Below are 101544 nucleotides of genomic sequence, written 5' to 3'. Positions count from 1 at the left end.
CATGTACCCAAGTCATTGCTGAGTAATCCCGGGCTCTTTTTTTTCGGAATACCAGGCATCCTGCGTGGCTTGGAGAACTGATACCTAATCCTACAGTGAGCTGACGCTAAACCGTCTGAGCCGGGCAGTCTTCGATCATGTCAATTGTTCATCACATGAAAAAAATCTTTATCTTGGGCGCCATTCTATTTCTTCATGGCTGCGCAATTGTGAGCATCAGCCCTGCTGTTGAGGGGCGCGTGGTAAATGAAAGCGGACAGCCCGTCGTTGCCACTGTGGTTCTTAGGCATAATCGGTTTGTAGATAAATCCACAACGCAAACCACCGATAACAATGGCTATTACATGTTGAACAAGCTGCGGGTTTTGACCTTCCCCCCTATATCAGCAACCAGGCTGGCCAGTACTGTGACCATTTCTGCACCAGGATACAAAAGGGTAGAGTTTGAGACAGGCAGCCATAGCACGCTGGTAAGGGATATTCAGTTGGAGTCAGAGTGAGTGCCTGGTAAGGCATAGTTAGCGGCTATTGTCCCACTGCTCCGTGGTTACAAGTTGGGCCGTGGGCTTGGGTGTTGGTACGCCGGGTCATCTTCAGGAGGTGCATAATATGCAATACGACAACACGAATATCTTCGCAAAAATTCTTCGCGGCGAAGCGCCTTGTATAAAAGTCCATGAGGATGATCGTACCCTGGCCTTTATGGACATCATGCCGCAAGTGGAGGGGCATACCCTGGTTATCCCAAAGGAGCCAGCGCTAAGCCTGTTTGAGCTCTCGGACTCGGCATCGCTGGCCTGTATGCGTACGGTCAAATTGGTCGCCAAGGCTGTGGAGTTGGCAATGGGGGTCAAGGGTTCGACTGTGTTTCAGCATAACGGCAAGGAGGCGGGTCAAACGGTTCCGCACTTTCACTTTCATATACTTCCAGGCTCGATCTTCAACGCGAGTGGCATAAAAGGTCACGCTGTCGAGTTGGCTGACCCCGCTGAGCTTAAGCGTGTTGCAGAGAAAATAAGGGCGTTTATCGGCGACGCTGCGGCCTTGATCAATCAGGCACCCGAGCAGTAAATCAGGCGCTCTGTTGATGTGAAGAAAATCCGGGTCAGGTGCGTCTGCCGCTGACCCTGAGCACTGCTCGTTATGCGCGGTATCGAGTATTGCCCGCCCTGCCTTGATCACACTATTCCCTCTGCCGCCACCCCACTTATGCCCCCGCACTTGGTCACCTATCTTATGGATTATGCTTTTAGTACTAACTATGTTAATGCGCGAATAATCCCTCTCTTCTTGTATATATATTGATTTAACAAGGGTTCCTGCGTTAGCCGTAGCGTCTCTAGTCGTGTATGGTTGTTACACTTCTAAACGATAAATCGCTATGTCGCGACGCATCAGACAGTCCACCCATAAGGAGGATATGTATGAAGAAGGATCCCAATAAAGGGTTTATTGCTCTGCTCGGCTGGGCACCCAATGCTGTCGAGGCAGCGGCTACCTTTGACCGTCGCTATGTGGTGGTGGCGCCTGAATGGGCGGAGGAGTACTGCAAGACGCACGATATTCCTTTTGTCCCCTGGAATTTTGAACGACTCAATGATCGCTCGGTGGAAATTGCCCAGACCCTGAAGGACATGGGGGTGGATGTGGCGATTCCCTTGTTTGAAGAAACGGTCGAGTGGGCTGGTGCGATCAATTCTGTACTGCTTGATAACCCCCGACTCTTTGGCCAGGCCATGTTGATGCGTGACAAGTCGTTGATGAAGCGGCGGGCACAGCTGGGTGGAATTCGGGTAGGAATTTTTGAGGAGGCGCACGACCGTGAGGATGTGATGCGCTTTCTCAAACGCGTCAACCAGACCTTGCTGAAGCTGGCGGGCGACCCCAATGACCCGATCCACTTCAAGGCGTTCGACAAGGCGGGCTGCCTAGGGCACAGGGTGATTCGTACCCCGGATGATGTGGACGCGATACCCGATGACGAATTTCCCTCATTGATGGAATCGCATCTGGATGGCTGGGAGTTTGCGGTGGAGGCCTGGGTTCACAAGGGCAAGATCTGCTTTCTGAATATCTCCGAGTATGTCCGTCTGGGCTACTCGGTGCATGTGCCGGCCTCACCCGAGCTGGAGGCCTATCGGCCGCAGATCGTCAAGCAGATCGAGAAGCTGATCAAGACCTTTGATATCGAGTTCGGCATGATTCACCCCGAATACTTTGTCACCAGTGATGGTGAAATGTACTTTGGCGAGGTGGCTTACCGACCGCCGGGCTTCAAGGTTTTCGAGCTGCTGGAGCGCGTCTACAAGGGCTTCAATGCCTACCATGCGAGCATGCTGGTGTTTGATCCCAAATCCACCGAGGACGAGGTCAAGGCCTACTTCCCGAAGGAGATTCAGGATGCCAGTGGCTATGCCGGCTGCTTTGGTGTGTATCCCCGGCGCCGGGTGGTGAGCAAGCTGGAGATGCCCGCCGAAACCGAGGATCACCCCTACTTCGAGTCCCATGAGCTGACCACGCCGATGGAAGAAATGGTCACCAAGCGCACCGCATTCGGTACGCACTGGGGGCTGTTGTACTTCGTTGGCGATGACGCCACTGTGATGCACGATCTGCTCAAGCGTCAGGAAGAGCTGGACTTTTACGTCTAGCACATCGCAATACGGGTCCCTATCATGGGTCGCAACAGGTACGGGCAGGGGAGTGTGTGTGACCAGCGATGACATCGACAATCAGGCCGAGGATCGGAGGGCACTGCTGCTGGGCCGGTTTGATGATGCGCTTGAGGCGCTGGACCGTGCCCCTGACTTTGCCAAGTTCGGCAAGCTGGATCGGGTTTTTGACAGCGCGCGGCGCCTGCTGCTGACCCGGGACGGTTGCGCGGCGGTGGTCGAACGTGCGGCGGCCATGGACCAGGCCGGGGTGTTTGTCGGATCGGACTGGGCCAGCCCGCAGACCTTGTTGCCGGCGCTGACCGCCACTACCTTGCGCAGCGCCGATGCCAATACCCTGGTCATCGAAGCCCTGAGCCAGCTCAGGCTGTTGGCGGTGGCCAAGGGTGACTATGAGCATGCGCTGATCAGCGCCGAGCAGGCGCATCATTTTCTTACCCAGGTACTGGCCAGCAATCTGGCACTGCTGTTTTCCCCGCCGAACGAAGCCGAGCGGGAAAATCAGGGCAAGTGGGTGATGCTGCCGCGTCATCTGTTGGCACACCTGGCCGATGTCATTGGCTATGAACTCATCATTGACCAGTTGATCGATGAGATCTGGCGCATCCAGCAGCAACGTCCGATCCAGGTCAGCGCGGTGCGGCGAATGATCACCCAGATTGCGATCTGTCGGGCTAATCCGGATATTGATCTGGGCAACAGTGGTCAGGGTGCCGACCGGCTGATCAGCAGTCTGTTCGGGCCGACCCAGGCCTGCCGGGAAGACCCGGGAATCGCGCTGTATCAGGAACGCCTGGACTACATGGACAATACCGCGCTGCTCAGCGAGGCCACCGGTTTTGCCCGCGCCATGCATGATACGGGTCTGGTATCGGCTTACCACACGGTGTTGGTGCGTCATCTGCTGACGGCCGGCGAGCACCTGCTGTCCGAAGCCCTGGGCTTGTCGTCGACCGGCCGGGACTGTCTGTTGTGTTACCGCGAGCTGGTGCTCAACCTGATCGACGCCAGTGTCTTTCCGGCGACGCCTCAGGCGGTCTATGGTCTGTCTCTGATGCTTGAACGCGGCATTCTGTACCAGTTGCCGGTGGCTCCGGCCATGTGGCGCCAGCTCGGTTTGCCGCTGTGCCAGAGTACGCGCGAGCGGCTGGCCATGGCCTTTGGCAGTCAGGCCACGCCCGAGGCGTTTCTGCTTGAAGGGGTGCTGTGCATGCTCGGCTTGCCGCTGGGGGTGGGGCAGGGCAACAACCCCACCTGTCAGTCGGCGCGGGCGCTGTCGATGTGGGCCTACAACGATCCCGACTACCTGTTGCAGATGGTCACCTGGGCGGCCCGTGACGATGAAATCATCATGCACTTCGAGGGGCAGGCCATTTCTTCGCAGGAAAGTCTCTCCGGTGTGGCAACCAGTATGCCCATGGACCTTGATCCGGTGTCGTTGATCGTGGTCCCGCACCTGGACCGTATCTATGCCGAGATGGGCCGCCGCTGTATTGGTCGCGAAGGCGACCCGCACCGCTGGGTCAACCCGGAGTTCCATGGCTGGTGGTCGGGCCGCGGCTTCCGCCTGAATGTCGATGTGCCGACCGGCAAGCTGGTTGATCTGGAAGACTTTCTGCAGCATTTCTACGCTGCCTATCACCCCTTTCACAATGGCAACCAGCCGTTGATTCACCCGCAACCGGCCGGTATTGCCGTGACCGACAGCGCGGCGCGCTTTATCGGTTGGCATGCCATCACCATTCTGCGTGTCAACCTGGACCCCAAGGACTGCATGCGGGTGTATTTCTACAACCCGAACAATGACAGCGGGCAGAACTGGGGAGATGGTGTGATGGTCAGCACCGCAGGCAACGGCGAGCGCTTCGGCGAAGCCTCGCTGCCCTTCGAGCAGTTTCTCTCGCGCCTGTATATCTTCCACTTTGATCCGCTTGAGCACGGGACAAAGGCCGCCGTGTCGCGCGGCGAGCTGGACGAGGTGATCGGCTACATCCAGCGCAGCTGGGGCGCCGAGCGCCTGCCGACTGGCACGCTGCAGAGTAGCAGTGATCTACCCGGTACAGCCTGAAAGGGCCTGAAAGCCACATGTATGCGGGGCAATGGAGTGCCGCTCAGATTTAATTTTCTTTGAGTAGGACACCCGGGAAGCTGATATGTGGATACGGCGCTTCAATATTGACAAGGGTCGCCGCGGCAGGATAAACGCTGGGGAGCCCTGACCAGCTTTCACTTCTTTCGCACAGCGGACGCTCAGCCATGCCTAAAATCCCCTTCTTGTTTTCGGCCTGTTTACTGGTTGCCTGCTCTGATCCGGCTTACGTGGCCAGCGACCTGAGCACGGCAATTGATCAGCAGCTTCAAGCGTCGGAATACAGCGCCGTAGACTTTACCCAGCTGGCAGGTAGCGAGTGGTTGCAGCTGTGCTTTTTTGGTCCGTACAACGAACGATCTGCCGAGGCGCTGGGCTTTGACTGGCATGTGGGTGAGCATACCGATGTGCTGCATTCGGATGGCCATACTGTGCTGGTGTTTGCCACGCAGACGGCGGTGCTCGATCATGTCATCCATTCCAGAGCCAGTGGCGACTTTGCTGAGCTGTCTGGCGCGTGCTTTCCCCGTAGTCAGACGCGCTTTACCCGGGATGCGGTCAATGGCCAATGGCGGCCTGTCAATGATCCAGCAGCTGAGGGTTAAACTGCATGAAAGTCATTATTCTGGGCAACGCCGGGTCCGGCAAAAGCACCTTGGCACGGCAGCTCCTGGCCAATCAGCCTGCGGCTCGTCTGTCACTCGATGAGGTGGCCTTTCAGGCTGGCGTCCAGCGGCGCCCGCTGGCGGACAGTATTGCGGATGTAAGGGCCTTTATCAGTCACAATACGCACTGGGTAATCGAAGGCTGCTATGCCGATATCATCGAGCCTGTGTTGCCGGCCTGTGATCAATTGCTGTTTTTGAATCCCGGGGTGGATGCCTGTATTGCACACTGTCGTGCCCGGCCCTGGGAGCCTGATAAATTCAGTTCCAAGGCAGAACAGGATGCCAACTTGAACAACCTGATCGATTGGGTCAGCACCTATGAAACACGCCTTGATGAGTACGGGCTGGCTAGGCATCGGACGTTGTATGATGCCTTTGAAGGGCAAAAACGCGAGTTCAACCAGCCCAACGAATATAAGACTCTGAGCCGGTGAACGCATCGCCCCACGGGTGCGGGGTTATAACGAAGGTATTTTGACTTTATCGATCAACAGGACGTATCCATGACAAGGACGGTTATGCGCACAATAGCTATAGTGTTTTGTCTGTTATTGCTGACGGCGTGCAGCGCTGAGAACGCAGAAGAGTTTGTCTTCAGAAAAACCCTGGAGTACCAGCTGGTCAAGCTCTGTGACGATCAAGAGGCCTGCATTGCTGCAGTCAAAACACAGACCAAAGCCTGCATGGAGAGCAGCAATTGGCGTGATTTTTTGAACAATCAGGATGACACAGCGGAACTCAGTCGCTTCACTGTGGCCTTTTATGGCTGCTTGCTTGATCCTGAGGGGCGTCCGTACTTTGAGCCTGATGTGTAGGCAAGCCGGGTAAACATCAATCATCACTCCTCCATCCAGGCCAGCCAGAGGCGAAGGGATTTAATACGTGCAAAAAACTGATTTATGCGTGGTGGGTGCCTCCTATGCCGGCCTTGCCTGTGCGTCGGCTGCTGCTTCAAACGGTCTGTCTGTCACCGTTCTTGAAGCCAAGCCGGAGGTCGGACATCGCCCGCATACCACCGGCATTCTCGTACAGGAAGCGGTAGAACAGTTGCCTGAGATTCCGGCCTCCCTGGTGCGGCCGGTACGCGGTGTGCGTCTGTATTCGCCCTCGCTGCGAAGTTTTGATCTGTTCTCGGATGGGTATGCTTTTCTCGCCGCTGATACGCCGGGTTTGCTGCGCTGGATGGCCGACGATCTGCTGAAAAAAGACAACGTGACCCTGCACACCAGGTCGCGCTTTCAGGGGGCAGAAGAACGGGCTGATGGCCTGTATCTGCCGGAGCAGGACCTGCTGGCGCGCGCTCTGGTTGGGGCCGACGGTGCACGCTCATCGGTAGCCAGTCATTTCGGTCTGGGCACTAACACTGAGTTTTTGATCGGCATGGAAATGGAGTTTGCTGGCCATGCCCATCTGGACGAGCGTTTTCTGCATGTGTTTGTTGATTCTGATCTGGCACCGGGCTATATCGCCTGGGTAGTTCCGGGGGTGGGTATTACCCAGGTTGGCCTGGCATGTCGCCATCCTGCTCATCTGTCAGTTGAAAAGCTGATCGAAAAATTGCGGCCACTCTGTGACTTCTCAACCATGCAACCGCTTGAGCGGCGCGGTGGTCTGATACCGGTTGGCGGTGTGGTCAAACCTATCGCCAAAAGCCGTGCGCTGATTGTGGGTGATGCCGCTGGCATGGTGTCACCGCTGACGGCCGGTGGCATACACAAGGCGCTCGAACTGGGTGGTTTGGCTGGGCGCGCGGTGGCGGCTCACCTGGGCGGGGCTACGCAAAGTCCGGAGCAGGCCCTGCTCGCGGCGTCACCGCATTACCGCTTCAAACGTCAGTTGCGCAGAGTAGCCAATTACGGCGTACCTAATTCACTGATCGAGTTTACCTTTGGCAATAGCTTGTTCCGGCGTTTTGCTCAGCTGGTGTTCTTCCATCACCGCGGCTTGATGACGCGGGAGGGCTGGGGTGCTGCCCTGGGTAAGGACGGCGAGGATGTGTGAGCTGTTGGGCGCTCTGCCTGGACCAAACATTAAAACCGGCGTTCTGACGCTGACGTCTGGCTGCCGTTCGCCGCTCCCACGCCATTAAGGTTTCCATGCTTGTTACCGTTGCACGTTACAGCTTGCCCTATGAAGCCCATATAGCCCGAGCGCTGTTGGACTCCGAGGGCATACCGGCTTTTGTAGCCGATGAGCACACCATCAACATGCAGTGGTTGTATTCGGATGCCCTGGGTGGCGTGCGCCTGCAGGTGCCTGAAGCCTTTGCTGAGGCCGCCGCCAACATTCTGAACGAGGACCGGGAGCAGGATCTGGCCGATGAGGCAGGTGAGTTTGCAGAAACCTGCCCGCGTTGTGGCAGCCAGGATACCGCGTTTCATCAAATAGGGCGGCGTTGGGCCTTTCTGGTTTTTCTGGGCTTGAACTTTCCTCTTTTTCCGGTGAGAGAAGGTATCAAATGCAACGCCTGCGGGGCTGTTTCCAGAGTCTGACAAGCTGCATTGGGGGCTGCGCATGAACAAGATTGAGCGTGCTTTCTCGGCGGTTTTCGGTGTGTTTCTGCTGGGCGTGGGTGCCTATGTGCTGCTCTGCAGTGACGCAGCATGGCACTGGGTCGTCCTTGTCGGACTGGGGCTGATCTTGCTGGGCGGGAACTTGGTTTATTCTGCCTATGCGTGCACCCCTTCATGGCTGTCTCGTATGAGGCCGTTGCCCTGAGGGGTTTGATCAGGCTAGCGCGCTTGTCGTTTGCCGCTCAGGGTTTGTGCTGTCATCATTGCGCCTGACCAGCAGTAACGGATCGAGCCGATAAACAGGGATGTGCTGGCAGGAGAAGGTGACGATGTCTTTTCCTGGCTATTGCCCGCCCGATCACCAGGTATCAAAACTCGAAATAGGGACATTAGAGTGAAAATTTTAACCATCATCAAATATGGCTTCACCCTGCTGGGTGTTGCACTTCTGCTGGGCGCTTTCTTTCTTTACCAGAATACCCAATCCTTTCTTGCTGAAGCGGCGACCACCGAGGGTGTGGTAACGGCGCTTACGCCATCGCGTTCAACTGACTCTGTTACTTACCGCCCGGTGGTTCGATTTGCCACTCAGGATGGCGAGGTCATTGAGTTCACCTCAACCGCGGGCAGCAACCCACCCAGTTACGCCACAGGGGAGCAGGTTGAGGTGTTGTACTCCCCGGCAAACCCCTATAGCGCCAGGATCAAGGGCTTCTTCACACTGTGGGGTGGTGCCAGCATTACGGGTGGATTGGGCGGCCTGTTCTTTATTCTGGGCGGCGGTTTAATGTTGTCTGGTGCCTTCAGCGTGCGCCAGGCCAACAACCTTAAAGTCAACGGCACCCGGATTCAGGCCGATTACCAGGGTGTTCAGTTGAATACAGGGATTCAGATGAATGGGAACTGTCCTTTCCAGGTGTTGGCCCATTGGATAAACCCGATGACCTCAGAGCTGCACATTTTCAAAAGCAATAACATCTGGTTCGACCCTTCAAGCCATATAGCAACAGACAAGATCACGGTTTATATCGATCGTAACAATCCAAAGAAATACCACATGGATACCTCTTTTCTGCCAAAACTGGCGTGATATTTGGTGGGCTGCCGGGCGTGGGCATTGTGCGGGATACACGCCTGATGATCTTGCTGGTATCCCGTTTTTTGTGAGGTCAATTACTCAGGTGACAGTGATCATGGCGTTATTTCAATTTCGCGCATTCCTGGTCTGGCTGCTGGTTTCTCTGCTGGTGGCGGGCTGTGCTTCACCACAGTCCTCTATGCCGGCTTCCAAAAACCAACCGGGCATAAGCACTGAACAGGGTCCAGCAAGTGCGCAGCAGGTTGCGGCATTGGTTGCCGGGGCATTGGACAGGTATCACGTGTCACCACCGGCATCTGATGCGGAGCTGAGTAGGCGTATAGCGGAGTCTGCTTTGCATCTTCTTGATCCTTCCAGACAATTGTTTTTGCAGTCAGAGGTTGATGCGCTGAGATCCAATGTCAGTCAGTGGCCGTCTCGGTTTCGCAATGGTGATACCGCAGGTGCCTATTCCCTCCATTACAACGTGGAGCTGCGGATAAATGAGAAAAAGGATTTTCAGCTTGGCCTTTTGACCAGCAATACGCGGTTGACAGCTCCCGCGCAGACGCCTGCAGTGGCGTCCGGTTGGGCAGTTGATCGCCGCGAGCTTGAGTCACGCTGGCGTGCCAGGCTGGCCTGGAATATGGCGCGTACACGGCCTTTTTTTTACAGTGAAACCCAGTTGAAGGCGGCCTGGATAGCCTCGTACAGCAAGCAGATCGAGTACAGCCAGGTGTTAACCCTCAAGCAGGCGGAAGCCCGCGCGATTAACACGCTAGCGCAGGGTTACGATGGGACGACGCATTACCAACCCATCATCAGCGACCATGAGGCGCTGCAAAGCTTCAGCCTTGTGGGGGTGGGCCTTGTGCTGCACAGGCAGGGGGATGAGGTTGAGGTATCCGCTACAACGTCCGGCGGACCGGCTGAAGAGGCTGGCTTGCGCGAGGGCGAACGTATTGTCGCGCTGGGTCATGCGGCTGATGAGCTGGTGCCGGTGCTGGGTTGGTCGCTTTACGAAATCGTCAGCTTTATGCGTGGCCCTGCTGGAACCGATATTTATCTGGCTATTGCCAGTAATCAGCATGGCGAGGCAGCAACCCGTGTTGAGCACCTGGTACGCAGCGCAATACGGATGGAGGGTCAGCGTGTTACCGGACACATTGACCGGCAGGTTGTGACGGGCCAGTTACGTTCAGTTGGCGTGATTGTTGTCCCCGCTGTCTACGCGAGTGCTCCGGTGGTGCAGGCGCGGCGGCAGAATGATGCCGTGTCCGAGGTCGAACAGGCTTTGATGGAGTTTGAAGACCGTGGTGTGACAGCCGTTGTGCTGGATGTACGTGGCGCTGGCGGTAACGTCCTGGGTGCCGAGGGCTTGGCCTCTCTGTTTTTACCTGAGGGGCAGAAGGTAGGCCAGATTGCGACGTATGATGGCTCCATTTCGACGCCAGAGTCGCAGGCGCGCAAGTATCGTTATAACGGGCCCCTGGTGTTGCTTCAGGATGCGTTCACCGGTGGTGCTGCGGAAATGTTCACGGCGTCACTGCGTGACCAGGGCAGGGCGGTTTTGCTTGGCCAGCGGACCAATGGGGCTGGGGGGGTACAAATCCCCCTGGACTTCAATGAGCGGGGTGTGAGTGGTGCGGGAACGCTCCAGTTTCCCAGCGCGCGGGCATACAGAATAACCGGCCAGGGCATTCAACTGAGCGGCGTAACACCTGATCTGACCTTGCCTGAACAGGCGGGTGTGGTTCGTTTTGAGGACGGGGTGAACCCCTTGCCCGCGCATGATTTAGCGCGGACAACACCTGTACCCAACCCCGTCCTTGAGGAGACCTTGGTCTCGTTGAAGGCGTGGCATCAGCGTCAGTTGGGTACGCCCCGCTGGCAAAGTCGCTTTGCAGAGACGGGAGCAGCAACTCAAGCAGCAAAAGACGTGTGGCTTGAATACGCCGCGGCTGTGGCAGCGGAGTATGCGCGGATCGCGCAAGCCAAGCAGCAAGGTGGTGCTGGGGCAGGCCTGATGGTCAGGCATATTGATTGGCCTGACAGTACAGTCAGGCTCTGAGCCGTGAGTATCCTATATGTATACAGGTAGTTGCTTGTGCGGTGCCGTGCGCTTTCAGATTGACGCTGAACTGGAGCCCATTCAGATTTGCCACTGCGGGCAGTGTCGCAAGGCACAAGGCTCGGCCTTTGCCGCCAATATCCCCGTCTCGGTGTCTGCCTACCGGCTGTTGTCAGGGGCTGATCAGCTGGGCGCATACGAATCGTCACCGGGTAAACAGCGGGTGTTCTGCACCGGCTGCGGCTCGCCGCTGTTCAGCAAGCGGGTTGATTTGCCAGAGGTACTGAGGGTCCGGGCCGGCAGTATTGATGGTGAGCTTGCAACCAGCGTGATTGCTCATTTTTATGCAGCGTCAAAGGCGAACTGGTTTGAACTGACGGATGACCTGCCCAGATTCCCAGCTGCCTATGTGCCGCCAGAACAGTCCTGAGCCTGCCGCTGGTTTTGCTCCGGGGCCGGTGAGTGCGGATGCAGGCGGGCCTGTGATTACCGAGATCGCACGGGCCATCAGCGCTATTCGTAGCGCCTTTGTTACCCGGGTCGCGATTGATGGTGTGGATGGGGCTGGCAAAACCCACTTTGCTGACAGTGTGGGCATGGCGCTGGTTGCAGCAGGCCGTCAGGTTATTCGCGTGTCGGTGGATGATTTTCACCATCCGCGCGCCATCAGGTATCAACGCGGACGCTTGTCGCCTGAGGGGTTTTACTTCGACTCCTACGATTATGCTGCGTTGATCGCGTTGGTACTTGAACCGCTTTCTCCTGGCGGCTCGGGACGCTGCATCACCGCGGTGTTTGATCATCAGACTGACGCGGCGGTTACGGTTGCGCCTTGTCAGGCAAGCACCGGAGCTATTCTGCTGTTCGATGGCATTTTTGCCCAGCGCCCCGAGTTGCGTGAATACTGGGATTTAACGGTATTTCTGGATGTGCGTTTTGAACGCTCAATAGCGAGGTTGATCCAGCGCGATGGTGGCCCCGCTGATCGTTTTTCGCCCGATAATAGGCGTTACACGCAGGGGCAAAAGCACTATTTGCGAACCTCTGCGCCTTTCAGTCGTGCGACTATACTGGTCGACAATAATGATGTTGTATCTCCGTTCATCCTGCATCGCGCTGAACCGCGCATACGGCCCATCACGTTGTGCAACCGGACTTCAGGCTGATAACAATGAATAATTCTCTGATTTTCTTCCCTGTGGCTTTGCAGATATTGCTGACGTTGACGCTGTATTTTCTGCTCAGTGCCAGAAAGCGCAAAGCAGCAAGGGAAGGGCGGGTAGACGAGTCCAGGCGCGGCATTTTTGATGATGCCTGGCCGGTGGATGTGATCCTGGTGAATAACTGCATCCGTAATCAATTCGAGGCGCCCGTACTCTTCTACGTGCTTGCCATGCTGTTGTGGGCCCTGAATGCGGTAGACCTCATTGCGCTTTTGCTGGCCGGCCTGTTTGTGCTGAGCCGGGTAGTACACGCCTTGATTCACACCGGGTCGAACCATGTTCCAACCCGGCGGCGGCTGTTCATGTGTGGTGTGGTGTTGGTCCTGTTGATGTTGGTGCTGGTTTTTATTGCCCTGTTCAAGGTGCTCTGACAGTCACCGCGCCATGAGCCATGAGGGGTTGGATTTCCCCCGGGGCCTGGGTGTCAGTACCATGTGGGTTAGCGCTTTATATCCATTTGCCGAATGAGGTTGTTATCGCTTCTCTTGAATTCAAGAGTATTCCAATCACGTTACCAACAGGATTGTCATGCAGATTGAGCTTATCGAGATTCGAGATCACTTAAGTCGCTTCCCCCCTTTCGAGCAACTGCCCGAAGAAGAGCTGGAACGGATTGCGGGTCAGATTGAGATCCGCTATTTCCAGGCCGGCAGCGAGATTGTGGTCTTCGATCAACCGATCTTTCATCTGCACTATATCCGCAGCGGCGCGGTTGAGGTCTACCGGCGCAATGGCGAGCTGTATAACCGGCTGAGTGAAGGCGACATCTTTGGTCAGTTTGGCCTGCTACGCAGTAACCGTGTGCGCTTTCCTGCCAAGGCATTGGAAGATGCCCTGATTTATCTGATCCCGGAGCAGCTGTTTCATCAGTTGTGCGAGCAGTTTGTGCATTTCGCTGACTTTGTCGAGGCCGAAGGCCAGAGCCGCTTGCAAAAAGCGGTGGCTGCTCAGGATGAGGCCGCAGAGCGCATGCAGGTGCGTGTCAGCAAGCTGCTCAACCGACGCGCGGTCAGTGTGTCTGCGAGCTGCACGGTGCAGGATGCCGCCCGCGCCATGAGTGAGGCCAGTGTGTCCTCATTGTTGATTATGGCGGAGACAGCGGACGGTTCAAATGAGCCGAGCATGGTCGGCATTATGACCGACCGTGATTTTCGTAATCGGGTGATTGCCCGGGGCTTGGGTTACGACGTGCCTATCGGAGAGGTGATGACGGCCAACCCGGTCACTCTGCAGGATACGGACTCGGTGTTTGATGCCATGCTGACCATGTTGCGCTTCAATATCCACCACTTGCCGATTGTCCGTCGCGAGCGGGCAATGGGCGTTATCAATCTGGCCGATATCATTCGCTTTGAAACCCAAAGCAGCCTGTATTTGGTCAACAGCATTTTCAACTGTACCTCGGCCAATGCCCTGCAAGATCTGCTGCCCGATGTTCAGGCGACCTTTGCACGCATGGCCAAGGAAGCGTCCACGGCTAATATGATTGGGCGAGCGATGTCGAGTATTGGTCGCAATCTGACACAGCGCCTGATTGAACTGGCAGAGCTTGAACTGGGACCGCCACCCATACCCTATTGCTTTATGGCATTGGGCTCCATGGCGCGGGACGAGCAATTGATCGTCACCGATCAGGACAATGCACTGGTTCTGGATAACCGTTTTGACCCTGCGATTCATGATGACTACTTCATGCAATTGGCTGCCCGCGTCAGCGATGGTCTGGCCGCGTGCGGGTACAGCTACTGCAAAGGCGGGATCATGGCGACCAACCCTGAATGGCGACAACCGCTCAGGGTCTGGCAAGGTTACTTCCGGGACTGGATCGCCAAACCCAATCCTCAAACCTTGCTCAATAGCAGCATTTTCTTTGATCTTGACCCGGTTCACGGTGAGCCGGAACTGGTTATTCAGCTGCAACAACAGGTTGCCGAGCAGGCGAGCAAGAGTCCGGCTTTCCTGGCCAGTCTGGCGCGCAACGCGCTTAACCGCACGCCGCCACTGGGGTTTTTCAGAACTTTCGTGATGGAAAAAGACGGCAAGCAGAACAACATCATTAATCTTAAAGGTCGCGGTACAGCCCCTCTCACTGACTTGATCCGGGTCCATGCGCTGGCCTGTGGCTCATTGGCGCAAAACAGCAGTGATCGGCTGGATGATATTGCCAAGACCAAACTCCTGACCAGTGAGGCCATTGCCGGCTTGCGTGCGGCATTGGAGTGTCTTTCCAGCGTGCGTATTCGTCACCAGGCCTGGCAGTTGGAGCAGGGCGAGGAGCCCAATAACTACATTGAACCAGAAGCGCTGATGGCAGCAGAGCGACATAGTCTCAAGGAAGCCTTTCAGGTACTCAGTAATGCACAGAAATTTCTCCGCTTTCGATACCCTGGCGGCGGAGCGGAGCGCAGTTTGTGAGTCGTACTGAGACGGATTGGCCACGCTTGATGAGCGAGAATGCGGATTATGCCGAGAGGCGTGGACAGCATGCTTTGGCCGAGTATTACCGGTCCTTTGGCGTCTTGCCCGAGACGCCGTTGGCAGAGGTGCCGCTGGTGTCGCTGGACATTGAAACTACTGGCCTGAATCCGGCACAGGATGCCATCGTCAGTATTGGTTTGGTCAGCTGTGACAGCCAGCGCGTGCAATGTGCACAACACTGGTATCAGGTTGTGCGCCCACGGCATCTGAGTATCGATAGCATTCCTTTGCACCGGATTACACATAGCGAAGTACGACATTCCCCGCCCTTGGTCGAGGTCTTGCCTGCGCTACTGGAGCAGCTAAAGGGTAAGGTGGTTTTGGTGCATTATCATCCGATTGAGCGCGAATTCCTGAGTCATGCGGTCAAGCAGTTGCTTGGTCAGGCACTGTACTTTCCGCTAATCGATACCATGCAGCTGGAGGCACAACTACATCCTCGCCAATCTCGGCGGTGGTTCGATGGGTGGCGCGGCAACCGTCCGGTTTCGTTGCGTCTGGCCGATTGCCGTGCGCGCTATCATCTGCCGGCCTACCAGCCTCATCATGCGCTGACCGATGCCATTGCCACCGCTGAACTCTTGCAGGCGCAATGCACTGGACACATTGACGCCTCTCGTCCGGTGAGCCAGTACTGGCGTTGAACGCAAACGGGGCAGCATGCGACCATGCTGCCCCGTTTGTACGAGCCAACAACCTCAGCGCGGCTCGCTCAACAGCCCTTTGATAATCGCAACGCAGCCCACCAGCAATACAACGGTAAAGGGTAGACCGGTCGATACGGCCATGGCTTGCAAGGCGACCAGGCCACCGCCGAGCAACAGGGCAATGGCAATCACACCTTCGATCAACACCCAGAACACGCGTTGTGGTACGGGCGCATTGACCTTGCCGCCTGCGGTAATGGTGTCAATGACCAGCGAGCCGGAATCCGACGACGTAACAAAGAACACGATCACCAGAATGATACCGATAAAGGAGGTGATTTCCGCCAAGGGCAGTTCAGCGAGCATGGCAAAGAGCTGAATTTCCAGCGCGGCTTCCTGGACCCCGGCAAAGCCACCGAGCAATTGGCTGATCGCGGTACCACCAAAGGTGGTCATCCACAACACGGATACCAGTGAGGGTACCAGCAGTACGGCAATCAGAAACTCGCGCACGGTACGACCGCGACTGACTCGGGCGATAAACATGCCAACGAAGGGCGACCAACTGATCCACCAGGCCCAGTAAAAGGCTGTCCAGCCTTGGCTGAAGTTGGCATCTTCACGGCCAATGGGGTTGGACAACGCTGGCAGGTACTCAAGGTAAGCGCCTAGATTGCTGAAAAAGCCGGTCAGGATAGCTAGCGTGGGTCCAACCAGAATCACAAACAGCAACAGCAGGATGGCCAGAGCCATGTTGATTTGCGAGAGAACTTTCACGCCCTTTTCCAGGCCGGCGAGTACGGACAGCAGGGCAATCATCGTAATGCCGATGATCAGCAAGACCATGCTCGTGTCGCCGCCGCCGATGCCAAATAGATAACTGATCCCGCCGGCAGCCTGTTGAGCGCCCAGACCGAGAGACGTCGCCAGACCAAACAGGGTGGCAAAGACAGCGAGAATATCTATTACATGCCCTGGCCAACCCCATACGCGCTCACCCAGCAGCGGATAAAAGATTGACCGGATACTCAGCGGCAGGCCCTTGTTGAAGGTGAACAGTGCCAATGCCAGCGCCACAATGGCGTAGATAGCCCAGGGATGCAGACCCCAGTGGAAAATCGTCGCCGCCATGCCCAAACGCGCGGCGGCTGTCGCATCGCCCTCGGCACCGGCCAGCGGTGACCAGTCGGTTCGCATGCCCGCTTCACCGATACTGGTACCACCCATGGCAGCTGAAAAGTGGCCCATGGGCTCGGCGACGCCATAGAACATCAGGCCGATACCCATACCTGCTGCAAACAACATGGAGAACCAGCCAAGGTAGGAATGATCTGGCACCGCCTCCATTCCGCCCAGGCGTACCTTGCCCAACGGGGAGACGATCAGCGCCAGGCAAAGCAGTACGAAAATATTCGCTGCACTGATAAAAAACCAGGCCAGATTGGCTGTCAGCCAGCCACGCACGGCTGAAAAGAGCGGCTCCACTTCATTCTGCAGGGCCAGTGTTAATACCACGAACAACAAAATGGTGATGGCAGAAATGCTGAACACCTTGCCGTGGATATCCAGTGAAATGGAAAACTGCCCTTTGATGTTGTCCTGGCCGATGACGTAATCCGTGTCGATCAGATTGGTTTCTCCGGACGGGGCCGGTATCGGTGGGCCAGCATCCTGATGCGGATCGGCGGTAACCGCTTTGGTGGGGTCGTTGCCCATGGGTCGTATGCTCCCTAGCAGAGGGTCTGCCGTTATGTCTGGCAGGTTAGAGGAATGGTTGCTTGTTGAATCTGAAACGATCCTGCAACACTTCTAGTGGCACTGGCTGCTGGCCAGTAGGCTTACAGTATGGTCTAGCAACCTGTGCTTTGGCAAAAAAGCAGCGCTCTTTATGTCTTTGACTGTCATGAATTTCACATGGATATAGACGATGATTTGTTTTCGGCTTACTGCATTGCAGTCAATATGGGTGCGAGATTCAACGATACCTTGTTTGAAAACGGCTGCAGGTAAGTTGGCAGACGGCTGAGCTACGACATCTGATTCGCCACGTGGCCGTCATCGGGGCTGCCGCTGGCGGCTGCTGAGGAATATAGGCATGTACAAACTGTGTTTTTATGTCCCCGCGAGCCACCTTGAGCCTGTCAAACAGGCGGTGTTTGCAACGGGCGCCGGACGTATTGGTGATTATGAACACTGTTGCTGGCAGGTCGCAGGGCAGGGCCAGTTCCGTCCCTTGCCGGGTAGCCAGGCCTTTATTGGCCAGCTCGGTGAGCTGACCCGGGTTGACGAGGTGCGGGTCGAGACGGTCTGCAGTAATCGGGTCATACGGGCGGCGGTCAAGGCTCTGATTGACGCCCACCCCTATGAAGAACCCGCTTACGACTGCTGGCCGGTGTTTGCCCTGGCGGATTTGCCGCCGGGCTGAGTCAGGGCCGAATTTCCACCAGGGTGCCGTCCGGCACCAGGTCCCAGAGTTCACGCATCTCGGCATTGCTAAGGGCGATGCAGCCGTTGGTCCAGTCCAGACCCTTGAAGAACCACTCCGGGTAATCTTCATCAATCGGCGTGCCATGGATCATGATCATGCCACCTGGATCCACGCCGCGCTCATAGGCGCTGATGCGGTCCTTGAGATTCGGGTAATCCAGATGCAGGCTGAGGTTGAACTGCTCGCTGCGCTGGCGCCAGTCAATGCTATAGATGCCCTCGGGTGTGCGCTGATCGCCGCGTTCCTGCTTATGGCCAAGGGGTTGCCGGCCGAGGGCCACGCGGTAAGTGCGGATAACCTGTCCGTTGCTGATGATCTCAAGCCGGCGTTCATGCTTGTGGATCAGCAACTGGTCTATGGGCGGGTCAGCCAACAGTGGACCGGCCAGCAGGCATAGCAGCAGGCACAGGCTTGCGCGCATCACTCGGGTTGACGCCGTCGGGCCGGGTTGTAACGGATATCCTTCACGTGGATCGGGAAGTGGTTCTGTTGCCGGTCCTCGAAAAAGTGCTTGAGCGTCTCGCCCACTGTCGGAAAGGCCAGCTCATCCCAGGGAATCTCGGCCTCGTCGAACAGCCGTACCTCCAGACTTTCCTCGCCTGCAGCAAACTGTCCATCAACCAGTTGGCCATGAAAGAACATGTATACCTGGTTGATATGCGGCAGGTTGTAGAGCATGTACAGGTGCTGGCCGCTGACCCTGGCCTGGGCTTCTTCCCAGGTTTCACGCAGGGCGGCTTCCTCGGTGGTTTCACCGTTTTCCATGTAGCCGGCGGGTAGTGTCCAGAAACCGCGGCGCGGCTCGATGGCGCGGCGGCACAGCAGTACCTGATGTTCGTGCACGACCAGGCAGCCGGCAACAATGCGCGGGTTCTGGTAATGCACGGTGTCACAGTGATTGCAGACAAACCGGCTGCGGCTGTCGCCCTCGGGGATGCGCTGGATCACCGGTTGTCCACACTGGCTGCAGAACTTCATGGCTTATGACGTCTCATTCGGATAACTATTTTTGACTATCTTGCGGGGCATTTGTCGGCCGGGCAACTGGTTCTGCGTAAGTGATCATGACATCATTGGGAAAAGCCTCAGAGGTACTCTGCATGCTGGATCAAATGCGCATGCGGGTGGGTGAGTTCAGGCCGCGGCCTGTTGATGCGCCGGGCCTGCCGGAGGCCGGGGTGCTGATCCCGGTAACCTGCGTACATGAGCGTCCGGAAATTATCCTCACAGTGCGCTCGCGGCGACTGTCTACCCACTCGGGCGAAGTGGCCTTTCCCGGTGGCCGACGTGACCCCGGTGATGTTGATCTGCGCTACACCGCCCTGCGTGAAACCCACGAAGAAATTGGCCTGTTGCCGGAGCTGGTGGAGGTGATCGGCCCCATGAGTTCGCTGGTCTCGCGCTACGGCATCAAGGTCACGCCCTTTGTTGGTCTGGTGCCGGATGTCTTCGATCTGGCGCCCAACAGCGGTGAAATTGAAACCGTATTCCGGGTTCCGGTCAGTTTTTTCCTTGAAGACCGGCGCGAGATGACCCACCGTATCGACTATCAGGGGCGCAGCTGGTATGTGCCCAGTTACCGTTTTGACGGCCACAAGATCTGGGGGCTGACCGCCTTGATGCTGGTCGAGTTTGTCAATCTGGCCTTTGATGCCGGTATTGAACTGCATACCCCCTACGATGAAGAGCGCAAGCAGGAGCTGAAATGAAGTACAGCCTGGGACAAGACCGAGTAGAGATGGCCGATGATGCCTGGATTGCCGACTCGGCAGCGGTGATCGGCAAGGTGCGTCTGGATGCTGGTGCCAACATCTGGTTCGGTGCAGTGCTGCGCGGTGACATGGAGCTGATTCATATCGGCGTGCACAGCAATGTCCAGGACGGTGCGGTGATGCACACTGATATGGGTTATCCGCTGACCCTGGGCAAGGGCGTGACCGTTGGCCATAACGCCATGCTGCATGGCTGCACGGTGGGCGATTACAGCCTGATCGGTATCAATGCCGTGGTGCTCAATGGCGCGAAGATCGGCAAGCACTGCATCATTGGCGCCAATGCGCTGGTGCCAGAGGGCAAGGAGATTCCGGACGGCTCGCTGGTGGTTGGTTCGCCCTGCAAGGTGATCCGTGAACTGACCGAGCAGCAAAAGAAAATGCTCGAGGCCAGTGCGGCGCATTATGTGCACAATGCAGCGCGCTATCGCCGCGATCTCAAGGTGCAGGAAGACTGATGCCTGCACCACTGCGCTCGCCCTGCATCGGTGTCTGTGCGTTGGACGAGCAGGATATCTGCACCGGCTGCCAGCGCACCGGAGCGGAAATTACCCTGTGGAGTCGCATGACCGAGGTGCAGCGTGCTGAGGTCCTGCGCCGCTGTGAGCAGCGGGCGCGCGAGCAGGGCTTGTGGTTTTCCCCTACAACCGACTGAAGGAAACTCGTCATGGCCAGAATTGGAACGCCCGGTTCGGAAAACGCTACCCGGGTACTGTTGTTGGGGGCCGGAGAGCTGGGCAAGGAGCTGGTTATCGAGTTGCAGCGGCTGGGTTGCGAAACCATTGCCGTGGACCGTTACCCGCAGGCGCCGGCCATGCAGGTTGCTCACCGGCATCATGTGGTGGACATGCTCGACAAGGTCCAGCTGCGTGAGGTTATTGAATCCGAGCAGCCGGACTATATTGTCCCCGAGATTGAGGCCATTGCTACCCAGACTCTGATGGATATGGAGGCCGAGGGTTACAAGGTTATTCCCACAGCGCGGGCTGCCTGGTTGACCATGGACCGTGAGGGGATTCGCCGTTTGGCGGCAGAAGAGTTGGGTTTGCCCACTTCACCCTACCGTTTTGCCGACAGCCTGGAAGACTATCTTGCCGCTGTGGCTGAGATTGGTCTGCCCTGTGTGGTCAAGCCGGTCATGAGCTCCTCCGGTAAGGGACAGTCCTTGCTGCGCAGCGAAGAGGATATCCACGCGGCCTGGGCGTATGCGCAGTCGGGCGGCCGGGCCGGGCAGGGCCGGGTGATAGTCGAGGGCTTTGTTGACTTTGATTACGAAATCACCCTGCTGACTGTGCGGCATGTTGATGGCACGGAGTTCTGTGCGCCGATTGGTCACCGTCAGGCCGGCGGGGATTATCAGGAGTCCTGGCAGCCCCAGGCCATGAGCGAAGTGGCTCTGACAGAATCCCAACGTATTGCCAAGGCGGTCACCGATGCGTTGGGTGGACGAGGTTTGTTCGGCGTCGAACTCTTTATCAAAGGGGATAAGGTGTGGTTCAGCGAAGTTTCGCCACGCCCGCACGATACCGGCATGGTCACGCTGATCTCTCAGGACCTGTCGGAATTTGCCCTGCATGCGCGGGCCATTCTCGGTTTGCCGATTCCAGCTATTCGCCAGTTGGGGCCGTCAGCGTCGGCGGTGATCCTGGTCGAAGGCCAATCCACGACCGTGAGCTTTGGCAATCTGCACGCCTCGCTGGTTGAAGTCGATACCCAGTTGCGTCTGTTCGGCAAGCCGGAGGTGGCGGGTCAGCGGCGCATGGGTGTGGCGCTGGCGCGTGATGAGGATATTGAGTCTGCGCGGGCCAAGGCCATGCGTGTGGTGGCGGCGGTGGAGATCACGCTCTGAGCCGCTGGTGGTATCTGGCCGCACCGGCCTTGCCACTGCTGTTGCCCCAGGCCCTGTGGGTCAAGCGCACGGCGCTGCGTCTGCCCGAGGCCGCGCAGCCCTGGACGGGGCTTTGTCTTCCGGCTGGTTCCTTGGGCAACGAACACCCTTTGCGCTTGTTGCTGGTGGGTGAGTCGACGGTTGCCGGGGTGGGTGTCGAGACCCAGTCCGAGGCCCTCAGTGGCCAATTGGCTAGCCAGTTGGCGCAGGCCTTGAAGCGCCCGGTGCAGTGGCAGGCCTGTGGTCGTAACGGCGCTACGGCCAGCGATTGCCTGACTGAATTGTTGCCACAGCTGCAGGGTCAGCACTGGGATCTGGTGCTGCTGGTGTTAGGCGTCAACGACACCACACATTTGAGCTCAAGACGGCGTTGGCGTCGAAGCATGACACAACTGGTTGAGGCGTTTGCCGGTCGAGCCGGGCAGTGCCTGATCACTGGTGTGCCGCCATTGGGGTATTTTCAAGCCTTGCCGCAGCCTTTGCGAGCCTGGTTCGGACTGCGTGCCGGCCTGCTGGATACGGATCTGCGCGAACTGGCCAGTCATTCGGGAGCAGGCTATCTGCCCTTGAATATGGCCTTTGAACCGGCGTTTCTGGCCCGGGATGGCTACCATCCTTCAGCGCTGGGTTATGCGCACTGGGCGGCGGGTATTGTTCACCAGTTGGGCTACAGCTCGTCGTCGACGGTGCCGAACGGCAGTTCGCCCTGAATATCCAGTGCGCGATCCCAGATGCGCACGCTTTTCACCATATTGTCCTTGGTCTGCAGGATTTCCATGCGGTAGTGACCAATGCTCAGGCACACGCTGGTCTCAGGGATGCTTTCCAGCTGTTCGGTAATCAAGCCATTCAGGGTCTTTGGGCCGTCAGCCGGCAGTTTCCACTGTAGCTGTCGGTTGATCGCCCGAATCGCGCTGGAACCCTCAATTACAAAGCTGCCGTTGGGTTGCGGATGAATATCCTGGCTGGGCAGCAGCATGTCGGTGGTGAATTCGCCGACAATCTCCTCGAGTATGTCTTCCAGGGTGACCAGGCCAATGACGTCGCCATATTCATCGACGACAATGGCAATCCGGCGTTTCTGCTTCTGGAAATTGAACAGCTGGGTGTGCAAGGGTGTGCTTTCAGGAACGAAATAGGGTTCCTTGCAGGCGGCAATCAAGGTTTCCTTGGTCAGCTCGCCACGGCTCAGTACCCGCGCTATCGAGCGCATGTGCACAATCCCGGTAACCTGATTGATGTCGCTGGTATAGACCGGCAGGCGGGTATGGTGGCAGGTGCGCAGTTGGTTGATGATCTCTGACATGTCATTGTCGAGGTCGATACCTACTGCGTCGTTGCGCGGCACCATGATGTCGTTGACCGTCATCTTTTCCAGATCAAGGATGCCCAGCAACATGTTCTGGCGGCTGCGGGTAATACCCAGGCCGGTTTCGCGGACCACGGTGCGTAATTCTTCGGTACTCAGTTGATCGCTGCCGACGCTGGCCGGATTCACGCCGATCAAGCGCAGCAGTACGTTGCTGATGGCGCCGCAAATCCACACCACTGGATACAACACAATCTGCAGCAGGCGCAGCACAAAGCTGGCCGGGAAGGCGATCAGCTCCGGGCGCAGGGCCGCCAGGGTCTTGGGCGTTATTTCACCAAAAATCAGGATAACGATGGTCAGGCCGATGGTGGCCACGGCAATTCCGGCTTCGCCCCAGATCTGCACGGCGACCACGGTGGCGATCGAGGCGGCAAGAATGTTGACGATATTGTTGCCGACCAGAATGGTGCCAAGCAGCCGGTCAGGGCGCTCCAGCAGGCGCGAAGCACGCTTGGCGGCCTTGTGCCCCTCCTTGGTCAGGTGTTTGAGCCGGTAGCGGTTCAGGCTCATCATGCTGGTTTCCGAGCTGGAGAAAAAAGCCGACAGCACGATAAGCACCGCCAGGCAGATCAGCAGGAAACTGGTATGGGCGTTGTTCAAGGGACTACCTCGGAAGAGATGGGAGCATCAGAGTGGCAGCAGGAACTCGCGCACCAGCTTGCTGCCGAAATAGGCCAATGCCAGCAGCAGAAAGCCAGCCAGGGTCCAGCGGATCGCATTGCTGCCGCGCCAACCGCGAAAATGCCGGCCCCAGAGCAGAATGCCGAAGACGATCCAGGCCAGGCAGGACAGCAGGGTCTTGTGCGCCACACCCTGAGCCAGCATGTTGTCGAGAAACACAAAGCCGGAGATCAGGGCGAGGGTCAGCAGTACCTCTCCGCAGAGCAGGAACTGGAACAGCAGGCGTTCCATGGTCTGCAGTGGCGGGAAGTTACGGATGAAACGGGTCGGGTGCTTGTGTTTGAGTTGATAATTCTGGATGGCCAGCAGGCTGGCCTGGAATACCGCGATGGTGAGGATGCCGTAGGCCAGGATCGACAGCAGCACGTGCAGCATCAGTGCCCCCTCGTCGGGTACCACCACGCTGCCCTGGCCCGGAAACAGCCAGGCCAGCAGGCCGGTGATCAGTGCCAGCGGGTAAAGCCCGAGCAGCAGTGTGGTGATGGGCGCACGCAGGCTGAACAACAGGGTAATGGCGATTACCAGCCAGGCAATCAGCGAGGCGGTATTGAAGAAGCCCAGCATCAACCCCTGCGCAGAGAACAACTGCAGATACAGACTGCCGGCATGGGCGGTCAGGGCGACCAGGCCGATGCTGCGGAGCAGACTTTCATTGACGGTCAGGCGTTTGCCCAGACAGTGCAATTGGTAGGCGCTGCCACATAGATAAAGAAGCGCTGCGAGCAGACTTGGAGTAAGGGCTGTCATACGTCCCTGCGGGTAAGAAACAATGGGGCAAAGTGTGGCACAAGCTGCGCTGCGGTTAAAGCGCTTCCCTGTCATCCATCCGGAGGGCCATGTATACTCCTGCGCTTGATTGCTTCGGGCCGCCAGGCGGCGCACAACGAAGCCCAGGAGATGACGCATGTTTGACAATCTTACCGAACGGCTTTCGCACTCGTTGGCGGGTGTGACCGGCCGAGCCAAACTGACCGAAGATAATATCCGCGACACCCTGCGCGAAGTGCGTATGGCACTGCTGGAGGCGGATGTCGCTCTGCCGGTGGTCAAGGCCTTTGTTGATCAGGTCCGCGACCGCGCCGTCGGTCAGGAAGTATCACGCAGCCTGTCGCCGGGCCAGGTCTTTGTAAAGATCATCAAGGCTGAGCTGGAAGCGGTGATGGGCGAGACCGTCGGTCTGAATCTGGCCGTCACCCCCCCGGCCGTGATCCTTATGGCGGGTTTGCAGGGTGCCGGTAAGACCACCTCGGTGGCCAAGCTGGCGCGTACCCTGCGCGAGCGGCAGAAGAAAAAGGTCATGGTGGTCAGTGCCGACGTCTACCGTCCGGCGGCGATCAAGCAGCTGGAAACCCTGGCCGCTGAAGTGGATGTCACCTTCTTCCCGTCCGATGCCGGCCAGAAGCCGGTGGCCATTGTTGAGGCCGCCATGCGCGAGGCGCGCAGCCGCTTCATGGATGTGCTGATCATCGACACCGCCGGTCGTCTGGCCATCGATGCCGAGATGATGGACGAGATTCGCGCCGTGCATGCCGCCGCCAAGCCGGCCGAAACGCTGTTTGTGGTCGATGCCATGACCGGTCAGGATGCGGCCAATACCGCCCAGGCCTTTAATGAGGCGTTACCGCTAACCGGTGTGATCCTGACCAAGGTCGACGGTGATGCGCGCGGCGGTGCGGCCTTGTCGGTGCGCCATATCACCGGTAAGCCGATCAAGTTTCTGGGCATGGGTGAGAAGACCGATGCCCTGGAAGTCTTCCACCCTGACCGTATTGCCTCGCGCATCCTCGGCATGGGTGATGTGCTTAGTCTGATCGAACAGGCCGAGCAAAAGCTCGATAAGCAGAAGGCCGAAAAGCTCGCCAACAAGCTGAAAAAGGGCAAGGGCTTCGATCTTGAGGACTTCCGTGACCAGTTACAGCAGATGCGTGGCATGGGTGGTCTGGGTTCGATGATGGAAAAGCTGCCGATGATGGGTGGCAAGATCAACGCCGCGCAGATGGAAACCGCGCAGACCGCCGCAGAGAAGCAGTTCAAGGTCATGGAGGCGATCATCAATTCCATGACCCCGGGTGAGCGTCGCAACCCGGATATCATCAGTGGTTCGCGCAAGCGCCGGATTGCCGCCGGTTCGGGCACCCAGATCCAGGATATCGGTCGTGTCATCAAGCAGCACAAGCAGATGCAGAAGATGATGAAGAAGGTCAGTGGCAAGGGTGGTATGGCCAAACTGATGCGTGGCATGGGCGGTATGGGTGGCATGGGCGGCGGCGGTGGCATGCTGCCCCCAGGCGGTGGTATGCCGAAGTTTTGAGGTAGCAGCCGGCTTTGCCGGCATGCTGTTCAGGGGTTGATCAAAAAACAGTTTTCAATAGCCGCGATATTCCGTAGAATACGCGACCTTTCGGGTATGTCGGACTTGGTCCGTTACCCGGCATGAATCAATGAGCGTTACTCAATTACAGGAAACGATGTCCACATGGTAACCATTCGTCTTGCTCGTGGTGGCTCCAAGAAGCGCCCTTTTTATCACCTGACTGTTGCCAACAGCCGTAACGCCCGTGATGGCCGTTTCGTTGAGCGCGTTGGTTTTTTCAACCCCGTTGCAAGCGGTGCTGAAATTCGTCTGTCAGTGAACCAGGAGCGTGTCAGCTACTGGCTGGGTCAGGGCGCACAGCCTTCTGACCGCGTTGCTGCTCTGCTGAAGGAAACTCAGGCCTCTGCCTGATATGACTTCTTTGCCGGAATCGGCCACATCGCCCTGGGTGGTGTTGGGAAAGATCGTCTCGGTTCACGGCATTCGCGGCTCGGTCAAGGTGTACTCCGAAACCGATCCGCTGGATAACATTCTGGACTACCCGCAGTGGGTGCTCCGACGGGGAGCGGAAACGCGTACCGTCAAAGTGCTCAAGGGCCGGGTTCAGGGTCGCGTGCTGGTGGTTGATCTGGAAGGCGTGACCGACCGGGACCAGGCACAGGCCTTGGGTGACTTCGAGATCTGTGTTGAGCGCGCTGCGCTGCCGGCTCTCGAGCCAGGCGAGTATTACTGGAACCAGCTGGAAGGTTTGCAGGTAGTGACCCTCGAAGGTCAGCTACTGGGTTGCATAGACCATCTGCTGGAAACCGGCTCGAACGATGTAATGGTAGTCAAGCCCTGTGCGGGCAGCCTGGATCAGCGCGAGCGGTTATTGCCTTACTTGCCTGATCTGTACGTGAAATCGGTTGATCTGCAGTCAGGTGTGATGCAGGTGGACTGGGATCCGGAGTTCTGATCGGTGTGGGCCGGTGTAGTCACCCTGTTCCCCGAGATGTTTGCGGCTCTGACTGACTACGGTGTGACAGGTCGCGCAGTCAAGCGCGGTCAGCTGCAGCTGGTCTTCAGCAATCCACGTGAGCATGCCCATGACCGTCATCGGACGGTGGATGACCGGCCCTTTGGTGGTGGCCCCGGTATGCTGATGAAAGTCGAGCCACTGCTGGACGCCATTGAAGCGGCCAGGCAGCAGGCGCCCTCGACGCCCCGGGTGATCTACCTGTCACCCCAGGGCCAGCCGCTGACCCAGCAACGGGCCGCCGAGTTGGCTCAGCTGGACAGCCTGGTGCTGTTATGCGGGCGCTACGAAGGCATCGACGAGCGCATCATTGAGATGTGTGTTGATGAAGAAATTTCCATCGGCGACTACGTGTTGTCCGGTGGTGAACTGGGAGCCATGGTGCTTCTGGATGCGGTAACCCGATTGATTCCAGGCGTGCTTGGGCATGCGGCATCAGCGGAAGAGGATTCGTTTTCGGAAGGGTGGCTGGATTGTCCGCATTACACCCGGCCGGAAGAGTTTGCCGAGCGGCGCGTACCGGAGGTGTTGCTCAGTGGTAATCATGAACTGATCCGGCGCTGGCGTCTCAAGCAGTCCCTGGGCAGAACCTGGCTACGTCGACCAGAGTTGCTCAAGGATTTAACGCTGAGCAAAGAACAGCAACAGCTGTTGGCGGAATTTATCCGCGAACAGGAAACCGATAACCATTGATGCAAGTCCGGCGGCTTGTGCAGGAGAGAGAAATGTCCAATATTATTGCCCAGATCGAAGCTGAGCAGATGAGCAAGCAGTTGCCCCCCTTTGCACCGGGTGACACTGTCATCGTCCAGGTTAAAGTGAAGGAAGGCGACCGTTCGCGTCTCCAGGCCTTTGAAGGCGTGGTTATCGGTAAGCGTAACCGTGGTCTGAACTCGGCCTTTACCGTGCGTAAAATCTCCAACGGTGTTGGCGTAGAGCGTACCTTCCAGAGCTACTCGCCGCTGGTTGACAGCATTACCGTCAAGCGTCGTGGTGATGTACGTAAAGCCAAGCTGTACTATCTGCGTGACCTGTCTGGTCGTGCCGCACGCATCAAGGAAAAGCTGTCCTGATCGGACGCTTTACCTGCGTAAAGAAAAGCAGCCTTCGGGCTGCTTTTTTGTTATTTGCAGTAAGATGGTCAGACCTTTTTCCGTCAGGCAGGTAAAGCGCCCATGCAGCATCCCATGCCCAAGGCTGTGATCAGCGAGGCAGAGCAGCGTCTGGTAGCCGACTACGTCGACAGTCTGTGGCTGGAACGGGGTCTGGCACGGCCGACGCTGGAAGCCTATCGCACCGATCTTGAGCATTTGGCCAGTTGGCTGGCCGGGCGTGGCTGCCACTTGCTGCAGGCGTCACGCGCGGATCTGATGGAGCATCTGGGCTGGCGCATTGGTCAGGGTTATCAGGCCCGCTCCACGGCCCGATTACTGTCCTGTGTGCGCGGTTTTTATCGCCATGCATTGCGTCAGAACCTCATCAGTCAGGACCCGACCCTGGATATCGAGTTGCCGAAACTGGGTCGACCCTTGCCCAAATCCCTGAGTGAGGCCGAGGTCGAGGCGCTGTTGGCGGCGCCGGATGTCGACGACAGTTTGGGTCTGCGCGACCGCTGCATGCTTGAGGTGCTGTATGCCTGCGGTCTGCGTGTCAGTGAGCTGACCGGCCTGCGGCTGGATCAGTTGAACCTGCGTCAAGGTGTGGTACGGGTAACGGGCAAGGGCAGCAAGGAGCGCTTGGTACCCCTGGGTGAGGAGGCCCTGGCCTGGCTTGAGCGTTATCTGCGTGAAGGGCGTGCCGAGCTGTTGGCTGGGCAGCCCAGTGACGTGGTGTTTCCCAGTCGACAGGGGCGGGAGATGACGCGTCAGACCTTCTGGCATCGCATCAAGCTGCATGCCCTGCAGGCGGGGATTAATCGCTCGTTGTCACCGCATACCCTGCGCCATGCCTTTGCCACCCATCTGCTCAATCACGGCGCTGATTTGCGGGTCGTGCAGATGCTGCTGGGTCACAGTGATCTGTCGACGACACAGATCTACACACATATTGCCCGTCAGCGTTTGCGCGATCTGCATGCAAGCCATCATCCCCGTGGGTGAGTGGCATCTTTCATGCTAAGCTTGGCAGCCTTGAATGAGGACTGAATAATGCGAATGAATTACCTTGCCGCCGGCTTTCTGGCCTTGACGGTATTCAATGTCATGGCCGAGGAGCCTGCGTCAGCCACCCAAGAGGATACGGCTGCCGCCCTGAGTGCCCATTTCGAGCGTCTGGGATTGCCTGCGCAGGTGCGCAGCGTTGAGCCGTCGGCGCTGCCCGGTGTGATGCAGGTAATGACCAGCACCGGGCGCGTGCTGTATGCGTCGGAAGACGGTGCCTTGTTGCTGGAAGGTGCTTTGCTGGATATCAGCGGCGAGCGCATGGTTAATCTGACGGCGCGAGTCGAGGCCGAGAGCGTTCGTGATGCGGTCAACAACATGCCGCGTGACGAGTTGGTGATCTTTGCGCCGGCCGAGCCCAAGACCCATATCACGGTCTTTACCGACGTCGACTGTGGTTACTGCCGAGTGCTGCATCAGGAGGTTGAAGAGCTCAATCAACTGGGTATCGAGGTACGTTATGCGGCCTTCCCGCGCAGCGGGCCGAACGAAGCAAGTGCTGCCACCATGCAGTCTATCTGGTGTGCCGATGACCGCCAGGCGGCGATGACGCTGGCCAAGCTGGGTGAGCCCGTTGAGCCAAAGACCTGCGACAATCCAGTGGTCGAACAGCTGCTCTTCGGTCAGCAACTGGGTGTCAAAGGTACGCCTGCCATTTTCTTTGCCAACGGTGTGTTGCAGCCTGGATATACGCCTGCAGCGACGTTGGCAGCCGAAGCGCTGGTTAACCAATAAGCAGCCAATTTAGAAAATATTTTCAATTAACAGTGTAAGTGGGGGCCAAAGTTTGAAACCGGTGAAAGTGGGAATCTGTGGTTTGGGCACCGTTGGCGGTGGCACCTTCAATGTCTTGCAACGTAACGCGGTGGAGATTGCCCGGCGGGCCGGGCGGGGTATTGAAGTGGCGCAGATTGCTGCTCGCCATTTGAATCCGGCGTGCAACCTGGGTGAGACCCCGGTCACCGAGGATGTCTTTGCCGTGGTCAACAACCCCGAGATCGACATCATTGTCGAGCTGATTGGCGGTTACGGCGTAGCCCGCGAAGTGGTGTTGCAGGCCATCGCCAATGGCAAGCATGTGGTCACGGCCAACAAGGCTTTGATTGCCGTGCACGGTAACGAGATCTTTGCTGCGGCCAGCGCCAAGGGCGTCATGGTCGCCTTCGAGGCGTCCGTTGCCGGTGGCATCCCGATCATCAAGGCCGTGCGTGAAGGCCTGGCCGCCAACCAGATCAACTGGCTGGCCGGCATTATCAACGGCACCGGTAACTTTATTCTGACCGAAATGCGCGACAAGGGCCGGACCTTTGACGATGTGCTGGCTGAAGCTCAGGCACTGGGCTATGCCGAAGCAGACCCGACCTTTGATGTCGAGGGCATTGATGCCGCGCACAAGCTGACGATTCTGGCCTCGATTGCCTTCGGCATTCCGCTGCAGTTCGACAAGGCCTACACCGAGGGGATCAGCAAGCTGACCACCGCCGATGTCGCCTACGCCGAAGCCTTCGGCTACCGTATCAAGCATCTGGGTGTTGCCCGTCGCACGTCCGAAGGTGTCGAACTGCGCGTGCATCCGACGCTGATTCCGGCGGACCGCCTGATTGCCAATGTGCATGGCGTGATGAACGCGGTGATGGTGCATGGTGATGCCGTGGGTTCGACGCTGTATTACGGCGCCGGTGCCGGTGCAGAGCCAACCGCCTCCTCGGTGGTGGCTGACATCATTGACGTGGTGCGCACCTTGACCACCGATCCGAACAACCGCGTGCCGCACCTGGCGTTCCAGGCCAATGCCCTGTCGGATCTGCCGGTACTGCCGGTCGGTCAGGTGGAAACCGCCTATTACCTGCGTATCCAGGCCAAGGACCGTCCCGGCGTGTTGGCCAAGGTTGCCACCGTGCTGTCCGAACGCGGGATCAACATCGAATCGATTCTGCAGAAGGAAGCCGAAGAGCAGGATGGCCTAGTGCCGATCATTCTGATGACGCACCGTGTGCGCGAGCAGAAAATGAATGACGCCATCACCGCCCTCGAAGCCCTCGATGACATCGCCGGCCCGCTGATGCGGATCCGGGTGGAACAACTGAACTAACAGCGGCAAGCGGCAAGCGGCAAGTAACAAGTACGCCGGAGCATGATCGGTTGCTTGCAGCTTGTGGCTTGTGGCTTGAAGCTCAAACCGAAGGTTTGCAAAGATGCGCTATATAAGTACCCGCGGCCAGGCACCGGCCCTGAATTTTGAAGACGTACTGCTCGCCGGTCTGGCTACTGACGGTGGTCTGTATGTGCCTGAGAATCTGCCGCGCTTTACCCAGGAAGAGATTGCCTCCTGGGCTGGTCTGCCTTACCACGAGCTGGCTTTCAATGTAATGCGGCCCTTTGTGACCGGCAGTATCAGTGATGCCGAATTCCGCACCATCCTGGAAGAGACCTACGGCGTTTTCGCCCATCAGGCGGTGGCGCCACTGCGTCAACTGGCGGGTAACGAATGGGTGCTGGAGCTGTTCCACGGCCCGACCCTGGCGTTCAAGGACTTTGCTCTGCAATTGTTGGGTCGTCTGCTGGATCACTTCCTGATGAAGCGGGGCGAGCGCGTGGTGATCATGGGTGCGACCTCGGGTGATACCGGCTCGGCGGCCATCGAAGGCTGCCGTCGGTGTGAGAATGTGGATATCTTTATCCTGCATCCGCATAACCGGGTGTCCGAGGTACAGCGCCGGCAGATGACCACCATCATGGGTGAGAACATCCACAATATTGCCGTCGAGGGTAACTTTGACGACTGTCAGGAGATGGTCAAGGACAGCTTTGCTGACCAGAGCTTTCTCAAGGGCACGCGGCTGGTGGCGGTCAACTCGATCAACTGGGCGCGGATCATGGCGCAGATCGTTTATTACTTCCATGCCGCTTTGCAGCTGGGCGGACCGGCACGCTCCATGGCGTTCTCGGTACCGACCGGTAATTTCGGTGACATCTTTGCCGGCTACCTGGCCCGCAATATGGGTTTGCCGATCAGCCAACTGATTGTTGCGACCAACCGCAATGATATTTTGCATCGCTTCATGAGCGGCAATCAGTATGACAAGGACACCCTGCATCCGTCCCTGTCGCCGTCCATGGATATCATGGTGTCGTCGAACTTCGAGCGTCTGCTGTTTGACCTGCATGGCCGAAATGGCCAAGTGGTCGGTAAGTTGATGGCCGAGTTCAAGCAGTCCGGCAAGCTGTCGGTCGAGGCCGAACGCTGGACTGAGGCGCGTCGTCTGTTCGACTCACTGGCGGTGGATGATGAGCAGACCTGTGCGACCATTGCCGATGTGTTCCGTGACTGTGGTGAGCTGCTGGACCCCCACACCGCGATCGGTGTGCATGCTGCGCGTGAATGCCGTCGCTCGATGTCCACGCCGATGATTACGCTGGGCACAGCGCATCCGGTCAAGTTCCCGGAGGCGGTGATCAAGTCCGGCGTCGGTCAGGAGCCGGCGCTGCCTGCGCACCTGGCTGATTTGTTCGAGCGTGAAGAGAAATTCACCGTATTGGCCAATCAGCTGCAGGATGTTCAGTCCTTTGTGGCGGCCCACGGTAACCGCAGCAAACCGCTGTAATTAAGCCTGGCAGCCCGGCCTGATGTTGCGTCAGGTCGGGCTTTTTTGTGTTTGGCCAGGCGTGACATGCGCGGCAACACTTGGCGCAGGCCTCTGGCTGGTACTCCGACAGTGATGCTGGGATGCTGATGTCTGGTTAACGCGGAGCTCTCAGATGCAGCCTCAGGATCGCGCCCGTGCGGCGTTAAGCACCCTCTTTGTTGCCGATGCCCTGGCCATGCCGGTGCACTGGTTCTATAACCGGCACGATATTCTCAAGGCCTTTCCCGGCGGCGTACAAGGCTTTGAAGCCGCGCCGGCCTATCATCCTTCCTCGATCATGAATCTGCACTCCACCAGTCGGGGTGGTCGCGGCGGTCAGGGCGAACGCCAGCGTGAAGTCGTGGGCGAGGTGATCCTCAAGGGCAAACGGGCTTACTGGGGTCAGCCGAATATGCACTACCATCGAGGCATGCAGGCCGGTGAGAATACCCTGAATGCGCACTGTGCCAGGCTGCTGATGCGTTGTCTGGCCGCGCAGGCTGGTGAGTATCAGCGTGAAGCTTACGCGCAGGCTTATATCGGTTTTATGACGGCGGATCCGCCGGCGCATGGCGATACCTATGCGGAGTCCTATCACCGCGGTTTCTTTGCCAATCTGGACAGTGGCAAAGCCTGGGATCGCTGCGCGGCGGTGACCCATGACACGCCCTCGATTGGCGGGCTGGTCAGTATTGCACCACTGGTTTTTGCCGAGCGTTTGCGCGGCACACCGCTGGACCGGGTGCAGCAGTTGTGTCGCGCACATCTGTTTCTGACCCATCCTGATGACGAGTTGGCGCGGGTCTGTGCAGCCTATGTGGACCTGCTTGATGCGCTGCTGTATCGCCCGGACAGCCAGTCCGCGCTGGCGCTGATCCTCGCCACGGCGCAGCGCAGCGGCATCGACTTACCCGCCTTGCTGGCCCGCGGTCGCAGTGATGCCGAGGTGGTCGGCGGGGTCTTTTCCAGCGCCTGCTATATCAGCGGTTCGTGGCCCTCGGTGCTGTACCTGGCGGCGCGCTATCTGGATGATCCACTGGCCGGTTTGCAGGCCAATTGCAATGTCGGCGGCGACAATGTGCATCGTGGTGCGGTGCTCGGGACCCTGCTCGGGCTGGTCAGTGGGCAGGTACCTGGCCTGTTTGAGCAGCTCGTCGAGCAGCAGGTCATTGCTGCCGAGATCAGCGCCCTGGTGGAGCAGGCCTCCGCACCGCTCAGCTGATTTGCAGCAGGTCGCCGTCGCGGTTGATCACCAGAAAGCGCGTGATCAATCCGGCTTTGACCTGTTCGGCCATCATTTGCAGCGGTTGCAGCGCCTCGTCACTGGTTGGTGCAATACCGGCCCGGCCGGACAGGGCCGAGGCAAAGGCCAGATCCCAGTGCACGCCGGTTTGTGTCGACTCCTCAAGCAACTGCTCGAAGCGTGGCAATTCCTCCGGCAATTTGTCCACGCAGAGAACCGGACTGAGCACGCCCCCTTCGCCCTGCTCGTAAGCCAGGCGCTCCTCGTCGCTGGGATCGTCCGGCAGCCCAGCCTGGGCCAGCACAAACAGCAGACGCTGGGGTTCCGGCTGGGCCTTGGCGGCCTGGAGGAAATCGTTGAAGGTCTTGATCTGCATGGGGTATCTCCGTTTGCAATGTCTAGCCTAATCCCGTGCCCGACTTTGTGCAGGGCACAAAGGGGGCAGGGGCGAGACTCTTTGTAGGTATGGTCTGTCAGGCCTCGGTTTCAGGAGCGGGCTGCTTGTCACCTTGTCTGCCAGGCAGGGGGGACAGGTAGCCGATCAACAGCATCAGACTGCCCACGGCCATAAAGGATACGATGCGCGTCAGGGTACCCGTGCCGGTCAGATCCTTGGTAAAGAGCTTGAGTACGATAATGCAGAGCAGCGCCGCACCGGCAAACCAGAGCTCACGCGCCTGAAAGCGTCGGGCCAGATACATGACCAGCAGGGCGCAGAGCGACCAGAGAATCGACAGTGCCATTTGCACTTCCAGCGATTGCCAGAGGCTTGGCAGTGCATAGTCAACGCCGCCGTAATGCGCCATGGCGCGCAGTACCAGCAGATTCAACCAGCTGAACGCGCAGAGTCCAATCAGACCCAGGCCCACGTCGCGCCCCAGTGCAGCCAGGTTGCAGAGTTGGTTGTGGTAACAGTGGATGAGCAGTAGCAGACATAAAGCCTGCAGCAGATCCAACGGGTTGAGCAGGGGTAGATACGCCAGTGCGCTGGTGCCTGACAAGGCGCTGGTATAGAGATACCAGATGCCCATCAGCGCCAGTAGCGGCGCTGCAATCCATTGCAGGTAGAGTTCGCGATAGTGGCTGAGCGGCCACTTTTCCGCTCGCCACAGGGGTGTCGACAGCAGCAGTAACAGCGGTGCTGCCAGCGCTGCAAACCAGAGCACGGCGGCGCTGGTGACGTGCCAGCCCATTGCCAGTTGCCACCAGCGGGCTTCCCAGACCAGCAGGGCAGCAAACAGCCAGTAACCGGCACTGTGCCAGGCCTTGAGTAGCGCCTGACCGGGTCGCTCACGCTGCCACCAGAGTATGCCGAAATGCAGGGCAAAGAACGCCGGCAGGGCGAGCAGTCCCAGCGCAGCACTGGGATGCTGGCTGCCTATATCAATCAGCATGGCGCTCATATGAACGGCTGACCAGATCAACACGCTGGGCAGCAACCAGAAACCGAGGCGCTCAATACCCCGCCAGTGCAGACGCTGGCCAAGCAACAGCAGACCCAGGCTGCTGAGTGTCACGGCCAGTAACATGGCTGAATAGAAATAGGATCTGGCCAAATGCGCATCCACCTCATTCAGCAGGGCCAGGATCCACCAGCTCCAGCCAATGATCAGGGCGGCCAGTTCGAAGCCTTTCTCGCTGTTCAGGCTGTGCTTGGGTAGTTTCTCCAGCATCAATGCAATGCTTAGCGCGGCAATGGACAGGATCAACAGTCCGAGGAAGTCACCTTGCACCAGCGGCAGCTCCCCGGTGTTCAGGCTGTTGTTCCAGAAAAATGACAGGCAGGCCGCGAGATACAGCAGATAGCCGGCCAGACGCGGCAGGCGGTGCTGTTGGCGCAAGCCAATCCAGATCAGGCCGGCGGCCTCCAGAGCCCAGCTGGCTGAGGTCCATTGCGCATCCAATGCCAGCGGGATAGCCAGCGTAGCGAACATCAGTCCTATGGCCACAAAGGCCTGGGTCAGCAGGCGCAGCGCGGGTTGATGGTGGCGCCAGAGCCAGAACGCCAATCCCCAATACAGCGCCGCCAGCAGTGCGGCGCTGGTGGCCAGACCGTATTCGTTGCCTTCCAGCAGCATGGCCTGGATGCCAAAGCCGATTATCGGTAGGCCGAACACCAGGGTGGCATCTACCAGACCACGCAGTTGCGGTGGCTGGCGCAGGGAGAACAGCAATGACACCAACAGGTATTGCAGGAAGAAGCCGATCAGAAACAGCTGGCTGGACAGATACCAGTCCGGTTGGAACTTCAGGGCTGCCCAGGCACTGGTGATGCCGAAGGTGAACACGAAGCCGACCCAGTTCAGCAATCGCCAGCGTTTGAACCAGGCGATACTCAGTACGCCAAGGTTCAGTAGCAGGTAGAAGCTGAACAGGGTGACATGGCTACCGCTGCCATCCGAGGTCAGCACTGGGGCCATGAAGCCGCCGCTGGTGGCCATCAGGGCAAGCACCTGGGCATTCTGCAATACCGCCATCAGCGCGCCGAGCATGACGATAAGGAACATCAGGGCGAAGGCGGTGCTGGACGGTAGTAATGGGAACAGTTTGGTTGCAGCAAAGACTGTCAGATACAGGGTGGCAATACCACCACCCTGCAAGACCAGGCCATAGCCGCCGGGCTTGTGCCGGGTACGCCAGCCAATAGCCAGGAGTATGCAGGCCACCAACGCCACACTGGCCAGGCGCATCTCGATCGGGAACAGGCCCTGACTGGAGACATATTTGATCAAAAAGCCCAGACCAAAAAACATCACCACCATACCGATGCGGACGATCGGATTGCCTTCGGTCAAAAAGCCGCGAATCCAGCCTTCAATCCGACTGCCGAGGTCACTGCTTGGATCGACTGATGCTGGCGTAACAGGTGCGTTGGCCTGGCTTGGGCTCCATGCCGCTGCCTGCTCGGGTTGCGGTTGAGGGTGCATGCTCGCGGTGCTGGCCGGTTGTGCTGGCTGAGGATCGAAGTCCCATTCCAGGGGCGGCTCGCCGGGGCTCAGTGGCAGGGGTTCTTCGGTGTCGGCAGGCGAGGTTTCGCTCACCTCAGGCGGCGCTTGAATGACCGCGGGCGACGTGGTGTCGCGCTGTCGAAGTGCTTCAAGGTCTGTGCGCAGCGCCTTGAGGTCGGCGGCTTGGCGGCCAAGCTGGGCCAGCAGATAACCGATAACGGCACCCAACACCACACCGGGCAACTCCAGCATCAGGGCGCCGAGCAACATGCCGACGAAGATGAACACCAGCAACTGACCCATATATCTTCCCTTATCGTGAGTCACAGTTAGGCAATCACTGAGAACGATCTGCGTTGTCGCAGTGGCATTGTTCAGAGACGCCTTGGAAGCCGGCCGGCTTGTCTGATTGTGGGCGGCTAGCGGCAGGATAATGTGTCGCCCATCTTAAGTCTAACCTGCAGCCTGCCGGTCACCCAGGATTGGTGGGGGCGTAACGAACAAGGGCAGCCGAAGCTGCCCTTGATCTGACCTGTCGGAATCAGTACTCGGCGTTATGGTAGATGTTCTGGACATCATCCAGTTCGTTGAGCATATCGGTGAATTTCTCGAACAGGGCAATATCATCCCCGGCAATGGCCGTATTGGTTTGCGGCAGGAACTGGATCTCGTCCATGGCAAAGTCCAGCTCACCAAAGTTGTCGGTCAGTGCCTGACGGGCCTTGGCGTAGTCGGTGTGGGGGGTGAATACGGTGATCTGACCGTCTTCATTTTCGATGTCGGTGACATCCACATCGGCCATCATCAGGGCTTCCAGTACGGCATCTTCATCGTCATGCGGGAAGGCCAGAATGGCGCAATGATCGAACATGTGACTGACGCTGCCAGGCGTACCCATCTTCGATTTGGTTTTGGTAAAGCAATTGCGCACGTCGGCAATGGTGCGGTTGGCGTTGTCGGTCAGGCATTCGACGATGACAATGCAGTTGCCCGGGCCAAAGCCTTCATAGCGGGCAACGGAGAAGTCTTCGCCACCGCCACCCTTGGCCTTGTCCAGCGCTTTGTCGATGACGTGTGCAGGTACTTGGCTTTTCTTGGCGCGTTCCAGCAAGCCACGCAAAGCCAGGTTGCCTGAGGGGTCTGTACCACCGGATTTGGCAGTGACGTATATTTCCCGAGCGAACTTGCTGTACACCTTGGTCTTGGCGTCAGCCGTTTTGGCCATGGATTCTTTGCGGTTCTGATAGGCGCGGCCCATGTTGCTGTCCCGTTGCGTGTGGATCGGAAAAACGCCGATTTTAACCGCAGATCACGGGCAGGGCTATGCCCTATTTCTTTGCCTTGGCTTTCTCGGCCTTGACCGCTCGTTTTTCCAGCAAACTCAGGGCGGGTTTCTTTTTTGCAGCTTTCTTGCTGTCCATACCTTTGCTCATGTGGTTTGCTCCGGGTCTGTCGGTGGGGTGTCCGGGGATTCCTTGCGGGCTTGCTTCTCCAGACGCTTTTCTTCCTGCTGCTTGATTTTCTTGAGTTCGCGTTGACGCTTTTCAAAGGAGTAGTTGGGTTTGGCCATGGTGGCTCCGGTGGCGGGGAGGGCTGTCACGGGGACAGGAGGGGTTTAGTTGTCAGTGTAGAGCATATCCGCCTCACAAAGGGGGATTCCGGCAGCGGCAGAGGGCTTTATTTCTATTGCCTGGGCGCGTGCATCAGATCACGCCCCGTTGTTTCAGATCGGCGATATCCGTTTCGCTATAGCCCAGATTTTTCAGTAGCGTGGCGTTGTGTTCGCCGAGGGCGGGGCCGCTCCATTGTGTGCTGCCGGGTGTCGCAGAGAGTTTTGGCACTATGCCGGGTGTCTTGAACGTCTTGCCGTCTGGCAGCTTGCCGTCGATAAACATGTCACGAGCAAGAAATTGTGGGTCGCTGAACATGTCGGCCACGGAAAAGATTCGGCTGGCGGGGACCTCGGCCTTGCTGAGAAGGGCCAGGACCTGTTCCTGGGGCAAGCTGGCTGTCCAGGCGTCGATCAACTGGTAAAGCTCATCGCGGCGGCTGTCGCGGCCAGCGTTATCGGACAGTTGCGGGTCGTTAGCCAAATCATCGCGGCCGATGGCGCGCATAAAGCGCTGGAAGATGGCATCGCCGTTGGCGCCAATCTGTACTGCCTTGCCGTCGGCGCAGGTGTGGATGGAAGACGGGGTAATACCGGGCATGATATTGCCGCTGCGCTCACGGACAAAGCCCATGACATCAAACTCCGGCACCATGCTCTCCATCATGGCAAAGACCGCTTCATACAGGGCGACATCGACTATTTGTCCGAGTCCGCCATTGATCTCGCGGTGACGCAGCGCCATGAGGGCGCCAATCACGCCCCAGAGCGCGGCAATCGAATCGCCAATGGAAATGCCGGTGCGTACCGGTGGGCGATCCTCGAAGCCGGTGATATAGCGCAAGCCGCCCATGGATTCGCCGACAGCGCCAAAGCCTGGCTGGTCCTTCATCGGGCCGCTCTGGCCGAAGCCCGAGAGTCTGACCATCACCAGCTTGGGATTCAGTGCATGCAGGACGTCCCAGCCCAGTCCGAGTTTTTCCAGGGTGCCGGGGCGGAAATTCTCAATCAGGATATCGGCCTCACTGAGCAGCTGTTTGAGGATATCCAGTCCTTCCGGGCTTTTCAGGTTCAGTGTCAGGGACTGCTTGTTCCGGGCCTGAACGAACCACCAGAGCGAGGTGCCTTCATAGAGTTTGCGCCATTTGCGCAGGGGATCGCCGCCGTCCGGTGATTCGACCTTGATCACCTCGGCACCGAATTCCGCGCAGATGCGTGCGGCAAAGGGGCCGGCGATCAGGGTGCCAAGCTCGATGACCTTGAGGCCGCTGAGGGGAAGGGTGGCTGTTGTCATGATCTGTCCTTGATGGGCTGGTGAGCTGTGCCTGGCTAATTTACTGATTTGCTGCACAGCAGACAGTCTGATTCATGTCTGCCAATGAATTTGTTGCTTGAAATATGGCCAGGCACTTTTGCGTTACAATGCGCGCACACCCTGCCCGGAAATCGACTGCCCATGGCCCTGCAAGCAACGCCCTACAAGGTACACCTGAATCTGACTGACACCGATCGCGGTGTCTATGAGGACCTGCGCATGACCGTTGCCCGACATCCGTCGGAGACCGGCCAGCGGATGATCGCGCGCATACTCGCCTATGCGCTCTGGTATCAGGAACGCCTGGCCTTTGGCCGCGGCCTGTCCGAGGTGGACGAACCGGCGCTGTGGCACAAGAGCCTGGATGACCGGATCGAGCACTGGATTGAAGTGGGTCAACCGGATGCTGAGCGGCTGATCTGGTGTTCGCGGCGCGCCGAGCGCGTGTCATTGCTCGCCTACGGCAATACCAAAGTCTGGGCGACCAAACAGTTGCCCGCCGTGGCTGGCCTGAAGAACCTGCATATTGCCGCTTTGCCGCAGGAGCCGTTGGACCTGTTGGCTGAGCGCCTTGGTCGCACACTGGACTGGGGTTTGATGATTACCGACGGGGTGCTGTATGCCAGTGATGCGGATATTCAGGTCGAGCTGCCGCTGGAATGGCTAAAAGGCGAGCGTTGAGCCCTGACCATGCGTATTGAAGCCCGTCCTGTCCCCGCCGCTCTGCCTGAACTTGGCGCACTGCCGCCGCTGCTGACCCGGCTGTATGCGGCTCGTGGTGTCTGTACCGAAGCGGAACTCGACAAGCGTCTGCAGGCGCTGCTGCCCTACCAGCTGTTCAAGGGCATGCCCGAGGCCGTAGCGGTGTTAATTGAAGCGCTGGAGCAGCGCCAGTCGATTCTGGTGGTCGGTGATTTTGACTGCGATGGCGCCACCGCCAGCAGTGTCGCGGTGCTGGCGCTGCGCGCGCTGGGCGCCGCCGCGGTGGATTATCTGGTGCCGAACCGCTTTGAATATGGCTACGGATTGACCCCGGAGATTGTCGAGGTGGCGCTGAGCCGCCAACCGCAGGTGCTGGTCACGGTGGATAACGGTATTTCCAGCATCGAGGGGGTGGCTGCGGCCAAGGCGGCGGGTCTCAGGGTAGTGGTGACCGATCACCATTTGCCCGCCGAACAACTGCCCGCAGCCGATGCCATCGTCAACCCGTCACAACCGGGTTGCGGTTTTCCAAGTAAGGCCATTGCCGGTGTCGGGGTAATCTTTTACGTGATGCTGGCGCTGCGTGCAGCCCTGCGTGACAAAGGCTGGTTCAGCACCCAGCGACCCGAGCCGAATCTGGCTGAACTGCTGGATCTGGTGGCGCTGGGTACTGTGGCGGATGTTGTGCCGCTGGATGCCAATAACCGCATTCTGGTGCATCAGGGGCTGGCGCGGATTCGCAACGGCCGCTGCCGCCCGGGTATTCGCGCCCTGCTCGAGGTGGCTGGTCGTCCGCCGCAACGCTTGGTCTCAACCGATCTGGGTTTTATCGTCGGGCCGCGCCTGAATGCTGCCGGCCGGCTGGATGACATGAGTCTGGGTATTGAATGCCTGCTCACCGATAACGAGGAGCTGGCTCGCGATATTGCCCGTGAGCTGGACAGCCTTAACCGTGATCGCAAAAGCATCGAACGCGACATGCAGCAGCAGGCCATGAGTACTCTGGCGGCCATGGACCTGGCCGACACTGATCTGCCCTTTGGCCTATGTCTGTTTGATCCTGACTGGCACCAGGGGGTGATCGGCATTCTCGCCTCACGCCTGAAGGACCGCTACCACCGGCCGGTCATCGCCTTTGCCGATGCCGGTGATGAGCAGATCAAGGGCTCGGCCCGCTCGGTCGCCGGCTTGCATATTCGCGACGCCCTGGACGCCGTGGCCGCGCACAATCCCGGGCTGATAAGCAAGTTTGGCGGCCATGCCATGGCTGCCGGTCTGTCCTTGCCACGAGCGCATTTCGAAGCCTTTCAACAGGCCTTTGACCTTGAAGTGCGTCGCCAATTGAGCGCCGAGGACCTGACCGGCCGACTGCTGTCGGACGGCCAACTGGCCGAGTCAGAATTCAGTTTGGAGCTGGCTGGTCAGCTGCGTGAAGCCGGACCCTGGGGCCAGCATTTCCCGGAACCGGGCTTTCATGGTGAGTTTATTCTGCTGCAGCAGCGCCTGGTGGCCGAACGGCACCTGAAACTGGTGGTGCAACTGCCCGGCAGCAGCACGCTGCTGGACGGCATTGCCTTCAATATCGACCCCAAGGTCTGGCCCAATCCCTCCGTCCAACGCGTACTGCTGGCCTATACGCTGGATATCAATGAGTATCGCGGCCGTCAAAGCCTGCAGTTGATGGTCAAGCATCTGCAGGCCTGCTGAGCATGCCAGTTTACGCACTCAGGCTTGATCCAGGCCAATGCCAGAAGGGCATTGATACGCTTTAATGCAGGCTTGGTTGGCACAGGAGCGTGGTATGGATGCGGATACGAGCAAGCTGAAGGCTGAGCGCTGGCACGCCAGAAGCGTAGAACAGACGCGCGTTACCCTGGACGTCGGTGACACCGGCCTCAGTCTTGCCGAAGTCGAGCGGCGTTTGCAGCAATTCGGCCCCAACAGCCTGCCTGTTACGACGAGAAGACCCGCCTGGCGACGCTTGCTCGCGCAGTTCAATAACGTACTCATTTATGTGCTTATGGCGGCGGCAGGTGTGACCGCGCTGCTCGGGCACTGGCTGGATACCGGAGTGATAGTGGCAGTTGTGCTGCTGCAGGCGGTGGTCGGAATTATTCAGGAAGGCCGCGCCGAGCAGGCCCTGGAGGCCATCCGGCATATGCTGGCACCGCGTGCCACCGTGTTGCGCGGTGGCGAACGGCAACAGGTAGACGCCAGCCAACTGGTGCCCGGCGATATTCTGTTGCTGGAGCCGGGTGACCGGGTGGCGGCGGATATGCGTCTTGACCAGGTGCACGGGTTGAAGATCGAAGAAGCCGTGCTGACCGGTGAGTCGGTACCCGTGGATAAGCAGCTTGAGCCCCAGGCCGCCGATGCCGCCTTGGGCGACAGATTGTGCATGGCGTATTCCGGCACCCTGGTCAATGCCGGTACCGGACGGGGCATTGTGGTAGCGACCGGACAGCAGAGCGAGATTGGTCGTATTTCAGGCCTGCTCGATCAGGTCACGGTGCTGGAAACCCCGTTAACCCGGCAGATAAATGTGTTCGCCCGTTATTTGTCGTTGATCATCGTGCTGGGTGGAGCGTTGGTCTTTGTCCTGGGCTGGCTGTTTGCCGAGCGGCCTGTATCCGAGTTATTCATGGCGGTCGTGGCGCTGACGGTATCGGCCATTCCGGAAGGCCTGCCGGCAATTCTGACAATCACCCTGGCGATCGGAGTGCAGCGCATGGCCAGCCGCCATGCGGTGGTCCGGCGCATGCCAGTGATTGAAACCCTGGGTGCGGTATCGGTGATCTGCTCGGACAAGACCGGCACTCTGACCCGCAATGAAATGATGGTTGCCGCACTGGTTCTGGATGACAAGCTTTACCCGGTCAGCGGAGAGGGGTATGCCAGTGCCGGGCAGATCGGTGACAGTCAGAGCGGTACGCCGCCTGTCGAGCTGCTGGCTGATCTGGCCCAGGCAGCGCTGCTGTGCAATGACGCGCATCTGGATACCTCGGGGCAGCACATCGCCGTCGTTGGCGATCCCATGGAGGGCGCCCTGTTGGTGCTGGCCGCCAAGGCCGGTCTGGATCTGCAGCACTATCCGCGCGACTGGCCACGCCAGGATGAAGTCCCCTTTGATGCTGATCTGCGCTACATGGCTACCCTCAACCACAATCATCATGGTCAGACGCAGATTCTGCTCAAGGGCGCGCCAGAGCAGATCATGGCCCTGTGCAGCTCGGTTCTGACTGAAGGCGGTGCCGAGCAGCCGCTGGATGTTCCGCGTTGGCAGGCGCATGTAGATGAACTGGCGGCGCAGGGCTTGCGTGTGTTGGCTTTTGCCCGTGCGCCCGGTGAGCAAGCCAAGGGTGTACTGAATGTCGACAGCCTCGCGGGCAACCTGCATCTGATCGGCGTGGTCGGCTTGCTTGATCCGCCGCGCCAGGAAGCCATGGAAGCCATCGCCGACTGTCATCAGGCCGGGATTCGCGTGAAGATGATCACCGGTGATCATGCCATGACTGCGCGGGCAATTGCCGAGCGTCTCGGGCTGCGAAACACTTCACGAGTCGTTACCGGCCAGGATATCGACGCACTGGATGATCTCGCGCTGGAAAGCCTGGCGCAGGAGGTGGACGTCTTTGCCCGAACCAGCCCGGAGCATAAGTTGCGTTTGGTCCAGGCCTTGCAATCGGCCCATGGCGTGGTCGCCATGACCGGTGACGGCGTCAATGATGCGCCGGCGCTAAAGCGCGCCGATGTTGGCATTGCGATGGGCATCAAGGGCTCGGCGGCAGCGCGCGAGGCCGCTGATATCGTGCTGTTGGACGATAACTTTGCCAGTCTGGCGGCCGCTGTCAGTCAAGGTCGAACGGTCTACGCGAATCTTAAAAAAGCCATCAGCTTCATGCTGCCGATTAACGGCGGTGAGGCTGCCAGTCTGGTTGTTGCACTGCTGTTGGGTTTGAGTTTGCCTATTACAGCGTTGCAGATACTGTGGGTGAATCTGGTCAGTTCTGTGGTCTTGACGATGGGGTTGGCGTTTGAGCCTGCTGAGGCCGATGTCATGAAAAAGCCACCCCGTATTCGAGGTGAAAGTCTGCTTGATGGGTTTTTGGTCTGGCGTATTGTGCTGGTCTCGCTGTTATTCCTTGGCGGTATTTTTGCGTCTTTCCAATGGGCTTTATTCATCGGTTTGAGCGAAGCATCCGCGCGAACTCTTGCGGTGAATACGCTTGTTGCTATGGAGGTGTTTTATTTGTTCAGTGTTCGCTATCTGGACAATCCTTCCTTGACGCTAAGGGGGGTTCTTGGCACGCGGGCGGTGTGGATAGTGATTGGGCTGGTGCTGGTGTTGCAGTGGCTGTTTACCTACAGCAGCGTCATGCAGAACCTGTTTGCCAGCGCCGCCCTGGGTGTTGGTGTACTTATGCTGGCGCCCATGGCGGGCATTGCGGTGCTGTTGGTCCTGGAGCTGGAAAAACGGCTGCGCTTGCGATTGACAGCGTGACAGCCCGGCCAGTGTCCTGATGGAACTGGCCGAGCAGCGCGTTAGCGCAGAATCGCCGGGTTGCCCTGGCCCTGAACGGCGGCCCATTCCTGCTCATCCAGCCAGTGTTGCGGATCGGCGCCGACCACCTCGGCGGCCGCCACGACGATGTGCGCCCAGCTGCAGCGGTTGGCGAACAGCATGCCGCTTTCATCCAGCGTGCCACCCTGGTTGATATACCCCAAGGCGCGGCTGTGCAGCGGATCCGGGAGCAGGTTGCTGAGGTGCCCGCGCAGCACTTCCGGGCGCATGTGTGTGACCATGACGCGGCGCGGCATGGTCTGGGGGAACAGCGTTTCAATCTGCTCGGTACTCAGGGTGAACTCTGCTTCCAGCGGGTCCCGGGCCATGCGCAAACGTCCCGGTTCCTGCAGGTAAACCAGACGCCAGGCCTGATTGTGCTCACTCAGTCGCTGCGCAGCCCGCAGTGTCTCGGTCAACTGGTAGGCGCCGCTGGCAATCAGCAGCACGGGTTCGCCGACGCCATGGAATTCATCCACCAGCAATGCGCCCTGATCCGCCAGCTGTTGCGCCTGGCTGGCATCAAAACGGGCCGGACTCTCGCGCTTGGGGATCACCATGCAGCTAAGCCGTCCGCGCGCACTGTAAATCCCCGGTAGCAGTGCCAGTGCGCTGTTGTAGTCGCCGGGAAAGACCACGCGCATGACATCGTGCATCTCGCCAAGCAGGCTTTCGCAGAAGCTGGTGTCCTGGTGTGACTGTTCGTTCTTGCCGTTCTCCCAGGTATGCGAGGTGGCGATCAGCGGAAAGCCCAGACATTGCGCCGGGCGGCCAACCGCTTTCTGGTGACGGGCAAAGATCAGCTCCTGGCGCACGGCGCCGAGCATCTTGACGCAAAAGGCCTCGTAGCTGGCGACCAGATTCAGGCCGGCCTTGTTGGCCAGACAGGCGGAGACCACGGCCTCTTCATTCAGCGCGGTAATGATTCGTCCATCAATCGCTTCGAGTTCACTCTCCGGTTCCAGAACCCGGTGTTTCAGGGCCTTGAGTACGCCACTCAGTCGGTTGCTGGCCAGTTCGTCCGGGTTACCGACCCGGGCCCGCAGATCCGGGTTGCTGGCGACCAGTTCAACAAAGAAGCGGTCTACCGCCAGCATCGGTGATACCGCCTCGCTGCTCCAGTCGATGACCGGGATGCTGGGTTGTGCCGGGTTTCGTAACGCCAGGGCGTGGTCGCGTTCCAGCGGGCGTTTCTGTTGGGCATGACGGTTCAGAGCGGTCACGGCGCTGCGCAGTTCCTCCTCAGCTACCCAGAGTTGACTGGCGTGCTGGTTGAACAGGTTGCGTGACGGCTCATCGTGCCGGGGGTTGGCTGGCAATGGCAAGTTGTGTGCGGCGTTCAGTCCGGCACCGTAAAAACCATAGCCCTTGGTGGTTTCGGCAATTGCATAGGGGATAGGTAGCGGGTAGGTGAGAATACCGCGACGGTATTCTTCAACCCGACGGCCAAGGCGTTGCTCCATTTCGAACAAGGTGCAGACAAAGGCGGCGGGGTCGCGACCATCAAAGCGGATTGGATCAAAACCGCAGCCCTTAAGGTGTTCGATAAAGCCGTCCAGGCCCTTACGGGTGCCCAGCTCGGTACGCTGCTCGATGCGTCGACCATTGGCGATCATCACCGGCAGGGCGGTGCCACAATCTTCGGCGCGCCACCAGCGCGGTATCCAGTCGCTGCCGCGCTGCTCCTCGGCGGCGCCATCGGAGAGAAAGGCCACCAGGCTTTCACCGGGTAACGGCAGGTGGGCATATTGCAGTTCGGCAAAGCCCAGGTAACCACCTTCGATGATGCCGCCCGCGGTATGCGGGTTGACGTGGCTGCCGAGCGGCGCGGCGGGCCGTCCATCCGGCAACTGGGCATAACCATAGAAATCGCGCAGCAACTGGTTCAGACCGGCTTCGCCCTGGTAACGCGCGGCCTGCTCGGGGTGCAGATTGCCGGTCAATACGTTCAGGGCATCAATGGCGGCTACGCAATGTCCCTGGCCCATCATCCAGCTGCGCGTGTCACCGGTCAGGCTGTTCAGCGCCAGATAAGCGGCGTAGCCCGGCACCATGTTCAGGGCGCCGCCGGTATGGCCTTCGGGGCGGGTTTTGAAGTCTTCGGCGGCCAGCGGCTGGCCGTCGGGGTGATGGCGCTTGGCATAGGTCATGTGCACCACCAGCCAGAGTCCGGCGCTGGTCAGCCGATCAAGTGCCGTGAGCAGGCTGTAGACGCTATCAAGATCGGATTGCTGGCCGCTCTGAACCAGCTGGTGGGCCACTCTGTAGGCAGCGGCCTGAGTCTCGGGACTGTGTTCAATGATGCCGTAGCCGGTGCGCCAATGGGCAAAGGCCGGATGGTCGAGGGCGTGTTGGTCCAGGGTATTCTGGTCGGGCAGCAACTGACTCACGGCAAGCCTCCATCTGATCAAGTCCATTACATCCAGAGAGTCTAGCGTGGATGCAGACTACCCGAGCTGATCTGGGTCAAAAGCCTGTTGCAAGGTTCTTCCGGGTTACTCCAATCCCTTGTCCTCCCTGCTATAGTGCATGTTCAAAACAATAACGAGGTGTGACCATGCAACGCTGGATTTTCTGTTTTATTGCCGGGTTTCTGGCCGTCTTCTGTTTCCATCAGCCAGCTCTGGGTCTGCTGCATTCTGCCGGTATCGTGCCCTTTGCGCCCTATTCACTGGCGACTACCCAGCCATTGGGCGTGCCATCTGTAGTGTCAGCCGGGTTCTGGGGTGGTCTCTGGGCGATTGTCATGATGCTGGTGCTGAATCGTTTGGGTTCTTCACTGATCTGGCTCAAGGCCGCGTTGTTCGGCGGTATTGCCCTGACCGCGGTGGCGGTGCTGGTGGTCTTTCCGCTCAAGGGTCTGGGGCTTGATCCAGCCATGTTGCCGGCTCGCTTTATCATCGGCTTTATCCTCAATGCCTGCTGGGGCATCGGTACCATCGTGTTTATCAGGGTGCTGCCGCACTGATTGCCAGCCGTGGTGAACTCCGTGTTCGCCACGGCACTGCCCTCGCGGCCTGATTTCCGCTACAATGCCGCCTTTTTCCTGCCGGGATTTAGTCACCATGGAAATCAACCCTATTCTGAATACCATCAAAGATCTGCGTGGTCGCTCCGAGACCATCAGGGGGTATCTTTGACTACGATCACAAACGTGATCGCCTGACCGAAGTCGAGCGCGAGCTGGAAGACCCGGGTGTCTGGAACGATCCCGAGCGGGCCCAGGCCCTGGGTAAGGAACGCTCACAGCTGGCGCAGATCGTCGAAACCCTCGACGAGATGAGCAGCGGTCTGGCTGATGCCTCCGAATTACTGGACATGGCCAACGAGGAAAATGACGAATCGGCTGTGTCCGATATCGTCACCGAGTTGCAACGTCTGCAAGTCAGTCTCGAGAAGCTCGAGTTTCGCCGCATGTTCAGTGGCGAGATGGATGCCAACAACTGTTACCTGGATATTCAGGCCGGTTCCGGTGGCACCGAGGCTCAGGACTGGGCCAACATGCTGCTGCGCATGTACCTGCGTTGGGCCGATCAGCGTGGCTTTGAAACCGAGATTGTCGAACTCTCGGCCGGTGAAGTCGCCGGCATCAAGAGCGCCACGGTACATATCAAGGGTGAGTATGTGTTCGGTTGGCTGCGGACCGAGATTGGTGTGCACCGGCTGGTGCGCAAAAGTCCCTACGACTCGGGCAACCGCCGGCATACCTCGTTCTCGGCGGTATTTATTTCGCCGGAAATCGATGACGATATCGAGATCGATATCAATCCGGCCGATCTGCGTGTTGATACCTACCGCTCCTCCGGTGCCGGTGGTCAGCACGTGAACACCACGGATTCGGCGATTCGTATTACCCACGTACCGACCAACACCGTGGTCAGTTGCCAGAATCAGCGTTCCCAGCACGCCAACCGCGATACCGCGATGAAGATGCTACGCGCCAAACTGTATGAGCAGGAAATGCAGAAGCGCAACGCCGCGGCCCAGGCCCTTGAGGATACCAAGTCGGATATCGGCTGGGGACACCAGATCCGCTCCTATGTACTGGATCAGTCACGGATCAAGGATCTGCGTACCGGCATTGAGCGCAGCGACTGTGACAAGGTGCTTGATGGCGACCTGGATGAGTACATCGAGGCCAGTCTGAAACAAGGGCTGTAAGCGCAGCCGCAAGCTACAAGTTTCAAGTTACAAGCTGCAAGGCCAGGTCGCTCCCTCGAGATGCCCTGCTTGCAGCTACCCTACACGATGATGATTTGAGCGGGACGACCGACTATGAGCGACCAACACCTCGACCAGCAGCAACTGCAGCATGAAGAAAACAGCCTGATTGCCCTGCGCAAGGAAAAGCTGGCCGCCGAGCGTGCCCGTGGTAATGCCTTCCCCAACCGGTTCCGCCGTGACAGCCTGGCTGGCGACTTGCAGGCCACCTATGCAGAGCACAGCAAGGAAACGCTGGAAGCGTCGGGCATAGCGGTCAAGGTGGCAGGCCGGATCATGCTGAATCGTGGCGCCTTCATTGTCATTCAGGACATGAGCGGACGGATTCAGCTGTATGTCGACCGCAAGGGCTTGCCGGCCGAGACCCTGGAGCAGATCAAGCACTGGGATATGGGCGATATCATCGCCGCCGAAGGCACCCTGGCGCGCTCCGGCAAGGGTGACCTGTACGTCAATATGGCCAGCGTCCAGCTGCTGACCAAATCCCTGCGCCCGCTGCCGGACAAGTTCCACGGTTTGACTGATACCGAGCAGCGTTATCGCCAGCGTTATGTTGATCTGATCGTCAACGAAGATACGCGCAATACCTTTCTGGTACGTTCGCGGGTGATTGCGCATATCCGCAAGTTTCTGGCCCAGCGCAACTTCCTGGAAGTGGAAACGCCGATGCTGCAAACCATCCCCGGTGGCGCCGCGGCCAAGCCGTTCGAGACCCATCACAATGCGCTGGACCTGCCGATGTTCCTGCGTATCGCGCCGGAGCTGTACCTCAAGCGACTGGTGGTAGGTGGCTTTGAGCGGGTCTTCGAGATCAACCGCAACTTCCGCAACGAGGGCGTCTCGACCCGGCACAATCCCGAGTTCACCATGCTCGAGTTCTATCAGGCCTACGCCGATTACGAAGACAACATGGACCTGACCGAGGAGTTGTTCCGCGAGCTGGCGCTGGATGTGCTGGGCAGCACCGATGTGCCCTATCAGGGCAAGGTGTTCCACTTCGGTGAGCCCTTTGCGCGGCTCTCGGTGTTCGACTCGATTCTCAAGTACAACCCGGACATTAGCGCCGCCGATCTGCAGGATCTTGACCGGGCGCGCGCCATTGCGAAAAAGGCCGGTGCGGCGGTGAAGGGCTTCGAAGGTCTGGGCAAGCTGCAGACCATGATTTTCGAGGAACTGGTCGAGCACCGTCTGGAACAACCGACCTTTATCACCCGCTACCCCTTCGAGGTCTCGCCCCTGGCCCGTCGCAGCGATGACGATCCGAGCGTCACCGACCGCTTCGAGCTGTTTATCGGTGGCCGTGAGATTGCCAACGCCTATTCGGAGCTGAACGACGCCGAAGATCAGGCCGAACGCTTCCACGCCCAGGTGGCGGACAAGGATGCCGGTGACGATGAGGCCATGCACTATGACGCCGACTTCGTTCGCGCCCTGGAATACGGCATGCCGCCGACGGCGGGTGAGGGCATAGGTATTGATCGTCTGGTCATGCTGCTGACCGATGCACCGTCCATTCGTGATGTGATTCTGTTCCCGCATATGCGGCCTGAGGCCTGATTTTTTGTATTTGTTGATCTTGCGTGCAAGGAAAGTCTGATTTAAAGGTTTGCTTGCGCGTTTGGCTACGTACGTGATCAGACTTTCCAACACAATTGGTCTCCAAGACGGTTTCAGATACAGTGCTATGAGAAAAGGTGGGGGCTAATACCAATCCCGTTTTGCGATGCTAGGCGAGCCCTGTGCTGGACCGTCCGCGCCCAGGACGGGCGCGGCCGAGCCTCCATGGATGGGTTCACGGCGTGTCCAGCACAGGGCTTGCCTAGCTGAGCATTGCACCGAACGCTATATCCCCTTCAGCTTTTAAGCGGACCAAGGGCAACCACCACGGCAGGGACTCTATGACGGTAAAGCAGAGCGAGCAGTACCAACTGGTGATCCGCAGTCTGTCTGACCGCATTGTCGAGGCGCAGTCGCCGATCCGGATTCTGGATGCGATCAAGTGGGACGACAACCTGCGCGAGGAGTTCTTCCGCAAGCGCTGCAAGGCGCTGCCCGATACCGGCCCCGACTATTATGCCCAGCGCCCGCTGGGATTCGACCCTGCGGAACGGCGTCAGGTCTTTCAGGAAATCGAGCGGGACATTACCCGGCAGTTGGGCACCTTCAACCCGGTCGGGCAGATCATGCGGCGTATGTGCAAGGAATACCGCATGGTCATCCGCATGCTCGAAGCCCGCGGTACGCCGGATATGGGGCTGATCTCGCAGGAGCTGTATGGCTCGGCCTCCGATGCCTTCCATGCCGGTGACCCGACCCTGACCGACCTGGGCATCATGCTCAGTGAGTCGCTGACCAATATCGGCTCCGATCTGGGCCGCGAGCCCAAGATCATTGCTGCCCCGGAAGCCGTGGCCATCCTTCAGGAACGCATGAATCAGGCCTTTCCGGACGATCAATCGGTGCGCGTATTCGAGTCTGACGGGATTGTCGCCGATGCGGCTGCCGGTGCCGACTACATCAAGATCCGCAGTGATGCGATGTTCAACCAGCGCGATCTGAATATTCTTGCCGTGCATGAGGGTATGGTGCATGTGGCTACCAGTCTGAACGGCAAGCACCAGCCAATCTGCACCTTTCTGGCCAAGGGGCCGCCGTCATCGACGGTGACCCAGGAAGGCCTGGCGATTCTGATGGAGGTGATCACCTTTGCCTCCTATCCGGCGCGACTGCGCAAGCTGACCAATCGCACCCGGGCCATTCAACTGGCTGAAAGTGGTGCGAACTTCCTGGACGTATTTCAGTTCTATCGTGAGCAGGATTACTCCAAGGAAGACAGCTATGCCAATGCCAGCCGGGTATTTCGCGGCTCCAGCAGTGACGGCTTGCCCTTCACCAAGGACCTGGCCTATCTCAAGGGCTTTATTCTGACTTACAACTTTATCCAGCTGGCGGTGCGCAAGGGCAAGCTGCAACAGATCCCCCTGTTGTTCTGTGGCAAGACCACCCTTGAGGATATGCGTACCCTGGGTCAGTTGGTGGAGGAGGGGCTGGTGGTGCCGCCGCGTTATCTGCCGGCGCCCTTTGCCGACCTCAACGCCCTGAGTGCCTGGATGTGCTTCTCGGGTTTTTTGAACAATCTTAGCCTCGACCGCATCGAGGCTGACTATGCCAATATTCTGTGAGGTAAGTCTGTGAGCGAAACAAACCGGGACAACAAGTTACCGATGATTATCACCGCCTTTGCCAGCGTGATCTTTACCGTGGCGGTATTGCATTTTTACGGTTATCTGAACTTTGCCCGTGAGGACGAGAGCCGGCTGGTTGCCGAGTTCAGTCTGGTTACGGTTGGTTCCGAAGAAGCAGGGCAGATGCGCAGTCGCTCGGCCAATCAGGTGGCTGAGTGTGTTGACGGCATCCTGGTGTTGCATGACAGCCGCCATAATGGCCTGTCGGGTCTGTTGGTAGATGATCGGCAGCGCGTCATTCGTTGCAACGCGCAATCTGTTCCGGTTGCCGAGTAGTATGCCGGCCTCCGAGGCTCAATTGGAGCCGGGCTGGAAGGCCGCGCTAGCCGATCAGTTTGATCAGCCTTACATGCGTGAACTGAAAGCTTTCCTGCTGGCGGAGAAACAGGCTGGCAAGGTGATTTTTCCACCGGGCCCGTTGATTTTTAACGCGCTGAACAGCACGCCGCTGGATCAGGTCAAAGTGGTGATCATCGGGCAGGATCCTTACCACGGCCCCGGTCAAGCCCATGGCCTGAGCTTTTCTGTACCACCTGGTGTACCCGCGCCGCCATCGTTGAAGAATATCTTCAAGGAGCTGCAGCGTGATCTGGGGCTGCCGATTCCCGCTCACGGCTGTCTGCAAAGCTGGGCAGAGCAGGGTGTATTGTTGCTCAATGCCGTGCTGACAGTAGAGCAGGCCAGTGCTGGTGCCCATGCCAAGCGCGGTTGGGAGCGCTTTACGTCGAAGGTGATCGAGGTGCTTGCTGCGCGCCACCAGAATCTGGTGTTTATGCTCTGGGGCAGTTATGCGCAAAAGAAGGCCGAGCAGATTGATCTGTCTGCCCACCATGTTTTGCGCTCGGTGCACCCGTCGCCACTCTCGGCCCATCGAGGTTTTATCGGTAACGGTCATTTCTCCCAGGCCAATGACTATTTGCAGGCCCATGGACAGTCGCCGATTGATTGGTCTCTGCCCGCCCTTCCGGCCTGACATTAAGCCTGCATTGGCCTATTCTTGAAGGGTCACAACACTGTCTGGAGTCTTTCCATGGAACACGCATTGCAACCCTATACCGCGCTGGTTCCGCGCACGGACAAGCTGGTGGTGCAGAAGGTCGGCCACACGGCGCTGGTGACCATAGACAATCCCTCAGCCAACACCTGGGACACCGATACCTTGCATGGGTTGGTCGAGCTGGTGGGACACCTGGACGGCGATCCGGAGATCTTTGCCCTGGTGATCACCGGGCGAGGCAGCCGGTTCTTTTCTGCCGGGGCAGACCTGAAGCTGTTCGCCGATGGCGACAAGGGTCGAGCCCGACAAATGGCTCGCTTGTTCGGGCAGGCTTTCGAAGCCCTGCGGGACTTTTCCGGGGTATCCATTGCCGCTATCAATGGTTATGCCATGGGTGGTGGGTTGGAGTGTGCGCTGGCCTGTGATATCCGCATTGCCGAACGGCAGGTGCAGATGGCGCTGCCGGAAGCCAGCGTCGGGCTACTGCCCTGCGCTGGCGGCACTCAGGCCTTGGCCTGGCTGGTGGGCGAGGGCTGGGCCAAACGCATGATTCTGTGTGGCGAGCGCATTGATGGCGTCAAGGCCGAGCGTATTGGTCTGGTTGAGGAAGTGGTGGAGGAGGGCGAGTCTGTTGCCGCCGCGTTACGCCTGGCTGCGCAGGTCGGTCGTCAAAGTCCACAGGCGGTCAAAGCCTGCAAAACCCTGATTCAGGGCGCCCGCCATCAACCCTTGAACAGCCTGCTGGCCGAAGAGCGTGAGCGCTTTGTTGATCTGTTTGATCTGGAGGATACGCTTGAGGGCGTGAATGCCTTCTTCGAGAAACGCCCGCCGCAGTGGCGGAACCGGTAAAGCAGCCGCAAGCTGCAAGCCTTAAGCGGCAAGCTGGCAGAGCAGGTTCGAGGTAATGCTTTATTGCCGGTATAAAGCCGTTGACAGGCATTGCGCAACCCCCAAACTGATTACGCTTGCAGCTTGCAGCTTGCAGCTTGCAGCTTGCAGCTGCTTTTACCCCAACAACGCCATCGCCGCTTCCATCTCTGCAGACAGATCCTCTTCATCCTCACCACCGTCCTGGCTGATGCCGAGTTTGGCGAAGGCCGGGATGCTGTTCCAGTCCATCTGTGTCAGCGGATGATCCGGGCTGAGGCTTTGCAGCATGGCAACCTGCACAATGTCGGCATAGTCAGGTGTAGGTGAGTTGCGCTGGAAGTCCAGGTGCTGGGTGGGCACGTGACGCAGTGGCTCGGGGAAGTCCCAGGCGGCCAGGATGCGATCACCGAGGATCGGATGAATGCGGTCAATAACCAGGTTCAGACTGATCGAATCGGATAGCAGACTGTCATTCTCTTCGGCATAACTCAAGATGGGCAAGACGCCAATCTGATGCACCAGCCCAGCCAGCGTAGCCTGGTCAGGTTTGAGCTTGGTGTAGTGTCGGCACAGCACATGGCTGATGCCGGCTACTTCAGTACTGCGGCCCCAGACTTCACGCATCTTGCGGTCGATCACGTCCGAGGTAGCCTGAAACATCTGCGCCATTGCCAGGCCGGTGGCCAGGTTAGCCGTGTAGGTTATGCCCATGCGGTTGACCGCCATGCCCAGATCAGTAATTTCGGTGCGGGTGCGCAGCAAGGGGCTGTTGACCACCTTGATCAGTCGCGCACTAAGGGCCGCATCGTTACTGATCTCGCGTACCAGATGCGGGATGCTGACGTCCGGGTCTTCGGCTGCTTCACGAATACGCAGGGCAACCTCGGGCAGGGTCGGCAGGGTCAGTTGATCCTTGTCGATGGCCTGTATGAGTTCATCCTGTACGCGCTGGGCAAGATCGGTCATGGGGTAGTCCTTGTTCAGTTTACCGTGCTGGTTTCGGCGTCGGCCAGCTCGCTGTCATAGGGCAAGTCGGTCAAGGTCAGCAGTGAACCCTGATGGTCGATTGCACATAATGTTGCCAATTGTGCCGCATCCTTTTGCACTACGGCCAGTATTTCTACCTGCTGCCCGCAATAGACACTTTCCACCACTTCGCCAACACTCTGCCCGCTGCCTTGGTCGATGATAGCTGTACCGGGCTGAAGAGGCTCTGTTCCGGTCATCAGGAACCTGAACATGCGTTTTTTGAGTTTACCAAGGTACTGCATGCGCGCGACGATTTCCTGGCCGGTATAACAGCCTTTCTTGAAGCTGACAGCGCTGAACAGATGCAGGTTGAGCATTTGCGGGATAAAGCTTTCACGGGTTTGCAGTCTGACCCGGCCTATGCCCTGGCGGATATTCAGGCATTGCCATTGCTCGGCTGGTGCTGTGCACACCTGCCCAGACAGGCTCACCATCAAGGCTTGGCTGTGCTCTGCAGGGCACCAGAGCTCATAGCGTGCGGAGTCCGGTAAGCGCAAAATCAAGGTCTGATTAGCGCCGACAGAGACCTGGTCTGGTTCGGTGGGTATATTCAGTCCGGCTTGTTGCAGAGCCTGTTCGGCTCCCTCGCCCCAAAGCCCAACACGAACCCAGCTCTGGCTGATGTCTTCAAGTCGGACCTTGAAGAACACCGCATATTTGCTCAGGTCGGCCAGTTGGCCTTCCAGCAGGTGTTGATCCATGGCCAGCAGATAGTCGGTTTCACCGCTGCGTAGCAGGCGGAAACTGGACTGCATGCGCCCCTTGGGGTTGCAGCGAGCCCCCATTGAGCTGCCGGGGACCTCCAGCAGGCGCAGGTCGCAGGTCAGTTGGCCCTGCAGAAAGCGCTCAGCGTCCTGGCCGCTGACGCGTAACAGAGCCTCGTCGGCCAATTGACAGATAAAGGCTGTGGCGCCTTCCGCTTGCGGCAGGGAGTTGAATAGATCTGCGTTGTTTTGAATAGGGCTGTTGTGGCTCATTGGTTCGGGTATCTGCTGTATCAGGTGTCTTTCGCTGTTACATCATAGGACTAAGGTGCATGCTTGTCAGCGTCAGCTTGCGCTTATAATGAAGACTGTGCACGCTATGGCGCCTTTACCCCTGCGGAGATATTGATGTCGGCCGATATAGAAATGAAACGTTTGTTCTGGCATAGCCGTCGAGGCATGTTGGAGCTGGATGTACTCCTGTTGCCCTTTCTTCAGGAGGCCTACAGCGACCTTGAACCGGCTGATAAAGAGCGCTTCAGCAAACTGCTGACCTGCGAAGACCAGGACATGTTCGGCTGGTTCATGCAGCGTAGCGAGCCTGATGATCCGGATCTGCAACGCATTGTGAGGATGATACTCGACCGTGTTCAGCCAAAATGATTACCTGTTGCTGCGGCGTCAACCATCACGCTTTCTGGCGGTAACCCTGCTGCTGTTAAGCCTGTTTGCCGAGATAGCCCTCTACCGTAGCGGCCTACCCGCCATGCTGGTGTTGCCGTTGATGTTGCTGGTAGTAGGTTTTGCCATTTGGGTATGGCCGCGTCAGATCAGCTTGCGACATGCCCAGTCTGTTACCGGGCTGCGCTTTGATGGCGAGGGGTGGCATTTACTGCGCCGGGATGGCAGTGAATCCTCTGCGCAGTTGTTGTCAGACACCTTTGTCAGTGCGTTGTTGACCGTCGTGCGCTTACAGGAGCCGGGCCGGTGGTGGTCCATATCGGTCATTCTGCCAGCCGATGCTGCGACTGAGGATGCGCTCAGGCGCTTGCGTCTGCGCTTGCGCTTCAGTCGTCAGCGCTGGGTGGCTGCAGAATAGTATCCCGGGCCTCGTCCAGCAGATCCGGGTAGTCCAGGGTAAAGTGCAGGCCGCGGCTTTCCTTGCGCTGCATCGCCGACTGGATGATCAGATCAGCCACCAGTGCCAGGTTACGTAGTTCCAGTAGATCGCGGGTCACTGTGTAATTGCTGTAAAACTCGTGGATTTCGGCCAGCAGCATGTCGACCCGATGTTTGGCCCGTTGCAGCCGCTTGGTCGTTCGTACAATGCCCACATAGTCCCACATGAAGCGCCGCAATTCGTCCCAGTTGTGGGAAATGATCACGTCCTCGTCCGAGTCTGTTACCTGACTTTCATCCCAGGCGGGCAGGTTCTCAGGCATGTCGGTAGTGGCCAGTTGCTGAAGAATATCGCTGCTGGCTGAGCGGCCATAGACGATGCACTCAAGCAACGAGTTGCTGGCCATGCGGTTGGCGCCGTGCAAGCCGGTAAAACTCGTCTCACCGATGGCATACAGGCTTTCCACATCGGTTCGGCCATTCTTGGATACCACCACGCCCCCGCAGGTATAGTGCGCCGCCGGAACCACAGGAATGGGCTCGCGGGTGATGTCGATGCCGAAGGACAGGCAGCGTTCATATACGGTCGGGAAATGGCTGCGGATGAACTCAGCCGGTTTGTGGCTGATATCCAGATACACGCAATCCAGACCCAGACGCTTCATCTCGTGGTCAATCGCCCTGGCGACAATATCCCTGGGTGCCAACTCGGCGCGGCTGTCAAAGCGTGGCATAAAACGCGTCCCATCAGGCAACTTGAGCAGCGCGCCTTCACCGCGCAGGGCTTCGGTGACAAGAAAGCTTTTGGCCCGAGGGTGATACAGGCAGGTCGGATGAAACTGGTTGAATTCCATGTTGGCGACCCGGCAGCCTGCTCGCCAGGCCATGGCAATGCCGTCGCCGGAGGCACTGTCGGGATTGCTGGTGTAGAGATAGACCTTGCTGGCGCCGCCGGTTGCCAGCACGGTAAAGCGTGCGGCATGGGTTTCCACATGGCCGGTGCTGCGATTGAGGATGTAGGCCCCCAGGCAGCGCTGGCCGTCGCGGCCGAGCTTGTTACTGGTAATCAGGTCAACCGCAACGCGGTTTTCCAAGAGTTCGATGTTGTCATGTTGCAGGGCGCGTTGCAGCAGGGTGTTGAAGATCGCGGCGCCTGTGGCATCGGCGGCATGGATGATGCGCCTGTGACTGTGTCCGCCTTCCATGGTCAGGTGAAAATCATCCGACTCACTGCCATCTTCACGGCGCTCGCGGGTAAAGGGCACACCCTGACTGATCAGCCAGCCAATGGCGTCTCGGCTCTCTCCGACTATGTGCCGGACAGATTCTTCATTGCATAGTCCGCCACCGGCATCGAGGGTGTCTTGTACATGGGCGTCGACGGTATCACTGTCGTCCAGTACGGCGGCAACACCGCCCTGGGCCCAGAAAGTCGAGCCTTCAGACAGTTGACCCTTGCTGATGACGCCTACCCGAAGATTGTCTGCCAGGTGCAGAGCCAGAGTCAGGCCGGCGGCACCGCTGCCGATTACCAGTACGTCATATTGTGCAGTATCGGTCATGGTGCCTCGGTGAAGAAAGGGGTGAAGCGGTCACGCTGTCGAGAGGGGTAGTATATAGAAGGTGCCTGCTCCACAATACTGTCATATTGCGTATGCCCCATGCTGTCGGAGATTGAACTTTTACAGGGGGTGTCGCTCCTATAGCTGAATCTGATGGGGGAGAACTTTTGCGTAGATTGTGGGTCTATCACAACGAGGTGGCGTTGAAGGTTACCGTGTCCAATGGAGTGGCTGCATGACCGAGCAGACCGACCAGCAGTTGGTCGAGCGGGTTCAGCGGGGTGACAAGCGGGCATTTGATCTGCTGGTGCTCAAATACCAGCACAAGATTCTGGCGCTGGTCACTCGCTTTGTTCATGACAGTCATGAAGCCCAGGACGTATCTCAGGAAGCCTTCATCAAGGCCTATCGCGCGCTAGCCAATTTTCGCGGCGACAGTGCTTTTTACACCTGGTTGTATCGCATTGCGATCAACACGGCGAAGAATTATCTGGTGGCACGTGGTCGGCGTCCTCCGGACTCGGATATAGCCGCCGATGAAGCCGAATATCACGAGGGTGACAGTGCCCTGAAGGATATTCATTCGCCAGAGCGAGATATGTTGCGCAACGAAATTGAGCAGGTAGTGAACAAAACCCTGCAACAGTTGCCTGATGATTTGAGAACGGCTTTGACCTTGCGTGAATTTGAAGGTTTGAGTTATGAAGATATTGCCGTGGTCATGGGTTGTCCGGTGGGTACCGTACGTTCGCGTATTTTCCGGGCACGTGAGGCGATAGACAAAGCCCTGAAGCCGCTGCTTGAAGACTGAGTTTGAATGCTTGGTTTGATTGATTAGCGTGAAAGGGACCGGTGCAGCAAGCCCCCATACGGGGTCAACAGCAGAGGTAAGGCAATGAGCAGTGAATCCTTGCAGGAATCTCTCTCCGCGCTGATGGATGATGAAGCGGGTGAACTCGAAGTCCGTCGCATACTCCAGGCCAGTGAAGGTGATCCGGCGCTGCGCAAGACTTGGGAGCGTTTCCAGGTCGCGCGGGCCATGATGCATAAGGAACCCTGGCAGGGTCGGGTGGATATCTCCGCCGGTATTGCCGCCGCCATTGCCTCCGAACAGGCTCCGACGGCGACAGCCAGTCGAGCCAGTCGGGTGTGGCACAACCTGGGTCGTGTCGCCGTAGCAGCCTCTGTTACCCTGGCTGTACTGGTTGGCGTGAACATGTTCAATCAGCAGGAACTGGCCGTGTCTGATGACCTGGCTGCGGTCGAGCGTGCGACGCCGCAGATGTCGCCAAGTATCAGTGTGCCGCAGGGTGGTGGTGCGGTATTGGCCGGCTTCTCCACGCCGGCTCCAGTCGAAGCCGAAACGGCTTCGCAGTCACCTACACTCTGGCATGAGCAGCGCATCGGAACCTACTTGAGAGAGCATGCCGAGCACAGTTCGCGCTTTGGCAGTTCACAGGTGCTCCCCTATGCTCGCGCCGCGAGCCTGGAAAGTCGCTAAGTGCCTGGCAAGCCCGCAATCAGACCCTCTCTGCTGTGGGCTGCATCCATGGCGATGCTGTTGCTTATTCAGCCTGTCCAGGCTGATGAGGCGCGACAGTGGCTCTCGCGGATGAGTGAAGCAGCGCGCCTGCAAAGCTATCAGGGCGCTTTTGTGTATGAACGTAGTGGCAGCTTTTCAACCCATCTGATCTGGCGTCAGGTAGATGCAGGGGATGTGACCGAGCGTCTCTTACAGAGCGATGGTGATCCCCAGGAGTGGATTCGCCACAACGGCGAGTTGCTCTGCACCAGTTCAACATCGATAGCAGCCGATTGGGCAGATGCCACTCTGTTGGCGGAGCAGCCTGATCTGTTGCATAACTGGTATAGCCTGCAAATTCTGGGCGAGACCCGGGTCGCCAATCGGCCAGTTACCGTGCTGGCCGTCAAGCCTCGAGACCCCTTCCGCTATGCTTATGAACTGTATCTCGATACGCAGACCGGGTTGTTGCTCAAATCACTTTTGATCAATGAGCGCGAGGTGTTACTCGAGCGCTTTCAGTTCACCAGCCTGTCTCTTGATCGTATCGATCCGCTTGAACTTGAGCCGGGCGAGGCGTGCAAGAGCCTGCCTATCCAGCCATCAAATCTGTTGGACAACCGTGCGCGCTGGGTACCAACCTGGCTGCCTTCAGGCTTTGCCCTGGGCTACAGCGAAACGCGCGCGCTGGAGGGTGATGGCCAGCTGTTCATTCAGGTTTTCACTGATGGACTGGCGCGCTTCACCCTGTTCATCGAGTCGCTGGGCGATCAGGCGCTGGCCGATGATTTGCGCGCTCAGCTCGGACCTACCGTTGCAGTCAGTCGCAAACTGGCAACGCCGGAAGGCGATTTTCTTGTGACTGTGGTTGGCGAGATACCCGCTGTTGCAGCCGAGCGGGTGGCGGATTCATTGCGTCGCGAGAATGACGGTGGGGTGCAATGATTGAAGAACAGGGCAGGGTGCTCAGCATCGAACCTGGCGCGGCCTGGGTTGAGACCATCCGCCGCAGTACCTGTGGCTCCTGCCAGGCGCGTGCCGGTTGCGGTCAGGCACTGATGCAGAGACTCGGCGCCGGGGCGCGGCAAGGTTATATCAGGGTATTGACCGATCAGCCGCTGTCTGTTGGTGATGAGGTCGTGATCGGTCTTGCGGAGACGGCCGTGGTCAGAGCTTCAGTCTGGATGTATGCAGTGCCGCTGCTGGTTCTGTTTGTCTTTGCCCTGCTGGCAGAGGCAATGGCTGTGCCGGAGCCCGGTATCATTCTCGCAGCCTTTGTCGGTCTGGCGGCCGGCTTTGTTTTGGTACGTCTTCGTGCAGGACGGCAACAGGCCAATCCTGAGCTGCAGCCTTGTGTGCTGCGTCGTGTGTCAAGCCAGCAGGCTGTGCCGTCTGCAGGTTGAGCGAAATCATTCAAGAGGAGAACAAGTGCATATGTTGTCAGTGCAACGTTGGATGCTGGTCGCTTCAAGCGTCTTGATGCTGGGTTGGCAGTCTGCAGCCATGGCCCGCGACTTGCCCGATTTTACCGATTTGGTTGAGGACGTGTCGCCGGCGGTGGTGAATATCAGTACCACCCAGCGGGTCACTAACCGTTTGCCCATGGGGGCGCCCGGCATGCCTGATCTGGAAGGCCTGCCGCCGCTGTTCCGTGAGTTCTTCGAGCGCAGCTTTCCACCGGGACAGGGCGGCCAAATGCCTCCTGAACGCCAGGCACCCCAGTCCCTGGGCTCTGGCTTCATCATCTCGCGTGATGGCTATGTGCTGACCAACAATCATGTGATTGCTGATGCTGAAGAGATTTTTGTGCGGCTCTCGGATCGCCGCGAACTCTTGGCTGAGCTGGTGGGCGCGGATCCGCGCTCGGATCTGGCCCTGCTAAAAATTGATGCAGGTGGTGATCTGCCGGTGACGCGCATGGGCAGCTCGGCTGCCCTCAAGCCGGGTGAGTGGGTGCTGGCCATCGGTTCTCCCTTCGGTTTTGACTACTCGGTTACTGCCGGTATCGTCAGTGCCAAAGGCCGCAGTCTGCCGAACGAAAATTACGTGCCTTTCATCCAGACCGACGTGGCCATCAACCCGGGTAATTCGGGTGGACCACTGCTCAATCTGGACGGTGAGGTCGTGGGCATCAATTCACAGATATTTACCCGTTCCGGTGGCTTCATGGGCTTGTCCTTTGCCATTCCGGTGGATGTGGCCATGGATGTGGTCGAGCAGCTCAAGACCAATGGCTCTGTTCAGCGCGGTTGGCTGGGCGTGGTGATTCAGGAAGTGAACAAGGATCTGGCCGAGTCCTTTGGTCTGAGCAGGCCGGCTGGCGCCCTGGTCGCGCAGATCATGCCGGAAGGCCCGGCTGATGAAGGTGGTTTGCAGGTCGGTGACGTGATTCTGAGCTTCAATGGTCAGGACATTGTCATGTCGTCTGATTTGCCACATGCCGTTGGTCTGGTTCGTCCTGGTACCGAGGCCACGCTGGTGGTAATGCGAGACAAACGTCGGCAAACCCTGCGCATGGAAATCGGTGCGCTGCCAGAAGATGAAGCTGCAATTGCAGCAGCGCCTCGGGATTCTGCGCCCGCCAATACCGACAACCGATTGGGTGTGGTTGTGGTGGAGCTGTCGGACGCGCAGAAAAACAGTCTGGATGTGCGCTCCGGTGTGGCTGTGCGAGAGGTCCGTCAGGGCCCTGGCGCCATGGTCGGATTGCGTCCAGGCGACATCATTACTGATCTGGATAACAGGCCTGTTGAGTCAGTCAAGGAATTCAACGCCATTACCGCCGAGTTGCCGACCAATCGCTCGGTGTCAATGCGGGTGATCAGGCAGGGCCGCGCCAGTTACATTACCTTCCGTTTGGCCGAATAGTTTCAATCTGCAGCGTTCGTCAGCCCTGGTTCCGGTCCTCGGGGGCAGGGTTGACGAGCGCCTGCGCGATAGCGCAGTTCGGCATATTCGGGTACACTCGCGGGCTTATTTCGGGGGCGATGCTGTGCCCCGTCCGTTACCTGGAGCCGGTATGGCGCCCGGTCTTGCAATTACGTCTGGATGATCCCTGCTGTGAGTGACCTGAGCCTGATCCGCAATTTCTCGATTATTGCCCATATTGACCATGGCAAATCGACCCTCGCCGACCGTTTCATTCAGATATGTGGTGGTCTGGCTGACCGCGAGATGGCCGAGCAGGTTCTGGATTCCATGGATCTGGAGCGTGAAAGGGGCATTACCATCAAGGCCCACAGTGTCACCCTGTATTACACCGCGCAGGACGGCAAGACCTACCAGCTGAACTTTATCGACACCCCTGGCCATGTCGACTTTCACTATGAGGTGAGCCGCTCACTTGCGGCCTGTGAGGGGGCCTTGTTGGTAGTGGATGCCGCCCAGGGCGTGGAGGCTCAATCGGTAGCCAACTGCTATACCGCAATTGAGCAGGGCCTTGAGGTCATGCCGGTACTGAACAAGATCGACCTGCCCCAGGCCGAACCTGAACGGGTCATGGCCGAGATCGAAAGTGTGATTGGTATCGATGCCACCGATGCAGTGGTGTGCAGTGCCAAGAGCGGTTTGGGTGTGACAGACGTACTCGAACGCCTGATCAAGACCATTCCGGCCCCGGTAGGTGATATTGAAGCCCCCCTGCAAGCGCTGATCATTGATTCCTGGTTTGATAACTATTTGGGTGTTGTGTCGCTGGTAAGGGTCAAGCACGGCCGGATCAAGAAAGGCGACAAGGTGCTGGTCAAATCCACCGGCAAGGTGCATCAGGTTGACAGCGTCGGTGTATTCAACCCCAAGCACTCTGAAACCGTTGACCTGAAGGCCGGCGAAGTAGGCTTTATCATTGCCGGTATCAAGGATATTCATGGTGCGCCTGTGGGCGATACCCTGACGCTATCCAGCACGCCGAATGTGGACATGCTGCCCGGCTTCAAAAAGGTCAAGCCCCAGGTCTATGCCGGTCTTTTCCCGGTCAGCTCCGAAGATTTCGAAGATTTTCGTGATGCTCTGTCTAAACTGACACTGAATGATGCTTCCCTGCACTACGAACCGGAAAGCTCTGAAGCTCTGGGCTTTGGCTTTCGCTGTGGCTTTCTGGGCATGCTGCACATGGAGATTATTCAGGAGCGCCTGGAGCGTGAATACGACCTCGATCTGATCACCACGGCGCCCACTGTAGTCTTCGAGGTGGTCAAGAAAGACGGTGAGACTATTTACGTCGATAACCCGTCGCGCTTGCCCGACCCCTCGATGATCGAGGAAATGCGTGAGCCTATTGTGCGTGCGAACATTCTGGTACCGCAGGATCATCTGGGTAGCGTGATTACCCTGTGTGTCGAAAAGCGCGGCGTGCAACATGACATGATATTCCTCGGCACCCAGGTACAGGTTATCTATGATCTGCCAATGAACGAGGTAGTACTGGATTTCTTTGATCGCCTGAAGTCAGTGAGTCGCGGCTATGCGTCGTTGGACTACAGTTTTGAACGCTTCCAGGGCGCGCGTCTGGTGCGCCTTGATGTGTTGATCAACGCAGAAAAGGTTGATGCCCTGGCGCTCATCGTGCACCGCGACAATGCCGCCTATAAAGGCCGGCAACTGGTCGAGAAAATGAAAGAACTGATTCCCCGGCAAATGTTTGATGTAGCTATTCAGGCTGCAGTGGGCGGACAGATTGTTGCCCGATCAACGGTCAAGGCGCTGCGCAAGAACGTTATTGCCAAATGTTATGGTGGCGACGCCAGCCGTAAGAAGAAACTGCTGGAAAAGCAGAAGGCCGGTAAGAAGCGTATGAAACAAGTGGGTAACGTGGAAATTCCGCAGGAAGCCTTCCTCGCGGTTCTCAAAGTCGATAATTGACAGGGACGGTTAAACGGGCTCGCTTATGCATATCAATTTCCCCCTTATCCTGGTTGTGCTGGTTGCCGTCACTGGCTTGCTGGCACTGCTGGATGCGCTCTTTCTCGCGCCGCGTCGACGTCGGGCCAAGGCGGCCTATGAAGCGGCTGTCGACGTGCCCGATCCCTTGGCCATCGAGCGTATTGGCAAGGAGCCCTTGCTGGTCGAGTACGGCAAGTCCTTCTTTCCGGTCTTGCTGGTCGTGCTGGTGCTGCGTTCCTTCCTGGTTGAGCCTTTCCAGATCCCTTCTGGTTCAATGAAGCCGACATTGGCGGTGGGTGACTTTATTCTGGTCAACAAGTTCGCCTACGGCATTCGACTGCCGGTACTGGATACCAAGGTTATCTCCATCGGTGACCCTCAGCGCGGCGATGTCATGGTTTTTCGTTTTCCGGATGACCCGCGGATCAATTACATCAAGCGGGTGGTCGGCTTGCCCGGCGACCGTGTGCAGTATCGGGACAAGCAGTTTATCGTCAATGGCGAAGCAGTGCCGATAACTCAGCTTGGCACTGAGCTGGAAGACGAAGTGCCGCCCGGCCACCCGTTCTTCCATAACGCGCAGGTGCGCATCATGGAAGAACAGTTGGGCGATACAACCCATCAGGTCAGGCTTCGTGATCCGCGGCTTACCCAACCTTTGCGTACTGATGAATGGTTGGTGCCTGAGGGACATTACTTTATGGTCGGCGACAATCGTGACAACTCCAACGACAGTCGGTACTGGAATACAAAAGAAATTCCCCAGGAGTTGTGGGGAATGGTGCCGGACAACTATATTGTAGGTAAGGCTTTCGCGGTCTGGATGCACTGGCCAGAGCCAAAGCTGCGCAATTTGCCGAGTTTTTCCAGCATTGCGTTGATTCATTGAATACCGGACTCTTTGTATAACAACCACAACGGACGTCTCGAGGTAATCCATGCGCTACTCGCAAAAAGGCATGTCATTTTTTGGCTGGCTGGCAGTCATTACCCTGCTTGTTTTTGGTTTGATCGTCGCAGCTAAAGTGATACCCATCTACATGGATCATTTTTCACTGCGCAAGATTATTGTCACGGTCAACGAGGATCCGTCACTGAAGATCGGCTCGTTGCGTGATCTTCATAGCCACATCGAACGTGGCATGAATATCAACAGTATCCGTGACATCAAGATCAATGATGCCATCACCATTACCTCCAGCGCCGCCGACACATACAGTGTGCAGATCAAGTACGAAGTACGTTCGCCGCTGCTGAATACCGTGGACCTGTTGGTTCATTTTGATGAAACCCACATAATCAGACCGCTTAAGTGACCAACAAGTTAGACCGGCTTGAACGCAGGATAGGCTATCACTTCAAGGATCAGGATTTGCTGATCCTGGCACTCAGTCACCGCAGTCTCGGCGGGCGCAACAACGAGCGTCTGGAGTTTCTCGGCGACTCAGTGCTGAATTTTGTGGCTGCCGAGGCGCTGTTTCATCGTTTTCCCCAGGCCCGTGAGGGGCAGTTGTCGCGTTTGCGTGCGCGCTTGGTCAAGGGCGTGACCCTGGCCGAACTGGCCAAGGGCTTTGATCTCGGCGACTACCTGCGTCTGGGCTCGGGTGAGCTTAAAAGTGGTGGTTTTCGCCGTGAATCGATTCTCGCCGATGCCACCGAGGCTATTATCGGCGCCATTTATCTGGAAAGTGGGCTCGAGGTAGCCAGGGAGAGGGTGCTACATTGGCTTGAAGAGCATATCGCCAGTCTGACCCTGGTTGATAACAACAAGGACCCGAAAACCCGGCTTCAGGAATACCTGCAGTCGCAGCAGTGTGAACTACCCCGCTATGAGGTGACCGAAAGCAGTGGCGAAGCCCATTGCCGGACCTTTCGCGTTGAATGCCATATAAGCCCCCTTGCGGAACCGACCTCAGGCACCGGCAACAGCCGTCGTTTGGCCGAACAGGTTGCCGCCCAGAAAGCCCTGATTGCCCTGGGGGTGGAGAAAGAAGATGAGTGACAACAGCACCTCCCGCTGTGGCTATGTGGCCATTGTTGGCCGTCCGAATGTTGGCAAGTCGACCTTGCTTAACCATATTCTCGGGCAAAAGCTGGCGATTACTTCGCGCAAACCCCAGACCACACGGCATACCTTGCATGGCATCAAGACCGAGGGCGCAGTTCAGGCCATTTATGTTGATACCCCCGGTCTACACAAGGAAAACGAGAAAGCCCTCAACCGCTTTATGAACAAGAGCGCCACCCAGGCCCTGCGGGATGTCGATGTGGTGCTGTTCGTGGTGGACAGAGTGCGCTGGACCGATGAGGACCAGATGGTGCTGGATCGCGTGCGGCACGTTACCTGCCCGGTGCTGCTGGTGGTCAACAAGGTTGACCGCATGGACGACAAGGAAACCTTGCTGCCGCATCTTGAGTGGCTCGCAACCCAGTTGCCGGACGCTGAGGTGGTGCCCGTATCCGCATTGCAGGGGCGCAATATCGAGTTGCTGGAGCAGCTGATTGCCGAGCGCCTGCCTGAGGGCGAGCATTTCTATCCGGACGATCAGCTGACCGACCGCAGCTCGCGCTTTCTGGCCGCTGAGCTGGTGCGTGAAAAGGTCATGCGCCAGTTGGGTGCCGAGATTCCCTACCAGGTGGCTGTCGAGATCGAGCAGTTCAAGCAGGAGGGCAAGATTCTGCATATTCATGCGCTGATTCTGGTTGAGCGTGATGGCCAGAAGAAAATCATCATCGGAGATGGTGGTGAGCGCATGAAAAAGATTGGCCAGGAGGCACGTCTGGATATGCAGAAACTCTTTGGCAGCAAAGTTATGCTCAATCTCTGGGTCAAGGTCAAACGCGGCTGGTCCGATGATGAGCGTGCGCTGACGTCGCTGGGTTACCATTTCGACAATTGATCAGCCGGGCATTGGTCTGATGATGGCGGGTCCGACGATGGCGATTTGCGGAGATGAGCGTGCACGGATCATTGACCCCTGCTTATGTATTGCACAGCCGTCCCTACCGTGACAGCAGCGCGCTGGTTGATCTGCTGACCCTGCAACAAGGGGTACAGCGGGTGGTCTGGCGCGGCGCGCGTGGCCAGCGGCGCGGACAGTCTCCCCAGGCCTTTGTGCCCATGCTGGTGGCCCTGGCAGGGCGTGGCGAGCTGAAAACCCTGCAGCAGGCAGAGGTCGCCGGCAGCTACAAGTCCTTGCAGGGAAATGCGCTGTTCAGTGCCCTTTACCTGAATGAATTATTGGTCCGTCTGTTGCGCCCGGCTGAACCGCAATTACTGCTGTTTGCTGCCTATCAACAGGCCCTGGAGTCACTGGCAGATAACAGGTCAATTGAACCTGTCCTGCGCGAGTTTGAGTGGTGTTTACTGCATGAGCTGGGTTACGGTTTCAGTCTGACCGAGGATGCTCATGGTGTTCCGATTCAGCCCGACAGGGGTTATTGCTGGATACTGGATCAGGGTCTGTTACCGGTTGAGCTGAGTCAACAGGGCTTGCCCGGCCATGGATTGCTGGCCATGGCCGCCGCCCAGTGGCAGTCTCCGATCGCCCTGCGCACGGCCAAGTTGCTCATGCGACAGGCCCTGGCCATGCATTTGGGGGATCGCCCCCTCTACAGTCGTCAATTATTTGCCTCAACCGCTGGTGTCGCCAAAGGAGACAAGCTGTGATCAATCCGCAACGAGTATTACTGGGCGTGAACATCGACCATATCGCCACATTGCGTCAGGCGCGTGGCACGTCTTACCCGGACCCGGTGCAGGCGGTTATCGTGGCTGAACAGGCGGGTGCCGATGGCATCACCATTCACTTGCGCGAAGACCGCCGGCATATCCAGGAGCGCGATGTGCGTCTGGTTGCCGAGGTGCTGCAGACCCGCATGAATCTGGAAATGGCAGTAACCGACGAGATGTTGCGCTTTGCCGAGGAGATCCGCCCGGCACATATCTGTCTGGTGCCCGAGCGCCGTGAAGAGTTGACCACCGAGGGTGGTCTTGATGTGGCAGGCAATGCCGCACGCATTCAGGCCGCCGTCGAGCGCATGGCCGCCATGGGCAGCGAGGTCTCGTTGTTTATTGATCCTGACCCACGGCAGATAGAAGCGGCCAAACATGCCGGTGCTCCGGTCATTGAACTGCATACCGGGCACTATGCCGATACTCAGGGCCAGGCTCAGGTTGATGCCCTCGAACGGCTGCGAGACGGCTGTAACTATGCGCGCAAGCTGGGTCTGGTAGTGAATGCCGGGCACGGCCTGCACTATCACAATGTCGAGCCCGTCGCTGCCATCGCGGGTATGAACGAGCTGAATATCGGCCATGCGATTATCGCCCGTGCGCTGTTCAGTGGGTTGGCAGGCGCTGTAAGGGAGATGCGTGAGCTGATTCTGGCAGCCAGCCCCAGATGATCAAGGGTATTGGCACTGATCTGGTGTTGGTCAGCCGCATCGAGGCGGCCATCGAGCGTCAGGGTGTGCGGTTTGCCGAGCGGATTCTGACCGAGTCGGAATTGCAGCGCTATCACCAGCATGCTCGCCCGGCGCGCTTCCTGGCCAAACGCTTTGCCGCCAAGGAGGCGGTGCTCAAGGCACTGGGAACCGGACTGGCGCAAGGTATGTCCTGGCAGCATATCCAGATTGACCGGGATGATCATGGAGCCCCGCTGGTATTGCTCTCCGGTCAAGCCTTGCACCGGCTGCAACAAGCCGGTGGCGGCAGCATGCTGTTGAGCCTGAGTGACGAGCGTGAGCAGGCCCTGGCCTTTGTTGTCTGGTCAGCCTCGGCCGGTTGAGGTCGCCTACATTACAGTTGCAACTCTTCGACGTAGGCGGCCTGGAGACGCTCGATGGCTTCAATCAATTGACTGATAGCGGCCTGGCTGTTTTGTCCCTTCTTCAGCAGGTTTTCTGCTTCCAGACAGCAGCTGCGTAACTGTGGTACACCGCAGTAGCGAGTTGCTCCATGCAGGCGATGGACGACCTCCAACAGTCCCTGGTTGTTATTCGCAGCAGTCAGCGTCTCGATCTGCACCCGGTCGTCGGGCAGACCCTTGATCAGCATGTCCAGCATATCGGCGGCCAGATCAGCTTTGCCGGCAGCCAGTTTCAGGCCCTCCTCCTGATCCAGGATGGGGTTGTGTGCCAAGCTGCTATCGGCCTGCTGTGGTATTAACACAGTGTCTTTGCTGTCCATGTTGACGCTGATGCCAGTCCAGCGAAAGATGCAATGACTCAGTTGTTCAGGGCTGATTGGTTTGCTCAGATAGTCGTTCATACCGCACTGAATCAGTTTGCGCCGCTCTTCGGCCAGGGCGTGCGCAGTCAGAGCAATGATCGGACAGGGTTCGCTGTCAGCCAGCTCCTCACGCAAGCGCAGTTCGGTGGTGGTGGCGCGGCCATCCATGCCGGGCATTTGCACGTCCATGAAGATCAGATCAAGCCGCTCTGCTTCCGCGATCACCAGCGCCTGTTCACCGCTGGTAGCGGTCATGACCCGCACGCCCATTTCGCTGAGGAAGGTTTCAACCAGCTTCAGATTGGCCTGGTTGTCGTCGACGCAGAGTATGCTGAGTTGCGGCTGCCGAGCTTGTTCGGTTTTGACGGGCAGGGTCCTCTCTGCCTTGAACAGCTGATTGACCGCACGGAACAACTGGCGCGTGCATAGCGGTCTTGACAGTACCTGGCACTGATCACGTGGCAGGCGGTCGAGCAACGGGTAGTGCTCGGTGGTGTCGGTCAGCAAAATGCCTTTGCACAGCTGCTGATCGGTCCAGCGCGTGACGCTGTCGAGCAGCGTGTCGGCGGTACAGAAGGGCGAGGTGCTGCTGACCAGCGCCAGATCATAGCGGTCATCCTGCTGCTGCCGGGACTGCATTGCTAGCTCAAGATCGCGGATATGTTCGAATACGCTGACCTGCAAGCCAAGATCCTCAAGATTATGCAGCAGGGCCTGGCGGCTGAGGGCCAAGGGCTCAACAATGGCTGCGCGCATACCTGACAGGGGTTTGCTGGGCAGGTCATCCGTGGCCTGGCTGGATTTTTCCAGACGCACAGTCAGCCAGAATTCGGAACCCTCACCGGGAGCGCTGTGCAGGCCAATCTCACCGTGCATCTGCTCGACCAGGCGTTTGGCAATCACCAGACCAAGACCAGTGCCGCCGACCTGACGGGTCATGGAGTTGTCGGCCTGGCTGAAGGCCTGAAACAGGGACTTTTGCTGCTGGTTGGTCAAGCCTATTCCGGTATCGGTGACGCTGATGCGCAGCAGGGCATAGTGTTCGTCTTCCTGCTCCAGCATGGTCCGGATGCTGACCGAGCCTTGCTGGGTGAACTTGATGGCATTGCTGATCAGATTGGCTAATATCTGTTTCAAACGCAGGGCATCGCCACTCAAGCTTAGGGGGGTGTCGCGGTAAATAATGCTGACCAACTCCAGCGACTTCTGATGTGCAGCCGGCGCCAGCATGGTCAGTGTGTCCTGAATCAGATCGCGGAGATTGAAGGGCAGGTTGTCGAGCACCAGCTTGCCGGCTTCGATCTTTGAGAAATCCAGAATTTCATTGATGATTGCCAGCAGGTTGTCAGCCGACTTGCCGATAGTACCCAGGTATTCCTGCTGGCGGTTGCTCAGCTCGGTGCGCTGTAACAGGTTGCTGAAACCGATAATGCCGTTCAATGGTGTGCGCAGTTCGTGGCTCATATTGGCCAGAAACTCGGATTTGATCCGGCTGGCTTCGAGCGCCGCCTTGCGCGCCATATCCAGCTCGATGTTCTGGATTTCAATGGTCTCCAGCGTCTGGCGCAGATCCTCGGTGGCCTGTTCGACGTTCTGTTGCATCTCGCCCTGGGCGCTTTGCAGAGCGTCGGCCAGGGTGTTGATACCCTGGGCCAAGCTATTCAGTTCGCGGCTACCCTGTTCGCCCAGACGCTTGTCCAACTGGCCCTTGCTGATGCGACTGATGGCCCGATTGGCTTCGGCTACCGGATCGCTGATACGTCGGCCCATGGCAATGACCAGTATCGCACTGAGCAGCAGACCGAGCATCACCAGCAACAAGGCGCTGAGAATCATCTGGTAACGACGCAGCTGGGTATAGCCGTGACTCAACTCAACCTCCAGCCAGCCCAGCAGTTCATCGGCCTCATGGACACTGGCCAGGGTTCTGTCGAGCAACTCGGGACTGGCCAGCAAAGGCAGCAGGAAGCGGCTGCTGTCAGCGCTGCTTTGAATCTGCAGCCCGGTTCCGGCTGCCAGGTTGTCAGCGCCCAGAGGCTCGCCAGCCGGGTACATTTGCGGGCCGCTATGTTCGAGTAGCCGGCGCTCCCGGTCATACAGGCTGACCGCGCGAACATCCGAACGGTTGAGTGCCGCCGACAGGCTTGGGCGCATCTGTTCCGGCTGGCCGTCGAGCAAAGACAGGGTGGCCTGGTGTTCCAGGTGCTCGACCGTCATGTAGCCACGTTCCAGCAGCTGACGGTCCAGATCGGATACCGCCTGCCAACTGAAGTAGGCACCTAGCGCCAGACCCAGCAGACCGGTGGGTACCAGTGCCAGCAGCAGAATGCGTGCCTTGAGACCGATCTCGCTCATTGTGTGTATCCCTTGTGTATATCCCTTCCCCCGATGCCGGTATCATAGGCCGAGTTGATAAAAAGCACAGCATTGGACATAACAGGCTCCTTGCTCCGCATGACGGGTGGAAGATGAATAACGATTACCCAACCATTGCCGATTTCGTCGGCAATACCCCGCTGGTCCGCTTACAGCGACTGCCAGGTGATACCAGCAATACCCTGCTGGTCAAACTCGAAGGCAACAATCCAGCTGGCTCAGTGAAGGATCGTCCAGCCCTGTCGATGATTACCCGTGCCGAATTGCGGGGTGAAATCAAACCCGGTGACACCCTGATTGAAGCGACCTCGGGCAACACCGGTATTGCCTTGGCCATGGTCGCAGCGATCAAGGGCTATCGGATGATTCTGATCATGCCCGACAACATGAGTGCCGAGCGCAAGGCGGCCATGAGTGCCTACGGTGCCGAACTGATTCTGGTCAGTCGTGAGGACAGCATGGAGGGTGCCCGTGATCTGGCGCTGCAGATGCAACGCGAGGGCAAGGGCAAGGTGCTCGACCAGTTTGGAAATCAGGATAACGCGGAAGCACATTATCAGAGTACCGGTCCGGAGATCTGGCGCGACACGCGCGGTACGGTGACCCACTTCGTCAGTTCCATGGGTACCACAGGTACCATCATGGGTACCTCGCGTTACCTCAAGGAACAAAACCCGGCTGTCCAGATTGTTGGCCTGCAACCGATCGAGGGTGCCTCCATTCCAGGTATTCGCCGCTGGCCGGCCGCTTACATGCCGGCGATCTTCGACGCCGAGCGGGTCGACCGGGTGATTGACATGGGGCAGCAGGAAGCCGAACAGACCATGCGTCGTCTGGCCCGTGAAGAGGGTATTTTCTGTGGTGTGTCCTCGGGTGGTTCAGTGGCGGCAGCACTGCGTTTGTCCAATGAGCTGGAGAACGCGGTGATTGTCGCGATCATCTGTGATCGCGGCGACCGCTACCTGTCCACGGGCGTGCACGACCCGCGCCCATGAGAGCCTCTCGCGGAAAGCAGCGACGCTCCAATGACGCGCCAGCGGCCATTGGTCAGTGCATTGAACTCGACCTTGCGCGTTTGACCCATGATGGCCGGGGCATTGGGCACTGGCAGGGGCGCACGGTATTCGTTGACGGCGGGCTGCCTGGTGAGCGGGTGACGGCCAGGGTTATCAAGGCGCGCAGCAAATTGATTGAAACCCGTCTGGAGCGTGTGCAGCAGGCCAGTAGTGCGCGCCTGCAGCCCGCCTGCGCACATGCTGCGCTCTGTGGCGGCTGCAGTCTGCAACATATGTCGGCAGAGACCCAGTTGCAGATCAAGCAACAGACACTGGCCCAGCAATTGCAGCATTTTGCCGGCCTGCAGCCGGAGCAGTGGATGCCCGCCTTGACCGGCCCGGTCTATGCCTACCGGCAGCGCAGTCGTCTGGCGTTGCGCTGGCAGCAGCGGGACAAGACTCTGCAGGTGGGCTTCCGGCAGCGCTTCAGCAGTGACCTGGTCGAGGTGAATCAGTGCCCTGTTCTGGTGCCTGCACTCGAGACGTTGATGCAGGCACTGATTCCGCTGCTGAAACAGCTGGAAGGGGCGGCCGAGCTGGGCCATGTCGAACTGATCGATGCCCAGCGTCCGTTGTTGCTGTTACGCCACATGCAGCCGTTATCGACGGCGGACCTTGAACGTCTGCGGGTGTTTGCAACGGCGCATGAGGTCGGATGCTGGTTGCAGCCAGGGGATGAGGACAGTGTGCATTGTCTGTGGCCAGAGGAGGCCGTGCAGCCCGCCTATGCCTTGCCTGAGCTGGGCCTGAGCCTGGCTTTCCAGCCGGGTGACTTTATTCAGGTGAATGCCGGTATCAATCGGCAGATGATTGCGCAGGCACTGGCCTGGCTGGCAGTCGAGCCGGGCGAGGCAGTGTTGGACCTGTTTTGTGGTCTGGGCAATTTTGCCCTGCCACTGGCCCAGGCCGGGGCGCGGGTAACTGGGGTAGAGGGTAGTCAGGCCATGGTCGGGCGTGCCACCGCCAACGCTCGTGAGAATAGTCTGACCGGACTGCACTTTTATCAGACCGACCTGTCCAAGCCGATTGATGCCGATTGGTTTGCCGGTGATTTTGCCGCGGCTGTGCTGGATCCGCCGCGCGATGGCGCAGAGCTGCTGGTGCAGCAATTGGCCGCGCGTGGTGTTGGCCGGATTCTGTATGTGTCCTGCAATCCTGCCACGCTGGCGCGGGATGCCGGTTTGCTGGCGGCTCAGGGCTACAGATTGGTGCGGGCTGGGATCATGGACATGTTTCCACAGACGGCCCACGTTGAAGCCATGGCGCTGTTTGTTGCGGGTGGTAAAAGGATTGCGGCGGGCACTGGCAGCCCCGGTAAAACCGGTTAAATGCAGGTGTTTGTTTCATTCATGCAGTACATTCAGGATCAAGACTGATGGTACAGGTCAGGGCTCAACACCCTACAAACAATGATGGCAGCGTTAATATCGATGCCTGGATCAAGCGTATTCAAAAGCACGTGCAGCTGACAGCGCCGCAGGTGCTGCGTGAAGCCTGTGAGTGGGCGCTGGAGCTCGAGCAGGCGGCTATCGCGGCCGAGAATATCTGGGCCGATGGTGCCAGCAGTTACCGCACCGGTCTGGAAATGGCAGAAATCCTGGTCGAACTGAAACTGGATCAGGACTCCCTGGTCGCCGCGGTTGTTTACCGTGCGGTGCGTGAGCGCAAGACCGATCTGGCCGAAGTTGAACGTCGCTTTGGGCCGACGGTAGCCGGGCTGGTTGACGGCGTTCAGCGTATGGCGGCAATCAGCGTATCGCAGAATCCGGCCAAGGCGACGGCCTTCAGCGAGCAGGCTCAGGTCGACAACCTGCGCAAGATGCTGGTGACCATGGTAGACGATGTACGCGTCGCCCTGATCAAGCTGGCTGAACGTACCTGCGCCATCCGGGCGGTCAAGGATGCCCCGGAGGAGAAGCGTTATCGAGTGGCTCGCGAAGTCTTCGATATCTATGCGCCGTTGGCCCATCGACTGGGTATTGGTCATATCAAATGGGAGCTGGAGGACCTGTCCTTCCGTTATCTCGAGCCGGTTCAGTATAAGCAGATTGCCAAGCTGCTGGATGAGCGGCGGTTGGATCGGCAGGAGTATATCGACGAGGTCATGGCGCAGCTCAAGACCGAGCTGGAGGAGGCCGGGATTCAGGCCGAGATCAGCGGTCGTGCCAAACATATCTACTCTATCTGGCGCAAGATGCGGCGCAAGGGCATCGACTTCAGCCAGGTCTACGATGTGCGCGCGGTGCGCGTGCTGGTGCCTCAGGTGCGTGATTGCTATACCGCTCTGGGCATTGTTCACAGTCTCTGGCGGCATATTCCCAACGAGTTTGATGACTACATCGCCAATCCCAAGGAGAACGGCTACCGCTCGTTGCACACTGCGGTGATCGGGCCCTTCGGCAAGGTGCTGGAAGTGCAGATTCGTACCCAGAATATGCACGAAGAAGCCGAACTCGGCGTCTGCGCACACTGGCGTTACAAGGGTACTGATGTCAGTTCCTCCTCGAACGCTTATGAGGACAAGATTGCCTGGCTGCGTCAGGTGCTTGAATGGCATGAGGAAATGGGCGATATCGGTGGCCTGGCGGATCAGCTGCGGGTCGATTTCGAGCCGGATCGTATCTATATCTTCACCCCGGATGGTCACGTGGTGGATGTGCCCAAGGGCGCCACACCACTGGATTTTGCCTACCGCATTCATACCGAAATCGGTCATAGCTGCCGGGGCGCCAAGGTCAATGGCCGGATAGTGCCGTTGAACTATATCCTGCAGACCGGCGAACAAGTCGAAATCATTACCGGCAAGCACAGCGGTCCGAGCCGCGACTGGCTGAATCCCAACCTGGGCTATGTGAATACCTCCAGGGCCCGGGCCAAGGTTCAGCACTGGTTCAAATTGCAGGCCCGAGAGCAGAATGTGCATGCCGGCAAGGCCATGCTTGAACGCGAGTTGACCCGTTTGGCCCTGAATGGCGCCGACTATGCGCAACTGATCGAGCGACTGGGTATCCGCAGCCAGGAAGACCTGTTTGCCGCGGTCGGTTCGGGTGATGTGCGACTGATGCATGTAGTCAATGTCGCCCAGCAACTGATTGAGCCGGACAGTCATGCCGAGCAGCTGGAGCTGATTCCGCGCCGCCCGAGTCGCTCCGGGCCGCGTGGCGACGTAACCATTCAGGGCGTCGGTAATCTGCTGACCCAGCTGGCTGGCTGCTGTCAGCCGGTGCCGGGTGATCCGATCGTGGGCTATATCACCCTCGGTCGCGGAGTGACCGTGCATCGCGCCGACTGCGCGACTGCGATGCAGTTGCAGGATCGTGACGCCGACCGGCTGATCGAGGTCAGTTGGGGCAGCGCGCCGGTGCAGACCTATCCGGTAGAAATCTATATCAAGGCCTATGACCGTTCCGGTCTGCTGCGCGATGTCTCGCAGATGTTGGTCAATGAGAAGATCAATGTGCTGGAAGTGAGTACCCGGACCAACAAGGATGACAACTATGCCGTCATGCTGTTGACCGTCGAGGTGCCGAATATCGGTCTCCTGGGCCGGCTGCTGGCGCGCGTCAGCCAGTTGCCGAACGTGATCGAGGCGCGGCGCAATCGCAAGGACGGCATGACGTGAGTTACCAGCTTGATGACTTGCTGTACCTGATGCAGCGCCTGCGTGACCCGCTGCATGGTTGTCCCTGGGACCAGCAACAGTCCTTTGCCACCATAGTCCCGCATACCCTGGAGGAAGCCTACGAGGTCGCGGACGCGATCGCCAGCGAGGATTTTCCGCAGCTTTGTGGTGAACTGGGTGATCTGTTGTTCCAGGTGGTTTACTACGTCCAGTTGGGGCGTGAGGCGGGTCACTTTGACTGGGCTCAGGTGGTGCATGGCATCACCGAGAAACTGGTGCGTCGGCACCCTCATGTCTTTCCGGACGGCAACCTGCGTACGCCGCCGGGTAGTGTCAGCCTGGCAGCGGATCAGATCAAGGCGCGCTGGGAAGAGATCAAGGCCGAGGAACGCGCGCTCAAGGCTGAACAGCCTGAGCAGTTGTCACTGCTGGATGATGTGCCGCAGGCCTTGCCTGCCTTGAGTCGGGCGCAGAAACTGCAGAAGCGCGCTGCACGCGCCGGTTTCGACTGGCCAGCGCTGCTGCCGGTGCTGGACAAGCTGGATGAAGAGCTCGCTGAGGTGCGTCAGGCGCTTGCCGAGGGCCAGCAGCAACGGGTTGCCGAAGAAGTCGGCGACCTGCTGTTTTCCATGGTCAATCTGGCGCGGCATCTGCAGGTCGATGCCGAGGAAGCCCTGCGCGGCGGCAACGCCCGCTTCGAGCGGCGCTTCCGCTATATCGAAGCGCAGCTGCGCGAAGCCGGTCTGAGTCCTGAGCAGGTTGAATTGCTGCAGCTGGACCGACTCTGGCAACAAGCCAAGGACGTCGGACTGTAACAGCACCCCTGGTTGACTATTGACCTGTCAGTGCTGCGGCTCTTTCTGTTGCTGCGCCAATACCTGCAGATGCCGGCGACTGAGTTCCAGATAGCGAGGTGTCGGCCCGATATCGTCATACAGTGGATCACCCATTTCATCCTGAGCAATAACCCGCTTGCCAGCTTGGTAAGGCATGCTTTCCTCGAGCTCTTCCAGCGCGCAACTGAGCAGGTCGGTGATCAAATCCTCAGCGCGGCGTTTGGGATACATCTCCTGCAGGGCGGCAAGCCGAGCGGCGTCCTCCAGGGTCAAGCGTACTTCGTAATGATTATGGGTCAGGCGACCCCGGGCAGTGCGTTCCCATTCCTGGGTAAGTTCACGGATCTTCATGTTTTCCCCCGATAACGTCTGGTTTCGCTTGTGGCGACACTTGAAGTGTAGACCATGCCGCGAAAAAGGCCTGACGTCAGCTTTTTGCTGTTGCTCATTGTTCCTTGTCAGCAGCGGTTCCGGGTAGCATGCTGTGATCGTGGAATCAGGTTAAGGAAGCCTTATGAGCGAGATAGATGTGCGGTTGCGCGAGGATGTACATGAGTTGGGTGAGCTGCTGGGGCAGACCATCAAGTCGCACTTGGGCGACGACTTCCTGCAGCGTATCGAACGTATCCGCCTCGGCGCAAAGCAGGGTCGGCAACAGGATCAGGCGGCCCATCAGGCGCTGCTGGCAGCCCTGCATGACTTGCCGGATGACCAGTTGCTGCCGGTTTGCCGGGCCTTCAATCAGTTCCTCAACCTGGCCAATATTGCCGAACAGTCGCACCGGATTCGTCGCCGTCGCGAGCATCAGCCGCGTTCATTCGAGGAACGTTGCCTGCCCGATCTGTTGCAGCGTCTCAAGGACGCCGGTTTCAGTGATCAGCAGGTACGTCAGCAACTGGCTGAGCTGGATATCGAGCTGGTTCTTACCGCGCACCCGACTGAAGTCACGCGGCGCACCCTGATTCAGAAGTACGACGCCATTGCTTTGGCCTTGGCCAGCCGCGATCACGATGACCTGAACGCTGATGAGCAGGCAGCGGTTCGCGCCGATCTGGCCCGACTGATTGCCGAGGCCTGGCATACCGACGAGATTCGGCGGACCCGGCCAACGCCGGTGGACGAGGCGAAATGGGGGTTTGCGGTCATCGAACATTCGCTCTGGCAAGCGCTGCCGGCCTTTCTGCGCAAGCTGGATGAGGATTTGATCAAGGGGCTGGGGCACGGCCTGGACTGCAATGCCTCCCCGGTGCGTATTGCCTCCTGGATGGGCGGCGATCGCGATGGCAATCCGAATGTGACCGCCAGCGTAACCCGCGAAGTATTGCTGCTCGGGCGCTGGATGGCGGCAGACCTGTATCTACGTGATATTGATGCGCTGACCAGCCAATTGTCCATGCAGACCGCCAGCCCCGACCTGCTGGCGCAAAGTGGTGAAGCCGACGAGCCCTACCGCGTAGTGCTGAAGCAACTGAGAGAGCGTTTGCAGGCCACACGGGATTGGGCCAGGCAAGCATTGCAGGGCGATGTCGCCCCTGGCCCGCTGGTTCTGGACAGTGTCGATCAACTGCGCCAGCCCCTGATGCTCTGCTACGATTCGCTGTTGCAGGACAACTGCCAGATCATTGCCCGCGGCCCCTTGCTCGATAGCCTGTGGCGGGTCAATGCCTTCGGTCTGGGTCTGGTGCGTCTGGATATACGTCAGGATGCGGCACGGCATGCCGATGTGCTGGCCGAACTGTTGACCTATCTTGAGATGGGCGACTATCGCAGCTGGGATGAGGCGCAGCGTTGTCGTTTTCTGCTCGATGAACTGCACAGTCGGCGTCCGCTTTTGCCAGTCGACTGGCAGCCTAGTGCCGAGGTTGCCGAGGTCTTGGCCACCTGCCGGGTGGTGGCCTCGCAACCACGTGAGCTGCTCGGTTCCTATGTCATTTCCATGGCGTCGAGTTCCTCGGATGTGTTGGCGGTCAAGCTGCTGTTGAAGGAAACCGGCTTGAGCTGGCCGATGCGGGTGGCACCGCTGTTTGAAACCCTGGATGACCTGGAAAATGCCGCTTCGGCTATCGACAGCCTGTTGTCATTGCCGGCTTACCGCGAACTGATTGGTCATGAGCAGGAGGTCATGATCGGCTATTCCGACTCGGCCAAGGATGCCGGGACCCTGGCCGCCGGCTGGGCCCAGTACCGTGCCCAGGAAGCGCTGGTGCAAGTCTGCCAGGCCCATGGCGTGCGTCTACGATTGTTCCATGGTCGCGGTGGTACGGTTGGTCGGGGTGGCGCACCGGCGCATATGGCGATTCTGTCGCAGCCGCCGGGCTCGGTGCAGGGACAGTTCCGGGTAACCGAGCAGGGCGAGATGATCCGTTTCAAATATGGCCTGCCAGCCATCGCCGTGCAGAGTCTGCAGCTCTATGTCAGTGCCGTCATGGAGGCCAGCTTGCTGCCGCCGCCTGCGCCTGAGCAGGGCTGGCGTGAGCTGATGCAGCAACTGGCGGACCGCTCGGTTACCGTCTATCGCGGTGTCGTGCGCGATGATCCACAATTTGTCGACTATTTCCGCCAGGGCACGCCGGAGCAGGAGCTGGCGCGCTTGCCGCTGGGCAGCCGACCGGCAAAACGGCGTAGTCAGGGCGGTATCGAGACGCTCAGGGCGATCCCCTGGATCTTTGCCTGGACCCAGACGCGCTTGATGTTGCCGGCCTGGCTGGGCGCTGGCAAGGCATTGCAGGAGGCTATGGACGCCGGTAAGGAGCAGCAATTGCGTGACATGATGTCGCAGTGGCCATTCTTTCTGGCACGCGTCGAGATGCTGGAAATGGTCCTGGCCAAGGCCGATGCAGGTATCCATCGATTTTATGAAGAGCGCCTGGTCGAACCATCCCTGTGGCCGCTGGGGGAGCGTTTGCGCACTGCCTTGAGCGAGGCGGTTAGCGTGGTACTGGCGCTGCGCGGCAGCGACCGGTTGTTGGCGCATAACCCGGGCTTGAGCAGTTCTGTGGCCGTGCGCAACCCCTACACCGATCCCTTGCACCTGTTGCAGGCCGAACTGATGGCGCGAACCCGCGCCCAGGGTCAGCAGATTGATCCGGATCTGGAACGGGCGTTACTGGTTACGGTTGCAGGTATTGCCGCGGGCATGCGTAATACCGGCTAGGGATTCCGGCTGTTAACCAGCGAGGCAGAGCCTTCGACTTTGGTCCGGCTTGTGCATATTTGACTGTCCGTGTATGTTGAACGCCCTTTTCGCGACCTTCGCGAGTGTAACCAATTATTGCGTCAGCCACTGCTGGTGCCTGCCGGCCCCGTTGTTCGGTCGGGGCGGCCCGCTTTCAGAAAGTTGATAGGAGTCTAGATATGCGCGTTATCCTGTTAGGCGCTCCCGGTGCGGGCAAAGGCACGCAGTCCCAGTTCATCTGCGAACACTTTGGCATTCCGCAAATTTCCACCGGCGATATGCTGCGCGCAGCCGTCAAGGCCGGTACCGAGCTGGGCAAGCAGGTCAAGCAGGTAATGGATAGCGGTGGATTGGTGTCTGACGATCTGATCATCGGTCTGATCAAGGAACGCATCACCCAGGCCGATTGCCAGAATGGCTTTCTGTTTGATGGTTTTCCGCGCACCATTCCCCAGGCTGAAGCGCTGGTTGATGCCGGTGTGAAGATTGATAACGTGCTGGAAATCGCGGTTGACGATGAAGAGATCGTTCAGCGTCTGTCCGGTCGTCGTGTGCACCCCGGTTCAGGCCGGGTCTACCACATCCAGCATCAGCCGCCGAAGGTGGCGGGCAAGGATGATGTGACTGGTGAAGATCTGGTTCAGCGTGATGATGACAGCGAAACCACCGTGCGCAACCGTCTGAAAATCTACCATGATCAGACCAAGCCGCTGGTTGCCTTCTACCAGAAACTGGCCGATGCCCAGGGTGCACCGAACTGCAGCCGTGTAGAAGGTATTGGTAGCGTCGAGCAGATTACCGCCAAGGTCATGCAAGCGCTGAGCTGATTGCACCAGGTTGTCACCGGGGCCCGTGTTGACCAACGTCGCACGGGCCCTTTGCATTGGCTACAATGCTTCTCTTTCCTCATTCCGATACGCCTGCCATGACCACATTGCTTGCCCTCGATACTGCCACTGAAGCCTGCTCTGCAGCCCTGCTGCACATGGGCCAGGTCCATCATCGCTTTGAGGTTGTTCCGCGTCAGCACGCGGTACGCTTGTTGCCCATGTTGCAGGAACTGATGGACGAGGCGGGTATCACGCTGAGCCAGGTTGATGCACTGGTCTTTGGCCGGGGTCCCGGCGCTTTTACCGGGGTCAGGATTGCCACCGGCATGGTCCAGGGTCTGGCCTTTGCCAGCGGCAAGCCGGTGATTGGTGTGTCCAATCTGGCCGCCCTCGCTCAGCAGGCCTGGCGTGAGCAGGGGCTCGAGTCCGTATGCGCGGCCATCGATGCACGCATGGATGAAGTCTACTGGGGTTGTTACCAACTCGATCAGGGTGTGATGCAGCTTTGCGGTGAAGAACGGGTCTGCGCGCCCGAGGCTGTGCAGTTGGCAGAGGGCATGCGCGATCCGGCGGGGGCAGGCACCGGCTGGCAGTACGCCGAGCGTCTGGCCGTGGCGGCCAGTAGCAGTTGGCCGGATATGTTGCCCGATGCCCGTGATCTGCTCAGTCTGGCCATGCCACGCTGGCTGGCTGGCGAGGCGGTGGATGCGGCGTTGGCACAGCCGGTGTATCTGCGTGACAAGGTAGCAACGCCCAAGACCAATGGCTGATTTTGCCTTTTACGCTGTCGCGCGCTAATCTGCACATCTGAACCATCGGAGTAACATGCATGCGTCTGGATGGCTATATACCATTCAATGCGCTCCCCGAGCGCAGTACCAGACCTGTTGTGCCAGCGCCCAACAGCGAGCCTGCACGCGCCGGCCAAACCGCGCCGGCTGCGCCGGTAGAACCGGTCAAGGCCCTGGCACCCCGCGCAGTCAGTGCGTCCAGCGCCAATGCCGAATATATTCCCGCCCGCCGCGATGCCCAGTTGCCGGTGTACGGCAAGAGCAATCAAGCCCTGTCCAGCTATCAGTTCACCGCTGATTTGCCGCTGGATGATCAGGCCGATGGCATCTTTGGTATTGATCTGTTCGCCTGACTACATCCTTTGATCCTGTGTTCTAGATGCCTGCCAGCAACAGATCGGCGGCCTCGCGCTGTTGGCCGTCTTCCAGGGTGAAGGACCCGATTTGGGCAATGCGATCGTAGGTATTCAGGGCAATATTGGTGTGTTCATAGCCCAAGGCGATGCTGGTAATCCCCGCATCCGCCAGACGCGTCAGTTGCTGTTCACCGCTGCGGGCGAAGCGCAGCAGTTGCAGTTCGGAAAACACTGCATCCTGTTGGTCGATCACACCGTCGGTGTTGTCGTCGAGCTTGGCCAGTTCGGCAAAAGCATGGGCGGCGCCATGTTGATCGCCAAAGAGTTCACGCCCACCGTCAATCCGGCCGTTGGTATTGCGATCCAGCGCCAGCAGGGCATCATCGCCAAGCGGGATACTGATCTGCTGTTGTCGGCCATCTCCGTTCAGATCAAAGCGCACACCGGCATTGATGCCCGAGGTGCGAAAGCCGTCGCCGGCCATATCCAGTACCAGTGGATCGGTAACCTGTGGCGTGCTGTTGACCTCGACGCGCAGGCTCAACTCACGCTGCTCGACCATAGTGATGATCTGAACTACAGCATCCAATGGGGCATCCACTGGTTGCGAGGTGGCCGCCTCGGCGGTTTCTGTAAGCGTGCTTGCGGCTGTGCTTGTTGGTTCGGCTGCGGCCTCAGCGTTGAGGGTGCGACGCAGGATCTGGAAGTCGATATCCTCGGCCATGGCGCGACGCAAATTATCGCGCAAATCCTCGTTGCGGGCACTGCGTTGAACGCTTTCGGAAGCGGCATCGATCATGGGGTACACTCGCAGGCCATCAGCAAACGACTCATCAGTAGTGGCATTATGTTATCGGCCATTGGCGGCCTGACTTGACGATCTTTTGAGACCATTTGGTTATGACAGAGCAGCAGTTGGAAGCAACAATAACGGTCAACTGGCTGGCCGCTGACTACGAACAGCAGGCTCGCACCCTGGCTGCCGAGCTGGGCTTGTCCTGTGCGGATGAACAGGCTGCTCTGTGTCTGCAGGTTGGGGCTGATGGCCTCAGTCTGCGCGATACCCAACCGAATGCCCCTGGTGCCGTGCGCGTGGATTTTGTTACCGGGGCCATGGCCCACCGGCGCCAGTTCGGGGGTGGTGCGGGGCAGATGGTGGCGCGGGCAGTGGGTATCAAGGGCAATATCCGTCCACGCATTCTGGATGCCACGGCAGGTCTGGGACGTGATGCCTTCGTCATGGCGGCCCTGGGCTCAGAGGTGACGCTGTTGGAGCGTCAACCGGTGATTGCTGCGTTGCTCGCCGATGGGTTGGAGCGCGCGAGTCAGGCTGGCGGCGAGGTGGCCGAGATTGCCGGGCGAATGCACCTGATCAGGGGCGATGCGATTGTGCTGATGCGCGACTGGCAGAGCACGGCGCCACAGGTCATTCATCTGGACCCGATGTTCCCGCACCGTGATAAATCGGCCCTGGTGAAAAAGGAAATGCGCCTGTTCCGCCCGTTGGCCGGTGACGATCTGGACGCCCCGGCCCTGCTGGCGGCGGCACTGGCCTTGGCCAGCCACCGGGTGGTGGTCAAGCGCCCACGCAAGGCGCCCTGTATTGCCGGACCGGCCCCCAGTGCCGAGCTGAGTGGTCAGTCCAGTCGCTACGATATCTACGGCAAGAAAAAGCTCGAAGCCTGAGCCGCCGGGCTTGCTCAGGCTGCTTTGGGGGTTTTCGCTACCTGGCGAATGGACAGGCGGATTTCTGCGCTGAGTACCCGTCTGGCGGTGTTCTCGGCAATTTCCTCCAGTCCCGGCTGGTAGTGCAATCGTCCTTCGCTGTCCTTTTCCAGAACCTCCAGCGCCAGCAGCCGCTCGATAAATTGCCGGAACAGCGTCTTGTCAAAGAACTCCGGCGCGTTCAGGCCATGCAGAATTGACAGGCGCTGAGCCATGATCGAGCACAGGGCTTCCAGTTGCTCACCAGTCAGACTGCCGTTGTCATTATCCAGCAGCAGGGCGGCGGCCATGTAGAAGCGCTCGAGTATCTGCAGAATACTGCGGGCCAATAGCGTCAGTATCACGAACTCGCTGGAACTCAGGTCCGGCCGGCAAATTTCATCGCCTTCGCTGCGCAGCAGTCCCTGCTCGATCAGACCATCAATCCATTGGTTGATTACCTCCGGCAGGGCGGCTTCCTGCCATTGCAGAAACAGCTCGCCCTGCAGATAGGGATAAATGGCGATCACCAGTCGTTCGATCGAGCTGCGCGACATGCGCGCGTTGTTGAGAAACAGGCAGGCGATCAGTGCTGGAAGCGCCACCAGGTGCAGCACGTTGTTGCGGTAGTAGGTCATCAATACCGCTTGCGGCTCATCCAGAAACAGAATCTCACCCAGGGCGTCGGACTGGCGGCCGATCAACTGCATGGCTTCAACGTAGCGGATCAGTAGCTGACCATCCATATCTGGCAGGGTAACGCTGGGACTGTAGGGTACGCCTCTGAGCAGTCGCGCATAGGTGTCCAGTACGCGGCTCAGGGTCGCTTCATCCAGCGCCAGACGCCGGGTTGAAAGAATCACCAGGGCGACCAGATTGACCGGGTTGGCGTCGGCGGCGGCATTGATGGCATTGGCCAGACTACGGGCCAGTTGATTGGTGGCCTGGGGTAGCCAGGCCGGCTTGAAGTCGGCACCGTGATCCTGCTCGCGCCAGCCGGGTTGCTGCTGATCGAGAAAGGCGGCCAGGGAGACGGGCTCGCCAAAGTTGACAGCGACCTGGCCAAAACGCAGCTTGAGGGCCGACAGGACGCGGAAGATATCGAAGAAGGATTCCTTTTTCTTCGCCTGACCGCGCAGCTCACCCAGGTAGGTCTTGCCCTCCAGTACCCGTTCGTAACCGATGTACACAGGCACAAACAGAATCGGCCGACGTGAGGAGCGCAGGAAGCTGCGCAGGGTAATGGCCAGCATGCCGGTCTTCGGGTTCAAGGTGCGGCCGGTACGTGAGCGGCCACCCTCGATAAAGTACTCGGTCGGGAAGCCGCGGCTGAACAGGGTGTGCAGGTATTCGTTGAACACGGCGGTATAAAGCTGATTGCCCTTGAAGGTGCGGCGCATGAAAAAGGCCCCGCCACGGCGCAGGATACTGCCGACTACCGGCATATTCAGGTTGATGCCGGCGGCGATATGCGGTGGCGTCAGACTGTTCTGGAACAGGATGTAGGACAGCAGCAGGTAATCGATGTGGCTGCGGTGACAGGGCACATAGATGATCTCGTTACCCCGGGCTATCTGCTGCAGCCGGGCGATATGATTGATACGGATACCGTCGTACAGCTTGTTCCAGAACCAGGACAGTACGACCTCAAGAAAGCGAATGATGCTGTAGGTGAATTCGGCGGCGATCTCGTTGGCGTACTTTGCTGCCTCGCGCTTGGCCACCGCCTCATCAATGCCTCTGGCTTGGGCCTCGCGGCTGATTGCTTCGCGCACCAGTGGCGATTGCAGCATGCCCTTGAGCAGGGTGCGGCGGTGGGACAGATCCGGACCGACGACGGCGCCGCGCTGTTCACTGAAGTAGACCCGCATCAGGCGGTTGAGTTTACGCACATGGCGTTGATGCCCGAGGTCCTCATTGACCAGTTCCCGCAGCGACAGGCTGTCGCCAAAGCGTACGCGGATCTTGCGGCCGTGCAGCAGAATGGCCATCAGCTTGCGCAGTCGACCGCCGAGGGTCCAGTTGTAGGCGAACAGCAGTTTGATCGGTGAGGATTCGACATCCGGTGACTGCCCCCAGAAGACGCTGACCGGGACCAGCTGCACGTCGTCGCAAGCTTGCTCTTCCACCGCCGTCAGGGCCCGCAGCAGGCGCGGGGATTGTCCGCGTGGGTCGGGGCGGCCGGTCCAGGCCAGTTCGCGGCTGAGAAAGACATAGGCCTCTTTTTCATCCAGATCGGCGTGGCTGGCACGAACCGGGCGTGGCAGACCCGCCTTGACGCATTCGCGATCCAGGACCATGAGATCGGATAGCGAACGGTAGGGCAGAACATAGAGGACAGGTTTGTTGGCGTCGATCTGCAGATTGAACGCCGAGTTGGCGATGCTCTCGGAGCGTGCCCAGATAAACAGCAGGCGACGCAGCAGGCCGAAACGCAAACGGCCAAAAAAGGAAGAATAAACCGCTGTCATGGTGTCCTCTTGTGGGTCGAGTGCCCGCAGGTCTTGCCATCTCGGCGACTGCCGACGGCGAATAGCGATAGTAACACGCTGTTACAGCCCTGCTCTGCTGAGGGACGCAGTATATCCGCAGACTGCCCCTTGAAATGCGGGCTGGGGGTTCATATAGTCACTGCCCTGAGCGCTGATACATGCCTTGCTGTCGTTGTGGGACAGATCTGGGACGCTGCTTCGGCGTAACTCACCCCTGTGGTGATTGAACGCCTGCGTCCGGTTTTGGTCTATCCCCTGTTTGATACCAATTAGCTGTATCCTTGCGCATTGTTTTGCCCGCCCGCTGCGGTGCATCAGTTACTGGGGAATGTCGGAAGAGGCCATGATAAAGATAAACAGCCTGACCAAACGTTTTGGCGAGCATATCGCCGTAGACAACCTGTCCTTTGATGTCAGCCCGGGGGAGGTCCTCGGGTTTCTGGGCCCGAACGGGGCCGGCAAATCCACCACCATGAAGATGCTGACCGGCTTTTTGACACCGGACGGTGGCTCGGCCTCGATCTGCGGTTTCGATATCCAGACCCAGGCCCTCAAGGCCCAGCAGCAGATGGGGTATCTGCCCGAGGGTGCGCCTTGTTATGGCGATATGCGAGTCAAGGGTTTCCTTGAGTTCATTGCCGAAATCCGCGGTTTTTCCGGCGCCGAAAAACACCGTCGGGTCGCCAATGCGGCCGAGCAACTGGCCCTGAATGAAGTCATGGGGCAGGGCATCGAGACCCTGTCCAAGGGCTTCAAGCGCCGGGTTGGTCTGGCCCAGGCGATCCTGCATGATCCACGGGTGCTGATTCTCGACGAACCCACCGATGGTCTGGATCCGAACCAGAAACACCAGGTCCGTCAGCTGATTCAGCAACTGGCCTCGGGCAGCAACAAGATTGTGGTGATTTCTACCCACATCCTTGAGGAAGTCAGCGCGGTGTGTAGCCGAGCGGTGGTGATTGCCCGCGGCAAGTTACTGGCTGACGGTACACCGGATGAGCTTGAAGCCCGTTCGCGTTACCACCAGGCGGTGACCGTGGCACTGGAAAACGCAGTCGACAGTCAGGGACTGCTGGCGCTGCCAGGCGTACTGGAGGTCGAACAGCAGCGCGATGGCAAGCTGCTGACTGTGCTGGCCAAGCCAGGCTCGGTGATTTTTCCTTCCATCGGCGAATACGCCCAGGCACAGAACTGGCCGGTGCGCGAGCTGTCGGTCGAACGCGGCCGTCTGGATGAAGTCTTCCGCCGCATGACTGCGGAGGAGGCCGCATGAACAATCTCAAGGTGATTTTCAAGCGCGAACTGGGCAGCTACTTCTCTACGCCGCTGGCTTATATCTTTATCGTCATCTTTCTGGTGCTTTCAGCCGTATTCACCTTTTATCTGGGTGGTTTCTACGAGGGCGGCCAGGCTGACCTGAATGCCTTCTTCAACTTCCATCCCTGGCTCTATCTGTTCCTTGTGCCCGCTGTGGCCATGCGGCTCTGGGCCGAGGAGCGCAAATCCGGCACCATCGAACTGCTGATGACCCTGCCGGTGTCCCGTGCCGACATGGTGCTGGGCAAGTTCCTGGCAGCCTGGGTCTTTATCGGTCTGGCTCTGCTGCTGACCTTCCCGATCATCATTACAGTCAACTATTTGGGTTCGCCGGATAACGGTGCGATCTTTACTGGCTACCTGGGTAGCTGGTTGCTGGCCGGTGGTTATCTGGCCATTGGTTCGTGCATGTCCGCGCTGACCAAGAATCAGGTCATTGCCTTTATTGTCAGTGTGGTCGCCTGTTTCATCTTTATTGTCAGCGGCTTTTCACTCTTGCTGGATCTGTTCAGCGGATGGGCACCCCAGTGGTTGCTCGATGCCATTGCCTCACTCAGTTTCCTGATTCGCTTCGATGCCATCAGTAAAGGCGTTCTGGATCTGCGTGACCTGTTGTATTTCGTATCGTTGATGGCCGTGTGGTTGCTGGCTACGGCGATTGTCATCGACCTGAAAAAGGCCGATTGAGGCAAAGGAGTCGTATCGATGAAACGTATCATGTATTCAGGTACCGGCCTGCTGGTGCTGCTGCTGGCCTTCGTTGCCTTCAACATGTCGTCCAATGTGCTGTTGCCGGGCGCTCGTCTGGACCTGACCGAACAGAAGCTGTTCACGATTTCCGACGGTACCCGGGAAATCCTCACCGGGCTGGATGAGCCCATTACGCTGTATTTTTTCTTTTCCGACAGTGCCAGCAAGGACATGGTGATCCTGCGTAATTACGCACGCCGGGTTCAGGAGTTGCTCAAGGAGTATGAGCGCGTAGCCGATGGTAATCTGCGATTGCAGATCATCGATCCACAGCCTTTCTCCGAGGCGGAGGACCGTGCGGCCGAGTTTGGCCTACAGGATATTCCATTGCCGCAGAGCGGTGAGAAGCTCTATTTTGGCCTGGCCGGAACCAACGAGTTGGCCCAGCGCGAAATCATTCCGTTCTTTTCTCTGGAGCAGGAAGGCCTGCTGGAGTATGAACTGAGCCGCTTGATCAATACCCTGTCGCAGCCGGACAAGCCGCAGATCGGTCTGGTAAGCGGCTTGCCCATGGGCGGTGGCATGAACCCCATGACCGGCCAGAATTCCGCGCCCTGGGTACTGCTCGAGCAGATCAACCAGTTGTTTACCATTCAGAATCTGGAAAATGACTTTGACGTCGTGCCCGAGGATATCGATGCGCTGCTGTTGGTCCATCCCAAGGCGCTGACGGAGTCGGCACTCTATGCGGTTGATCAGTTTGTCCTGCGCGGTGGCAAGCTGCTGGCTTTTATTGACCCCATGGCCGAAGCCGACCAGAGCCAGGAGGCGATGATTGCCATGATGGCAGACGGCAAAGCCTCAGATCTTGGTCCGCTGTTGCAGGCCTGGGGCGTCGGCTATAACCCGGAAAAGGTTGTATTGGATGGTCGTCTGGGCATGTCCGTGAGCCGCGGTCAGGGCCAACTGCCGGCTCGGCATATCGGCTGGCTGGAAGCGGAAAAGGCCCAGTTCGATGCAGAGGATACCGTTACCGCACCGCTTAGCCTGATGACCATTGCCAGCGGTGGCGCCTTGATCCCACTTGAGGGCAGCCAGACGCGCTTTCTGCCTCTGATTTCCAGTACCAGCAACAGCATGCTGGTTGATAGCTCGCGCTTTATCGAGCTGCGTGATCCTGAGGTGCTGTTGGATATCTTCCAGCCGGATGATCAGGTTTACCATTTTGCTGCACGCCTCCAAGGTCCGGCTAACACCGCCTATCCCGATGGCTTTGAAGAGCTTACCGAGGGTCTCACGTCAGCGGACAGCATCAACGTGCTACTGGTGGCCGATACCGATATGCTGACCGATCGCATGTGGGTTCAGGTCCAGGACTTTTTTGGTCAACGGGTACCGCAACCTTGGGCAGACAATGGTGGTTTCGTGATCAATGCGCTGGACAATCTGTCAGGGTCGGAGGCGCTGATCAGTGTCCGTTCGCGTGGCGATTTCAGCCGGCCCTTTACTGTGGTTGAGCGCCTCCAGCGCGATGCCGAGCGGCGTTACCGTGCCAGCGAACAGCGTCTGCAGCGTGAGCTGGCGGAAACCGAACAGAAACTGGCGCAGATGCAGCAAAGCCAGGATCCGGCGCAACTGACTGATATCAGCCCAGAGCAGCAACAGACCATTCAGGCGTTTCTTGATCAGAAACTGGAAATTCGCAAGCAACTGCGTGATGTGCGCTTCCAGTTGAATGCCGATATCGAGCGCTTGGGAACTCAGTTGAAGCTCATCAACATCATTCTGGTTCCAGCCCTGCTGACGCTGGGTATTCTGGTCTGGTGGCTGGTGGGTCGTCTGCGCCGCCGGTCAGCCTGAGGGAGACATGAGTATGAAAGTAAAACTCCTTGCGGTAGTGGCAGTGGTGTCGATCCTGCTGGTGGTACTGGCCTTGCGCAGTATGGACAGCGGCCGGGTTGATGATCTGCAAAGTCGCCAACTGCTGTCTGAAGAGCAACTGGAGCTGGTTAATCGCCTGGAGCGGGTCAGTCTGGCTCGTGGTGAACAGCAGGTCGAGCTGGCGCGGGATGAGCAGGGTGTCTGGGGCGTGGTTAGTCAAAACCTGTTCCCGGCCCAGCAGGAACGTGTGGCGGCTTTGCTGCATGCCCTTCGTGGTGCCCGGGTACTGGAAGCTAAAACCGATAACCCGGCCTATCACGCGCGGCTCGGGCTTGATCCGGCTCAACCCGGTGAAACCAGTCTGCAAGTGAGTCTGCAGGCCGGGGATCAAAGTCTGGTGATTGACTATGGCAATCAGGTCGGCTCGGGCCAGCTTGTGCGGCTACAGAACGAGAATCAGGTATGGCTGATCAATCGGCCCTTTGGTATGACCCTGAACGACAACGAGTGGCTGGATCTGCAGGTGGCGCAATTGCCCATGGAGCAACTGGCGACAGCGCGCTGGGAACATGCCGACGGTGATGTGCTTGCGCTGGAAAAACCGGCCGAGGGTGATTACAACTTTCACCTGACTGATCTGGACGCGGAATTGCAGCAGGGTAACGAGCGTTGGATCAACAGCATGGTCTTGGCCCTGGTCAATCTGCGGGCCCAGGCTGTCAGCCTGCGCTCGGAGCTGGATTTGCAGGAGCCGATGCTGCGCATGCAGGTGCAAAGTTGGGACGGGGCCGAGCTGAAAGCCAGTCTCTATGAGATCAATGGCCGCTACTGGTTGTTGGTGGACGGCTTCGAGCAGCCTGAGGGCAGCGAGCTGGCCGCCAATGCCGATCAGCGCTGGGCGTTCCAGTTGGGGATCGGTCAGGTCGAGAGTATGAACAAGCGCCAGTCGGATATTATTCGCAGCACGGCTGACGAGGCTAACGCCGAATAAGCTCCGTGGCTGATTACTTGAGGCCCGCGGCGTAGTTTGCTGCGGGCTTTTTGTTTTCAGTGGTTGCGATTTCTTTGGGTTGTCGTCGAGATAGGTGCGAGGAGGCAGATTGCCCCATGAGTTTGGGTGTTGTCCGCCTGGCAAATTTAAAATGGGATGGATCGTTTAACCCAGCTGCTGATAGACCCATTTCATAAATTCACCGGGTGGCAGTGCGCCGGCGACGCGGGTCACTTCCGCGCCCTGGCGCAGGACCATCAGGGTGGGAATACTGCGAATGCCAAAGCGGGCGGCCAGCGCCTGCTCTTCTTCGGTATTGATCTTCAGAAACTGGGCTTTCGGGCCAGCCGCCGCCGCGGCCTTTTCGAAGGTCGGAGCAAACTGCAGGCAGGGGCCGCACCAGGGTGCCCAGAAATCCAGGATCAGCGGTAGGTCGGCGCTGGCATGGGCGTTGAACGCACTGCTGTTGACGGGGATGGGCAGGTTGCTCAGTAGTGGTTGCTTGCAGGCACCACAGTTTGGCGCCTCGCCAAGGCGTTGTTCATCGATGCGGTTCTTGCGGTGGCAGTGGGCGCAGGCAATGATCATAAGCAGACTCTCGCTCAAAACGGTTCACAGTGGGGGTTCAGGGCTTGATGGCCCAGAGAAATTCGCTTTCGCCCTCGGCATTTACCTTCATCCAGCGGTCAGGGTTGTCTTCTCCATCGTCCTCGGACCAACCACCAACCGAACAGCGCACTTCTTCGCCCAGTCCAGCCTGTATGGCGCGGGCGCAGTCCAGATCAGTCTCCCAGGGTGTGCGGTCACTGTCGAACCAGACACTGGCCCATTTGCCGGCGGCCTTGCGGACCAGCATAAGGGGTACGCTGGTATCGTCCATGCGCAGCTTGCCGCGCCGCGTCAGGCCCTGCCAGGCGCCCAGTTCAATCGGGCCGAAGGCGTTACCCAGCCAGTCGCACAGACTGTCGAGATGTTCTTCTCGCAGGTAGATCTCAATATCAGGTTGGCGCACGTCTAATCCTCTTCAGTGCGTTGCAGGAGAACCATGCGCATGGCTACCTCGAGTCCACTCAGGCCCTGTTCAAGCAGGGCCTGTTGGCGCTCGGGACGGCTGCGAAAGCCATGCGGGGTCATGCCGATCAGGTTGCCCAGATCCGTGGATGTCAGATCCAGAGCATAGCGCAGGGTGCTGTCGCTGACGACATGCAGTCCGGCGGGCAGGGCCTTGATCAGTTCCGGGGTGGGGTGAATGCTGTCATAGAGTGCCGCCCTGAGACTCAACAGATGGTCGGCATGTGGGCCAACCAGCAGCAACTGGCCGCCCGACTTGAGGCTGCGCAGGCATTCCTCCCAAGACCAGGGACTGAACACACAGAGGGCGGCGTCCAGGCTGGCATCGGCGACCGGCAGGCGCGCACTGGAGCCAACCAGCCACTGGATGTCGCGGCTGCGTCGGGCTGCCTTGTGGATCGCGTCCTTGCTGATGTCCAGTCCGCCAAGACTGGAGCCGCTCAGGGCGTTGGCCAGACGGGCGGTGTAATAACCTTCGCCACAGCCCATATCCAGCAGGCTGGCCGGTGAGCCGGCGGCCAGCAGGCGGTTGATCTCGTCGCTGACCGGCTGATAGTGACCGGCATCCAGAAAGGCCTGGCGGCAGGCCAGCATTGTGGGGGTGTCGCCAGGTTGGCGGCTGTTCTTGTGCTGGACCAGCAGCAGGTTCAGATAGCCCTGGCGGGCCTGGTCATAGCTGTGGCCATTACTGCAACACCAGCGCGATCCCTGCGCTGTGAGTGTGGCCTGACAATGCGGGCAGGTAAGCTCAAGCATCAGGTCAGCAGCCGCTCCAGCGTGGCTTCATACACATCCGTCAGGGTGTCCAGATCAGCCGCGCTGATATGTTCATTGAGTTGATGGATGGTGGCATTGACGGGTCCCAGCTCGACCACCTGGGTGCCCATGGTGGCGATAAAGCGGCCATCAGAGGTGCCGCCGCTGGTGGACGCCTGGGTTTTCCGTCCGGTGACCTGCTGAATGGCGGCACTGACCCCGTCCAGCAGAGCGCCGGGCTCGGTCAGAAACGGCAGGCCGGACAGGGTCCAGTCCAGCTCATAATCAAGACCATGCTGATCAAGGATATCGCGCACCCGTAACTGCAGACTGTCGACCGTCGATTCAGTGGAAAATCGGAAGTTGATCAGGGCCACCAGGTCGCCGGGGATCACATTGGTGGCGCCGGTGCCGGCATTGATATTGGAAATCTGGAAACTGGTAGGCGGGAAGAAGTCGTTGCCCATATCCCAGGTTTCCGCGGTCAAGGCCGCCAGTGCCGGCGCGGCCAGATGGATCGGATTACGGGCCAGGTGCGGATAGGCCACGTGGCCCTGTTTGCCCTTGATGGTCAGGCGCGCATTCAGTGAGCCACGACGGCCATTCTTGACTACGTCGCCAAGCAGTTCGGTACTCGAGGGTTCACCGACGATACACCAGTCGACCTGCTCTTCACGCGCCACCAGCGTCTCGACTACTTTGACGGTGCCCTCGGTGGCCGGGCCTTCTTCATCACTGGTGATGAGAAAGGCAATGGAGCCACGGTGATCAGGGAAGGCGGCGACAAAGCGTTCGACGGCAACAACCATGGCCGCCAGACTGCCCTTCATGTCTGCTGCGCCGCGACCATAGAGCATGCCGTCGCGGATAACCGGCTCGAAGGGCGGTTGATCCCAGCGTTCGGACGGGCCAGTCGGAACCACATCGGTGTGGCCAGCAAAACACAGTACCGGGCTATCGACACCGCGCCGTGCCCAGAGATTGTCTACCTCGCCAAAGCGCATGGTCTCCAGGCGGAAACCACAGGCGGCCAGGCGCTCACCCATCAACGCCTGACATCCTGCATCGTAGGGGGTGGTGGAGTTGCGGCTGATCAGCTCGCAGGCAAGGGTCAGGGTAGGGGAGAGCTCGGTCATGGCGGGTTTCACTGGCAGCTGAAAGTCCCGTGCATGATAGCAGAATCAGCGCTCTGCGCCCTGACTGATCTGCGGCCTTACTGCGGCCAGCGTGCCTTGCGCCAGGCGCGGCGCTGTTTCTTGTCGAGAAAGGTCCAGGCCAGCAGGCGACTGCTTTTTTGCCCCTGTGCCATGGGCATGACGCGAATATCTCGGGCGCCCACTGCCTTCAGTTGGGCTTGCAGATCCTTTACCAGGCTGGCCTTGGAAACCAGCGCACTGAACCAGAAAACCTGAGAGGCATGCAGTGCGCTCTGATTGATCAGCCGGCCAAGAAAACCGGCTTCGCCACCGGCGCAGATCAGCTCACTGCTCTGGCCACCGAAGTTGAGCCGGGTTTCAGGTTCGCCGTCGCTGGCCTTGTTCAGGTTGTTCCATTTGCGTTGGGTAGCGGCATTGGCCTCACCCTTGTTTGCATGGAAGGGCGGGTTGCACAGGCTGAAATCGAAGCGTTCATCACTGCCGATAATGCCGCTGAAGAGTTGCTGCGCATCGGGCTGCAGGCGCAGTTCAATCAGGGCCTGCAGTTTGGGGTTGGCTTCCAGCGTGGCGCTGGCATTCGCCAGTGCCGTCTGGTCAATATCGCTGCCAACAAAGCGCCAGCCATAGGCACTCTGGCCTATCAGCGGATAAATCAGGTTGGCGCCGGTGCCAATGTCCAGGCCAACCAGGCCTGGGCCTTCAGGAATGTGGCCGTCATGGCTTTCGCCGAGCAGGTCAGCCAGAGTATGAACCAGGTCAGCGCGTCCGGGCACCGGCGGGCACAGGTAGCCCTCGGGAATATCCCACTGTTGTACACCGTAGTGCAGTTGCAACAGCGCGCGATTGAGCTCTTTGACCGCCACCGGATCAGCAAAGTCCAGGGTCTTGTCCCCTGTCGGACTGCGCACTATCAGTGCCTTGAGGGCCGGGTTGGCAGCGGCGAGGGCGCCCAGGTTGTAGTGCCCCTGATGCGTGTTACGTGGGTGAAAGGCCATCAGGGTTTGACTCCGACATAGACGGTATTGGTGGATTGGCTGTTCTGGAACGGATTGAAAAATGGGACGACATGGGCTTCGCAGGCGCTGAACAAGTCATTCATCACGGCCATAAATTCGGCGTCCGGCGGATCCTGTGACCATAGAGCAAAGACGCCACCCTGACGCAGTTGCCGGCACATCAAGGCCAAGTTGTGGCGAGTATAGAAACTGGCATTGGAGGCGTGAAGCAGGGCGCGGGGTGAGTGATCGATGTCCAGCAGGATGGCATCGAACTGCCGCCCCGGCTGCTCGGGATCAAAGCCACCGCCATCCTCGATGGCCAGGTCAAAAAAGCTGCCAAGCACGTAGCGATTGCGTGGGTCGGCATTGAGAATCTTGCCGAGAGGGACTTTCTCGTCCTGATGCCATTGAATCACGGTGTCCAGATAATCGATGATCAGCAGCGCACTGACGCGTTGATCTTCCAGGGCGGCTACGGCGGTATAGCCCAGTCCCAGACCGCCGACCACGACGCTTAACTGATCACCTGACACCGCGGCGAGTCCCAGCCTGCTCAGGGCTGTTTCGGCCTCGGGGAACATGCTCGACATGAGGAATTCCTCGCCCAGCTTGACCTCGTAGATGTCACGATCACCCAGAGCCGGAATGCGTCGACGCCGCAGGGATATCTCACCGATTGCCGAGGGCTGGATATCGATTTCTTCAAACAGGCGGTTCATGGTGCTTCCTTGGGCAATGGCCGAGGTATGGTAACACTTATGCAGGTGTTGATTAGCTTGGGTATACTCGCGCCATTTCAAGTACAGGACAGATCGGCTGATGAGTACTGACGATCCACGTTTTGGTGGTATTGCCCGACTCTATGGTGTTGAGGCGTTGGCCCGTTTGCAGGCCAGTCATGTTGCCGTGATCGGTATCGGCGGGGTGGGCAGTTGGGTGGCAGAAGCACTGGGGCGCACGGGTATCGGGCGCATCAGCCTGATCGACATGGACGAGATCTGTGTCACCAATACCAACCGGCAGTTACCAGCGATGACCGGACAGATTGGCCGCAGCAAGGTTGAGGCCATGGCCGAACGCCTGCGCGCGATCAACCCGACCTGTGAGGTGAATGCACTGGTGGACTTTGTTACCCCCAGCAATCTGGAGACCTACATCACCTCCGAGCTGGATTGCGTGGTTGACTGTATCGACAGTGTGGCGTCCAAGGTGGCGCTGATTGCCTGGTGTCGGCGGCGCCGAATCCCGGTCATTACCACGGGTGGGGCAGGAGGGCAGATTGATCCGACCAAGGTCACCGTCGCCGACCTGTCAAAGACGGTCAACGATCCGCTGGCCGCCAAGGCGCGGTCCATGTTACGCCGTGATCACAATTTCCCCCGCGCTGACAGCAAACGCAGCTTCGGTGTGCCCTGTGTCTACTCCACCGAACAACTGCGTTACCCGAAGCCGGATGGCACTGTCTGCCAGCAGAAGGCTTTTGTCGGTGAGGGCGTTAAACTCGACTGCGCTGGCGGCTTCGGCTCGGTCACCATGGTCACGGCGACCTTCGGGATGGTGGCGGCTGCGCAGGCGGTGCAACGCTTGCTGCGCTAGCCCTTAAAGCGGGCTAGCTGCGCAGGCGGGCTTGAAGCTTAAAGCTTAAAGCTGGAAGCCGTTTATCCTGGTAAGTGGCTGTTTTGCGTGGCACGGATGTAACACGGAAAAAAGCCAGCCCACCCAGATCATGATCTTCCAGTCTCCAGTCTCCAGCGCCACTTGAAACGAAAAAGGCCCGAACCGATCACTGGCACGGGCCTCTCACCGAGCTGCTTCAAGCTTATAGCTTGCCGCTTACAGCTCCCACAACTGATCGCCGGAGGCGATTAGTTGTGGGCGTGCAACATATCGTTCAACTGGATCGCGCTCTTGTTGGTCTTGCATTCGATGGCGCCGGTCTGTGAGTTGCGGCGGAACAGCAGGTCGGTCTGGTTGGCCAGATCGCGGGCCTTGACGATTTCCACCAGATTGTCCGCTTCATCCAGCAGTGCCACCTTGATACCGGCGGTAATGTACAAGCCGGCTTCTACGGTGCAGCGATCACCGAGCGGAATGCCGATACCGGCATTGGCGCCGATCAGGCAACCTTCACCCACGGCAATAACAATGTTGCCACCGCCGGACAGAGTGCCCATGGTCGAGCAGCCGCCACCCAGGTCCGAGCCCTTGCCGACGAATACCCCGGCGGAAATACGCCCTTCAACCATGCTGGTGCCGGCAGTGCCAGCGTTGAAGTTGATAAAGCCTTCATGCATGACCGTGGTGCCTTCACCAACATAGGCACCCAGGCGCACCCGGGCGGTATCGGCAATACGCACGCCGGACGGCACGATGTAATCGGTCATGTTCGGGAACTTGTCGACGCCATGTACCGTCAGGCATTCACCCTGCAGGCGGGCAGCCAGTTGGCGCTGGGGCAGTTCGTTGATGTCGATGGCGCCCTGGTTGGTCCAGGCGACGTTCGGCAGCAGCGGGAAGATGCCGGCCAGTATCACGCCGTGGGGCTTGACCAGACGATGCGACAGCAGGTGCAGCTTGAGGTAGGCCTCCGGCGTCGATACCGGGGCTTCATCGCTGGCCAGAATGGTCGCCACCAGCGGTCGATTGCTGCTCTCGAACTGGCTGACCAGCGCGCCAAGCTCGGCAAAGCCGGCGGCGCTGAGGGCCTTGCCCAGAGCGGGGCACTGACTGGTGCTCAAGCTGATGGCCTGATTGCCACCGCTGTAGCCAAGCTGCTCGGTCACCACCTTGACCAGGGTATTATCGGGGCGCAACAGGGGCTGGGGATAGAACACCTCCAGCCAATCGCCTGCACTGTTCTGGGTACCGATGCCGAAGGCCAAGCTGAAATAGTCACTCATGGGCAATTCCTTGGATGCAATGCTGTCAGTTGAAGGCAGCGGCGTAGAGCTCGGGTTTGAAACCCACCAGCCGCTGTGAACCGGTGTCCAGCACCGGTCGTTTGATCATCGAGGGGTTGGCCAGCATCAGCGCTATAGCCTTATCCAGATCGATATCCTGCTTGTCCGCGTCATCCAGCTTGCGGAAGGTGGTGCCCTGACGGTTTAGCAGGGTTTCCCAGCCGAGTTCAGTGCACCAGCTGCGCAGGCGCTCGGCGTCCACGCCGTCTTTCTTGTAGTCGTGGAAGTGGTAGTCCAGACCCTGCTGCTCCAGCCAGGTGCGGGCTTTTTTCATGGTGTCGCAGGCTTTGATGCCATACAGCGTGGTCATAGGTTACAGACTCCCGATAAAGCGGCGAATGCGCTGGGCGGCCTCTATGCAGTCCTCAAGGGGGGCAACCAGCGCCATGCGGATTCGACCGGCGCCGGGATTATACCCATCAACCTCGCGTGACAGGAAACTGCCGGGTACCACCGCAACATTTTCTTCGGCCAGCAACCGACGGGTAAAGAGCTGGTCATCAATCGGCGTGCGCGGCCACAGATAAAAGCCGGCGTCCGGGCGCTGCACATCCATCACCTCACCGAGAATTGCCAGCACCGCATCAAACTTGGCCTGGTATTGCGCGCGGTTGTCCTCGACGTGGCTCTCGTCCTGCCAGGCGGCCAGACTGGCGTACTGGGTCTGGATCGGCATGGCGCAGCCGTGGTAGGTCCGGTAGGTCAGGAAGGGCGCCAGCAAGGCCGCATCACCGGCGACAAAGCCGGAGCGCAAACCGGGCAGGTTGGAGCGCTTGGACAGACTGTGAAAGACCACGCAGCGCTGGTAGTCACGCCGGCCCATGGCGGCACAGGCCTGCAGCAGACCATAGGGCGCCTGACCCTGGGGAGCATGGATTTCGCTGTAGCATTCATCCGAGGCGACAATAAAGTCGTATTGGTCGGCCAGTCTGATCAGCTGCTGCAGGGTCTCCAGCGGCATGACGGCGCCAGTCGGGTTGCCCGGGGTGCAGATAAACAGCAACTGGCAGCGCTGCCAGACCTCAGTGGGTACCTGGGCGAAGTCCGGGATAAAACCATTGCTGGCATCGCAGGCCAGATAGTAGGGCTCTACGCCAGCCAGAAACGCTGCGCCTTCATAGATCTGATAAAAGGGATTGGGGCTGACCACCAGGCCCTCGGGATCAGCACTGACCATGGCCTGGGTAAAGGCAAACAGGGCTTCACGGGTACCGTTGACCGGGATCACCTGGGTAGCCGGGTCAATGCCCCCGTCGCCCAGCTCGAAACGCTGTTCCAACCAGCGGGCAATACCTTCGCGCAGTGCCGGGATGCCGAGTGTGGTCGGGTACACGGCGGCCTGATCCAGATGCTTGGCCAGGGTCTCCAGGACAAAGGGCGGTGACGGGTGTTTGGGTTCGCCTATCGACAGCGAGATCGGGCGCAGGGCGGGGTTGGCCTGGGTGTCGGCGAGGAGCGCCCGCAGCTTTTCAAAGGGATAGGGCTGCAGACGGTGCAGGTCTTTGTTCATGCGCTTCGGATCCTCAGATCACTATCTGTTTGGGCAGGGTGGTGTCCGACTGCTGGGCGCTGTTGCCCAGAGTCTCGATGATGGTCTGCTGCAGGCGCAGGCACAGGTCCGGATCGGACAGCGCCTGATTCTTGCCATCGGTCAACACGAAGACGTCGTCAACCCGTTCGCCAAGGGTAACGATCTTGGCATTCTGCACGCTGATATCGAAGTCCAGCAGAATGCGCCCCATGCGGGCCAGCAGGCCGGGACGGTCCGGCGCGCTGAGTTCAAGAATGGTGTGCTGGCCATCCGGTGCGTTGAAGATGTTGACCTCCGGCGCGAAGGAGAAGTGCTTCAACTGGCGCGGTACACGGCGCTGGATGATGGCCGGGTAGGCGTCCGGATCGTGCAGGGCCTCGACCAGGTTCTGCTTGATCTGGCGGATGCGCTCGGGGTTGTCACCAATCGAGCTGCCATCG

General features: G+C 58.7%; 100 protein-coding genes (1 of these 100 cut by a window edge). 71 read left to right on the top strand and 29 right to left on the bottom strand.

Features of this window, described 5'->3' with window-relative positions:
* Nucleotides 1-155: 155 nt before the first annotated feature.
* From AC27HQ_RS09440 to AC27HQ_RS09415, 6 genes are all read left to right on the top strand, one after another.
* Entirely contained in the window at nt 156-500 is a 345-nt protein-coding gene (locus AC27HQ_RS09440; RefSeq protein ID WP_487155905.1) for a carboxypeptidase-like regulatory domain-containing protein, read from the top strand.
* Nucleotides 501-609: 109 nt separating this feature from the next.
* Nucleotides 610-1071, top strand: coding sequence for an HIT family protein (locus AC27HQ_RS09435; protein WP_487155904.1), 462 nt, complete (start codon nt 610-612; stop codon nt 1069-1071).
* 353 nt (nt 1072-1424) lie between these two features.
* Nucleotides 1425-2651 (top strand): ATP-grasp domain-containing protein, encoded by a 1227-nt coding sequence (locus AC27HQ_RS09430; RefSeq protein ID WP_487155903.1) that lies wholly within the window; start codon nt 1425-1427, stop codon nt 2649-2651.
* A gap of 58 nt (nt 2652-2709) precedes the next feature.
* A complete protein-coding gene (locus AC27HQ_RS09425; protein WP_487155902.1) occupies nt 2710-4740 on the top strand; it encodes a hypothetical protein in 2031 nt (676 codons plus the stop codon).
* 188 nt (nt 4741-4928) lie between these two features.
* Nucleotides 4929-5366, top strand: a complete 438-nt coding sequence (locus AC27HQ_RS09420; protein ID WP_487155901.1) for a hypothetical protein — start codon at nt 4929-4931, stop codon at nt 5364-5366.
* Nucleotides 5367-5371: 5 nt separating this feature from the next.
* Complete coding sequence (locus tag AC27HQ_RS09415) at nt 5372-5863, top strand: AAA family ATPase (protein WP_487155900.1); 492 nt, start codon at nt 5372-5374, stop codon at nt 5861-5863.
* 114 nt (nt 5864-5977) lie between these two features.
* On the opposite strand, the gene AC27HQ_RS09410 is transcribed toward AC27HQ_RS09415, so the two are convergent.
* The gene (locus tag AC27HQ_RS09410; protein WP_487155899.1) at nt 5978-6268 is read right to left on the bottom strand and encodes a hypothetical protein; all 291 of its coding nucleotides are present in this window, start codon (nt 6266-6268) and stop codon (nt 5978-5980) included.
* A gap of 43 nt (nt 6269-6311) precedes the next feature.
* Between AC27HQ_RS09410 and AC27HQ_RS09405 the strand changes: the two genes are divergently transcribed.
* The 10 genes from AC27HQ_RS09405 to AC27HQ_RS09360 all read left to right on the top strand — a co-directional run bounded on the left by AC27HQ_RS09405 (nt 6312) and on the right by AC27HQ_RS09360 (nt 15436).
* Nucleotides 6312-7430, top strand: coding sequence for an NAD(P)/FAD-dependent oxidoreductase (locus AC27HQ_RS09405; protein WP_487155898.1), 1119 nt, complete (start codon nt 6312-6314; stop codon nt 7428-7430).
* Between the two features lie 95 nt (nt 7431-7525).
* Nucleotides 7526-7921: a putative signal transducing protein gene (locus tag AC27HQ_RS09400; RefSeq protein WP_487155897.1), complete on the top strand. Its 396-nt coding sequence runs from the start codon at nt 7526-7528 to the stop codon at nt 7919-7921.
* A gap of 22 nt (nt 7922-7943) precedes the next feature.
* Nucleotides 7944-8147 (top strand): hypothetical protein, encoded by a 204-nt coding sequence (locus AC27HQ_RS09395; RefSeq protein WP_487155896.1) that lies wholly within the window; start codon nt 7944-7946, stop codon nt 8145-8147.
* Nucleotides 8148-8249: 102 nt separating this feature from the next.
* Nucleotides 8250-9032 (top strand): DUF3592 domain-containing protein, encoded by a 783-nt coding sequence (locus AC27HQ_RS09390; RefSeq protein WP_487155895.1) that lies wholly within the window; start codon nt 8250-8252, stop codon nt 9030-9032.
* Nucleotides 9033-9135: 103 nt separating this feature from the next.
* On the top strand, nt 9136-11091 hold the full coding sequence (locus AC27HQ_RS09385) for a S41 family peptidase (RefSeq protein WP_487155894.1): 1956 nt from the start codon (nt 9136-9138) through the stop codon (nt 11089-11091).
* Between the two features lie 16 nt (nt 11092-11107).
* A complete protein-coding gene (locus AC27HQ_RS09380; RefSeq protein WP_487155893.1) occupies nt 11108-11521 on the top strand; it encodes a GFA family protein in 414 nt (137 codons plus the stop codon).
* A gap of 52 nt (nt 11522-11573) precedes the next feature.
* The gene (locus AC27HQ_RS09375; RefSeq protein WP_487155892.1) at nt 11574-12257 is read left to right on the top strand and encodes a nucleoside/nucleotide kinase family protein; all 684 of its coding nucleotides are present in this window, start codon (nt 11574-11576) and stop codon (nt 12255-12257) included.
* 5 nt (nt 12258-12262) lie between these two features.
* Nucleotides 12263-12685, top strand: a complete 423-nt coding sequence (locus AC27HQ_RS09370; protein WP_487155891.1) for an MAPEG family protein — start codon at nt 12263-12265, stop codon at nt 12683-12685.
* Nucleotides 12686-12842: 157 nt separating this feature from the next.
* A complete protein-coding gene (locus AC27HQ_RS09365; protein ID WP_487155890.1) occupies nt 12843-14729 on the top strand; it encodes a DUF294 nucleotidyltransferase-like domain-containing protein in 1887 nt (628 codons plus the stop codon).
* Entirely contained in the window at nt 14726-15436 is a 711-nt protein-coding gene (locus AC27HQ_RS09360) for a 3'-5' exonuclease (protein WP_487155889.1), read from the top strand. The genes AC27HQ_RS09365 and AC27HQ_RS09360 overlap by 4 nt, the downstream gene beginning before the upstream one ends.
* Before the next feature lie 54 nt (nt 15437-15490).
* On the opposite strand, the gene AC27HQ_RS09355 is transcribed toward AC27HQ_RS09360, so the two are convergent.
* Complete coding sequence (locus tag AC27HQ_RS09355; RefSeq protein ID WP_487155888.1) at nt 15491-17155, bottom strand: BCCT family transporter; 1665 nt, start codon at nt 17153-17155, stop codon at nt 15491-15493.
* Nucleotides 17156-17534: 379 nt separating this feature from the next.
* On the opposite strand from AC27HQ_RS09355, the gene AC27HQ_RS09350 reads away from it, so the two are divergent.
* Nucleotides 17535-17864 carry an NGG1p interacting factor NIF3 gene (locus AC27HQ_RS09350; protein ID WP_487155887.1) on the top strand — a complete coding sequence of 110 codons (330 nt, stop codon included), beginning with the start codon at nt 17535-17537 and terminating at the stop codon, nt 17862-17864.
* 1 nt (nt 17865) lies between these two features.
* On the opposite strand, the gene AC27HQ_RS09345 is transcribed toward AC27HQ_RS09350, so the two are convergent.
* Both AC27HQ_RS09345 and AC27HQ_RS09340 read right to left on the bottom strand, forming a co-directional pair.
* The gene (locus AC27HQ_RS09345; RefSeq protein WP_487155908.1) at nt 17866-18348 is read right to left on the bottom strand and encodes a L,D-transpeptidase family protein; all 483 of its coding nucleotides are present in this window, start codon (nt 18346-18348) and stop codon (nt 17866-17868) included.
* Nucleotides 18348-18905 carry an NUDIX hydrolase gene (locus AC27HQ_RS09340; RefSeq protein ID WP_487155886.1) on the bottom strand — a complete coding sequence of 186 codons (558 nt, stop codon included), beginning with the start codon at nt 18903-18905 and terminating at the stop codon, nt 18348-18350. Before AC27HQ_RS09340 ends, AC27HQ_RS09345 begins: the two co-directional genes overlap by 1 nt.
* 122 nt (nt 18906-19027) lie before the next feature.
* Here AC27HQ_RS09340 and AC27HQ_RS09335 point away from each other — a divergent pair, with 122 nt between their 5' ends.
* The 5 genes from AC27HQ_RS09335 to AC27HQ_RS09315 are packed head-to-tail and all read left to right on the top strand — an operon-like array spanning nt 19028 to nt 22297.
* Nucleotides 19028-19636, top strand: a complete 609-nt coding sequence (locus AC27HQ_RS09335) for an NUDIX hydrolase (RefSeq protein ID WP_487155885.1) — start codon at nt 19028-19030, stop codon at nt 19634-19636.
* A complete protein-coding gene (locus tag AC27HQ_RS09330; protein WP_487155884.1) occupies nt 19633-20157 on the top strand; it encodes a gamma carbonic anhydrase family protein in 525 nt (174 codons plus the stop codon). Before AC27HQ_RS09335 ends, AC27HQ_RS09330 begins: the two co-directional genes overlap by 4 nt.
* Nucleotides 20157-20354, top strand: a complete 198-nt coding sequence (locus tag AC27HQ_RS09325; protein ID WP_487155883.1) for a DUF1289 domain-containing protein — start codon at nt 20157-20159, stop codon at nt 20352-20354. Before AC27HQ_RS09330 ends, AC27HQ_RS09325 begins: the two co-directional genes overlap by 1 nt.
* 12 nt (nt 20355-20366) lie before the next feature.
* A complete protein-coding gene (gene purT, locus AC27HQ_RS09320) occupies nt 20367-21548 on the top strand; it encodes a formate-dependent phosphoribosylglycinamide formyltransferase (RefSeq protein WP_487155882.1) in 1182 nt (393 codons plus the stop codon).
* A gap of 29 nt (nt 21549-21577) precedes the next feature.
* Nucleotides 21578-22297 (top strand): SGNH/GDSL hydrolase family protein, encoded by a 720-nt coding sequence (locus tag AC27HQ_RS09315; RefSeq protein WP_487155881.1) that lies wholly within the window; start codon nt 21578-21580, stop codon nt 22295-22297.
* Here the strand turns inward: AC27HQ_RS09315 and AC27HQ_RS09310 are convergent.
* Both AC27HQ_RS09310 and AC27HQ_RS09305 read right to left on the bottom strand, forming a co-directional pair.
* Nucleotides 22255-23559, bottom strand: a complete 1305-nt coding sequence (locus AC27HQ_RS09310) for an HlyC/CorC family transporter (protein WP_487155880.1) — start codon at nt 23557-23559, stop codon at nt 22255-22257. The two genes, AC27HQ_RS09315 and AC27HQ_RS09310, sit on opposite strands and share 43 nt — an antisense overlap.
* 27 nt (nt 23560-23586) lie before the next feature.
* The gene (locus AC27HQ_RS09305) at nt 23587-24387 is read right to left on the bottom strand and encodes a cytochrome C assembly family protein (protein WP_487155879.1); all 801 of its coding nucleotides are present in this window, start codon (nt 24385-24387) and stop codon (nt 23587-23589) included.
* A gap of 157 nt (nt 24388-24544) precedes the next feature.
* Between AC27HQ_RS09305 and ffh the strand changes: the two genes are divergently transcribed.
* The 10 genes from ffh to AC27HQ_RS09255 all read left to right on the top strand — a co-directional run bounded on the left by ffh (nt 24545) and on the right by AC27HQ_RS09255 (nt 33976).
* The gene (gene ffh, locus AC27HQ_RS09300; protein ID WP_487155878.1) at nt 24545-25951 is read left to right on the top strand and encodes a signal recognition particle protein; all 1407 of its coding nucleotides are present in this window, start codon (nt 24545-24547) and stop codon (nt 25949-25951) included.
* A gap of 165 nt (nt 25952-26116) precedes the next feature.
* On the top strand, nt 26117-26365 hold the full coding sequence (rpsP, locus tag AC27HQ_RS09295; protein ID WP_487155877.1) for a 30S ribosomal protein S16: 249 nt from the start codon (nt 26117-26119) through the stop codon (nt 26363-26365).
* Nucleotide 26366: 1 nt separating this feature from the next.
* Nucleotides 26367-26909: a ribosome maturation factor RimM gene (gene rimM / locus AC27HQ_RS09290; RefSeq protein WP_487155876.1), complete on the top strand. Its 543-nt coding sequence runs from the start codon at nt 26367-26369 to the stop codon at nt 26907-26909.
* A 3-nt stretch (nt 26910-26912) separates the two neighbouring features.
* Complete coding sequence (gene trmD, locus AC27HQ_RS09285) at nt 26913-27662, top strand: tRNA (guanosine(37)-N1)-methyltransferase TrmD (RefSeq protein WP_487155875.1); 750 nt, start codon at nt 26913-26915, stop codon at nt 27660-27662.
* 32 nt (nt 27663-27694) lie between these two features.
* A complete protein-coding gene (rplS, locus tag AC27HQ_RS09280; RefSeq protein ID WP_487155874.1) occupies nt 27695-28042 on the top strand; it encodes a 50S ribosomal protein L19 in 348 nt (115 codons plus the stop codon).
* 114 nt (nt 28043-28156) lie between these two features.
* Nucleotides 28157-29068: a site-specific tyrosine recombinase XerD gene (xerD, locus tag AC27HQ_RS09275; RefSeq protein WP_487155907.1), complete on the top strand. Its 912-nt coding sequence runs from the start codon at nt 28157-28159 to the stop codon at nt 29066-29068.
* A 48-nt stretch (nt 29069-29116) separates the two neighbouring features.
* Nucleotides 29117-29863, top strand: a complete 747-nt coding sequence (locus AC27HQ_RS09270; RefSeq protein WP_487155873.1) for a thioredoxin fold domain-containing protein — start codon at nt 29117-29119, stop codon at nt 29861-29863.
* A gap of 52 nt (nt 29864-29915) precedes the next feature.
* Nucleotides 29916-31220, top strand: coding sequence for a homoserine dehydrogenase (locus tag AC27HQ_RS09265; protein WP_487155872.1), 1305 nt, complete (start codon nt 29916-29918; stop codon nt 31218-31220).
* Nucleotides 31221-31323: 103 nt separating this feature from the next.
* Nucleotides 31324-32733, top strand: coding sequence for a threonine synthase (thrC, locus tag AC27HQ_RS09260; RefSeq protein WP_487155871.1), 1410 nt, complete (start codon nt 31324-31326; stop codon nt 32731-32733).
* Nucleotides 32734-32887: 154 nt separating this feature from the next.
* Nucleotides 32888-33976, top strand: coding sequence for an ADP-ribosylglycohydrolase family protein (locus tag AC27HQ_RS09255; RefSeq protein ID WP_487155870.1), 1089 nt, complete (start codon nt 32888-32890; stop codon nt 33974-33976).
* Here AC27HQ_RS09255 and AC27HQ_RS09250 read toward each other — a convergent pair.
* From AC27HQ_RS09250 to AC27HQ_RS09230, 5 genes are all read right to left on the bottom strand, one after another.
* Nucleotides 33969-34373, bottom strand: coding sequence for a ribonucleotide reductase subunit alpha (locus AC27HQ_RS09250; RefSeq protein ID WP_487155869.1), 405 nt, complete (start codon nt 34371-34373; stop codon nt 33969-33971). The two genes, AC27HQ_RS09255 and AC27HQ_RS09250, sit on opposite strands and share 8 nt — an antisense overlap.
* 97 nt (nt 34374-34470) lie before the next feature.
* Nucleotides 34471-37248, bottom strand: coding sequence for a DUF2339 domain-containing protein (locus AC27HQ_RS09245; RefSeq protein ID WP_487155868.1), 2778 nt, complete (start codon nt 37246-37248; stop codon nt 34471-34473).
* Nucleotides 37249-37486: 238 nt separating this feature from the next.
* Nucleotides 37487-38203 (bottom strand): YebC/PmpR family DNA-binding transcriptional regulator, encoded by a 717-nt coding sequence (locus AC27HQ_RS09240; protein ID WP_487155867.1) that lies wholly within the window; start codon nt 38201-38203, stop codon nt 37487-37489.
* 171 nt (nt 38204-38374) lie between these two features.
* Complete coding sequence (locus tag AC27HQ_RS09235) at nt 38375-38515, bottom strand: hypothetical protein (RefSeq protein WP_487155866.1); 141 nt, start codon at nt 38513-38515, stop codon at nt 38375-38377.
* A 133-nt stretch (nt 38516-38648) separates the two neighbouring features.
* The gene (locus AC27HQ_RS09230; RefSeq protein ID WP_487155865.1) at nt 38649-39848 is read right to left on the bottom strand and encodes a CaiB/BaiF CoA transferase family protein; all 1200 of its coding nucleotides are present in this window, start codon (nt 39846-39848) and stop codon (nt 38649-38651) included.
* A 162-nt stretch (nt 39849-40010) separates the two neighbouring features.
* On the opposite strand from AC27HQ_RS09230, the gene AC27HQ_RS09225 reads away from it, so the two are divergent.
* From AC27HQ_RS09225 to AC27HQ_RS09215, 3 genes are all read left to right on the top strand, one after another.
* Nucleotides 40011-40550: a YaeQ family protein gene (locus AC27HQ_RS09225; RefSeq protein ID WP_487155864.1), complete on the top strand. Its 540-nt coding sequence runs from the start codon at nt 40011-40013 to the stop codon at nt 40548-40550.
* Nucleotides 40551-40559: 9 nt separating this feature from the next.
* Nucleotides 40560-42278, top strand: a complete 1719-nt coding sequence (gene recJ / locus AC27HQ_RS09220; protein WP_487155863.1) for a single-stranded-DNA-specific exonuclease RecJ — start codon at nt 40560-40562, stop codon at nt 42276-42278.
* A 94-nt stretch (nt 42279-42372) separates the two neighbouring features.
* Nucleotides 42373-45072, top strand: a complete 2700-nt coding sequence (locus tag AC27HQ_RS09215) for a cation-translocating P-type ATPase (protein WP_487155862.1) — start codon at nt 42373-42375, stop codon at nt 45070-45072.
* A gap of 41 nt (nt 45073-45113) precedes the next feature.
* Here the strand turns inward: AC27HQ_RS09215 and AC27HQ_RS09210 are convergent, their stop codons facing one another.
* Entirely contained in the window at nt 45114-47522 is a 2409-nt protein-coding gene (locus AC27HQ_RS09210; protein ID WP_487155861.1) for a phosphoketolase family protein, read from the bottom strand.
* 167 nt (nt 47523-47689) lie between these two features.
* On the opposite strand from AC27HQ_RS09210, the gene AC27HQ_RS09205 reads away from it, so the two are divergent.
* The 7 genes from AC27HQ_RS09205 to AC27HQ_RS09175 all read left to right on the top strand — a co-directional run bounded on the left by AC27HQ_RS09205 (nt 47690) and on the right by AC27HQ_RS09175 (nt 54444).
* Nucleotides 47690-48100 (top strand): hypothetical protein, encoded by a 411-nt coding sequence (locus AC27HQ_RS09205; RefSeq protein WP_487155860.1) that lies wholly within the window; start codon nt 47690-47692, stop codon nt 48098-48100.
* A gap of 97 nt (nt 48101-48197) precedes the next feature.
* A protein-coding gene (gene prfB / locus AC27HQ_RS09200) for a peptide chain release factor 2 (protein WP_487155859.1) occupies nt 48198-49293 on the top strand; the annotation gives its coding sequence in 2 pieces (ribosomal slippage) (nt 48198-48269 and nt 48271-49293; 1095 coding nt in all).
* 114 nt (nt 49294-49407) lie between these two features.
* Nucleotides 49408-50910: a lysine--tRNA ligase gene (gene lysS / locus AC27HQ_RS09195; protein ID WP_487155858.1), complete on the top strand. Its 1503-nt coding sequence runs from the start codon at nt 49408-49410 to the stop codon at nt 50908-50910.
* Nucleotides 50911-51251: 341 nt separating this feature from the next.
* Entirely contained in the window at nt 51252-52535 is a 1284-nt protein-coding gene (locus AC27HQ_RS09190) for a flavohemoglobin expression-modulating QEGLA motif protein (RefSeq protein ID WP_487155857.1), read from the top strand.
* A gap of 9 nt (nt 52536-52544) precedes the next feature.
* Complete coding sequence (locus AC27HQ_RS09185; RefSeq protein WP_487155856.1) at nt 52545-52874, top strand: PA3694 family proteiin; 330 nt, start codon at nt 52545-52547, stop codon at nt 52872-52874.
* Between the two features lies 1 nt (nt 52875).
* Entirely contained in the window at nt 52876-53571 is a 696-nt protein-coding gene (gene ung, locus AC27HQ_RS09180) for a uracil-DNA glycosylase (protein WP_487155855.1), read from the top strand.
* 57 nt (nt 53572-53628) lie between these two features.
* Entirely contained in the window at nt 53629-54444 is an 816-nt protein-coding gene (locus AC27HQ_RS09175; protein WP_487155854.1) for an enoyl-CoA hydratase, read from the top strand.
* A gap of 156 nt (nt 54445-54600) precedes the next feature.
* Here the strand turns inward: AC27HQ_RS09175 and AC27HQ_RS09170 are convergent, their stop codons facing one another.
* Both AC27HQ_RS09170 and ygfZ read right to left on the bottom strand, forming a co-directional pair.
* Nucleotides 54601-55431, bottom strand: a complete 831-nt coding sequence (locus AC27HQ_RS09170; RefSeq protein WP_487155853.1) for an HDOD domain-containing protein — start codon at nt 55429-55431, stop codon at nt 54601-54603.
* A gap of 14 nt (nt 55432-55445) precedes the next feature.
* The gene (ygfZ, locus tag AC27HQ_RS09165) at nt 55446-56471 is read right to left on the bottom strand and encodes a CAF17-like 4Fe-4S cluster assembly/insertion protein YgfZ (protein WP_487155852.1); all 1026 of its coding nucleotides are present in this window, start codon (nt 56469-56471) and stop codon (nt 55446-55448) included.
* A 135-nt stretch (nt 56472-56606) separates the two neighbouring features.
* Here ygfZ and AC27HQ_RS09160 point away from each other — a divergent pair, with 135 nt between their 5' ends.
* The gene (locus AC27HQ_RS09160; protein WP_487155851.1) at nt 56607-56861 is read left to right on the top strand and encodes an FAD assembly factor SdhE; all 255 of its coding nucleotides are present in this window, start codon (nt 56607-56609) and stop codon (nt 56859-56861) included.
* The gene (locus AC27HQ_RS09155) at nt 56845-57297 is read left to right on the top strand and encodes a hypothetical protein (RefSeq protein ID WP_487155850.1); all 453 of its coding nucleotides are present in this window, start codon (nt 56845-56847) and stop codon (nt 57295-57297) included. The genes AC27HQ_RS09160 and AC27HQ_RS09155 overlap by 17 nt, the downstream gene beginning before the upstream one ends.
* On the opposite strand, the gene nadB is transcribed toward AC27HQ_RS09155, so the two are convergent.
* Nucleotides 57266-58879 carry an L-aspartate oxidase gene (nadB, locus tag AC27HQ_RS09150; protein WP_487155849.1) on the bottom strand — a complete coding sequence of 538 codons (1614 nt, stop codon included), beginning with the start codon at nt 58877-58879 and terminating at the stop codon, nt 57266-57268. The two genes, AC27HQ_RS09155 and nadB, sit on opposite strands and share 32 nt — an antisense overlap.
* A gap of 235 nt (nt 58880-59114) precedes the next feature.
* On the opposite strand from nadB, the gene rpoE reads away from it, so the two are divergent.
* The 13 genes from rpoE (at nt 59115) to acpS (ending at nt 70072) form a co-directional block, all read left to right on the top strand.
* On the top strand, nt 59115-59690 hold the full coding sequence (gene rpoE, locus AC27HQ_RS09145) for an RNA polymerase sigma factor RpoE (RefSeq protein WP_487155848.1): 576 nt from the start codon (nt 59115-59117) through the stop codon (nt 59688-59690).
* A gap of 84 nt (nt 59691-59774) precedes the next feature.
* A complete protein-coding gene (locus AC27HQ_RS09140) occupies nt 59775-60380 on the top strand; it encodes a sigma-E factor negative regulatory protein (protein ID WP_487155847.1) in 606 nt (201 codons plus the stop codon).
* A gap of 48 nt (nt 60381-60428) precedes the next feature.
* Nucleotides 60429-61346: a MucB/RseB C-terminal domain-containing protein gene (locus tag AC27HQ_RS09135; RefSeq protein WP_487155846.1), complete on the top strand. Its 918-nt coding sequence runs from the start codon at nt 60429-60431 to the stop codon at nt 61344-61346.
* Entirely contained in the window at nt 61343-61804 is a 462-nt protein-coding gene (locus tag AC27HQ_RS09130; RefSeq protein WP_487155845.1) for a SoxR reducing system RseC family protein, read from the top strand. The genes AC27HQ_RS09135 and AC27HQ_RS09130 overlap by 4 nt, the downstream gene beginning before the upstream one ends.
* 34 nt (nt 61805-61838) lie before the next feature.
* Nucleotides 61839-63269 carry a DegQ family serine endoprotease gene (locus AC27HQ_RS09125; protein ID WP_487155906.1) on the top strand — a complete coding sequence of 477 codons (1431 nt, stop codon included), beginning with the start codon at nt 61839-61841 and terminating at the stop codon, nt 63267-63269.
* A 192-nt stretch (nt 63270-63461) separates the two neighbouring features.
* A complete protein-coding gene (gene lepA, locus AC27HQ_RS09120) occupies nt 63462-65261 on the top strand; it encodes a translation elongation factor 4 (protein WP_487155844.1) in 1800 nt (599 codons plus the stop codon).
* A 25-nt stretch (nt 65262-65286) separates the two neighbouring features.
* On the top strand, nt 65287-66171 hold the full coding sequence (lepB, locus tag AC27HQ_RS09115) for a signal peptidase I (protein ID WP_487155843.1): 885 nt from the start codon (nt 65287-65289) through the stop codon (nt 66169-66171).
* A gap of 49 nt (nt 66172-66220) precedes the next feature.
* Nucleotides 66221-66598, top strand: a complete 378-nt coding sequence (locus tag AC27HQ_RS09110) for a DUF4845 domain-containing protein (protein ID WP_487155842.1) — start codon at nt 66221-66223, stop codon at nt 66596-66598.
* Nucleotides 66595-67284 carry a ribonuclease III gene (gene rnc / locus AC27HQ_RS09105; RefSeq protein WP_487155841.1) on the top strand — a complete coding sequence of 230 codons (690 nt, stop codon included), beginning with the start codon at nt 66595-66597 and terminating at the stop codon, nt 67282-67284. Before AC27HQ_RS09110 ends, rnc begins: the two co-directional genes overlap by 4 nt.
* A complete protein-coding gene (era, locus tag AC27HQ_RS09100) occupies nt 67277-68182 on the top strand; it encodes a GTPase Era (RefSeq protein ID WP_487155840.1) in 906 nt (301 codons plus the stop codon). The genes rnc and era overlap by 8 nt, the downstream gene beginning before the upstream one ends.
* A gap of 59 nt (nt 68183-68241) precedes the next feature.
* Nucleotides 68242-68952 carry a DNA repair protein RecO gene (gene recO, locus AC27HQ_RS09095; protein WP_487155839.1) on the top strand — a complete coding sequence of 237 codons (711 nt, stop codon included), beginning with the start codon at nt 68242-68244 and terminating at the stop codon, nt 68950-68952.
* Nucleotides 68949-69689, top strand: coding sequence for a pyridoxine 5'-phosphate synthase (pdxJ, locus tag AC27HQ_RS09090; RefSeq protein WP_487155838.1), 741 nt, complete (start codon nt 68949-68951; stop codon nt 69687-69689). The genes recO and pdxJ overlap by 4 nt, the downstream gene beginning before the upstream one ends.
* Complete coding sequence (acpS, locus tag AC27HQ_RS09085; RefSeq protein WP_487155837.1) at nt 69686-70072, top strand: holo-ACP synthase; 387 nt, start codon at nt 69686-69688, stop codon at nt 70070-70072. Before pdxJ ends, acpS begins: the two co-directional genes overlap by 4 nt.
* An 11-nt stretch (nt 70073-70083) precedes the next feature.
* On the opposite strand, the gene AC27HQ_RS09080 is transcribed toward acpS, so the two are convergent.
* Nucleotides 70084-72870: a response regulator gene (locus AC27HQ_RS09080; protein ID WP_487155836.1), complete on the bottom strand. Its 2787-nt coding sequence runs from the start codon at nt 72868-72870 to the stop codon at nt 70084-70086.
* 113 nt (nt 72871-72983) lie between these two features.
* Between AC27HQ_RS09080 and cysM the strand changes: the two genes are divergently transcribed.
* The 4 genes from cysM to mazG are packed head-to-tail and all read left to right on the top strand — an operon-like array spanning nt 72984 to nt 78383.
* Nucleotides 72984-73886: a cysteine synthase CysM gene (cysM, locus tag AC27HQ_RS09075; RefSeq protein ID WP_487155835.1), complete on the top strand. Its 903-nt coding sequence runs from the start codon at nt 72984-72986 to the stop codon at nt 73884-73886.
* Nucleotides 73883-75274 (top strand): 23S rRNA (uracil(1939)-C(5))-methyltransferase RlmD, encoded by a 1392-nt coding sequence (rlmD, locus tag AC27HQ_RS09070; RefSeq protein ID WP_487155834.1) that lies wholly within the window; start codon nt 73883-73885, stop codon nt 75272-75274. Before cysM ends, rlmD begins: the two co-directional genes overlap by 4 nt.
* 47 nt (nt 75275-75321) lie before the next feature.
* Nucleotides 75322-77568 (top strand): GTP diphosphokinase, encoded by a 2247-nt coding sequence (gene relA / locus AC27HQ_RS09065; RefSeq protein ID WP_487155833.1) that lies wholly within the window; start codon nt 75322-75324, stop codon nt 77566-77568.
* Nucleotides 77565-78383, top strand: coding sequence for a nucleoside triphosphate pyrophosphohydrolase (mazG, locus tag AC27HQ_RS09060; RefSeq protein WP_487155832.1), 819 nt, complete (start codon nt 77565-77567; stop codon nt 78381-78383). The genes relA and mazG overlap by 4 nt, the downstream gene beginning before the upstream one ends.
* Before the next feature lie 27 nt (nt 78384-78410).
* Here the strand turns inward: mazG and AC27HQ_RS09055 are convergent, their stop codons facing one another.
* Entirely contained in the window at nt 78411-78755 is a 345-nt protein-coding gene (locus tag AC27HQ_RS09055) for a pilin assembly protein (protein ID WP_487155831.1), read from the bottom strand.
* A gap of 163 nt (nt 78756-78918) precedes the next feature.
* Between AC27HQ_RS09055 and ppc the strand changes: the two genes are divergently transcribed.
* The 4 genes from ppc (at nt 78919) to AC27HQ_RS09035 (ending at nt 83553) form a co-directional block, all read left to right on the top strand.
* Nucleotides 78919-81558: a phosphoenolpyruvate carboxylase gene (gene ppc / locus AC27HQ_RS09050; protein ID WP_487155830.1), complete on the top strand. Its 2640-nt coding sequence runs from the start codon at nt 78919-78921 to the stop codon at nt 81556-81558.
* A gap of 200 nt (nt 81559-81758) precedes the next feature.
* Entirely contained in the window at nt 81759-82406 is a 648-nt protein-coding gene (adk, locus tag AC27HQ_RS09045) for an adenylate kinase (RefSeq protein ID WP_487155829.1), read from the top strand.
* A gap of 98 nt (nt 82407-82504) precedes the next feature.
* Complete coding sequence (gene tsaB, locus AC27HQ_RS09040; protein WP_487155828.1) at nt 82505-83179, top strand: tRNA (adenosine(37)-N6)-threonylcarbamoyltransferase complex dimerization subunit type 1 TsaB; 675 nt, start codon at nt 82505-82507, stop codon at nt 83177-83179.
* Between the two features lie 59 nt (nt 83180-83238).
* Entirely contained in the window at nt 83239-83553 is a 315-nt protein-coding gene (locus AC27HQ_RS09035; protein ID WP_487155827.1) for a hypothetical protein, read from the top strand.
* Nucleotides 83554-83575: 22 nt separating this feature from the next.
* Here the strand turns inward: AC27HQ_RS09035 and AC27HQ_RS09030 are convergent, their stop codons facing one another.
* The gene (locus AC27HQ_RS09030) at nt 83576-84355 is read right to left on the bottom strand and encodes a hypothetical protein (protein WP_487155826.1); all 780 of its coding nucleotides are present in this window, start codon (nt 84353-84355) and stop codon (nt 83576-83578) included.
* A gap of 101 nt (nt 84356-84456) precedes the next feature.
* On the opposite strand from AC27HQ_RS09030, the gene AC27HQ_RS09025 reads away from it, so the two are divergent.
* Nucleotides 84457-85242 (top strand): class I SAM-dependent methyltransferase, encoded by a 786-nt coding sequence (locus tag AC27HQ_RS09025; protein WP_487155825.1) that lies wholly within the window; start codon nt 84457-84459, stop codon nt 85240-85242.
* A 14-nt stretch (nt 85243-85256) separates the two neighbouring features.
* Here the strand turns inward: AC27HQ_RS09025 and plsB are convergent, their stop codons facing one another.
* Nucleotides 85257-87731, bottom strand: coding sequence for a glycerol-3-phosphate 1-O-acyltransferase PlsB (plsB, locus tag AC27HQ_RS09020; protein ID WP_487155824.1), 2475 nt, complete (start codon nt 87729-87731; stop codon nt 85257-85259).
* A gap of 364 nt (nt 87732-88095) precedes the next feature.
* Here plsB and AC27HQ_RS09015 point away from each other — a divergent pair, with 364 nt between their 5' ends.
* The 4 genes from AC27HQ_RS09015 to AC27HQ_RS09000 are packed head-to-tail and all read left to right on the top strand — an operon-like array spanning nt 88096 to nt 92631.
* Nucleotides 88096-89025 carry an ABC transporter ATP-binding protein gene (locus tag AC27HQ_RS09015; RefSeq protein WP_487155823.1) on the top strand — a complete coding sequence of 310 codons (930 nt, stop codon included), beginning with the start codon at nt 88096-88098 and terminating at the stop codon, nt 89023-89025.
* Nucleotides 89022-89756, top strand: coding sequence for an ABC transporter permease (locus tag AC27HQ_RS09010; protein ID WP_487155822.1), 735 nt, complete (start codon nt 89022-89024; stop codon nt 89754-89756). The genes AC27HQ_RS09015 and AC27HQ_RS09010 overlap by 4 nt, the downstream gene beginning before the upstream one ends.
* A gap of 18 nt (nt 89757-89774) precedes the next feature.
* A complete protein-coding gene (locus AC27HQ_RS09005; protein WP_487155821.1) occupies nt 89775-91619 on the top strand; it encodes a GldG family protein in 1845 nt (614 codons plus the stop codon).
* A 13-nt stretch (nt 91620-91632) separates the two neighbouring features.
* Nucleotides 91633-92631, top strand: a complete 999-nt coding sequence (locus tag AC27HQ_RS09000; protein ID WP_487155820.1) for a DUF4340 domain-containing protein — start codon at nt 91633-91635, stop codon at nt 92629-92631.
* A gap of 165 nt (nt 92632-92796) precedes the next feature.
* Here the strand turns inward: AC27HQ_RS09000 and trxC are convergent, their stop codons facing one another.
* From trxC to AC27HQ_RS08970, 6 genes are all read right to left on the bottom strand, one after another.
* Nucleotides 92797-93219 carry a thioredoxin TrxC gene (gene trxC / locus AC27HQ_RS08995; protein ID WP_487155819.1) on the bottom strand — a complete coding sequence of 141 codons (423 nt, stop codon included), beginning with the start codon at nt 93217-93219 and terminating at the stop codon, nt 92797-92799.
* A 37-nt stretch (nt 93220-93256) separates the two neighbouring features.
* On the bottom strand, nt 93257-93643 hold the full coding sequence (locus AC27HQ_RS08990) for a hypothetical protein (RefSeq protein WP_487155818.1): 387 nt from the start codon (nt 93641-93643) through the stop codon (nt 93257-93259).
* A 2-nt stretch (nt 93644-93645) separates the two neighbouring features.
* Complete coding sequence (locus tag AC27HQ_RS08985; RefSeq protein WP_487155817.1) at nt 93646-94458, bottom strand: putative RNA methyltransferase; 813 nt, start codon at nt 94456-94458, stop codon at nt 93646-93648.
* Nucleotides 94458-95594 (bottom strand): succinyl-diaminopimelate desuccinylase, encoded by a 1137-nt coding sequence (gene dapE, locus AC27HQ_RS08980; protein ID WP_487155816.1) that lies wholly within the window; start codon nt 95592-95594, stop codon nt 94458-94460. Before dapE ends, AC27HQ_RS08985 begins: the two co-directional genes overlap by 1 nt.
* A 77-nt stretch (nt 95595-95671) precedes the next feature.
* The gene (rlmF, locus tag AC27HQ_RS08975; RefSeq protein WP_487155815.1) at nt 95672-96610 is read right to left on the bottom strand and encodes a 23S rRNA (adenine(1618)-N(6))-methyltransferase RlmF; all 939 of its coding nucleotides are present in this window, start codon (nt 96608-96610) and stop codon (nt 95672-95674) included.
* Nucleotides 96610-97332, bottom strand: a complete 723-nt coding sequence (locus tag AC27HQ_RS08970; protein WP_487155814.1) for a spermidine synthase — start codon at nt 97330-97332, stop codon at nt 96610-96612. Before AC27HQ_RS08970 ends, rlmF begins: the two co-directional genes overlap by 1 nt.
* A 100-nt stretch (nt 97333-97432) precedes the next feature.
* Here AC27HQ_RS08970 and tcdA point away from each other — a divergent pair, with 100 nt between their 5' ends.
* Nucleotides 97433-98209 carry a tRNA cyclic N6-threonylcarbamoyladenosine(37) synthase TcdA gene (tcdA, locus tag AC27HQ_RS08965; protein WP_487155813.1) on the top strand — a complete coding sequence of 259 codons (777 nt, stop codon included), beginning with the start codon at nt 97433-97435 and terminating at the stop codon, nt 98207-98209.
* 269 nt (nt 98210-98478) lie between these two features.
* Here the strand turns inward: tcdA and dapD are convergent, their stop codons facing one another.
* The 4 genes in view from dapD to AC27HQ_RS08945 are tightly spaced (at most 25 nt apart) and all read right to left on the bottom strand, a layout consistent with a single transcriptional unit that may run on beyond the window.
* Nucleotides 98479-99513 (bottom strand): 2,3,4,5-tetrahydropyridine-2,6-dicarboxylate N-succinyltransferase, encoded by a 1035-nt coding sequence (dapD, locus tag AC27HQ_RS08960; RefSeq protein ID WP_487155812.1) that lies wholly within the window; start codon nt 99511-99513, stop codon nt 98479-98481.
* 25 nt (nt 99514-99538) lie between these two features.
* A complete protein-coding gene (locus AC27HQ_RS08955; RefSeq protein WP_487155811.1) occupies nt 99539-99883 on the bottom strand; it encodes an ArsC family reductase in 345 nt (114 codons plus the stop codon).
* 3 nt (nt 99884-99886) lie between these two features.
* A complete protein-coding gene (gene dapC, locus AC27HQ_RS08950) occupies nt 99887-101083 on the bottom strand; it encodes a succinyldiaminopimelate transaminase (protein ID WP_487155810.1) in 1197 nt (398 codons plus the stop codon).
* Nucleotides 101084-101096: 13 nt separating this feature from the next.
* A protein-coding gene (locus AC27HQ_RS08945) for a [protein-PII] uridylyltransferase (RefSeq protein ID WP_487155809.1) crosses the window boundary here: on the bottom strand, nt 101097-101544 show its final stretch. 2252 nt of this gene lie beyond the right edge of the window; 448 of the gene's 2700 nt are visible here — the last part of the coding sequence; its start codon lies off the right edge, out of view — the gene reads right to left on this strand; its stop codon occupies nt 101097-101099.

Source organism: Halopseudomonas sp. 4NH20-0008 (assembly GCF_057548395.1).
This window is presented reverse-complemented; position numbering and strand designations above follow the sequence as displayed.

What these genes read in the sequence shown, in the direction of transcription:
- AC27HQ_RS09215 (WP_487155862.1), top strand. Translation starts at nt 42,373, where the DNA reads ATGGATGCGGATACGAGCAAGCTGAAGGCTGAGCGCTGGCACGCCAGA.
- AC27HQ_RS09140 (WP_487155847.1), top strand. Translation starts at nt 59,775, where the DNA reads ATGAGCAGTGAATCCTTGCAGGAATCTCTCTCCGCGCTGATGGATGAT.
- AC27HQ_RS09420 (WP_487155901.1), top strand. Translation starts at nt 4,929, where the DNA reads ATGCCTAAAATCCCCTTCTTGTTTTCGGCCTGTTTACTGGTTGCCTGC.
- AC27HQ_RS09305 (WP_487155879.1), bottom strand. Translation starts at nt 24,387, where the DNA reads ATGACAGCCCTTACTCCAAGTCTGCTCGCAGCGCTTCTTTATCTATGT.
- AC27HQ_RS09030 (WP_487155826.1), bottom strand. Translation starts at nt 84,355, where the DNA reads ATGATCGATGCCGCTTCCGAAAGCGTTCAACGCAGTGCCCGCAACGAG.
- tsaB (WP_487155828.1), top strand. Translation starts at nt 82,505, where the DNA reads ATGACCACATTGCTTGCCCTCGATACTGCCACTGAAGCCTGCTCTGCA.
- lepB (WP_487155843.1), top strand. Translation starts at nt 65,287, where the DNA reads ATGCATATCAATTTCCCCCTTATCCTGGTTGTGCTGGTTGCCGTCACT.
- AC27HQ_RS09080 (WP_487155836.1), bottom strand. Translation starts at nt 72,870, where the DNA reads ATGAGCGAGATCGGTCTCAAGGCACGCATTCTGCTGCTGGCACTGGTA.
- AC27HQ_RS09355 (WP_487155888.1), bottom strand. Translation starts at nt 17,155, where the DNA reads ATGGGCAACGACCCCACCAAAGCGGTTACCGCCGATCCGCATCAGGAT.
- ung (WP_487155855.1), top strand. Translation starts at nt 52,876, where the DNA reads ATGCCGGCCTCCGAGGCTCAATTGGAGCCGGGCTGGAAGGCCGCGCTA.
- AC27HQ_RS09395 (WP_487155896.1), top strand. Translation starts at nt 7,944, where the DNA reads ATGAACAAGATTGAGCGTGCTTTCTCGGCGGTTTTCGGTGTGTTTCTG.
- adk (WP_487155829.1), top strand. Translation starts at nt 81,759, where the DNA reads ATGCGCGTTATCCTGTTAGGCGCTCCCGGTGCGGGCAAAGGCACGCAG.
- xerD (WP_487155907.1), top strand. Translation starts at nt 28,157, where the DNA reads ATGCCCAAGGCTGTGATCAGCGAGGCAGAGCAGCGTCTGGTAGCCGAC.
- AC27HQ_RS09410 (WP_487155899.1), bottom strand. Translation starts at nt 6,268, where the DNA reads ATGATTGATGTTTACCCGGCTTGCCTACACATCAGGCTCAAAGTACGG.
- AC27HQ_RS09340 (WP_487155886.1), bottom strand. Translation starts at nt 18,905, where the DNA reads ATGAAGTTCTGCAGCCAGTGTGGACAACCGGTGATCCAGCGCATCCCC.
- AC27HQ_RS09230 (WP_487155865.1), bottom strand. Translation starts at nt 39,848, where the DNA reads ATGACAACAGCCACCCTTCCCCTCAGCGGCCTCAAGGTCATCGAGCTT.
- AC27HQ_RS09250 (WP_487155869.1), bottom strand. Translation starts at nt 34,373, where the DNA reads ATGCAGATCAAGACCTTCAACGATTTCCTCCAGGCCGCCAAGGCCCAG.
- lysS (WP_487155858.1), top strand. Translation starts at nt 49,408, where the DNA reads ATGAGCGACCAACACCTCGACCAGCAGCAACTGCAGCATGAAGAAAAC.
- AC27HQ_RS09025 (WP_487155825.1), top strand. Translation starts at nt 84,457, where the DNA reads ATGACAGAGCAGCAGTTGGAAGCAACAATAACGGTCAACTGGCTGGCC.
- AC27HQ_RS09135 (WP_487155846.1), top strand. Translation starts at nt 60,429, where the DNA reads ATGGCGATGCTGTTGCTTATTCAGCCTGTCCAGGCTGATGAGGCGCGA.
- AC27HQ_RS09005 (WP_487155821.1), top strand. Translation starts at nt 89,775, where the DNA reads ATGAAACGTATCATGTATTCAGGTACCGGCCTGCTGGTGCTGCTGCTG.
- dapD (WP_487155812.1), bottom strand. Translation starts at nt 99,513, where the DNA reads ATGAGTGACTATTTCAGCTTGGCCTTCGGCATCGGTACCCAGAACAGT.
- AC27HQ_RS09430 (WP_487155903.1), top strand. Translation starts at nt 1,425, where the DNA reads ATGAAGAAGGATCCCAATAAAGGGTTTATTGCTCTGCTCGGCTGGGCA.
- rplS (WP_487155874.1), top strand. Translation starts at nt 27,695, where the DNA reads ATGTCCAATATTATTGCCCAGATCGAAGCTGAGCAGATGAGCAAGCAG.
- rlmF (WP_487155815.1), bottom strand. Translation starts at nt 96,610, where the DNA reads ATGGCCTTTCACCCACGTAACACGCATCAGGGGCACTACAACCTGGGC.
- AC27HQ_RS09385 (WP_487155894.1), top strand. Translation starts at nt 9,136, where the DNA reads ATGGCGTTATTTCAATTTCGCGCATTCCTGGTCTGGCTGCTGGTTTCT.
- AC27HQ_RS09015 (WP_487155823.1), top strand. Translation starts at nt 88,096, where the DNA reads ATGATAAAGATAAACAGCCTGACCAAACGTTTTGGCGAGCATATCGCC.
- dapE (WP_487155816.1), bottom strand. Translation starts at nt 95,594, where the DNA reads ATGACCGAGCTCTCCCCTACCCTGACCCTTGCCTGCGAGCTGATCAGC.
- rpsP (WP_487155877.1), top strand. Translation starts at nt 26,117, where the DNA reads ATGGTAACCATTCGTCTTGCTCGTGGTGGCTCCAAGAAGCGCCCTTTT.
- AC27HQ_RS09010 (WP_487155822.1), top strand. Translation starts at nt 89,022, where the DNA reads ATGAACAATCTCAAGGTGATTTTCAAGCGCGAACTGGGCAGCTACTTC.
- AC27HQ_RS09435 (WP_487155904.1), top strand. Translation starts at nt 610, where the DNA reads ATGCAATACGACAACACGAATATCTTCGCAAAAATTCTTCGCGGCGAA.
- AC27HQ_RS09245 (WP_487155868.1), bottom strand. Translation starts at nt 37,248, where the DNA reads ATGGGTCAGTTGCTGGTGTTCATCTTCGTCGGCATGTTGCTCGGCGCC.
- AC27HQ_RS09350 (WP_487155887.1), top strand. Translation starts at nt 17,535, where the DNA reads ATGTACAAACTGTGTTTTTATGTCCCCGCGAGCCACCTTGAGCCTGTC.
- AC27HQ_RS08955 (WP_487155811.1), bottom strand. Translation starts at nt 99,883, where the DNA reads ATGACCACGCTGTATGGCATCAAAGCCTGCGACACCATGAAAAAAGCC.
- AC27HQ_RS09365 (WP_487155890.1), top strand. Translation starts at nt 12,843, where the DNA reads ATGCAGATTGAGCTTATCGAGATTCGAGATCACTTAAGTCGCTTCCCC.
- AC27HQ_RS09225 (WP_487155864.1), top strand. Translation starts at nt 40,011, where the DNA reads ATGGCCCTGCAAGCAACGCCCTACAAGGTACACCTGAATCTGACTGAC.
- plsB (WP_487155824.1), bottom strand. Translation starts at nt 87,731, where the DNA reads ATGACAGCGGTTTATTCTTCCTTTTTTGGCCGTTTGCGTTTCGGCCTG.
- ffh (WP_487155878.1), top strand. Translation starts at nt 24,545, where the DNA reads ATGTTTGACAATCTTACCGAACGGCTTTCGCACTCGTTGGCGGGTGTG.
- AC27HQ_RS09000 (WP_487155820.1), top strand. Translation starts at nt 91,633, where the DNA reads ATGAAAGTAAAACTCCTTGCGGTAGTGGCAGTGGTGTCGATCCTGCTG.
- recJ (WP_487155863.1), top strand. Translation starts at nt 40,560, where the DNA reads ATGCGTATTGAAGCCCGTCCTGTCCCCGCCGCTCTGCCTGAACTTGGC.
- purT (WP_487155882.1), top strand. Translation starts at nt 20,367, where the DNA reads ATGGCCAGAATTGGAACGCCCGGTTCGGAAAACGCTACCCGGGTACTG.
- AC27HQ_RS09175 (WP_487155854.1), top strand. Translation starts at nt 53,629, where the DNA reads ATGGAACACGCATTGCAACCCTATACCGCGCTGGTTCCGCGCACGGAC.
- AC27HQ_RS08985 (WP_487155817.1), bottom strand. Translation starts at nt 94,458, where the DNA reads ATGCTTGAGCTTACCTGCCCGCATTGTCAGGCCACACTCACAGCGCAG.
- tcdA (WP_487155813.1), top strand. Translation starts at nt 97,433, where the DNA reads ATGAGTACTGACGATCCACGTTTTGGTGGTATTGCCCGACTCTATGGT.
- trxC (WP_487155819.1), bottom strand. Translation starts at nt 93,219, where the DNA reads ATGATCATTGCCTGCGCCCACTGCCACCGCAAGAACCGCATCGATGAA.
- rimM (WP_487155876.1), top strand. Translation starts at nt 26,367, where the DNA reads ATGACTTCTTTGCCGGAATCGGCCACATCGCCCTGGGTGGTGTTGGGA.
- nadB (WP_487155849.1), bottom strand. Translation starts at nt 58,879, where the DNA reads ATGACCGATACTGCACAATATGACGTACTGGTAATCGGCAGCGGTGCC.
- AC27HQ_RS09400 (WP_487155897.1), top strand. Translation starts at nt 7,526, where the DNA reads ATGCTTGTTACCGTTGCACGTTACAGCTTGCCCTATGAAGCCCATATA.
- AC27HQ_RS09270 (WP_487155873.1), top strand. Translation starts at nt 29,117, where the DNA reads ATGCGAATGAATTACCTTGCCGCCGGCTTTCTGGCCTTGACGGTATTC.
- relA (WP_487155833.1), top strand. Translation starts at nt 75,322, where the DNA reads ATGGTACAGGTCAGGGCTCAACACCCTACAAACAATGATGGCAGCGTT.
- AC27HQ_RS09170 (WP_487155853.1), bottom strand. Translation starts at nt 55,431, where the DNA reads ATGACCGATCTTGCCCAGCGCGTACAGGATGAACTCATACAGGCCATC.
- ygfZ (WP_487155852.1), bottom strand. Translation starts at nt 56,471, where the DNA reads ATGAGCCACAACAGCCCTATTCAAAACAACGCAGATCTATTCAACTCC.
- dapC (WP_487155810.1), bottom strand. Translation starts at nt 101,083, where the DNA reads ATGAACAAAGACCTGCACCGTCTGCAGCCCTATCCCTTTGAAAAGCTG.
- AC27HQ_RS09335 (WP_487155885.1), top strand. Translation starts at nt 19,028, where the DNA reads ATGCTGGATCAAATGCGCATGCGGGTGGGTGAGTTCAGGCCGCGGCCT.
- AC27HQ_RS09415 (WP_487155900.1), top strand. Translation starts at nt 5,372, where the DNA reads ATGAAAGTCATTATTCTGGGCAACGCCGGGTCCGGCAAAAGCACCTTG.
- rpoE (WP_487155848.1), top strand. Translation starts at nt 59,115, where the DNA reads ATGACCGAGCAGACCGACCAGCAGTTGGTCGAGCGGGTTCAGCGGGGT.
- AC27HQ_RS09240 (WP_487155867.1), bottom strand. Translation starts at nt 38,203, where the DNA reads ATGGGCCGCGCCTATCAGAACCGCAAAGAATCCATGGCCAAAACGGCT.
- thrC (WP_487155871.1), top strand. Translation starts at nt 31,324, where the DNA reads ATGCGCTATATAAGTACCCGCGGCCAGGCACCGGCCCTGAATTTTGAA.
- cysM (WP_487155835.1), top strand. Translation starts at nt 72,984, where the DNA reads ATGAATAACGATTACCCAACCATTGCCGATTTCGTCGGCAATACCCCG.
- rlmD (WP_487155834.1), top strand. Translation starts at nt 73,883, where the DNA reads ATGAGAGCCTCTCGCGGAAAGCAGCGACGCTCCAATGACGCGCCAGCG.
- ppc (WP_487155830.1), top strand. Translation starts at nt 78,919, where the DNA reads ATGAGCGAGATAGATGTGCGGTTGCGCGAGGATGTACATGAGTTGGGT.
- AC27HQ_RS09345 (WP_487155908.1), bottom strand. Translation starts at nt 18,348, where the DNA reads ATGCGCGCAAGCCTGTGCCTGCTGCTATGCCTGCTGGCCGGTCCACTG.
- AC27HQ_RS09330 (WP_487155884.1), top strand. Translation starts at nt 19,633, where the DNA reads ATGAAGTACAGCCTGGGACAAGACCGAGTAGAGATGGCCGATGATGCC.
- AC27HQ_RS09370 (WP_487155891.1), top strand. Translation starts at nt 12,263, where the DNA reads ATGAATAATTCTCTGATTTTCTTCCCTGTGGCTTTGCAGATATTGCTG.
- AC27HQ_RS09055 (WP_487155831.1), bottom strand. Translation starts at nt 78,755, where the DNA reads ATGAAGATCCGTGAACTTACCCAGGAATGGGAACGCACTGCCCGGGGT.
- AC27HQ_RS09035 (WP_487155827.1), top strand. Translation starts at nt 83,239, where the DNA reads ATGCGTCTGGATGGCTATATACCATTCAATGCGCTCCCCGAGCGCAGT.
- AC27HQ_RS09255 (WP_487155870.1), top strand. Translation starts at nt 32,888, where the DNA reads ATGCAGCCTCAGGATCGCGCCCGTGCGGCGTTAAGCACCCTCTTTGTT.
- acpS (WP_487155837.1), top strand. Translation starts at nt 69,686, where the DNA reads ATGATCAAGGGTATTGGCACTGATCTGGTGTTGGTCAGCCGCATCGAG.
- era (WP_487155840.1), top strand. Translation starts at nt 67,277, where the DNA reads ATGAGTGACAACAGCACCTCCCGCTGTGGCTATGTGGCCATTGTTGGC.
- AC27HQ_RS09130 (WP_487155845.1), top strand. Translation starts at nt 61,343, where the DNA reads ATGATTGAAGAACAGGGCAGGGTGCTCAGCATCGAACCTGGCGCGGCC.
- AC27HQ_RS09110 (WP_487155842.1), top strand. Translation starts at nt 66,221, where the DNA reads ATGCGCTACTCGCAAAAAGGCATGTCATTTTTTGGCTGGCTGGCAGTC.
- AC27HQ_RS09190 (WP_487155857.1), top strand. Translation starts at nt 51,252, where the DNA reads ATGACGGTAAAGCAGAGCGAGCAGTACCAACTGGTGATCCGCAGTCTG.
- AC27HQ_RS08970 (WP_487155814.1), bottom strand. Translation starts at nt 97,332, where the DNA reads ATGAACCGCCTGTTTGAAGAAATCGATATCCAGCCCTCGGCAATCGGT.
- AC27HQ_RS09205 (WP_487155860.1), top strand. Translation starts at nt 47,690, where the DNA reads ATGCAACGCTGGATTTTCTGTTTTATTGCCGGGTTTCTGGCCGTCTTC.
- AC27HQ_RS09160 (WP_487155851.1), top strand. Translation starts at nt 56,607, where the DNA reads ATGTCGGCCGATATAGAAATGAAACGTTTGTTCTGGCATAGCCGTCGA.
- AC27HQ_RS09325 (WP_487155883.1), top strand. Translation starts at nt 20,157, where the DNA reads ATGCCTGCACCACTGCGCTCGCCCTGCATCGGTGTCTGTGCGTTGGAC.
- AC27HQ_RS09440 (WP_487155905.1), top strand. Translation starts at nt 156, where the DNA reads ATGAAAAAAATCTTTATCTTGGGCGCCATTCTATTTCTTCATGGCTGC.
- AC27HQ_RS09380 (WP_487155893.1), top strand. Translation starts at nt 11,108, where the DNA reads ATGTATACAGGTAGTTGCTTGTGCGGTGCCGTGCGCTTTCAGATTGAC.
- AC27HQ_RS09235 (WP_487155866.1), bottom strand. Translation starts at nt 38,515, where the DNA reads ATGGCCAAACCCAACTACTCCTTTGAAAAGCGTCAACGCGAACTCAAG.